The 115,343-nt window shown below is 69.8% G+C and carries 78 protein-coding genes and 1 pseudogene (1 of these 79 cut by a window edge); 38 read left to right on the forward strand and 41 right to left on the reverse strand.

All coding sequences use genetic code 11. The features are described 5' to 3' along the window. Positions 1-810, reverse strand: the 5' portion of a protein-coding gene (locus A176_RS13840) for a CAP domain-containing protein (protein ID WP_002636477.1). It extends 705 nt beyond the left edge of the window; 810 of the gene's 1,515 nt are visible here — the first part of the coding sequence; it begins with the start codon at positions 808-810; the stop codon falls past the left edge of the window. Further along, the gene (locus tag A176_RS13845) at positions 807-1,112 is read right to left on the reverse strand and encodes a DciA family protein (protein WP_002636476.1); all 306 of its coding nucleotides are present in this window, start codon (positions 1,110-1,112) and stop codon (positions 807-809) included. Before A176_RS13845 ends, A176_RS13840 begins: the two co-directional genes overlap by 4 nt. Positions 1,113-1,288: 176 nt before the next feature. Between A176_RS13845 and A176_RS13850 the strand changes: the two genes are divergently transcribed. Together A176_RS13850 and A176_RS13855 are read left to right on the forward strand one after the other, a co-directional pair. Then, on the forward strand, positions 1,289-3,907 hold the full coding sequence (locus A176_RS13850; RefSeq protein WP_002636475.1) for a hypothetical protein: 2,619 nt from the start codon (positions 1,289-1,291) through the stop codon (positions 3,905-3,907). A gap of 99 nt (positions 3,908-4,006) precedes the next feature. Next, complete coding sequence (locus tag A176_RS13855) at positions 4,007-4,882, forward strand: GGDEF domain-containing protein (protein WP_002636474.1); 876 nt, start codon at positions 4,007-4,009, stop codon at positions 4,880-4,882. Positions 4,883-4,936: 54 nt separating this feature from the next. On the opposite strand, the gene A176_RS37600 is transcribed toward A176_RS13855, so the two are convergent. Beyond that, the gene (locus tag A176_RS37600) at positions 4,937-7,111 is read right to left on the reverse strand and encodes a 1-acyl-sn-glycerol-3-phosphate acyltransferase (RefSeq protein ID WP_002636473.1); all 2,175 of its coding nucleotides are present in this window, start codon (positions 7,109-7,111) and stop codon (positions 4,937-4,939) included. 2 nt (positions 7,112-7,113) lie between these two features. Beyond that, positions 7,114-8,082: an SDR family oxidoreductase gene (locus tag A176_RS13865; protein ID WP_002636472.1), complete on the reverse strand. Its 969-nt coding sequence runs from the start codon at positions 8,080-8,082 to the stop codon at positions 7,114-7,116. Between the two features lie 102 nt (positions 8,083-8,184). On the opposite strand from A176_RS13865, the gene mutL reads away from it, so the two are divergent. The 5 genes from mutL (at position 8,185) to A176_RS13885 (ending at position 12,717) form a co-directional block, all read left to right on the forward strand. Continuing rightward, positions 8,185-10,035: a DNA mismatch repair endonuclease MutL gene (gene mutL / locus A176_RS13870; RefSeq protein WP_002636471.1), complete on the forward strand. Its 1,851-nt coding sequence runs from the start codon at positions 8,185-8,187 to the stop codon at positions 10,033-10,035. A 95-nt stretch (positions 10,036-10,130) separates the two neighbouring features. Then, positions 10,131-10,286: a hypothetical protein gene (locus A176_RS39325; protein ID WP_002636470.1), complete on the forward strand. Its 156-nt coding sequence runs from the start codon at positions 10,131-10,133 to the stop codon at positions 10,284-10,286. Positions 10,287-10,302: 16 nt separating this feature from the next. Beyond that, the gene (locus A176_RS13875; protein ID WP_002636469.1) at positions 10,303-11,025 is read left to right on the forward strand and encodes an outer membrane beta-barrel protein; all 723 of its coding nucleotides are present in this window, start codon (positions 10,303-10,305) and stop codon (positions 11,023-11,025) included. 109 nt (positions 11,026-11,134) lie between these two features. Continuing rightward, positions 11,135-12,118: a tetratricopeptide repeat protein gene (locus A176_RS13880; protein ID WP_044889148.1), complete on the forward strand. Its 984-nt coding sequence runs from the start codon at positions 11,135-11,137 to the stop codon at positions 12,116-12,118. An 86-nt stretch (positions 12,119-12,204) separates the two neighbouring features. After that, positions 12,205-12,717, forward strand: coding sequence for a hypothetical protein (locus A176_RS13885; protein WP_002636467.1), 513 nt, complete (start codon positions 12,205-12,207; stop codon positions 12,715-12,717). Positions 12,718-12,720: 3 nt separating this feature from the next. Here the strand turns inward: A176_RS13885 and A176_RS13890 are convergent, their stop codons facing one another. From A176_RS13890 to A176_RS13920, 8 genes are all read right to left on the reverse strand, one after another. Beyond that, the gene (locus A176_RS13890; RefSeq protein WP_226994309.1) at positions 12,721-14,142 is read right to left on the reverse strand and encodes a peptidase associated/transthyretin-like domain-containing protein; all 1,422 of its coding nucleotides are present in this window, start codon (positions 14,140-14,142) and stop codon (positions 12,721-12,723) included. Continuing rightward, a complete protein-coding gene (locus A176_RS39920) occupies positions 14,142-14,330 on the reverse strand; it encodes a hypothetical protein (protein ID WP_226994310.1) in 189 nt (62 codons plus the stop codon). The genes A176_RS13890 and A176_RS39920 overlap by 1 nt, the downstream gene beginning before the upstream one ends. Continuing rightward, positions 14,327-14,899 (reverse strand): hypothetical protein, encoded by a 573-nt coding sequence (locus A176_RS13895; protein WP_002636465.1) that lies wholly within the window; start codon positions 14,897-14,899, stop codon positions 14,327-14,329. Before A176_RS13895 ends, A176_RS39920 begins: the two co-directional genes overlap by 4 nt. A gap of 17 nt (positions 14,900-14,916) precedes the next feature. Continuing rightward, positions 14,917-16,809 carry a sigma-54-dependent Fis family transcriptional regulator gene (locus A176_RS13900; RefSeq protein ID WP_002636464.1) on the reverse strand — a complete coding sequence of 631 codons (1,893 nt, stop codon included), beginning with the start codon at positions 16,807-16,809 and terminating at the stop codon, positions 14,917-14,919. Between the two features lie 28 nt (positions 16,810-16,837). Next, positions 16,838-17,848 carry a hypothetical protein gene (locus A176_RS13905; RefSeq protein ID WP_002636463.1) on the reverse strand — a complete coding sequence of 337 codons (1,011 nt, stop codon included), beginning with the start codon at positions 17,846-17,848 and terminating at the stop codon, positions 16,838-16,840. Next, positions 17,845-19,782 carry a serine/threonine-protein kinase gene (locus tag A176_RS13910; RefSeq protein ID WP_002636462.1) on the reverse strand — a complete coding sequence of 646 codons (1,938 nt, stop codon included), beginning with the start codon at positions 19,780-19,782 and terminating at the stop codon, positions 17,845-17,847. The genes A176_RS13905 and A176_RS13910 overlap by 4 nt, the downstream gene beginning before the upstream one ends. Before the next feature lie 18 nt (positions 19,783-19,800). Beyond that, positions 19,801-20,886: a 6-phosphofructokinase gene (locus A176_RS13915; RefSeq protein WP_002636461.1), complete on the reverse strand. Its 1,086-nt coding sequence runs from the start codon at positions 20,884-20,886 to the stop codon at positions 19,801-19,803. A 151-nt stretch (positions 20,887-21,037) separates the two neighbouring features. Then, positions 21,038-21,520 (reverse strand): tetratricopeptide repeat protein, encoded by a 483-nt coding sequence (locus A176_RS13920; RefSeq protein WP_002636460.1) that lies wholly within the window; start codon positions 21,518-21,520, stop codon positions 21,038-21,040. A gap of 286 nt (positions 21,521-21,806) precedes the next feature. Here A176_RS13920 and A176_RS13925 point away from each other — a divergent pair, with 286 nt between their 5' ends. Together A176_RS13925 and A176_RS13930 are read left to right on the forward strand one after the other, a co-directional pair. After that, entirely contained in the window at positions 21,807-22,244 is a 438-nt protein-coding gene (locus A176_RS13925; RefSeq protein ID WP_082282739.1) for an ATP-binding protein, read from the forward strand. A gap of 5 nt (positions 22,245-22,249) precedes the next feature. Then, complete coding sequence (locus tag A176_RS13930) at positions 22,250-22,597, forward strand: STAS domain-containing protein (RefSeq protein ID WP_002636458.1); 348 nt, start codon at positions 22,250-22,252, stop codon at positions 22,595-22,597. Positions 22,598-22,628: 31 nt separating this feature from the next. Here A176_RS13930 and A176_RS13935 read toward each other — a convergent pair whose 3' ends face one another. Further along, positions 22,629-23,702: a D-alanine--D-alanine ligase family protein gene (locus A176_RS13935; RefSeq protein WP_002636457.1), complete on the reverse strand. Its 1,074-nt coding sequence runs from the start codon at positions 23,700-23,702 to the stop codon at positions 22,629-22,631. Positions 23,703-23,846: 144 nt separating this feature from the next. Between A176_RS13935 and A176_RS13940 the strand changes: the two genes are divergently transcribed. The 3 genes from A176_RS13940 (at position 23,847) to A176_RS13950 (ending at position 26,746) form a co-directional block, all read left to right on the forward strand. Next, the gene (locus tag A176_RS13940; protein ID WP_002636456.1) at positions 23,847-24,254 is read left to right on the forward strand and encodes a hypothetical protein; all 408 of its coding nucleotides are present in this window, start codon (positions 23,847-23,849) and stop codon (positions 24,252-24,254) included. A gap of 289 nt (positions 24,255-24,543) precedes the next feature. Beyond that, entirely contained in the window at positions 24,544-26,250 is a 1,707-nt protein-coding gene (locus A176_RS13945) for a phosphatidylinositol-specific phospholipase C domain-containing protein (protein ID WP_002636455.1), read from the forward strand. A 112-nt stretch (positions 26,251-26,362) separates the two neighbouring features. Next, positions 26,363-26,746: a VOC family protein gene (locus A176_RS13950; RefSeq protein WP_002636454.1), complete on the forward strand. Its 384-nt coding sequence runs from the start codon at positions 26,363-26,365 to the stop codon at positions 26,744-26,746. Positions 26,747-26,942: 196 nt separating this feature from the next. On the opposite strand, the gene A176_RS13955 is transcribed toward A176_RS13950, so the two are convergent. The 3 genes from A176_RS13955 to A176_RS13965 are packed head-to-tail and all read right to left on the reverse strand — an operon-like array spanning position 26,943 to position 28,414. Beyond that, complete coding sequence (locus A176_RS13955) at positions 26,943-27,395, reverse strand: SRPBCC family protein (RefSeq protein WP_002636453.1); 453 nt, start codon at positions 27,393-27,395, stop codon at positions 26,943-26,945. Beyond that, on the reverse strand, positions 27,392-27,769 hold the full coding sequence (locus tag A176_RS13960) for an ArsR/SmtB family transcription factor (protein ID WP_044889152.1): 378 nt from the start codon (positions 27,767-27,769) through the stop codon (positions 27,392-27,394). The genes A176_RS13955 and A176_RS13960 overlap by 4 nt, the downstream gene beginning before the upstream one ends. Before the next feature lie 51 nt (positions 27,770-27,820). Next, positions 27,821-28,414: a GNAT family N-acetyltransferase gene (locus tag A176_RS13965; RefSeq protein WP_002636451.1), complete on the reverse strand. Its 594-nt coding sequence runs from the start codon at positions 28,412-28,414 to the stop codon at positions 27,821-27,823. A gap of 173 nt (positions 28,415-28,587) precedes the next feature. Here A176_RS13965 and A176_RS13970 point away from each other — a divergent pair, with 173 nt between their 5' ends. After that, the gene (locus tag A176_RS13970; protein ID WP_144429537.1) at positions 28,588-29,004 is read left to right on the forward strand and encodes a hypothetical protein; all 417 of its coding nucleotides are present in this window, start codon (positions 28,588-28,590) and stop codon (positions 29,002-29,004) included. A 46-nt stretch (positions 29,005-29,050) separates the two neighbouring features. Here A176_RS13970 and A176_RS13975 read toward each other — a convergent pair whose 3' ends face one another. Next, complete coding sequence (locus A176_RS13975; protein ID WP_144429538.1) at positions 29,051-29,716, reverse strand: hypothetical protein; 666 nt, start codon at positions 29,714-29,716, stop codon at positions 29,051-29,053. Between the two features lie 185 nt (positions 29,717-29,901). Here A176_RS13975 and A176_RS13980 point away from each other — a divergent pair, with 185 nt between their 5' ends. Beyond that, positions 29,902-30,576 (forward strand): hypothetical protein, encoded by a 675-nt coding sequence (locus tag A176_RS13980; protein WP_002636448.1) that lies wholly within the window; start codon positions 29,902-29,904, stop codon positions 30,574-30,576. Between the two features lie 12 nt (positions 30,577-30,588). Here A176_RS13980 and A176_RS13985 read toward each other — a convergent pair whose 3' ends face one another. After that, a complete protein-coding gene (locus A176_RS13985; protein ID WP_002636447.1) occupies positions 30,589-31,002 on the reverse strand; it encodes an acyl-CoA thioesterase in 414 nt (137 codons plus the stop codon). A 111-nt stretch (positions 31,003-31,113) separates the two neighbouring features. Then, on the reverse strand, positions 31,114-32,517 hold the full coding sequence (locus A176_RS13990) for a DUF3943 domain-containing protein (RefSeq protein ID WP_002636446.1): 1,404 nt from the start codon (positions 32,515-32,517) through the stop codon (positions 31,114-31,116). 193 nt (positions 32,518-32,710) lie between these two features. On the opposite strand from A176_RS13990, the gene A176_RS13995 reads away from it, so the two are divergent. From A176_RS13995 to A176_RS14010, 4 genes are all read left to right on the forward strand, one after another. Further along, complete coding sequence (locus tag A176_RS13995) at positions 32,711-34,027, forward strand: S1C family serine protease (protein WP_002636445.1); 1,317 nt, start codon at positions 32,711-32,713, stop codon at positions 34,025-34,027. Then, on the forward strand, positions 34,015-34,983 hold the full coding sequence (locus A176_RS14000; protein WP_002636444.1) for an FHA domain-containing protein: 969 nt from the start codon (positions 34,015-34,017) through the stop codon (positions 34,981-34,983). The genes A176_RS13995 and A176_RS14000 overlap by 13 nt, the downstream gene beginning before the upstream one ends. Positions 34,984-35,052: 69 nt before the next feature. Then, on the forward strand, positions 35,053-36,279 hold the full coding sequence (locus A176_RS14005; protein ID WP_002636443.1) for a DUF4130 domain-containing protein: 1,227 nt from the start codon (positions 35,053-35,055) through the stop codon (positions 36,277-36,279). 142 nt (positions 36,280-36,421) lie between these two features. Beyond that, complete coding sequence (locus A176_RS14010; RefSeq protein ID WP_002636442.1) at positions 36,422-37,192, forward strand: hypothetical protein; 771 nt, start codon at positions 36,422-36,424, stop codon at positions 37,190-37,192. A 48-nt stretch (positions 37,193-37,240) separates the two neighbouring features. Here the strand turns inward: A176_RS14010 and A176_RS14015 are convergent, their stop codons facing one another. Then, positions 37,241-38,221 (reverse strand): aldo/keto reductase, encoded by a 981-nt coding sequence (locus tag A176_RS14015; protein ID WP_002636441.1) that lies wholly within the window; start codon positions 38,219-38,221, stop codon positions 37,241-37,243. 210 nt (positions 38,222-38,431) lie between these two features. On the opposite strand from A176_RS14015, the gene A176_RS14020 reads away from it, so the two are divergent. From A176_RS14020 to A176_RS41035, 4 genes and pseudogenes are all read left to right on the forward strand, one after another. Further along, positions 38,432-43,795: a non-ribosomal peptide synthetase gene (locus A176_RS14020; protein ID WP_044889154.1), complete on the forward strand. Its 5,364-nt coding sequence runs from the start codon at positions 38,432-38,434 to the stop codon at positions 43,793-43,795. Next, positions 43,788-54,326 (forward strand): type I polyketide synthase, encoded by a 10,539-nt coding sequence (locus A176_RS40550; RefSeq protein WP_250635858.1) that lies wholly within the window; start codon positions 43,788-43,790, stop codon positions 54,324-54,326. Before A176_RS14020 ends, A176_RS40550 begins: the two co-directional genes overlap by 8 nt. Next, on the forward strand, positions 54,296-55,174 hold the full coding sequence (locus A176_RS40695) for a condensation domain-containing protein (protein WP_250635859.1): 879 nt from the start codon (positions 54,296-54,298) through the stop codon (positions 55,172-55,174). The genes A176_RS40550 and A176_RS40695 overlap by 31 nt, the downstream gene beginning before the upstream one ends. Next, positions 55,171-67,487 (forward strand): annotated as a pseudogene (locus tag A176_RS41035) (amino acid adenylation domain-containing protein). The gene A176_RS40695 and the pseudogene A176_RS41035 overlap by 4 nt, the downstream one beginning before the upstream one ends. A 203-nt stretch (positions 67,488-67,690) precedes the next feature. On the opposite strand, the gene A176_RS14040 reads toward A176_RS41035, so the two are convergent. Further along, on the reverse strand, positions 67,691-68,554 hold the full coding sequence (locus tag A176_RS14040; protein WP_044889156.1) for an N-acetylmuramoyl-L-alanine amidase family protein: 864 nt from the start codon (positions 68,552-68,554) through the stop codon (positions 67,691-67,693). A 386-nt stretch (positions 68,555-68,940) separates the two neighbouring features. Here A176_RS14040 and A176_RS14045 point away from each other — a divergent pair, with 386 nt between their 5' ends. Beyond that, positions 68,941-72,372, forward strand: a complete 3,432-nt coding sequence (locus A176_RS14045) for a conserved repeat domain protein (RefSeq protein WP_002640807.1) — start codon at positions 68,941-68,943, stop codon at positions 72,370-72,372. 76 nt (positions 72,373-72,448) lie between these two features. Here the strand turns inward: A176_RS14045 and lon are convergent, their stop codons facing one another. Continuing rightward, positions 72,449-74,932: an endopeptidase La gene (gene lon / locus A176_RS14050; RefSeq protein ID WP_002640806.1), complete on the reverse strand. Its 2,484-nt coding sequence runs from the start codon at positions 74,930-74,932 to the stop codon at positions 72,449-72,451. A gap of 236 nt (positions 74,933-75,168) precedes the next feature. On the opposite strand from lon, the gene A176_RS14055 reads away from it, so the two are divergent. From A176_RS14055 to A176_RS14070, 4 genes are all read left to right on the forward strand, one after another. Beyond that, a complete protein-coding gene (locus A176_RS14055; RefSeq protein ID WP_002640805.1) occupies positions 75,169-76,383 on the forward strand; it encodes a vWA domain-containing protein in 1,215 nt (404 codons plus the stop codon). A gap of 143 nt (positions 76,384-76,526) precedes the next feature. Then, positions 76,527-77,405, forward strand: coding sequence for an ImuA family protein (locus tag A176_RS14060; protein ID WP_002640804.1), 879 nt, complete (start codon positions 76,527-76,529; stop codon positions 77,403-77,405). Positions 77,406-77,413: 8 nt separating this feature from the next. Further along, entirely contained in the window at positions 77,414-78,934 is a 1,521-nt protein-coding gene (locus tag A176_RS14065) for a Y-family DNA polymerase (protein WP_002640803.1), read from the forward strand. A 54-nt stretch (positions 78,935-78,988) separates the two neighbouring features. Further along, a complete protein-coding gene (locus A176_RS14070; RefSeq protein WP_002640802.1) occupies positions 78,989-79,519 on the forward strand; it encodes a hypothetical protein in 531 nt (176 codons plus the stop codon). A 27-nt stretch (positions 79,520-79,546) separates the two neighbouring features. Here the strand turns inward: A176_RS14070 and A176_RS14075 are convergent, their stop codons facing one another. Further along, positions 79,547-80,077: an FHA domain-containing protein gene (locus tag A176_RS14075; RefSeq protein ID WP_002640801.1), complete on the reverse strand. Its 531-nt coding sequence runs from the start codon at positions 80,075-80,077 to the stop codon at positions 79,547-79,549. A gap of 101 nt (positions 80,078-80,178) precedes the next feature. On the opposite strand from A176_RS14075, the gene A176_RS14080 reads away from it, so the two are divergent. Next, a complete protein-coding gene (locus A176_RS14080; protein WP_002640799.1) occupies positions 80,179-81,156 on the forward strand; it encodes an NAD-dependent epimerase/dehydratase family protein in 978 nt (325 codons plus the stop codon). A gap of 18 nt (positions 81,157-81,174) precedes the next feature. On the opposite strand, the gene A176_RS14085 is transcribed toward A176_RS14080, so the two are convergent. The 4 genes from A176_RS14085 to A176_RS14100 form a co-directional block, all read right to left on the reverse strand. Continuing rightward, on the reverse strand, positions 81,175-82,245 hold the full coding sequence (locus A176_RS14085) for a zinc metalloprotease (protein ID WP_002640798.1): 1,071 nt from the start codon (positions 82,243-82,245) through the stop codon (positions 81,175-81,177). A gap of 2 nt (positions 82,246-82,247) precedes the next feature. Further along, a complete protein-coding gene (locus A176_RS14090; protein WP_002640797.1) occupies positions 82,248-82,583 on the reverse strand; it encodes a hypothetical protein in 336 nt (111 codons plus the stop codon). A gap of 89 nt (positions 82,584-82,672) precedes the next feature. After that, positions 82,673-84,175 carry an ATP-binding cassette domain-containing protein gene (locus tag A176_RS14095; protein WP_002640796.1) on the reverse strand — a complete coding sequence of 501 codons (1,503 nt, stop codon included), beginning with the start codon at positions 84,173-84,175 and terminating at the stop codon, positions 82,673-82,675. A gap of 217 nt (positions 84,176-84,392) precedes the next feature. Beyond that, positions 84,393-84,767 (reverse strand): hypothetical protein, encoded by a 375-nt coding sequence (locus A176_RS14100; protein WP_002640795.1) that lies wholly within the window; start codon positions 84,765-84,767, stop codon positions 84,393-84,395. 105 nt (positions 84,768-84,872) lie between these two features. Here A176_RS14100 and A176_RS14105 point away from each other — a divergent pair, with 105 nt between their 5' ends. The 3 genes from A176_RS14105 to A176_RS14115 all read left to right on the forward strand — a co-directional run bounded on the left by A176_RS14105 (position 84,873) and on the right by A176_RS14115 (position 87,331). After that, positions 84,873-85,589 carry a helix-turn-helix transcriptional regulator gene (locus A176_RS14105; RefSeq protein ID WP_002640794.1) on the forward strand — a complete coding sequence of 239 codons (717 nt, stop codon included), beginning with the start codon at positions 84,873-84,875 and terminating at the stop codon, positions 85,587-85,589. Positions 85,590-85,709: 120 nt separating this feature from the next. Beyond that, a complete protein-coding gene (locus A176_RS14110) occupies positions 85,710-86,564 on the forward strand; it encodes an NAD(P)H-binding protein (protein ID WP_002640793.1) in 855 nt (284 codons plus the stop codon). Between the two features lie 11 nt (positions 86,565-86,575). Next, positions 86,576-87,331: a phytanoyl-CoA dioxygenase family protein gene (locus A176_RS14115; protein WP_002640792.1), complete on the forward strand. Its 756-nt coding sequence runs from the start codon at positions 86,576-86,578 to the stop codon at positions 87,329-87,331. A 58-nt stretch (positions 87,332-87,389) separates the two neighbouring features. Here A176_RS14115 and A176_RS14120 read toward each other — a convergent pair whose 3' ends face one another. The 4 genes from A176_RS14120 to A176_RS14135 all read right to left on the reverse strand — a co-directional run bounded on the left by A176_RS14120 (position 87,390) and on the right by A176_RS14135 (position 91,656). Beyond that, positions 87,390-88,505 carry an SPFH domain-containing protein gene (locus A176_RS14120; protein ID WP_002640791.1) on the reverse strand — a complete coding sequence of 372 codons (1,116 nt, stop codon included), beginning with the start codon at positions 88,503-88,505 and terminating at the stop codon, positions 87,390-87,392. Beyond that, the gene (locus A176_RS14125; RefSeq protein WP_002640790.1) at positions 88,493-88,993 is read right to left on the reverse strand and encodes an NfeD family protein; all 501 of its coding nucleotides are present in this window, start codon (positions 88,991-88,993) and stop codon (positions 88,493-88,495) included. The genes A176_RS14120 and A176_RS14125 overlap by 13 nt, the downstream gene beginning before the upstream one ends. 69 nt (positions 88,994-89,062) lie before the next feature. Next, the gene (locus A176_RS14130) at positions 89,063-89,272 is read right to left on the reverse strand and encodes a hypothetical protein (protein ID WP_002640789.1); all 210 of its coding nucleotides are present in this window, start codon (positions 89,270-89,272) and stop codon (positions 89,063-89,065) included. Between the two features lie 305 nt (positions 89,273-89,577). Beyond that, positions 89,578-91,656: a sodium-translocating pyrophosphatase gene (locus A176_RS14135; protein ID WP_002640788.1), complete on the reverse strand. Its 2,079-nt coding sequence runs from the start codon at positions 91,654-91,656 to the stop codon at positions 89,578-89,580. 478 nt (positions 91,657-92,134) lie between these two features. Between A176_RS14135 and A176_RS14140 the strand changes: the two genes are divergently transcribed. After that, a complete protein-coding gene (locus tag A176_RS14140) occupies positions 92,135-95,218 on the forward strand; it encodes an error-prone DNA polymerase (RefSeq protein WP_002640787.1) in 3,084 nt (1,027 codons plus the stop codon). Here the strand turns inward: A176_RS14140 and A176_RS14145 are convergent. Further along, positions 95,160-96,542 carry a hypothetical protein gene (locus tag A176_RS14145; RefSeq protein WP_044889158.1) on the reverse strand — a complete coding sequence of 461 codons (1,383 nt, stop codon included), beginning with the start codon at positions 96,540-96,542 and terminating at the stop codon, positions 95,160-95,162. The genes A176_RS14140 and A176_RS14145 overlap by 59 nt on opposite strands. Next, the gene (locus A176_RS14150) at positions 96,539-98,077 is read right to left on the reverse strand and encodes a DEAD/DEAH box helicase (RefSeq protein ID WP_002640786.1); all 1,539 of its coding nucleotides are present in this window, start codon (positions 98,075-98,077) and stop codon (positions 96,539-96,541) included. The genes A176_RS14145 and A176_RS14150 overlap by 4 nt, the downstream gene beginning before the upstream one ends. A gap of 98 nt (positions 98,078-98,175) precedes the next feature. Here A176_RS14150 and A176_RS14155 point away from each other — a divergent pair, with 98 nt between their 5' ends. After that, complete coding sequence (locus A176_RS14155) at positions 98,176-99,003, forward strand: DUF4336 domain-containing protein (RefSeq protein WP_002640785.1); 828 nt, start codon at positions 98,176-98,178, stop codon at positions 99,001-99,003. A 151-nt stretch (positions 99,004-99,154) separates the two neighbouring features. Here the strand turns inward: A176_RS14155 and A176_RS14160 are convergent, their stop codons facing one another. The 6 genes from A176_RS14160 to A176_RS14185 all read right to left on the reverse strand — a co-directional run bounded on the left by A176_RS14160 (position 99,155) and on the right by A176_RS14185 (position 106,026). After that, positions 99,155-100,720, reverse strand: a complete 1,566-nt coding sequence (locus A176_RS14160; RefSeq protein WP_002640784.1) for a Kelch repeat-containing protein — start codon at positions 100,718-100,720, stop codon at positions 99,155-99,157. Positions 100,721-100,751: 31 nt separating this feature from the next. Then, complete coding sequence (locus A176_RS14165; protein ID WP_021780952.1) at positions 100,752-101,084, reverse strand: Kelch repeat-containing protein; 333 nt, start codon at positions 101,082-101,084, stop codon at positions 100,752-100,754. 179 nt (positions 101,085-101,263) lie between these two features. After that, on the reverse strand, positions 101,264-102,313 hold the full coding sequence (locus tag A176_RS14170) for a GNAT family N-acetyltransferase (protein WP_002640782.1): 1,050 nt from the start codon (positions 102,311-102,313) through the stop codon (positions 101,264-101,266). Further along, positions 102,306-103,025, reverse strand: coding sequence for a hypothetical protein (locus A176_RS14175; RefSeq protein ID WP_002640781.1), 720 nt, complete (start codon positions 103,023-103,025; stop codon positions 102,306-102,308). Before A176_RS14175 ends, A176_RS14170 begins: the two co-directional genes overlap by 8 nt. A 375-nt stretch (positions 103,026-103,400) precedes the next feature. Then, complete coding sequence (locus A176_RS14180; protein ID WP_002640780.1) at positions 103,401-105,062, reverse strand: acyl-CoA dehydrogenase family protein; 1,662 nt, start codon at positions 105,060-105,062, stop codon at positions 103,401-103,403. Positions 105,063-105,147: 85 nt separating this feature from the next. Then, positions 105,148-106,026: an FtsW/RodA/SpoVE family cell cycle protein gene (locus A176_RS14185; RefSeq protein ID WP_002640779.1), complete on the reverse strand. Its 879-nt coding sequence runs from the start codon at positions 106,024-106,026 to the stop codon at positions 105,148-105,150. A 213-nt stretch (positions 106,027-106,239) separates the two neighbouring features. On the opposite strand from A176_RS14185, the gene A176_RS14190 reads away from it, so the two are divergent. Both A176_RS14190 and A176_RS14195 read left to right on the forward strand, forming a co-directional pair. Next, positions 106,240-106,422 carry a hypothetical protein gene (locus A176_RS14190; RefSeq protein ID WP_002640778.1) on the forward strand — a complete coding sequence of 61 codons (183 nt, stop codon included), beginning with the start codon at positions 106,240-106,242 and terminating at the stop codon, positions 106,420-106,422. 143 nt (positions 106,423-106,565) lie between these two features. After that, entirely contained in the window at positions 106,566-108,440 is a 1,875-nt protein-coding gene (locus A176_RS14195) for a hypothetical protein (protein WP_002640777.1), read from the forward strand. A gap of 6 nt (positions 108,441-108,446) precedes the next feature. On the opposite strand, the gene A176_RS14200 is transcribed toward A176_RS14195, so the two are convergent. Further along, complete coding sequence (locus A176_RS14200; protein ID WP_002640776.1) at positions 108,447-109,235, reverse strand: WbqC family protein; 789 nt, start codon at positions 109,233-109,235, stop codon at positions 108,447-108,449. Positions 109,236-109,422: 187 nt separating this feature from the next. On the opposite strand from A176_RS14200, the gene A176_RS14205 reads away from it, so the two are divergent. Beyond that, positions 109,423-111,492: an ATP-binding protein gene (locus A176_RS14205; RefSeq protein WP_193409844.1), complete on the forward strand. Its 2,070-nt coding sequence runs from the start codon at positions 109,423-109,425 to the stop codon at positions 111,490-111,492. Position 111,493: 1 nt separating this feature from the next. Here A176_RS14205 and A176_RS14210 read toward each other — a convergent pair whose 3' ends face one another. Then, positions 111,494-112,276 carry a phytanoyl-CoA dioxygenase family protein gene (locus A176_RS14210; RefSeq protein WP_082282741.1) on the reverse strand — a complete coding sequence of 261 codons (783 nt, stop codon included), beginning with the start codon at positions 112,274-112,276 and terminating at the stop codon, positions 111,494-111,496. 83 nt (positions 112,277-112,359) lie between these two features. Between A176_RS14210 and A176_RS14215 the strand changes: the two genes are divergently transcribed. Further along, complete coding sequence (locus tag A176_RS14215) at positions 112,360-113,304, forward strand: alpha/beta fold hydrolase (protein WP_044889160.1); 945 nt, start codon at positions 112,360-112,362, stop codon at positions 113,302-113,304. Between the two features lie 133 nt (positions 113,305-113,437). Next, positions 113,438-115,324 carry a lamin tail domain-containing protein gene (locus A176_RS14220; protein WP_002640771.1) on the forward strand — a complete coding sequence of 629 codons (1,887 nt, stop codon included), beginning with the start codon at positions 113,438-113,440 and terminating at the stop codon, positions 115,322-115,324. Positions 115,325-115,343: the final 19 nt, after the last annotated feature.

Below are 115,343 nucleotides of genomic sequence, written 5' to 3' on the forward strand. Positions count from 1 at the left end.
TTTCAGCTCGGCGACGCCGTGCACGCGGCGCAGGGCGTTGATGCGCTCGTAGAGCGCCACCCGGGCGTCCTCCAGGGTGGTGGGCTCAACGGTGTCCTCGCGGGCGGTGTTCGTGCCCGGAGCGCCGTGGTCCACGAGGAAGAGGGAGGCCACCTCCGGGCCGGCGTCCGCGCGTCCCACCACCTCGACGGTGTAGGTGCCCGGGGCGGCGAAGTGGAGCCGGGTGCAGAAGCCGCCCGGCTCGCCCCGGGACGGGCTGGGGACCCGGTGCACGGTGCCGTCCGGATGGGTGGCGTAGACCTCCGCCTGCCGCAGTGGGGAAACCAGCGCCCCGCAGAGCGTCGCCGCCCGAGGCTTGCCGTCCGCCAGCCTGCGCGGAAAAGGTTGGAGCTCCGCCTTGCGGTCCACGAGCAGCAACACCAGCGCCGCGCGCTCGGCCTTCACCGCCACGCCCACGCCGAAGTGCGAGGTCCGCTCGCCATTGAAGTCGTCGCGGACGAGGAAGGTCTCAATGGCGTGCCGAGGCACCCAGGCGCGGATGACGAGCGTGCGCGGTGACGGGTCCGCGGCCCCCGCGTCACTGACGGCCCGGGTGAGGGTGAAGAGCCCGGGGGCGCCGGTGGTGTATTCGGTGAGCGCCTCGTGGGCGAGCCGCCGCGCCGCGGTGGACAGCTTCGGGTCCTCCACGGGGACACGCCGGCCCACGCGCTCGAACTCGCGGCCCACGTGTTGCGCGGCGCTGCGCTCCATGGCGTCCGTCGTCGGAGGGGCCGCCGTCAGGAGGACACCGAGCGCCAGCAGGGCCATCATCGGCGCGGCGCTCCGAAGGCGAAGGAGAGGGCTGTCACCTTGCCGGGACCGAGCCGCGCGTTGAGCCGCTCACAGAGGGACGCGGACTCGGCCTCCAGGCTGCGTGCCCACTCCGCGCCCGTCACGGCCACCACCAGCGTGGTGCCGTGGAGCGCCTGGGGGGTGGTGTGCCGAGCCAGGTGTGGACCCACCACCGCCGCCCACACGGGCGCGAGGGCAACGCCCTTGCCGGACTCGCCCGCGAGGCGCGCGAGGACGCGAGGCAGAAGGTGCTCCAGGGTCTTGGGCTCGCTGCGGGCCATGGGGGCCGATCATCGATCCATGGAATCCGAAAGCCAACCATCCCTTGCACAGGCGGGGCGTCCGGCGGCCAAACAGGCTATATTGCGAATCGAAGGGCGGCGGCCGGCGCCGCGTACCGTCGCGCAGCACGCGTCCTGCTGTATGGTCGCGGACGGTCCCCCGGAGCCGCACCCGCATGAGTTCCACCCCTCGTTTCCCGCTGCTGGCCCGCCTGGCCTGTGTCCTGCTGTGTCTGAGCGGGTGTGGCGATTATTTGGAAGGCGACGTCACCGGTCGCCCGGGGCCGCCGACTTCCAGTCGGGAGTTCTGCGCCGTCGACCAGGACTGCTCGGATCCGGACCTCTTCATCTGCGACACGGCCACCGCGCGCTGCGTGGCGGCCTGCCGGACGCAGGCGGACTGTCGCGGCGAGCGCCGCGGGATTCATGCGCTGGCCGTCTGTGACGATGCCGGCGGGCTCGGCTGCCAGTGCGACATGAACCGCTGTCTGCCCGCGGTGTGCGCCGCTGACTCGGACTGTGAGTCGGACGAGGCGTGCCGGGATGGCGCGTGTGTGGCGCCGCCCGAGCCGTCCCAGGCCGCGTCGTGTGAGGTGACGCCCGCGGTCGTCGTTGGCAGTCCGGGGTTGGCGGTGGACTTCCAGGTGTGGGTGCGTGACGCGGCGGGGCGCCCGTTGGTGCCGCGCGAGGGCATGACGTGGGAGGCGCTGACGCCCTCGGTGGTGGGGGCTGGCACCGGTGCCGCCGGGCGCTTCGTCCTGGCCGAGCCCGCCTCCGAACACGCCGCGGTGAGCGTCCAGGTCGGGGAAGCGTCGTGCTCGGCGCTCGTCACCGTCCTGCCCTCGGAGGTGGCGACGGGTGGGGTGCGGGTGCTCGTGATGGATGCGCAGACCGGCTGGCCGGTGCCGCTGGCCGTGGTCGCGGTGTCGGACGATGACGGCGAGCAGACGGCCGCCATGGTGACGAACGCGGACGGCACCGCGTGGGTGCCCGCCAGGGGCGAAGTCGGGCTGACCGCCTACCACCCGGATTTCGGCTACCTCACGTTGGCGCGCCACGACGCGAGCCGCTTCCGCGACGTGCGGCTGGCGCTCGTGCGAAACCCGTTGGACCGCTTCGGGGGCGTGCGGGGCGAGTTCCCCACCGTGGAAGACTCCCTCACCGCCAGCTCGTTGCTGCGCGTCGGGGTCGCGGGGCTGTCGGTGCCCGGGCTGCCGTCGGATCAATCCGCTGAGTTCGTCGCGGGGCCGGAGCGCGAGGTGCCCTTGCCGGTGTGGTCCACGGGCGTGCCTGGGCCCCAGAATCTGTCCTTGCCGTCCGGTGCCGCCCTCTGGATGGCGGACAGGCAAGCGCCGGAGGTCGCGCTCCCGGGCGTGGCCGGCATGTGCGACGGCGCCTTTCTGAGTGGATGGGACCCGGAGTTGGCCCCGCGCGACGGCGCCTGTGGGACGCGCACGGCCTGGGCGTTGACAGGGGTCGTCTCGCTGGCCGACCTGCCGCTCGGCGCGCTGCAACCCAAGATTGACCCGCTGCTCCAACTGGGCCGCCTGCTGCAAGGCTCGCCGCGCTTCTTCTCGTTGGTGGCGCGAGACACCCGCTTCACCTTGGCGCCCACCCCCGGAATCGGTGTGGGCGAGCCGGATGTGCGGACGGTGGAGTATGCGCAGCCGCTGCCCTTCGGGGACTCGCAGGGCGTGCGCCTGTCGTTCCCCTTCGTCGTCCAGGTGCCGTCACTGCCGCAGTACCAGGGGACGTACCTCGACCGGGCCTACGTGCTGGCCACGGTGGCCGCGCCCGGCCGTGGGCTGGTGCCCCTGGGACTTGGCGCCGCCGCCAACACCTCGCCCGCGGATCCGAACACGGATGCGGATTTTCGCCTGGGCCGGCCCGGCCACGTCGCGGTTCGCATGGCCCCGGCTCACGGCGGGTTGGAGGGGCAGCCCTACCGTCTGCTGGTGGCCGCGGTGGGCGAAGCGCCGGATGGCTCGTTGGCCACGAGCACGCTCGTGAAGACCCTTTCAGGGCCGCAGTTCGATCCGGAGGGACTCCGGCCGGTGAGCATGGACGCTGGCTTCCTCTCCCTCCCGGAGTCCGCGCGCTACAACTTCGACGGTGAGTCCCATCAGGGGCTGGAGGCCCGCGAGTTCCAGGCGACCGTGGACCCGCGCGCCAATCTGGTGCGCGCCGAGTTTTCGACCCGCGCGGGCCGGCGCTGGACGGTGTTGATGCCGCCGGAGGACCTGGACGACGGTGTGCAGGTGCCGCGGCCTTCTTTCGGGTTCGAGGACCGCACGTACGCTTCTCCGCTTGGGACCACGCGCGCTCGGCTCCATGTCGAGGTGCTGCGCGCGGCGGCGCTGACCCGCCGTGAGGGCGAAGGCGTGGCGCGCCTGGTGGCGGCGGACGGTCCCCGCATGGAGCGGCTCGCGGACCTGACGGACGCCGTCGCCTCCGTGCGCCTGGGCCACCCCGAGGTGACGTGGCTTCACCCCGAGGCGGACGGTCAGCGGCTGGCGCGGGGCAGCGCGGTGCGCCTGCGCGTCACCGGGTTCCGGCTGGGGGCCCCCCCGGAGGGCCAGGGGCGGGTGCACATCCGCCTGCAAGGAGGGGCCGGCTGCGTGGGCCCTTTCGACACCGAACAGGACGTCCCGACGCACGGCGTGGGCGAGTTCGAGCTGCTCATGCCGGCTGGCTGCCAGGGCGTGGGGGCGACGTTGACCGCCACCCTGGTGGGCCCGGACGGAGACCCCCTGCGTCCGTTCGTCAGGAGCAGCCGGCGCGTCGACATCCACTGACGTCGAGCCCCCGAGTACGTGGGCACCCACCTGGGTTCTCGCGCTCTGGCTCGCTTTCCCGATTTGCCGGGTGGTAGCGTTGCGCTCCCGGGAGGCAAGGTGCAGAAGGAGACGGTCGTCACGGTCATCTCGAAGATCTCCGACCGGCCGGTCAACCTCGACGCGGCGCTGGTGGTGATCTACGGCCTGGACCTGGGGCGGAAGTTCGACCTCACGTCCGGAGAAACGCTCATCGGGCGTTCCTCGAAGGCGGACATCCAGATCGATCAGGAGTCGGTCAGCCGCAATCACGCGGGCATCACCAACTCGCGTGAGGGCGTGCGCATCCGCGATTTGGGCTCCACCAACGGCACGTTCATCAACGACGAGCTGGTGGAGGGCGGACGGGAGCTGCGCAACGGCGACCTGGTGAAGATTGGCCGGACCATCTTCAAGTACATCGCCGGCGGGAACATCGAGGCGGCGTACCACGATGAAATCTACCGGCTGACCACCATGGACGGCCTGACGCAGATCTACAACCGGCGCTACTTCGACGAGCAGTTGGACCGGGAGATTTCACGCAGCCGTCGCTACGAGCGGATGCTGTCGCTGGTGCTGTTGGACATCGACCACTTCAAGGCGGTGAACGACAAGTACGGTCACCTGGCGGGTGACTCGGTGCTCAAGCAGCTCGCGTCCACGGTGCGCACGAAGATTCGCCGCGAGGACGTGTTCGCGCGCTACGGCGGCGAGGAGTTCGCCATCCTCCTGCCGGAAGTCTCCCTGGCGGGCACGCGGCAGCTCGCGGAGAAGGTGCGCCGGTTGGTGGAGAAGCAGCGCTTCGAGTTCGACCGGCAGGCCATCCCCGTCACCGTCTCGGTGGGGCTTGCGGCGCTGGAGCCGTTCCACCGCGAATCCGGTGAGCTGGTGCGGGACGCGGACGAGAAGCTCTTCGAGGCGAAGACGACCGGCCGCAACCGCGTGATGGGCTGAGCGCGCCACGCGGTCTCGCGTGGCGGTGCCCAGCGCCGGCCGTGACGCCTGCTCTCAGCCCGCGAAGACGGAGCGACGCTCGCGCAGCAGGGACTGGAGCATGCTCTGGATGGACTCGCGGGTGCGCTCGGTGAGGCGCTGCACCTCGCCCAGGTCGTCCGCGGCCTCGGGCGGGAAGTCCTCGACGCCAATGGGCTCGCCGAAGCGGATGCTCCACTTGGCCGGCAGCGGCAGGGGGCCCAGCGGCGTGAGCGGCACGTAGGGCAGACCCAGGAAGGACGCGGGGATGCGTCCCAGCAGCGGTGACGTCTCCTCCGCGCCCACGATGGCCACCGGGACGATGGGCGCGCCGGTGCGGAGCGCGAGCTTCACGAAGCCGCCGCGGCCGAAGCGCTTGAGCCGGTACCGCTCGCCGAAGGGCTTGCTGAGCGCCTGGTAGCCTTCGGGGAAGACGACCAGCGGGCGGTGCTCGTCCAGCAGGCGGAGCGCGTTCTCCGGGCACGCGCGCACCGCGCCCATGCGGTTGAAGAGCGTGCCCACCATGGGCGCGTGGAAGACCTGGTCCTCCACCAGCCAACGCGGCTCGCGCAGGTCGGGGCGCTCGCGCGTGAGCGCCATGGACATCACCAGTCCGTCGTAGGGCAGCGCGCCTGAGTGGTTGGCCACCAGGATGGCCGCACCCGGGGGCACGTGAACCACGCCCTGCACGGACACGCGCCAGTACTGCGAATAGAGGAACTCGAGCACCGGCTCCAGCCGCTCGACCAGGGCGGGGTCCTTGCCGTACTCGTCGAGGTTCGCGCCGCCGCCCGTGCCGAGCCCGGCGCGGAGCATGTCCTTCAGGCCGCCGACCGCGAGCATCGCCCGGGCCAGGCTCTCGCTGGCCAGGGCCTGCCCCGCGATGTCCTTCGCCAGCGACAGCGCCGCGACCGCGCGCTCCGCCAGGGGACGGACGCTCTCCGGGCCGCTGCGTCCCGCGTCGGGCGGGAAGGCCTCACGCGCTCCGTCCTCCGCGTACGAGGGTGGCGGCACCAGCGAGAGCGGGCCGCGGCGTCCCGGCGGGAACTCGTCGCGGGTGGCGTCCGGCAATTCCACCTCTGGCTCCACCGCGGTGGTGTCCGTCTCGTCGGTCACCACCACGCTGACAGACGCCTCTTCCGCCCAGAGCGCTTCCTCCGATTCCTCCTGTGCGGAGAACTCGTGGGGCCGCGCCTCGTCGGAAGCCTCCTGTGCGGAGAACTCGTGGGGCCGCGCCTCGTCGGAAGCCTCCTGTGCGGAGAACTCGTGGCGCCGCGCCCCGTCGGAAGCCCCCTGTGTGGGGAACTCGTGAGGCCGCGCCCCGTCGGAAGCCCCCTGTGTGGGGAACTCGTGAGGCCGCGCCCCGTCGGAAGCCTCCTGGGCGGAGAACCCGTGGCGCCGCGCCCCGTCGGAAGCCCCCTGGGCGGAGAACTCGTGGCGCCGCGCCCCGTCGGAAGCCTCCTGTGCGGAGGCATGGCGGGTCTGCGCCTCGTCCGCTGCGGCGCGGGCGGCGTGGTCCGCCACCTGCGCGGCGACCGACGCGGCGAGCTCGCGCTCCTGCTCGGGAGGCCTCGACGGCGAGTCCTGTTCCAGCAGCGCCTCCACGGCGCGCTCCGCCAGTTCGGTCGCCACCTCCGTGGCCATCCACCGCTCGACCTCGGCGTCGGGGTCCCCGCCGGTGCCCAGCGTCTCCTCCACGGCCGCCGTGGCGGAGACCTCCGCTGCCTCGGAGGCCACCGCCTCCGCCAGTGCGTGGTCCACGTCGCGTTGCGCGTCCGTGAGCGGTCCCGCGTCATTCACGGGGCCGGGCTCGAACTCGGTCGCGAAGGGCTCGGCGGCCGCGGGCTCGCGCAGCGGCAGGGCGGCGTCCTCCGGGCCGTGCGACGCCGGGCCGCGCGCCTGGGCGCGGGGGGACGGTGCGTGGGCCGCGGCGCCGGGCTTCCCGGACGCGGTACCCACCTTGCCACCCCGGGCCTTCGCGGCGGTCTTCTTCTCGGGCTTTCGCGACTTGGCGGAGGCGGCCTTGCCACCTGTCTTGCCGGGGGCCGCGGCCTTGTGCGCGGAGGCCTTGGCGCCGTTGCCGGATTTGCCCTTCACCGGCTTCTTCGCCGGAGCCTCCGCGGCCGTCTTCGCCTCACCGGTGGCGGGCTCCGCGGAGCGCGACGCGGCGCCGCGCTGGAAGGGATCGTTTCCAAGGACACCCTTGGCCATGACTAGCTCCTCTTCAGCGCCGCAGCGGCGTCCCTGACATGGTGGAGGGGAATGAAGCCGAGCGCGGATTCGGCGCGTTCGCCGTCCGCGACCCATGAGTAATGGATGTAGTCGAGCAGGGCCACGGGCAACGTGCCCGCGCCCACGGCGTCCAATGTGTGCAGCGCGGCCCGGAACAGCGGGCCGGGCAGGGGGAGCGGCCGGGCGCCCGCCTGGTGGATGAGGCCGGACAGCGGCATGACGCCCCGGCCCACGACGTTGATCTCCCCCGACGTGTCCGCGCGCAGCGCCAGGTGCAGGGCGCGCGCGGCGTCGTCCTCGTGCAGGCCCTGCCACAGCGGGTCGTAGCCCATCAGCGTGGGCACCACCGGGTTCCTCAAGAGCCGCGTGGCCGGGTTGTCCACCGAGGGCCCGAGCACCGGCGCGAAGCGCAGCACCAGCACGCGCATGTCCGGGTGCCGCTCACGGAAGGCGCGCACCTGGCCCTCCACCTCGACCTTGTCGGTGACGAAGCGGCTGTGCGGGCATCCCTGCAGGGGCGAGTCCTCGCGCAGCATCGCGGGGTTGTTCCCGCGCGCGCCGTAGACGGCCGTCAGGGACGGCACCACCAACCGGGGCAGCCGCGAGCGGCCCGCCGCGGTCAGCACGTTCATGGTGCCGATGACCTCCAGCTCGTGCGCCAGGGAGCCGTTGCGGATGGGGCCGAACAGGAACGCCAGGTGGTAGAGCGCGTGCACGGGGCGCTCGGCGAGCGCGTCGGTGAGCTCGCCCTCCGCGTCGTAGCGGGTGAGGTCCACGCGGTGGAACTCCACCTTGGCGGACGCATCCTTCGGCCGGGCGACGTCGAGCACCAGGATGCTCTCCACCTCCGGATCCTGCTCCAGCCGTGACAGCAGGAGCCGTCCGTAGTCACCGCTCGCGCCGGTCACCGCGACGCGCAGCCGCCCCTTGCCTGGTCGAGACACGTCCATACGCGGTGTCGTGTGTTAGCCCAGCCGCCTGGGATTGTCAGCCGCCACTCATGTTGTGTTGCTGGACAACGTCGCCTGGGTGGCGGAGGGTGTTCGGCCGCCATGTCCCGGATTGCCCGACTCAGCGATGTCCTGATCAACAAGATCGCCGCCGGCGAGGTCGTGGAGCGCCCCGCCTCCGTGGTGAAGGAGCTGGTGGAAAACTCCATCGACGCTGGCTCCAGCACCATCCGCATCGAGCTGGAGGGTGGGGGCGTGGACCGGATCATCGTGTCCGACGACGGGCACGGCATGGGGCGCGTGGACGCGGTGGCCTGCCTGGAGCGCCACGCCACCAGCAAGCTGCGGGAGATGGATGACCTCTTCCACATCGACTCCATGGGGTTCCGGGGCGAGGCCATTCCCGCCATCGCATCCGTTTCCCGGTTCACACTTCACACCGCCGATGCGAACTCGGAGGTGGGGACGCGGGTGTCGGTGGAGGGCGGCGGACCGCCCGAGGTGGAGGATGCGCCGCCCCGCACCGGCACCGTCATCAGCGTGGAGGACCTCTTCTTCAACGTCCCCGCGCGCCGCAAGTTCCTGCGCCGGGGCGACACCGAGCTGAAGCACGCGGAGGAGGCCGTGGTGCGCCTGGCGCTGGCGAACCCGGAGGTGGGCTTCTTCGCCTCGCACGAGGGCGGCACGCTCTTCTCCAGCGCCGCGTGTCCGGACGACCCGCGCGAGCGCATCGCCGCGGCGCTGGGCTCGACGTCCCACCCGCACCTGTTCCCCGTGGAGGAGCGCCGGTTGGGCGTGGCCGTCACGGGGTTCGCCGCCTCGCCCGAGTTCACCTTCAACAACGCGCGCGGCCTCTACACCTTCGTCAACCGCCGTTACATCCGCGACCGGGGCCTGATTGGCACCATCCAGCGCGCCTACCAGGACTTCCTGGCCGCGGGCCGCCAGCCGGTGGTGGTGCTGCACATCGACGTGGACCCGCGCGCGGTGGACGTCAACGTGCATCCCCAGAAGCAGGAGGTCCGCTTCGCGGATGCCCGAGGCGTGCAGGAGGCGGTGACGGCCGCGCTCAGCCGCATGCTCCGTGCCGCGCCGTGGCTGGGCTCGGGCGTGGAGGGGGCCACCCCGCAAGCGGGCCAGCCCATGGACGCGGCCCACTATGCCCACGCCGTGGAGCGCTTCCTCACCCGGGCCCAGGAGGCCGCCTGGGGCGCGCCGTTGCCCACCGCCATGGACGCGCCGGGGCTGCCCGGGATGCCGCCGTCCATGGGGCAGGGCGGCCACCCCGGAGCGCTGCCCTTCGCCGCCGCGCTGGGGCAGGCGCCCGCGTTCGGTCAGGCCCAGCCGCAGCTCAACGAGGCGCCACCGCCGGGCTACTTCGGCGCGCTGCGGCCCCTGGGCATGCTGGGGGGCCGCTTCCATGTCTGCGAGGGCCCAGGCGGCACGCTGGTGGTGATGGATCCCCACGCGGCGCTGGAGCGCGCGCGGCTGACGGGTTACCTGCGCGCGCTGGAGTCCAGCAAGTCGCCCCCGGCCCCCACGCTCTTCGGCACCACGCTGGAGCTGCCCGTCCCCGCGGCGAAGTCCCTGGTGGAGGGCCGCGAGGCGCTGTCCCGCCTGGGCTTCGACGTGGAGCCTTTCGGGGGCACCACCGTCGCGCTGAAGACGGTGCCTCCGGGGCTCGAGGGCGCGGATGCGCGCGCGCTGTTGGAAGCGCTGGCGCGGGCCCTGCCACCCAAGGGCGCGCAGCTCGACACCGTCACGCTGGCGGAGGCCCTGCGGGTGATGGCGTGCCACGCCGCGCGACAGGCGGGGGCCGTGCCGCTCTCGGACGCGCAGTTCCGGGCGCTGCTGGGCGAGCTGGACCGCGCGGACTTCCATCCCACGTGCAGCCACGGCACGGTGGTGGTGCTGGAGATGCCGCTGCTGGAGCTGGAGCGCCGCGCCCGCTGAGCGCCCCGAAAATTGACGGAGCAAGTCCCGCTGTTACGGTGCGCCACACGCCTGTAGCACCCAGGCCAACCTCCGCAGCGCACAGGAGCGGGCACATGCACGGTGTGATCACCCTGCGGGACGTGGTGGCGAACCTTGGCGTGGTGCTGCGCGAGTTCGGCGCGGTGTGCGTGGTTCGCTGTCTCGTGGCGTCGCTGCGCCGCCAGCGGACCACCTTCCTGGAAATCGCGCTGTGTCCCAAGCGCCCCTGACGCCAAGCCCTCCTTGATGCTCCGTCGCCTTCTTCCGCTCGCACTGCTGCTTTCCGCTCCCGCCGCCGCGCAGGACTTCTCCTACGACGATGAGGAGGCCTCCACCTCGCTCGACGGCGTGGGGCGCATCACCATCCAAGGCGGCTGGCGCATCACCCCGAACAAGACGCTGTACGACGGCTGGTACTCGCGTGCGGCGAACCAGGGGCTGCCGCGCGCCCGTGAGGTGTCGGGCGCCCCCATCCTCACGGCGTCGTTCGCCTATGCCATCACCGACATGGTGGAGGTGGGCATCGACCTGTTCGGCTCGCAGAGTCGCCTCTACCTCAACGAGCCCGGGACGGACGGTGGGCCCCCGCAGGCACGGCAGGTGGACACGCTGGGTTACGGGGCACTCGTGGGCCTGCGTTTCCAGACGGTGGTTCCGCAGCTCGGGCCCCAGGGGCTCGTGGTCTTCGCGGGCCTGCTCGCCGGGCCCACGTTGATTTCGTCCGAGCGCAAGGGTGAGGCGCTCCAGGAGACCACCACCCAGGCCTGGATGGGCAACGCGGGGGCCACGTTGAGGCTGACGCCCCGGTGGGGCATCACCGCGGACTACCGGCTGGCGTTCCTCCGGGGCCCCGTGGGCCCGGCCACCGGGCGCGTGGGCTCGTTCAGCATGGGAGGGAGCTGGCTCTCACTGGGAATCACCTACAGCTTTCCAGCAGAGCCATCCCGACCGCTTCCTGGCAGTCTGTAGGGGAGGCGAGCAAGCCGGACGCGGCTTGCCCACTCCTGGAAATGCATGGCCTAAGCAGTGCTGTTCCGCTGCGGAAATTATCGCCGCATGACCGGGAGAACTCCTTACGATGCGTGAATCGGCCGAGATCATTTCCGGGCCCAGGAAGATGTCCATGCCAGACCAGCCGAAGACGGATGTGGAAAAGGAACTCACGGATCTGCGCCGTGAGATCGTCGAGGCACGCAACCTCGTCATCAAGAGCGACAACCTGCTCAAGAACCTCCACGCGGAGGTGAAGGCGGTTGGCAAACGCCACGAAGATTTCCAGAAGCGCCAGTGGCTCTCCTCGGCCGTGGCGTACGTGCTGTTCGCCGTCATCTCCGTGGGTGCCGCGTTGATGATCACGAGCGCGCGCAGCTCCAGCGCCACCAATGAGAAGGAGCGCCTGGAGAAGACGGTCGCCGACCTGTCGGGCCAACTGGAGAAGCAGCGCGCGGACACCGCGGCGCACCAGTCCGTCCAGCAGGAGGCGAACAAGGTCTACAAGATGATGACCAGCCTCCCCGGCGACGAGCGCCTCAAGGGCATCGACGCGTTGGTGAAGCTGGACACCACGCGCCTGAGCACCCTGGAGCGTCAGGCCCTCAATGACCGCGCCGCCGTGCTGCGCCGCGAGACGGGCGACGCCGCGTTCGAGCAGGGGAAGATCGCCTTCCGCAAGAACGAGATGGACGGCGTCATCGCCAACATGGAGCGGTTCCTGGCCATGAACCCGCCGCAGGACCAGGCGCTGGACGCGTCCTTCTTCCTGGGCACGGCGTACAACAACACCCGCAACCACGAGAAGGCGGTGCCCCTGCTGGCCCGTTTCGTGGACGGCGACCGCAAGTCCAAGACGCGCGACTACGCCATGCTGCTGCTGGCGCACTCCTACCAGGAGGTGGGCCAGTACGATAAGGCGCTGGAGATCGCGCGTGACGCGGCGGGCAGCTACCTGAACAGCCAGTACCAGTCCCAGTTCCGGGGCCGCATCGCCACGGTGAAGCGGTTGATGAACCCGGAGTCCGGCGCCGCCGCCCCGGCGCAGGCCACCAGCCAGCCCGGCCAGTAGGCCGCCTGGGCCTTGAGCCCGCCACCGGACGGTGGCCACAAGGAAGCGTTGCCACACGGGGTCCACGGTCGTAAGACCTGGGCCCCGTGTCCGCTCCCGACCCTCGGAAAGATCCCCGCTTCCGCCGCTTCCGTGGCGCCGCGTATGGGATCCACATCCTGCTCACGACGCTGTTCTCGCTGTGGCTCATCTGGAGCGTTGGCCGCTCCGTGTCGGCGATGACGCCGGACAAGCTGCCGCCCGCACCCGTCGCCCTCACGTACCGCGAATGCCTGGACGGCGCGCGGGCGCTGTGGTCGGAGCTGGAGAGCGGGCGGGAGAAGCTGGTGAACGTGTCGCCCGCCAAGAGCGTGGACCAGGAATGGATGCGCTTTCGCACCGCCTGGCTGGAGAAGCTGCGCGTGCGGGAGTCCGAATGCGCGCTCGACTCGCGCGAGCGGGCCTCCCTGCGCGAGGTCTTCCGGCGCCTGGTGCGGGTGCAGGACCTCTACGCCATCCACGCGGTGCAGTACGCGGGCGAGGTCGGCGGCGCGGTGGACGCGCTGCACGACGCGCTGGAGTCCGCGGGCCGCAATCCCGGCGCCGGCCGGCTGCCCTGAGCCTCAGCGCACGGGCAGCAGCGCCTTGTAGCGGCCCATGTGGTCCGACACCGTCTGGGCCAGCAGCACGGAGAGGGGCCGTCCCTCCAGGTTCGCCACCCGGTAGAAGCGCACCGAGGCGTAGGGCGCGGGCTGGCCGGCCTCGCTCACCACGCCGCGCACGGTGCGTCCCCGCTGGAGTGGGAAGCTCGCCAGAACCTGGGGCCGCGTCTCGTCACCTGGCAACACCGTGACGACGCGGGTGACCCGCGGCAGGTTCTCCGTGGGAACGAAGTCCACGCGGTAGACGCCCGGATCCAACCGGATGACGTAGTCTCCCTCGCCGTCGCTCGTCCCCTGGGCTTCGCCCCCGGTGGGCGGGCGGGGCCACCCTGGCACCTGCCCCACGGGGTTCGCGAGCACGCGCACGCCCGCCGCCGGGCTCTGGCCGTCCGTCCGGAAAACCCGGCCCCGGACGATGCTCCGCGCCGGACACAGCACGTCCGTGAGGTGGGCGCCCGCGCGAGGCACCTCCACGGGCTGCACCGTCAGGCCGGAGTCGGAGCCCGAGGGCGGAACGACGACCAGCGACAGGACGTTGCCCGGCGCGGAGGGGAGCGTCTGGCCCGTGAAGCGGCCCTCCGTGTCGGTGTAGCTCAACGGGCCCTGAAACGTCCCGCCGCCGCCCACCTGGCCTCGCAGGGACACCGAGGCGTTCGCCACCGGCTGGCCGTCCCGCGCCAGGATGCGGCCGGAGACCTGGACCGGCTCACCGAAGTCGCCCATCTCCAGCGGCGTGGTGAGCGGCTCGCGGGGATCCACCGTGAAGGTCTTCTGCGGCACCCACATGTCCCGCGTGGACGTCACGCGAATCAGGAGGCTGTTGCGCTGCGTGGCCTCCTCGGGAAGGAAGAGCGCGAAGTCCCCGGTGGACCGGGTCACCGTCACACGCTGGGACAGGGGGGCGAGGTTCGCGTCCAGCGCCTGGACCTCCAGCTCGGCGTCCACGGGCAGGTTGCCCTGGCGCACCACCCGGCCGAGCAGCCGCACCACCTGGTCGGGAGAGGAGAGCACCAGGTGAACGGGCGCGGTGTCCCCGGGGTCGACCCAGGTGGTCCCCCGCGCTGGCGGCAGCTCCACGTCGTCGGCCGTCAGCGTCACGGTATAGGCACCGGTTCCCACGGGCAGCACCCACGTCCCCTTGAAGGGCACCAGGTGCGCGGAGAAGTCGCGCGTCACGCCGGGCAGCAGTTGGCTCTCCCCTTGGGCGGTCAGCCGCAAGGGCTCGGAGTAGAGGCGGGTGCTGTTGGGCTGCTCGGGCGTCGAGGTGTCGCGAACGACGGTGCCGTGGATGACGGCGGGGCCGAACAGCGCCAGGTTCAGCTCCGGCCGGACGGTGTCCACGCGGAAGTCCTGCGCGTGCAGGCCGTCATTCGGGTTGGGCATCACCTCCACCACGATGTCCCGCCCGGGTCACCGCATCCGTCCGGGAAGCAGACCTCGTTGGTGCCGCAGTCCGTGTCGGCGCGGCACACCAACTGGCTGGGGTCGGGTGTGTTGTCCAGCAGCACGCACCCCATCCCGCCCAGCCATGGCACCAGCGCGACCCAGGTGAACCGCCGCCGGGCGTTCATCGGCAGGTGCCCTGCACGGTGTTCACCGTCCATGCGTAGGAGACGACGAAGCCCGGGTTCTCCAGGGTGGTGCCGTCCGGCATCCGCACCGGGCGAGGCTGCACCACCCGGTTCAGGAGCACCGCGTCCGTCACCAGCGCTTCCACCAGATGGTAGCCGGGCGTGCCCAACGGGTTGTTGGCGGACTCCAGGCTGATGGTCAGCGTGCCCCGGTCGGCGCGGAGGGTTTCGCTGCTGTTGAGCAGCGGCCTCGCGAAGTAATACCGGTTCGGGTCCTGCGGGTTGTAGTCCACGTACCAGTGGACGACGATCGAGTCATCCACGTCCGGGTCCTCCACCGCCACCTCGAACGTGAGCTCGCACCCGTTCGCGCCGAAATCCGGGATGAAGCGCTGATGGGGCAACACCAGGTCTTCGATGATGCGCGGCGGCCGGTTCATGAACTCCGGCACGCTGTCCAGCAGGGTGTCGTCCTGGGGAATCAGGCACCCGGACGCGGCGCAGCTCGCGGCCACCAGCAGCCGCAGCCTTCGTCTTCCGGAGTCTTGCCGCGTCGTCGCTTCCATCATCCCCTGTGCGTCGCGCCCTAGAGTAGCTCGTCGCCCTCCTCGGGGGGCAGGGGGCGTCCCGTCTTCTCCGCTTCCAGCTTCTCCAGATGGCGGAAGATGGTCCGCGGGTCCACGCCCAGGTCCTTCGCCGTCTTGGTCCGGTTCCCGTTGTTCCGGGCGAGGACCTCGTTGATGTAACGCTTCTGGAACTCTTCCTTGGCCTGGAGCAGCGGCATGATGGGCTCCAGGTTCTCTGGCTTGAGGTCCAAATCGTCCGGGCCCAGCAGCGGCTTGTCCGCGAGCACCACCGCCTTCTTCAGCCGGTTCTCCAGCTCGCGGATGTTGCCGGGCCAGCCGTACTTGCGCATGGACACGGTGGCGGAGGGCGTGAAGCTGCGGGCCTTGGAGCTGAACTCGCGGGCGTACTTCTGCAGGAAGAAGCGGCCCAGGACCACCACGTCCTCGCCGCGCTCGCGCAGGGGCGGCAGCTTCAGGGTGACGACGTTGAGGCGGTAGTAGAGGTCCTCGCGGAAGGTGTTCTTCTTCACCTCGTCCTCGAGAATCTTGTTGGTGGCCGCCACCACGCGGATGTCCACCGGCTCGCCGCGGTTGTCGCCGACCTTGTAGACAATCTTCTCCTGGAGCGCGCGCAGCAGCTTCACCTGGAGCTGGAGCGGCATCTCGCCGATTTCGTCCAGGAAGAGGGTGCCGCCAATGGCCGCCTGGAACTTGCCGGCCTTGGTGGCCACCGCGCCGGTGAAGGCGCCCTTCACGTGGCCGAAGAGCTCGCTCTCCAGCAGGTTCTCCGGGATGGCGCCGCAGTTGATGGTGATGAAGGGGCCCTTGACGCGCGGCGAGCGGCGGTGGATTTCGCGGGCGATGAGCTCCTTGCCCGTGCCCGTCTCGCCGGTGATGAGCACGGAGATGTCCGTGGGGGCAATCTTGTCGATGCGCTTGTACACGTCGCGCATGCCCTGGCACGCGCCCACGATGTCGCCGTAGCGCTGGTCCTCCAGCTTGCGGCGCAGCTCGGTGTTGTCGAGCTTGAGGTCGCTCACCAGCATCGCGTTCTGGAGGATGAGCGAGGCCTGGGCTGCGAAGATGGTGAGCATGTCCGCGCTCTTGGGCTCGAACCGGTTCACCAGCCGGTCGTTGCCCACGTAGATGACGCCGAACAGGTCGCCCTTCTGCATCAGCGGGACGCACAGCACGGAGTGGACGCGCAGGTTGACCACCGAGTCGCTCTTGTTGAACTCCGGCGAGTCCAACGCGTCCGCGACGATGAGCGCCTTCTGCTCCTTGACCACCTTGGCGATGATGGAGTCGGAGATGCGGTCCTTCTCCACCGTGTCCTCGATGTTCTCCCGGGCCACGTTGCGCGCCACCTTGATGCGCGGCTCCCCGTTCTCCATCAGGATGAGGAAGCCCTTGTCGGCGCGCGTCACCTCGATGGCCTCGTCCATGAGGCCCTCCAGGATGCGCTCCAAATCGTAGAGCCCCAGCAGCCGCTCGCTGAAGGCCGTGAGCCGGCGCAGCAGGAGCAGCTCGCGGCCGGGCACGCCGGGCAGCTCGGACGTGTGCGAGTCCGGACTGGACGTGCGCGTCAGCTCGCGAGGCGGGGCGGGCGGGGGCGGCGGCGCGCGGGGGGCGTCGTCCCGGGCGAAGATCAGCTCCGTCTGGCCCACGCGGACCACGTCACCGGTGGAGAGCGCATGCGCGTCGCGCTTCTTGCCGTTGACCTGGAAGGTGGCGCCCAGACTGCCGACCTCGTAGCGCGTGCCGTCGAAGGTGACGTGCAGGGCGCTGGAGGGAACGGACGTGTCCTCGAGCTGGATGTCGTTGTCCGCGCCCCGCCCGATGCTGGTGAGGCGCTTGAGCAGGGAGATCGCGCGGACCTTGCCATCGGGGGTGCGGACGGTGAGGCTGGCCATGGCTTCACGTACCTGGAGGCTCTCTTCGTCAGAAGGAGAGGGTGAGACCGGCGCCGAGTCCGCCGGGGGTCGGGTAGAGGCCCACGCGTGCGTGCGTCTTCGGTGCGGCGGCGCGCACGACGCGTGAGGAGGGAGGGGATTCCGAGGGCGGTGCGTCCGCCCGGGGTTCCACGGTGCTGCGCACCACCTGGTCTTCGTGGTGATAGAGCGCGTCCACCACGCCCACGGCGTAGATGGCGTAGAAGCCCGCGGCCGAGCCCAGCTTGAGGAGCTGCCATGCGTCCCGCTGCCTCGCGCGGCTGGTGGGGATGAACCGCACGGTGACGGAGGCCCGGCCGTCCGGGTTCAGCACGTTGTCCAGGTCGATGGTGCGCTCCTCGAACAAGGACTCGTACGCGAAGAAGGAGATGATGCTCGTCACCGCCAGCACGCCTTCGGTGGCGGCGAAGACGATGCCCAGACTGGTGCGGCCCTGCTGGAACTGGCCGGCGCCGAAGGGGACGAAGTTGACCAGGAAGTTGCGCTTCTCCACGGTGCGCACGGTGACCTGGGAGGCCAGCTCCTCGGCGCGGCGGCGCTGCACCTCAGCCTCCATGCGCTCGCGCTCGCGGCGCTCGGCCTCCGCCTTCTCGCGCTCCTTGCGCAGGCGTCGCTCCTGGCGCAGGAAGTCCAGCTCCGTGTCCATGTCCTCCTTGAGCGTGTCGAAGAAGGACACCGCGGGCGGGGGCACGACGAAGGGGTCCAGGCTGAAGTCCGGATCCAATCTGAGCAGGGCGCGCAGGTGGCGGCGGGCGTCATCCGTCCGCCCCAGGTTGAAGGCGGCCAGGCCCGCGAGCTTGTGCAGCTCCGCCAGGTCGTCCTCGTCCAGGCCGCCCCGGTCGATGCGCGCGCCCGCCCGGTCCATCACCTCCGCGTACTTGCCGTAGTCGAAGCTGGCGCGCAGCGCGGCGACTTCCGGATCCCCGGCGTCCTGCGCGCGCGCGGCGTCCGGCACGAGCAGCATCAGCGCGATGAGGAGGAGCGGAACGCAGCGGTTCATTCGGGGCGGAGACTCCCACGCAGCGTGGTGGGTTCGCCCGGCCGCAGATGCACCACCCGCCGCTCCGGAACGTACCCCGGGTGGGAGACCTCCACCACCACGGTGTGCTGGAAGCCCGCGGGGCCGCGGGGGGACCGGACCTCGAACGGCGTCGTCAGGCTGTCCGCCGCGGTGCGGACCTCGTCGCCCACGCGCACCTGCGCGCCCGCGGGCTCGAAGTCCACCGACAGGCGCGACGCCTTGGGCTGGGCCCGCAGGTGGAAGACGTTGTCCCCCTCCGCCTGCACGTCGATGGTGTCCACCACGTCCTCGCAGTAGTCGCAGGAGATGGTGACGGCGTGCCGCCCCGGCGTCATCTCCACGTCGTGCTTCTGCAGCGGCTGGGTGCTGATGGCGCCGTCATCCACCCGGATGCTGCCGTACGGCCGCACGAGGATGGACACCGGCAGCCTTCGCACCAGCGGCTTGCGCGGCGCGTCTTCATCCTCCGGGGTGGCGGCGCGCGCCAGGCCCGTCTTCACCGTGCCGCCCACCGACGGCGAGCCCTCGGTCCTGGGCGTCAGGCCGCTGGGGGCCTTGGCCGCGCGAGGCGGCGGGCTCGCGGGCCGGACCGGCTGGGGCGTGCCAGGGCGCCCGGCGTTCTCCTGCGCACCGGCGGCCAGCCCGGCCGGCGCGGTGGTGGTGGCGAGCGGCTCGGTGGACGGTTCGGGCGGAGGCGGCGTGGTGGCCACCTGTTCCGGCGCGGTGACCTCCTGCGACATCGCCGGGTCGATGCTGGCGTGACCGCTGCGGGCCTTCCAGCCGCCCAGGCCCAACAGGCCCGCGGCGGCCAGGCCCACGCCCACCCGGATTCCGCGGCGGCGCCACGTCTTGAGGCGCTGGGCCCGCTGGATGCCCTTGAGGAGCGCCAGCGCCCGCTCATTGGCGCCGTCCAGCGCCAGGACCTGGTTGAGGCTGGCCAGGGCGCGCGGGATGCGCTTCTCCGCCAGTTGCCGCTCGCTGCGGTCCAGCAGGGTGGCGACGATGCGCTGACGGGCCAGCTTCCGGTACGACTGCGGGTCCGCGAAGTACGACACCAGCTCTTCGCCCACGCGCGCGAAGCCGAGCCCCGCGAGGTAGTCCGCGAGCGCGTCGCGCAGCCGGGCCGCGTCCGGGTAGCGCCGCTGGGGATCTCGCTGGAGGCAGGTGGCGCAGATGTCCGCCAGCTCGTCGGACAGCGCGGGCACGCGGCGGCGCGGGTCCTCGTAGTCCCCGTCCAGGATGCGCTTGAGCGTGGCGGTGGTGTTGGGCGCGAGGAAGGGCAGCCGTCCCGTCATCGCGGCGTAGAACATGATGCCCACGCTGAAGACGTCCGCGGGGGGACCGGCCTCCAGGCCCTCGATGATTTCCGGGGCCATGTGCGCCGGCGAGCCCACCAGCGTGCCGGTGAGCGTCATCCGCTCCTCGATGTCCATCAACCGGGCGATGCCGAAGTCCATGAGCTTGAGGACGCCGTCGTCGCGCACCATGACGTTCTCGGGCTTGAGGTCGCGGTGGATGACGCCGGCCTCGTGGGCGTGGGCCAGGGCGGCGGCGAGCTCATGGATGACCATGGCCGCCAGCTCCGGCGGGTCCATGGGGCCTTCGTCCAGGAAGACCTTCAGCGTCTGGCCGCGGATGTACTCGGTGACGATGAACGCGTCCTGCGCGTCCGCGGCGGAGAAGTCGAACACCTCCAGGATGTTGGGGTGGTGCAGCTTGGCCACCGCGCGGGCCTCGCGGGCCAGCCGGCGGCGGGACTCGTCCTTGCCGGCGAGGTGCGGGTGCAGCACCTTCACCGCGACCTCGCGGTCCAGGGCCGTGTCGAGCCCTTTGTACACGACGCTCATGCCCCCCGAGCCGAGTTGCTCGAGGATGCGGTAGCGACCGATATGGCGGCCGACGAGCGACGTCATGGCGTGCGGTGAGTCCCCTCAGTCCCCGAAGCTGATGCCCATGCTCTTGGTGAAGCGCACCAGCTCGCCCGCCGGATCCACCCGGCGCTCCTTGCGCGATTCGCTCAAGGGTACCGCGATGATCTCCCCCGCGCGCAGCGCCACCATGTGGTCCCACTGCCCGGCGCTCACCAGGTCCAGCACCTTGCAGCCGTAGCGGGTGGCCAGCACCCGGTCCGCCGCGCTGGGGCTGCCGCCGCGCTGGAGGTGGCCCAGCACCGTCACGCGAATCTCCGCTTCGATGTGGCGGGCGAGCAGGTCCGCCAGCACCTTGCCCGAGCCGCCCAGCCGGACCACGCCGCGCCCGGGAATGGCCTCCGCCGCGTCCAGCACGGCCAGCTCGCCGCCCTGGGGAAACGCACCCTCCGAGATGGCGATGATGGAGAAGCTGCGACGGCGGGTGGAGCGGCGGCGGACCTTCGCCACCACGGCTTCCACGTTGTACGGAATCTCCGGAATCAGGATGACGTCCGCGCCCCCGGCGATGCCGCTCTCCAGGGTGAGGAAGCCCGCGTGGCGGCCCATGATCTCCACCACCATCACCCGGTCATGGGACTCGGCGGTGGAGTGCAGGCGGTCGAGCGCCTCGGTGACGATGAGCCGCGCGGTGTCGAACCCGAACGTCTGGTCCGTGCCGGACAAGTCGTTGTCGATGGTCTTCGGGCAGCCCACCACCTTGAGGCCCTTCTCTGACAGCCGGTGGGCGATGGACAGCGTGCCATCACCGCCCACGGCGATGAGCCCGTCCAGGCGCAGCTCCTCGCACCGGCGGAGGACCTGGTCGGACACGTCGTGCTCCACCCAGTGCCCGTTCTCACGGGTCGCGTACGAGAACGGGTTGGCCTTGTTGGAGGTCCCCAGGATGGTGCCGCCCTTGGGGAGGATGCCGCGCGTGTCCTCTTCAGTGAGCGGGTGGGCGAGCCCCGGCTCGAGCAGCCCCATGTAGCCATTCTCGATGCCGACGAATTCGTGGCCGAACTCGTGCGTGCCTCGCTTCACGAGGCCGCGAATGAGCGCGTTGAGGCCGGGGCAGTCTCCACCACCGGTCAGGACTCCAAGTCTCATGGGCTGGGGCATACAGGTCGGACGCGGGTGTCAGAGGGAGAGAGCGTCACCATGACAGAAACGTCGGACCTGATTGTAGGAGGGGGGCCGGGGGGTGCAACGCGCGAATCACCGGGGAGGGCGGATTCGCGAGTGGAAACGGGCCCTTTCCTCAGTCGCGCTTCAGGCGGCGGCGCGAGGCGACCCGGTCGAGCAGGGCCTGCAGGCGAGGCTCCGGCTTGTCGGGGAGTGCCCTATCTGTCGGAGACTGTAGGGGCATCGTGCGCGCGAGGCCATAGAGCTCGATCAGCCGCTCCTTCAGCAGCTCGCTGTCCGGCCGTTCCTGGAGGGCGCGGCGGTAGCACGCGGCGGCTCCCGCGTAGTCACCCAGGGCGAAGAGGCGTTCGCCTTCCTGCACGGGGGACGAGGGGCCCACGGGGAGCGGGATGTGGGCCTCCGCCCGGGCCGCTTCGAGCACTTCCAGTTCCGCGGGCTGGAGCAGCTCCCGCGCGTTGGCCAGCTTGCCGGCCAGGCCGGGGTCGGCTGGGAACGCGCGAACGAGCGACTCGTACAGTCCGAGCGCTTCGGTGAGCTCGCCGCGGCGCAGGGCGCGATCGGCACGTAACTCCATGTCGGCCCTGGCGGCGGGGGTCATCTCCCCGGCAGGTTACCCGCGCCGCGCGGGGATGTCACAACGAACACGCAGCGCCACGGTGAGTTGAAATCGTGGATTCCGGGGCGGGCTTGGCGGGGTCGGCACCGCCCCCTGCCTGCCCGGCGGGTCGTCCGTCTCGTGCTCGCGGATGAAATGCAAGGGATTGAGTGTGTCGCGACACCCGGGTGTCATGTCTGCCTTAAGGGATGATTAGTCGTGTTTTGATTGTATTTCCAGTTGAGCGCTGATACCTATTTCAGGGTCGCGAGCACTTCCCTGGTTCCAGATGACGACCTCCTTGCGCATGTTCGGCGAAAGCCGGTTGGAGTTCATTGACAGGGTCACCGCCGGGCTCCGTCGCTTCTTGGAGGACGTGCGCTTCTTCGGGCCTGAGTCGGAGCAGGTGGAGTTGGCGGTCGCGGAGGCCGTGGCCAATGCCATTCAACATGGCAATCAAGGCCAGATGCGCCGCCGGGTCGAGGTGGGCATTTCGTATCAGGATGCCTGCATCACGGTGTGTGTGCGGGATGAAGGTAACGGATTCGACGTGGCGGCGGTTCCGGATGCGACGTCCGGTGCTCGGCTCCTCGTGCCTTCGGGGCGAGGGGTGCTGTTGATGCGCGCGCTCATGGATGAGGTGGAGTTCTCGCGCCATCCCCGGGGCGGCGCCGTCGTCCGTCTTTCGAAGCAGCGGTTCGCGGTCCCCCCTCTGAAACAGGAGTGAGTCTCATGGCTCAGTTGACCATCCAGCAGCGCCAGTCAGGCGACGTCACCATCCTCGACCTCGCCGGGAAGATTGCGATTGGAGAGGGCGCGGTCGTATTGCGCCAGGCGGTGCACCAGGCGCTGGAAGACGGGAAGAAGAAGCTCGTGTTGCACCTGGCGAATGTTTCGTCCGTGGACAGCTCTGGCATTGGCGAGCTGGTGAGCGCCTACACCCGGATGTCGAACCATGGCGGCGCGCTGAAGCTCCTGGCGCTTCCGAGCAAGGTCCAGGACGTGCTGATGATCACCAGGTTGCTGACGGTCTTCGAGACCTTCGACAGCGAGCAGGAGGCGCTCGCCAGCTTCCAGTAGCAACCTGCCTCCCTGAAGGCGCCGTGGCCGGTCAGGAGCGCTCGGTCCAGGCCGCGGCGAGCATGGCGCGAAGCAGGTCGGCGTAGCTCCAGCCCTCCGCTCGCGCCGACAAGGCACAGAGGCTGTCCTGGTCGTCGCGGCCAGGGCGCCCCGGGCCCGTCAAGTTGGGCTTCATGTTGAGGTCGAAGAGGCGGAACGCGCCGTCGGCGCCCGCCCTGCAGTCAATGCGGATGAGCGCGCGGGCGTCCACGAGCCGGGCCGCCTCCGCGCAGGCTCCGAGCACGGCCTGGATTCCGGGCCGCGAGGCATCCTCGTCCGACAGCGCGCGGCTGTTCTGGGTCACCGCGACCGTGCCGTTGTAGGGCATGACGCCGTCGTGGTGGTCGAAGCGGACCACGGGGCGCAGGCACCAGTGCTTCGCGCCAAGCTGTCCAGTGGGGGTGGGCGAGGCGGGGGGCAGGACCGTCACGGTCAGCTCCTCTCCGGGCAGGTACTCCTCGAGCATCAGGGTGTCACCGAAGGCGCCCCCGTTCAGCAGCGCGCTCGCCGCGGCGTGAAGCTCCGCGAGGTTCGCGGTCCGCGTGACGCCCTGGCTCCCCCGTCCCCGGATGGGCTTCACCATGACGGGGAACGCCAGGCCCTGCGTGCTCACGGCGTCCAGGGCGACGACCCCGGCCCGCGCCTCACGCGCCACCAGCAAGGAGCGCGCGACGGGCAGTCCGCGTTGGAGGAGCAGTTGGTTGGTGTCGAACTTGTCGTCGAAGCGGTGGACGGCGGCGGGGTGCTGGCCCACGACGGCGACGCGAGACAACACCGCCTCGAGCGGATGGCCCGCGAAGAGCACGGTGTTCGCCCAGAACACACGGGCGCCCAGGCCCAGCGCCGAGGCGATGCCCGCCTCCGTATCCGGGAACACCCAGTCCAGGGCGGAGGCCGGGGAAGGGGCGTTGACGGGTGTGACGACCGCCTGGCCCGCCTGGCGCAGCGCGAAGGCGATGTCGGCACCGCCGTCGGAGTAGCCCCCCGGCTTGGCCTCCTTCCGCAGCCCGTTGATGACCGGCGGGGCCAGGGCCTGGAACAGAATCGCGACAGGGGCGGCGTTCATGCGGCGGCGTACCTTTCGTTGCCCGGCGGACATCCGTACCCGTCACGGTATTTCGCGGCGACACATTTCGCCTTCGATGTCGGACGTCAGAGCCATTATTCTGGAAAGACCTTTCAAAGCCGAAAGGTCTCACCGGGAGCAAACATGCAGGCAAAGTCGGTTTTCGTGGCGGTGGCACTCGTTGCTGGACTGCTGGCGGGCTGTGGCGGTGTCGAGGGCTCGCAGCAGGATTCCGCGCAGACCCCCGAGGTCGAGGCGGCGGCGCTGTGTAGCGACTGTGGCTGGCTCTACGTCCGTTGTATGTCCCGCGCGCAGACGGCCGAGGCGAAGGAGATGTGCGAGTACGGTCGCATGGACTGCGAGGCGACCTGGTGCACGGCGGCGGCCCCCGAGGTCGAGCAGGCCAACGCCTGCGTTCAGCAGTGTGACACGCGCTTGAACCAGTGCCTCCGGCTGGGCACGACGCCGCTGGGCACCTGCTTCTATCGCCACAACGAGTGCATCAACAACTGCCCCATCGTGGACGCGCACACGCCTGTTCAGGCGCAGTGAGCCCCCGTCTCGGCCGCGGCTGACTGTCGGCTGACACAAGCCCCTGTCCCCCAACATCCCGGGGGCAGGGGCTTTCATTTTCCCCGTTCGTTTCGAGCCCGCCGCTCCCGTGGCGACGCAGCCACGAATCGTCCAATCCCAGCCGAACGGGAATGGACATCGGCAGCGAAGCCGGAGAGGCAGGTGATTTGTTGGGAGTTCTGGGTATTCGTGAGAGCGTCTTGCCTTGGACGCGCCACGGTGAAGACCGGGGCGTTTGTCTTTGCACCTCGTCGCCGAGAACCCCCTCATGTCAAATCGTTCGTCTGCCTTCCCCCGCCTCCGCCACCTGGCGGCGATGCTCGTCCTGGCGAGTGTCGCCATGGCTCCCGCGGCGTTCGCCCGCGGCCGCTACTACAACGACTCCGGGAGCATCGAGACGCATCACCCGAACTGGATGAACTGGGTGCCGGACTCGACGCGGCTGTCCGCGCTGTCATTGCCCGGCACCCACGACACCATGGCCTACCAGGGCTACGGTGGGTCGCTGACGCAGACGCAGTCCCTGGACCTGCGCAAGCAGTTGGAGGCGGGCGTCCGCGCGCTGGACATCCGCTGCCGGCACATCGCGGACAGCTTCACCATCCACCACGGCGTGGTCTACCTCCACGTCAACTTCGATGACGTCCTCCGGACGACCATCCAGTTTCTGAACGCGAACCCCTCCGAGACGGTGGTGATGCGCGTCAAGAAGGAGCACACGGAGGAGAACGTCACCCGCAGCTTCGCCGAGACGTATCTGGCGTACCGGAACAACCCGGCCTACCGGCCCTACATCTGGACGGGCAGCCAGGTGCCGAGCCTGGGCGAGGTGCGGGGAAAGATTGTCATCCTGGATGACTTTGGTGGCGGGGCGTACGGCATCGCCTGGGGTAGCCTCAACCTCCAGGACGACTGGACGGTGTCGACGCTCTTCGACATCGGCAACAAGTGGAACAAGGTCCGGGCGCACCTGGAGCGGACGAACACCGGCGCGTCTTCCTCGCTGTTCGTCAACTTCCTCAGTGGTGCCTCCGCGCTCGCGCATCCCTACTCGGTGGCGGGTGGGCACAGCTCGATGGGCATCCGCGGGGTGAACGACTACGCCATTGACCACCTGGTGGCGGGCCACAACCAGCGCGCGGGCATCCTGTTCATGGACTTTCCGGGGGCGGGTTTGATTGACGCCATCCTGGCGCTCAACTTCCGGCTGCTGTCGTCGACGACGTGGCTGCCGGACGACTTCAACGTCATTTTCAGGAACACCGCGCACACCATTGGCGGCAACGCCGAGCAGCGCTGGCACGGCATCCGGAACTTCGTCAACAACGCCGTCCCGGGGCGCTACTGGCACGTGATGGCCTTGAAGCGCGCCTGGGGCGCTTGGATGACCCACCAGGGCAATTACTATCAATCCGACAGCATGGATGATTACACCCACATCGCCTTTCCGACGAACTCGGTGACGAGCGTGGTGGGGAAGGGCACGCTGGAGAGCTACGTGCGAGGCCAGCTCGGGAGCTTGTCCGGTGGCGCGGGGGAGCGCGCGGTGGCGCTTCACGGCCGTCTGGGGGCCCGCTTCCCGTTCCAGCGCTGGGCGGTGGTGGTGAAGCAGTCGCCGGGCGGGCTGAGCAACTGGGCGTACTCGGACTACGGGCGGGGGGCGCACCTCTCGTCAGGGGACTATACGTACGCGGTCCAGGCGCACTCCGCCTCGGAGGGTGTCTATCTCCACGAGCACGGCAACTTCGAGGGCAACCTGGTGCGGCTCACGGGCGGCGTGAATGCGCTCGGAGACCTGGGCTTCAATGACGTGGCGAGCTCCCTCTCGGTCGTGGGGCCGTACCGGGCGACCCTGTGTGAGCACGTGAATCTGACGGGGCGGTGCACCACCGCGACGCAGAGCGTGAGTGACATCGACACCCTTCCGAATGGCCCGTGGAACGACCGCGTGTCCTCGGTGGCCATCTCCCGCTGAGTCCGGGCATGACGCGGTCCGTGTGAGCACGGGAGCAGACGCCGCTTGCCCCCAGGCGCGGGCGGCGTCAGGTTCTCCTTCCTGAAGCGGCATTCGCATTCAAGGAGGGCACGTGGCGTACAAGCCTGAGGGGTATACATCCGTGGCGCCGTACCTCGTCGTCGACGGGGCGGGCAGGACCGTCGACTTTCTGGTGGAGGTGTTCGGCGCGGAACGGCTGCGCATGGTTCCCGGGGACAACGGCCGGTTGATGCACGGTGAGGTGCGCATCGATGACACGGTCATCATGCTGAGCGAAGCCGCCAACGGTTGGCCGGCGGTCGCCAGCCACGTTCACCTGTACGTCGCGGACGTGGATGGCATCTACCAGCGCGCGCTCGCCGCTGGGGCCGAGGCCGTCAAGACGCCGGTCAATTCGGGAGATGGCGACAAGCGCGGCGGGTTCCGTGACGCGGGCGGAACCACGTGGTGGGTCGCGACGCAGGAATCGAACTGAGCTTTGGAAGGAGACGGGCTCCCGGCGCGAAGGCGTGCTCCGGGGTTCGTCCTCCGTCCGGGGTTGCTGGCGGTGCGGGTCAACGAGGGCCGCCAGCGGGCAGAATCAGAGCTTCGGATGCGGATGATTGTTGGCTGGCTTTGCGGCGAGGCGCGCGGGTGATGACAGGTCTGCGACTGGACGGGTGGGGGCGCGTTCAGCGTGTGAGCTCGAGCGCCAGCTTTTCGAACAGCTCCTTCGTTCCCGCCTCGCGTCCGCGGACCGCGTCCTGGCCGCCTTCGAAGTACGCGCCCTGCTCGGTATAGGTGAGACGTGTCGTGTCGCCCTCGGTGCTGAACTGCACCGTCACCAGCGATGAGGAGATGTTCTTGCCGGCGACAGTCATCGTATAGGCGAAGACGATGCGCTCATTGGGAATGATGTCCGTGTAGAGCGTGTCATTGCCAATCTCCGGTCCACCCTGGAAGCGGAAGACGCCGCCTTCACGGCTGCCCGCCTTGAAGTTGAGCTCGTACCGGACAATCTCCCAGCCTTCGCCTTCGACGAACCAGCGGCGGCGAATCTCGGGGTTCTCGAACGCGTTGAACACGCGGGCGATGGGGGCGCTGAAGGTCCGGTCGACGGTGAAGGTGCTGTGAACGAGGGTCATGGCTTCTTTCCCGAGGGTGGGGTGGTGGGTTCGGCAAGGAGTGCTTCGAGACGGTCGAACTTGCGTTCGATGAGGCTGCGACGGTCGGCAATCCATTGCCCCGCGACCTGGAGGCCCTTGGCGTCCAGCCGGCACGAGCGCACGCGGCCGACCTTTTCGGTCGCCACGAGCCCGCTCTCCTCCAGCACTTGAAGGTGCTGGACCACGGCCGCCAACGAGATGCCAAGCGGTTGGGCGAGCGCACTGACCGAACAGGGCCCGTGCCCCAGCTTCTCCACGATGGCGCGACGTGTCGGGTCGCCCAGCGCGTGGAAGACACGGTCAATGTCGGATTGGTTAGGCACGGACTTAAGTATTGGGCGCGGGAGGCCCATAGTCAAGTCGCGACTAAAGTATTGGATTCCGGCGGGCGCGGCCGTTGAGCGTCAGCGTTCCCCTGGAACGTAGAGTCGGTTGGGCGTGCCCTCGTAGTCCACGTGGCGTTCGAGCCGCATCCCGAGTCGCTCCGCGACGCGGAGGGAGGCCACGTTGTCTGGGTGGATGATGGCGATCACGGGAACCTCGGGCAGGTGCCGCCGCGCCAGGTCCAGCGCGGCTCGGGCCATCTCTGTCGCGAAGCCCGAGCCCCACGTCCGGGGCGAGAACCGGTAGGCGAGGTTCAGGACCAGCAGGCCTTCGAGCACCTTGTAGCGCAGGCCTCCGAAGCCCACGACGTCGCCCGGAGCCTCTCGCCGCTCGGCGACCCAGTAGCCGAGGTCCCGCTGCGCCCAGTCCTCCATCCACAGCGCGGTCCGATGGCGAGCCTCGTCCATCGAGGTCATGGCGCCAGTGAGGCTGAACCGGTTGGTCTCCGGATCCGAGTGCAGGGTGAACACCGCGTTCACGTCGCTTCGGCTGACCGCGCGAAGCAGCAAGCGTTCCGTCGTGACGCGTTCAAAGGCTTCGCGCATGGCTGGCAGCGTGCCTCGGGATGCGCCCCCGCGCCACATGCGCATCGTCACCGTGATGCCCCGACTCACCGCACGGGGGCGTTTCCGGCGACGCGGTGTCGCGCGAGGCGCATCGGCAATGCCTCTTCACACAGAGGGGCCTGCTCATCATCGACGGCCGTGCCTTGGCGTCGACCTCTCGACATCACGTGGCGGCTTCCCACGATGGTGGGCGTGTCGCGCGCGCCAGTAGCGTCGTTGGGATGAAAACTCCCTCTGTAGGAAGCTGGCGTCTGGGTGTCCTTGTCCTGTGTGTGGCGGCGGCGTTGAGCGCGTGCAACGCGGGGGACCCGGGCGAGGGCACGGTCGACCTCGAGTCCGGTGATTCCGCGCTGACGTGTTTCGAAACCCAGTCGTGCGCGGACGCCTCTCCCCGGGGGTTGTGTACGTGCGAGACGGAGCTGCGCGTCGTGACGAGGTCGGCGACGAACCCGCTCCGCTGCCACCGGGCCATGGAGGTCGCGAGAGAGCGGGCGTACGCCGCCGCCGAGGCAGCCTGTTCCGTGGGCATCTGCAACCCCGTGGAGCGGGAGCGCCTCTGTGAGGTGGGGCCGGATGGGCTCGGCCACGCCCTTTTTGAATTGACGTACTCCTGCTGGGATTCGGTGACCTGCGGGTAGCGGAGGCATGGCGCCGCCTGCGCGTCAGCCGCACGGAGTGCAGGCGTCAGAACTGGCCGCTCATTCCCAGCACGGTGTGCCCGGGGCCCAACGCGAGGGCGGGCTGCAGGCTGACCGCCTGCGGCTCTTCGGGGCGCGAGTTGAGGGCGTGTGACACTTCGTACCCGACGATGGCGCCAAGCAGCGGCCCCACCATGATGGCGAGCGGTTGGATGTCGGTATTGGGGACCAGGTACGCGGTCGCGAGTCCAGCGCCAGCCCCCACCGCAGCCCCCGCGAACGCGCCAGCCTGGGTGCCTTTGCCATCCACGAGTCCCGCGCCCGCCCAGACGCCGATGGGCGCTCCGATCATCATTCCACCCAGGGCTCCGAGCGCCGCGTAATCCCAGCAGCCAAGGCCGATCGGGCCGCTGCCGCCGTCACAAAGCGCGAGTCCAATGACTGCGCCCGGAATCACCGCGGCGAACGAGGTCAGCGCGATCCCGCCCACTTCCGCTGCGACACGTGCCACCGGGGACCCTGGGCTGGGCGTGCGTCCTGGCGCGGGTGGGAGTTCCAGCAGTCGAGGCCCTCCCTGAGGTTTTTCGTTCGGCACAGGGGTGTCCTCGAGAAGTCGCAAGCCCGTGTGCGCGAGACCGGAGCCCGGTGCGATGAGCGCCAACCCGAGGAACAGCGGACACATCCATGTGAGCAGGGCCTTGAGCGATGTCATGGCCCGGCGTGTTGCAAGGCCAAGGCCGCGCCGTTGGCGCGCCAACTCCAGAGGGGTTCCGCGTTCCACCGAAAGGTGTTTGTGCAGCCCGTTGCACGTTCGGTCCGTCGGTGTGCAGTCGACTTCGCGAACGCGGCCCTGGGGCTCGGCGCGCGCCGCGTGCGCGGCGGGGGTATGCTGTCCCGGTGCATGTCGCTTCCCTCGCCGCTGGGCTGCTGACGCTGACGGGCGCGCTCGGTACGGAGGTGCGCCGTGACGGCTACCAGTTCCGTCCGCCCGAAGGCTTCCACATGGTGCGCTGGGAGCAATACGCGGGCTCCCGCGTGGGCGCGGTGGGCTTGGACGCGGAGACGCCGCGCGTGCTGTCCGCCGCGCTGACGGATGGCGAGGGCCCCGACGCGGCCACGTTCCTCGTCTCCGTGGTGAGCAGCGGCTTCAGCGCGAGCCCCTCCGACCGTGAAGACTTCGCCTCGGCCGTGATGCAGCACTACCGGCGTGAGCTGGGCCTCCAGTTGTCGCCGGAGCGCGTGGAGCGCATCGGTGGGACGACGCCTCGGGTGGAGGTCCTGGGTACGCTGCGCGAGGCGGGGCAGGTGCGCACGGTGTTGATCGCCGGGCTGGCCTCGGAAGGGGAGCACGCCGTGGTGACCGTGAGCGCGCCGGCCGTGCGCTGGCAGGCGCTGGCGCCGCAGGTGCGCGCGTCCTTGGAGACGTTCCGGCATGAAGTACCGAACGCCGCGGGCCCGGTGCCACGCCGGCTGCTGGGCGCGCTGGCGGGGACCCTCGCGGGCGCGTTGGTCGTCTCGTACACGGCCTGGCGCAGGCGGCGGCTGCGGCACGCCGCGAACACGTCCGTGTGAATCACCACCGCGCTACGTGGGCTCGGGCGCGAGCGGCGGGACGGGCGTCGGCTTCTGGTGCTCATCCAGCGCGACCATGATGAACCGCCCGCGTGTGCACAGCTCGCGGACGCCGGTGAGCAGCTCCTCGGCGAACAGCTCCACCTCCACCGTGAGGGACGTCCTGCCGGTGGAGACGACCCTGCCCACCAGCTCCACGAGCTGTCCCTGCCGGACAGGGACGTGGAAGTCTACGCGCTCGCTGGAGGCGGTGACGATGTTGCGCCGGGTGTAGCGGCTCGCGGTGATGAACGCGGACATGTCCATCATCCGCAGGGCCTGACCGCCGAAGAGGACGCCGGAGTGCGTGGCCTGGTCGGGGAACACCATGTCCACCATCCGGGTCTCGGTGGCGGAGGAGGGCAGCGACGGCATCGGAGGGTTCATGGGCGGGACTCCTGGCATGCCATCACCGATGGCCGCGACACATCATGGGCCTCGCATGACAGTATCGGCAGCGGTGCGGGCCGCCAAGTCACATATGCCACACGCGACTCCTCAGTGCAGTGAGAGGAACACGCGTGCCTGCGGGATGCCTCGCGAGACGGTGTCGTAGTCGCGGAAGAAGCTGTTGCGCTCGAAGAACGTGAAGCTGGCGCCCAGGCCCAGGTTGGCGAACAGCGGCACGTCCAGCAGCAGCGTGCCTTCGTGGACCAGGTGGTTGCCGTCCGCGCCGTTCAACGTGTGGATCCACGTCGAGCCCGCGTGCAGCTTGAGGTACTCCCAGGGCCAGCGGCCGTACGAGGCCTCGATGTGGAAGCCCAGTCCCGGGCCGTAGTCGTAGTCGCGTCCTATCAACTCGGCGTACTCGGAGGAGATGCCGGCGAGCACCAGCCCTCGCAGGTGCAGCGACAGACGCAGCTCGCGCCCCTGCTGCGTCACGTACCGGTACACCAGCCCCGCGCCGAGCGACTGTCCGCCCAGCTCATAGGCCTGGTTGTCATTGAAGTCGAAGTGCTGGAACGCGCCCAGCAGGATGCGCTCGTTGCCGCTGCTCTCCAGCGAGAGCATCGCCAGGGCGCCTTTGACCTCCGCGCGGCTGATGAGCCGGCCCTCGCCCGTGGTGAACTGCACGCCCATGTTGAAGGCGTCGAACGGCGCCTTCACCGGGAAGCGCAGGGCGTCGCCGTAGCGCAGGTCCAGCTCCGCGAAGAACTGGTTCAGCGGCTCGCCCGCGTCGATGTTGAGATACCCCGAGCGCAGCAGGGTGGCGAACACCGGGGGCTGCCAGTCCTCGGGCGTGGGGGCGCTGCGCCAGGCGTCTCCGCGCACCACCCGGTTGAAGCCCCGGATGGGGTTGAGCAGGCCCGCGGAGACCTCGCGGGCGACGCGCCGGGTGCCCGTGTCGCGCTGGTCCAGCAGCATGGAGGACAGCCGGTAGATGGCCTCGCCCTGCGCCCAGCCCCCCATGGTGGTGTTGATGAGGTCGTTGATGGACGGCAGCTTCTGCTCGCCGAAGAGCTCCCATTGGAGGCTGCCCAGGAGCGTGAAGGCCGTGGCGCCCCAGTAGCCGAAGCCGTGGTCCCGGGCGGCGTTGAAGTACGCGCTGCCGTGGTAGGGGTGGGCGAACTGGTTCGTGCTGAAATCGTCTCGGTCCCAGACAAAGCCCGTCGCCAGGTTCCGGCGCCACGTGCGCAGGTTCACCACCGACCAGTCCTTTTTCAGGACATACATGTTGAAGGCCCACACGGTGGCGTTGATGGCCGTCACTTCCAGCAGGGCCCAGCCGAGCTGACGGGGCCGGGGCTCCGTGGCCTCCGCGTCCTCGCCCGTTTCGACTCGGGGGGCGTCCGCGGGGTAGCTCGCGGGTCGGGCCAGCGAGGGGAGCAGTGTCAGCAGCAGCGCGGCCGTCCGCCACCTCGGCGCCTGGACGCGCACGCCGCCCCGCTGGCTGTGGCGCATGTCGGCTCCCCCACCCGGAGGCGGAACATGGGGACCCGGTGGAAGGCTCGCCATGGACCGCTGGCGCGGCCCCGGGTCGACCGGTGGACAGGCGCTTCGGACGCCCGCCTGGTGGCTTCCTCGCGCCTTCGGAAGGAGGGGGTGTGTCGGAACGTCCCACGGCGGGCGCGGTGGGGTAGGGTGCGCCGCATCCATGCACGCTTTCATCCTCGCAGCGGTGCTCACGCAGACGCCGGTGGCTCCGGCGGAGCCGAGCCCGCTTCCGGCAGCCGAAGCGCCCCCACCCGCTGTTCCCCTGGGGGCCTTGCCACCCGCCACGCACGAGCTGTTCCAGCGGCTCGAGGGACAGGTCGCGCAGGTGCGCATCATCGAGCGGCGCTCGGGGACGCGGTCGTCCATCGGGTCGGCCTTCTTCGTGTCGGCCGCCGGGCACGCGATGACGAACTATCACGTCATCTCCGACGTGGTGATCCACCCGGATGACTACAAGGCGGAGCTGGTGCTCAAGGGCGGGGGAGAGCCCGTGCCGGTGCGGTTGGTGGACGTGGACGTGGTGCACGACCTGGCCGTCATCCAGACCGCCACGCCGGTGGAGCACTTCTTCGCCCTGGATGACCGCGAGCCGCCGCAGGGCGCGCGCCTGTTCGCCATGGGCAACCCCCGCGACCTGGGGACCACCATCGTCGAGGGCACGTACAACGGCTACATCCGTGACGCCCTCTACGAGCGGCTGCACTTCAGTGGCGCCATCAATCCCGGCATGAGCGGCGGGCCCACGCTCACCGGCGAGGGCCGCGTGGTGGGCGTCAACGTGGCGACCATGGGCAACCAGGTGGGGTTCCTGGTCCCGGTGAAACATGCGCGTGAGCTGTTGGCGCGCGCGCTCGAGGCGAAGGACTCCGGCGCGCAGGCGCTGCTGGACACGGTGCGCGCGCAGCTCCTGGACAACCAGCAGCGCGTCACGGAGCGGCTGATGGGCGAGCCCGTGCCGCAGCAGGCCCTGGGGAGCTACCGCGTCCCCGGGCGGTGGGGCGCGTTCCTCAAGTGCTGGGGCGACACGCCGCACGACCCGGAGGTGCCGTACACGGTGACGAACTACCAGTGCTCGTCGGAGGAGGACATCTTCGTGTCCTCGCGTCACCGGACGGGCGTGGTGACCTTCCTGCATCAACACGCCACCAGCCAGAAGCTGGGGGCGCTGCGCTTCTCCTCGCTCTACACCGCGCTCTACTCGCAGGACCCGGACCCGGTGGAGGCCACGCGGCAGGACGTCACCAACTACCGCTGCCAGTCGGAGTTCGTGGACGTGGCGGGCCTGCCGGTGCGCGCGGCGCTGTGCCTGCGCGCCTACAAGAAGTTCCCCGGCCTGTATGACCTGGTGCTGCGCGCGGCCACGCTCAATGCCAGCACCAGTGGTGTGGACACGTCGCTCACGCTGGCGGGCTTCACCGCGGACAACGGCCGCAAGCTGGCGCGCCGGTACCTGGAGGGGCTGTCGTGGACGAAGTGATCTTCCTCGAGGTGTTGGAAGGCGACGGCGTTCAGTCCCGCCACCGGCTGGAGCGCTTCCCGGTGAACGTGGGCCGGGGCTACGGGAACGACGTCATCCTGGATGACCCGAAGGTGTCCTCGGAGCACCTGCGCATCGAGCGGCGCGAGGACGGCACGCTGGTGCTTCGCGACGTGGGCAGCCAGAACGGCACCTACCGCATGGACCCGTGGACGCCGTTGGCCGAAATGGACCTGGCGTCCGATACCCGCGTGTCCGTGGGGGACACCGTCCTGCGCTTCCGCGCGCGCAGCCATCCGGTGGAGAAGACGGTCATCGCCGCGCAGCCCAGCGCGCCCCGGCCCCGCGTGTTCGAGCAGCCGCGCTATTTCTCCCTGGCCGTGCAGGCCCTGCTGGGCGCGAGCCTGCTGGAGGGCTACCTGTCCAACTACGGGCGCACGGACTGGGGCGAGCTGACGGTGGCGCTGGTGGTGCCGTTGGGCATCACCTTCATGTGGGCCGGTGGCTGGTCCATGGCCAGCCGCATCGCGCGCAAGCAGTTCCACTTCCGCACGCACGCCACGGTGGCGGCGCTGGTGCTGCTGGGCGCCGTGGTCATCCAGCCGCTGCTCACGCTGGTGGGCTTCAGCCTGGGGGTGAGCTCCAACCTGGCCTGGGCCCACCACCTGGCCTTCCTGTCACTGATGGCGTGGGGCCTCTTCTGGCACCTGCGCTATGTGACGAAGTGGGAGTCCGAGCGGCTCGTCCGGGTCATCGCCGTCGTCACCCTCTCGTTCGGGGCCTTGTCGCGCGCCGACGCGTGGCTGGGCAACGAGTCCTTCAGCACGGAGCTGGGCTTCCGCCGGGCGCTGCTGCCCCCGGCCCTCCGGCTGGTGGGGACCGAGCCGGTGGACGACTTCTTCGCGGACACCGCGAAGGTCCAGGAGCAGGTGGACGCGCTGGCGCGCGAGCCGTGAGCGGCGGGGCCTGACAGGACGTCGTGGGCGGGATGGGGGATGTCAGACCGGGCAGGTAGGAATGCCCGCATGGACGTCCATCCGGAGTGGAAGCCTGGTCCTGGCGCGTGGAGGGCTCGCGCGCCCGGCGTTGACGCGGGGCCTGCTGCGCGGGGGCTGACGCGGGTGAGTGTGGCGCCGGACCTGGCGGCATTCCGGGCCGTGGCGCGTGGGCTGTTGGCCCGGGAGGCGCCTCCCGACCGCGTCCACTTCGACGAAGTGCGTGGGCACCCGGAGGGGCTGCTGCGGGCCGCGGCGCGGTGGGAGGCGTGTGGACGGCTCGCGCCCGCGGTGCCCCGGGACTTCCTGGGCATGACGCGGGCGGTGTTGCCTCACCGCGACCCGGGCCGGTGGGCGCTGCTCTACCGGGTACTCTGGCGGCTCACCCATGGAGAGCCGGCGCTCCTGCAACGGCATGAAGACACGGACGTGCGCCAACTGCGGTGGATGGAGCAGTCGGTCCGCCGGGACCTGAAGGCCATGACGGACGCCGTGCGATTCCGGCGTGTGCCGCGCCACGGGCGGGAGCACCATGTCGCGTGGTACGCGCCGGAGCACCGCATCCTCCGGGCCGTGGCGCCGTTCCTCGTGCGCCGCTTCGCCTCCTTCGCCTGGAGCCTGTTCACGCCCGACGGCGGCGCGCACTGGGACCTGGAGCGGCTGACCTTCGCGGAGGGCACGCACGCCTCGGGTGATGCCGCCGCCCACGCGGCGTCCAGGGCGCGGGGGCGGAGTCCGGGTCCCACGGCCGGGGGCGTTCCCTTGATGTTGGTGGGGATGGCGCATGAGGGCGGTGACAGCCCCTCCTTCACGGGGCCCGCGGGGCAGTTGCTGGCGTTGGTCCTGGGAAGGGCGGGGCTCCTGGGGCCAACGGCCCCTGTCACCCATGGCGTGGTGCCGTGTGGCGCTGGCTGTGGGACGTGGCCCCTGCCAGAGGGGGCCCGGACCTCGTGTCGCCATGGGCTGGACGCGGCGGTGGCGCGGGCGCGTCCTCGGATGGTCATCGCCTTGGGGGCGCAGGCCGCGCAGGCCTTCCTGGGCGTGGGGTTTCGCATCCACATCAGCCGGGGGCAGGTGTTGAGCTCACGGTGGGCGGAGGGGTGGATGGCCACCCTGGAAACCGAGGCCATCGTTCGCCTGACCGGGGCGCGGGAGCGGGCCGAAGCGCGCATCCATCTGGAGGCGGATTTCAGGTCCGCGGCGGCGTGGCTCCGGCAGCGCTCTCCGGGGGACGGCGTTCGCCCGCGCGTGGGGTGATGAAACGCATGACGTGTGCGTTCATATCGGCGGGGGCCGGATGCTTGCGCCGTGGTGGCTTCCTCGTTGGGGAGGAGGGGGATGCGGATGTCGCCCCGCGGTGGGCGGGTTAGGGTGAAGAACGATTCTGGGAGGACACCCGATGCGTCATTCGCTCCTGGCGGTTTCGTTGTCGTTCTTCGTGGGGTGTGCGCACAACGCGCGGCGCGTGGACCCGGTGGAGTTCGCGCCGGCGGACCTGTCGCAGCGCGCGAGCATGGAGCCCTGGGCCATCTCGATGCCCTTCGAGCAGAACCAGGACGGCACGGACCTGGTGCTGGCGTTGCTGGACCGGGCGGAGGCCTCGGGCGCGCGCTACGTCAGTGACTTGCAGGTGGTGTTCGTGACGAAGCAGGGCGAACAGGCGTTGGAGTGCAGCACGCCGCTGGTGCCCGAGTCGCAGGTCGAGCCGGTCCGTGCGCACTTCGCGGAGCGGGAGAAGGACCCCGAGGCTCCCCTGGCGGTGAGGCCCTTCACCTTCAGCACCGTCGAGTTCGGCTGCGGCGCCGTCGCGTCGGCCCGGCTGATTCGGGAGCGGAGGACCGCACCCAGCGGCGTCCCGATGGAGACCACCCGGGACGCCATCCGCTCGGACCCGCTCCGTTGGAGCACGTCTTGTGGATACTCGCGGGTGATGCACGACGTGGATCGCTACGTCTTCCAGGCGGACGTCAACTACGTCCCGCCGCTCACGTACCGCATCCAGCAGGCCCGGCCGGAGTTGGCCCTGGTGGAGGACCGCGCCGCCTGTGTGCCCGCGACGCCGTTTTCGCCGTCCGTCAATCGCATCGAGGCGGTGGTGTACGGCGGCGCGGGGCCCAAGGCCGCGCTGGAAGCCGCCTTCCGCATGCACCCGGTGCGCACGTACCTCTGAACCCCGGGCGGGGTGCGGCCCGGTGTCCGGGCCCCACCGTGGAACCGCTCAGAGGCCGCGCACGGCGTGGGGCTGGTAGGGCGCCTCCAGGGCCTTCACTTCCTCCGCGGTCAGCTTGAGGTCCACCGCGCGCACGGCGTCCTCCAGGTGCTCCAGCTTCGTGGCGCCGATGATGGGCGCCGTCACCGCGGGACGCGAGAGCAGCCAGGCCAACGCTGTCTGCGCGGGCGGGACGTTGCGCTTCTCCGCGACGCTCCGGTTCGCCTCCACCACGTCCCAGTCTCCCGGCTGGTCATAGAGCGTGGGCGACAAGGTGTCCGACTTCGCGCGCACGGTGGTGTCCCGGTCCTTCAGCGACTTGCGTGAGCCCGCGAGCAGGCCTCGCGCCAGGGGCGACCAGGGGATGACGCCAATGCCTTCGGCCTCGCAGAGGGGGAGCATCTCCCGCTCCTCTTCCCGGTAGACGAGGTTGTAGTGGCCCTGCATGGACACGAAGCGCGTCCAGCCGCGCAGGTCCGCGACGCCCAGCGCCCGCGCGAACTGCCACGCATACGCGGAGGAGGCCCCGAGGTAGCGCACCTTTCCCTGGCTCACGAGCTGATCCAACGCGGCCAGCGTCTCCTCCAGGGGCGTGTTCGGATCCATCCGGTGGATTTGGTAGAGGTCGATGGCCTCCACGCCCAACCGCTTCAGGCTCGCCTCACAGCCCTGGACGATGTGCTTGCGGGACAGGCCCCGCATGTTCTGCCCGTCGCCCGTGGGGAAGTAGACCTTGGTGGCCACCACCACTTCGTCCATGCGCGCGTAGCGGCGCAGGGCCCGGCCCGTGACTTCCTCACTGACACCTTGTGAGTACATGTCCGCCGTGTCGAAGAAGTTGATTCCCAGCTCCACCGCGCGGCGGAAGAAGGGCTGCGCCGCCTCTTCGTCCAGCACCCAGGGGCGCCACTTGGGCGTGCCGTAGCTCATGCAGCCGAGGCCGAGCCGGGACACTCGCAGGCCCGTGCGTCCAAGGTTCGTGTATTTCATTCCGTTGCGTCCTTATTCGTTCAGCGTGGCTCGCCGTGTTTCCGGTGTGTCGGCTAGGTCTTTCCTGGTTACTTGGAATCCGGTAGATAGGTGGGGAATCCGAGGGGCGCTGTTCGGAGCGATGCAGAGCGTGCCCCTCGTGTTTTCAGGTGGGGCGCGTGATGTGGCGTTTCGAGGGGTGCCTCCAGGCAGAGCCTCGGGACCCACGTCATGCAACTTTCGACTCGCGCCGACCCCGCCTCCGAATTCGTTTGCCCTGAGGATGCCACGTTCGTGGACGTGTGCCGGACCCGCGCCACGGCGCAGCCCGGCGATTGGATCTACACGTTCCTCGACGACATGGGCGAGCACGCCCTTACGTACGCGGAGTTGGACGCGGGCGCACGCGCCGTGGCGGCGCTGCTCCAGCGGCACCTGTCGCCGGGTGAACGTGCGCTGCTGCTGTATCCCCCGGGGCGTGAATATGCCCTGGGCTTCCTGGCGTGTCTCTACGCCGGCGTGGTGGCGGTGCCCGCGTATCCACCGGACCCGATGCGCCTGGGCCGCACGTTGCCGAGGCTCCAGGCGCTGATCGCCGATTGCGGCGCGCGGGTGGCGCTGACGACGACGTTCATCGCGGACATGGTGGAGCCCCTCACCGAGGGCGCGCCGGACCTGCGCGCCCTGCGCTGGCTGGCCACGGACGCGGTGCCCGCGAGCGAAGCGGAGGCGTGGCGCGCGCCCGAGCTGAGCGGGGACACGGTGGCCTTCCTCCAGTACACCTCCGGGTCGACGGGGACGCCGCGCGGCGTGGTGCTGCGGCACCGTCACCTGCTGCACAACTCGTGGCTGATCGCGCGGGGCTTCGACGCGAGCCCCCAGCCCGTGGGCGTCCTCTGGCTGCCGCCGTACCACGACATGGGGCTGATTGGCGGCCTGCTCCAGCCGTTGTTCCGCGACATTCCCACGGTGTTGCTACCTCCCATGTCCTTCCTCCAGCGCCCCCTGGGTTGGCTGGAGGCGGTGTCGCGCTTCGGCGGGACGGTGTGCGGCGGGCCCAACTTCGCGTTCGACCTGTGCGTGCGCAAGAGCACCCCGGAGCAGCGGGCGGCGTTGGACTTGAGCCGGTGGGAGGTCGCGTTCTGCGGCGCGGAGCCGGTGCGCGCGGACACGCTGGAGCGCTTCGCGGAGGCCTTCGCGCCCGCCGGCTTCCGGCGCGAGGCCTTCTATCCCTGCTACGGACTGGCGGAAGGCACGCTGATTGTCTCGGGCGGCGCGCGCGCGGCGGTGCCGGTGGCGCGGCGCTTCTCGCGGGAGGGGTTGCTGCACGGCGAGGCGAAGCCGCCCGAGCGGGATTCGGCGGAGACCGTGCTGGTGGGCTGTGGGCAGTCGCTGGGAGACCAGGACCTGCGGGTGGTGGACCCTCGGACGGGCCGTCCCTGCGAGCCGGGCCGCGTGGGTGAGCTCTGGGTGCGGGGCCCGAGCGTGGCGGACGGCTACTGGCAGCGGCCGGAGGAGACGGAGCGCACGTTCCACGGGCGGTTGGCGGACTCGGGCGAGGGGCCCTATCTGCGCACCGGTGACCTGGGCGTCCTCGACGGCGGTGAGGTGTTCATCACCGGCCGGCTGAAGGACTTGCTGGTGCTGCGCGGGCGCAACTTCTATCCGCAGGACCTGGAGCACTCGGCGGAGCGCAGCCACCCCGGCGCGCGGCCCGGCTGTGGCGCCGCGTTCTCCGTGGACGTGGAGGGCGAGGAGCGCCTGGTGCTGGTGCAGGAGGTCTCCTCCAAGGTCGCGTCGGAGGCGGACGCGGGCGAAGTCGCCGCCCACATCCGCGCGGCGCTGGGCGAGGCGCACGGCGTGGCGCCGCATGCCGTGGTGCTCATCTCCGCCGGCTCGCTGCCGAAGACGTCGAGCGGCAAGGTGCAGCGGCGCGCCTCTCGTGAGGCCTTCCTGACGGGGGCCCTGGACGTGGTGCTCGCGTGGCGGGAGGCGGGCGTTGACGCGCAGCGCGCCGGGCCGCCCCTGGCGTCACCCGCCGACGCACCTGTGACCGCGGCGGCGAGCGATGACGTACTCGCGGTGCTCGCGGCCCGGGTGGCACCGCTGCTGGGCGTGGCCGTTCAGGCGCTGGACGTGGAGGCGCCACTGACACACGCCGGGCTTGACTCCCTGCGGGCGTTGGAGGTGCTGCACGCGGTGGAGGAGGGCTGGGGCGTCTCTCCGCCCGTCGCGTATCTGCTCCAGGGCCCGAGCCTGCGAGACGTGGCGCGCTGGGTGGAGCAGGCCCGTGCCGAGGGCGCCGAGGCCGGCCTCGAGCCTTCCGCCGACACGCACGACGGTGACGCGGACGTCATGTCCGACGGGCAGCGGGCGCTGTGGTTCCTCCAGCGCCTGGCACCGGGCAGCACGGCGTACCTGGTGTCACACGCGGTGCGCTTCACCACGCCCGTCGACGCCGGGGCCCTGGGCCGCGCGTTCGCACAACTCGTCGCCCGCCACCCCGCGTTGTCCTCCGCGTTTCCGGAACATGAGGGCGCGCCGGTGCTTCGTCGCGCCGACGCGCCCCCCATCTTGGAGCGGACCGAGGCCGCGGGCTGGACGGACGACGTGCTGAGCGAGCGGCTCCACGAGGAGGCGCATCGTCCCTTCGACCTGGAGCGCGGCCCGCTGATGCGGGTCCGGCTCTACACGGGGGCGCGGGGGGGCGATGTCCTGCTGCTCGCCATGCACCATCTCATCACGGACTTCTGGTCGTTGGAGGTGCTGGCCGGGGAGCTGGGGGCGCTGTACAGCGCGGAGGTCCAAGGTGCTTTGGCGCGGGTGCCATCTCCGCCGCCTTCCGCCGCGGGCATCCTCCAGGCGCTCGCGCGGCGGCGTTCCGGAGCGAGGACGGAAGTCCTTCAACGCTGGTGGCGCGAGCGGCTGGGCGGTGAGCTGCCGGTGCTGGAGCTGCCCACTTCCGGACCACGGCCCCGGCTTCAGTCGTTCCGGGGCGCCAGCGTTTCGTTCCGCGTGTCGCCGCAGACCTCCGCGCGCTTGAAGGACCTGGCGCGAGCGCATGGCGCCACGCCGTTCATGGTGCTGCTGGCGGGCTACCTGTCGTTCCTGCGCCGCTACTCGGGGCAGGAGGACCTGATTGTCGGCACGCCCACCGCCGGGCGTCCGCGCGCGGACCTGTCGCGCCAGCTCGGCTACTTCGTCAACCCCGTGGCACTGCGCGCCCACGTGCCTCGCGCGCTGTCCTTCTCCGGGCTGGTGGCCCAGGTCCGGACCACGGTGCTGGAAGCGTTGGAGCATCAGGAGCTGCCGTTCCCCCGGCTCGTCGAGCAACTGCAGCCGCGCAGGGACCCTTCGCGCGCGCCGGTCTTCCAGACGATGTTCGCCCTGCAGTCCGGCCGCCCAGGAAGCGAACCCCTGGGCGCATTCGCCGTCGGGGCACCGGGGGCGCGGGCGCGGCTGGGCGAGCTGTCGGTCGAGTCCGTCCCCTTGCGTCCGTCCGGCGCGGCCTTCGACCTCTCCCTGGTGATGGCGGAGGTGGACGGCGCCTTCGCGGCGCGGCTGGAGTACTGCGCCGACCTCTTCGACAACGCCGCCGCCGCCCGCATGGTGCACCACCTGGGCGCGCTGCTGGACGCCGCCGCGGCTCAGCCGGACCTGCCGCTGGTGGACCTGCCCTGGCTCGCGGAGAAGGAGCGCCGCGCGCTGCTCGCGCGTGGAAGGAAGCGTCACGACGCACGGGGAGAAGTGGTCGCCGGGATGGTCCAGCGGGTGGAGTCCTGGGCCCGTGCGACACCGGATGCACCCGCGCTCGCCGCCGGGCCGAAGCGCTGGTCCTACCGTGAGCTGTCGGCGTGGGTTGACCGGCTGGCCGCGCGGCTGCGGCGCCAGGGCGTGGGCCCCGAGGTCCGCGTCGGCACGCTGCTGGAGCGGGGGAGTCCCGAACAGGTGGTGGCCTTCCTCGCCGTCCTGAAGGCGGGCGGCACCGTGGTGCCGTTGGACCCCACGTATCCTCCGGGCCGGGTGTCGTGGACGTTGTCGGACGCGGGCGCGCGGGTACTCCTGGCGCACGAACGGTACGCCCAGCGGTTGGAGCCGCTCGACGCCGTGACGGTGCTGCGCTGGGAAGCGTTCGACGGTGCTTCGGACGGCGTCTCGGAGGTGTCACCGCCCGGAGGGGCCGAGCCCCTCGCCGATTCCGCGGCCTACATTTGCTACACGTCCGGCAGCACGGGCCGACCCAAGGGCGTGGTGGTGACCTACCGGGGGGCCGCGCAACTGTGCGAGTCCTTCGCCAGGGGCCTGCCCATCGGTCCGGGTTCACGGGTGTTCTTGTTCGCCTCGCCCGCGTTCGACATGTCCGTGTCGGACTACGTGGCGGCCTGGTCCTCGGGCAGCGCGCTTCACGTGTCGCCGGGAGCGCCGCCCATGGGCGACGCGCTGTACCGGCTGCTGGTGGAGCAGCGCATCACCTCGGTGATGCTGCCGCCCTCCGTGGCCCTGCTTCTTCCGGAAGGACCGTTGCCGGACCTGAAGCTCTTCATGGTCGGCGCGGAGTCGTGTCCCGCGAGCCTCGTGTCCCGCTTCGCGGAAGGCCGCGCGTTCATCAACGCGTATGGCCCCACCGAGGTGACCGTGTGCGCCACGTGGGCACGTCTCGCACCGGACGACGCGGGCCCGGTCGCCATTGGCAGCGCCTTGCCGCATCTGGATGTCTACGTGCTCGACGAGGCGCACCAGCCCGTCCCCGAGGGCGTGGCGGGCGAGCTCTACGTGGGTGGACTGTCCCTGGCCCGTGGCTACCTGGACCGCCCGGACCTCACCGCCGAGCGCTTCGTTCCGGACCCGCATGGTGAGGTGCCCGGGGCCCGGCTCTACCGGACGGGCGACGTCGTCCGTTGGCGCGCGGATGGTCAGCTCGACTACCTGGGCCGCGCGGACGCGCAACTGAAGCTTCGCGGCTTTCGCATCGAGCCCGGCGAGGTGGAGGTGGCGCTGCGCGAGTTGCTGGGCATGCGGCAGGCCCACGTCACCGCGTGGCGCCCATCCACCGTCGCGGAGCCACGGCTGGTCGCGTACGTCGTGCCGCCGCCGGGAGACGTCCTCCCGCCAGGCGAGATGCGCGCGCGGCTGCGTGAGCGGCTGCCGGAGCAGCTTGTGCCCACGGACTTCGTGGTCCTGGAGTCCTTGCCCATGTTGGTCTCCGGGAAGGTGGACACGCGGGCGCTGCCGAAGCCCGCGCTCACCGTGTCTCCGGAAGGCAAGCCTCGCACGCAGATGGAGACCCAGGTCGCGGTTGCGTGGGCGGAGGCGCTGGGGCTGCCCGCCGTGGATGTGCACGCGCACTTCTTCGACGACCTGGGCGGCAGCTCGCTGTCCGTGGTGCGTGCCTGTTCGCGGCTGGTCGAGGCGCTGGGCCGCGACGTCCCCATCACGCACTTCTTCGAACATCCCACCGTCCACGCGCTCGCCCGGCGGCTGCAAGCCGAGGCGCGGCCGGACGACTCCACCGATGTGAAGCACCAGTCGCGCGCGGAGGCCCGCAGGCAGGCCCTCCAGCGGCGCGGAGGAAGGAACCCCCGAGGCCATGGCTGAGCACGAGAGCATGAGCGAGAACACCGGCGGCACGGGCAACGACATCGCCATCATCGGCATGGCGGGCCGCTTCCCAGGGAGCGCGGACCTCCAGAGCTTCTGGCGCAACCTGCGGGAGGGCGTGGAGTCCATCGTCCGGCTGTCACCGGAGGCGCTGGAATGGTCTCCCCTGATGGCCGAAGCGACGCGCCACCATCCGGACTTCGTCCCGGTGGCCGCGGAGCTGGAGGGCGGCGACGGCTTCGACGCGGCCTTCTTCGGCATGGCCCCGCGCGAGGCCGAGTGGATGGACCCGCAGCAGCGCGTGTTCCTGGAGTGCGCCTGGACGGCGCTCGAGGACGCGTCGCTGGACCCGGAGCGGTTCGAGGGGAAGATTTCCCTCTACGCGGGCGCGAGCGCGTCCATGCACGGCCTGGGGCGGGTGGGGCAGGGGGGCCTGGACCCGGCGTCGCTGTATGAGCTGATGACCAACACGGCGGAGAACCTGGCGACCCGGGCGTCGTTCAAGCTGGGGCTGCGCGGGGAGAGCCTGTCGCTCTACACCGCGTGCTCCACGGGCCTGGTGGCCGTCCACATGGCCTGCCAGAGCCTGTTGATGCGCCAGTCGGACGTGGCGTTGGCGGGCGCGGTGCGGTTGGCGATGCCGCAGCGCACGGGCTACCTGTTCCAGGAGGGAATGATTCTCTCCCCGGACGGGCACTGCCGTGCATTCGACGCGCGCGCGGCGGGCACGGTGCCGGGCAATGGCGCGGCCGTCGTGGTGCTCAAGCCGCTGGAGGACGCGCTCCGGGACGGCGACCGCGTGTACGCCGTGATTCGTGGCTCCTCCATCAACAACGACGGTGGCCAGAAGGTGGGCTACACGGCGCCCAGCGTGGAGGGGCAGGCGGACGTCATTGGCGAGGCGCTGGCGTTCGCGGGGCTGGAGGCGGGGGACATCGGCTACGTGGAGGCGCACGGTACGGGCACCTCGCTGGGCGACCCCATCGAGGTCGCGGCGCTGACGCGCGCCTACCGGCGGCAGACGGACAAGACGGGCTACTGCGCGCTGGGCTCGGTGAAGACGAACGTGGGCCACCTGGACACGGCCGCGGGCCTGGCCGGCCTCATCAAGACGGCCCTGGCGCTGAAGCACGAGGAGCTTCCGCCCACGCTCCATTTCGAGCGGCCGAACCCGGCCATCGACTTCGCCAACAGTCCGTTCTTCGTCGTGGACCAACTGCGCTCCTGGCCGCGAGGCCCGGTGCCTCGGCGCGCGGGCGTCAGCTCGTTCGGCATTGGCGGGACGAACGCGCACGCGGTGCTGGAGGAGGCTCCGTTGCCCGGGCCCACCACGCCCAGCCTCCGGCCCACGCAGGTGGTGACGCTGTCGGGGCGCTCCCCCGAGGCGCTGGACGCGGCGACGCGGTCGCTGGCCGGGTGGCTGGAGGCCGCGCCGGCCGATGTGGCGCTGGAGGACGTGGCCTTCACGCGCAACGTGGGGCGCCGGGCCTTCGAGCATCGGCGGACCTTCGTGGCCGGGAGTCTCACGGAACTTCGCGAGAAGCTGAGCGCGCCGGCGAAGGCCCAGGTGGTGGAGAATCTGGTGGCCGCGCGCGAGCAGGGCGTGGCCTTCTTGTTCCCGGGACAGGGCGCGCAGTCGGTGGGGATGGGCCGCGAGCTGCACGCCGCGGAGCCCGTCTACCGCGAGGCCCTGGAGTCCTGCCTGGACGGCCTGGGCGCGACGCTGGGCGCCACGGTGCGCGGCGTGTTGTTGCCGGCTCCGGGGACGGAGGACGCCGCGGCGCGGACCCTGGCGGACCCGTCGGTCGCGCTGCCCGCGCTCTTCGCCGTGGAGTACGCCCTGGCGCGCCTGTGGGAGGGCTGGGGTGTCCAGCCTCGCGCGATGCTGGGCCACAGCTTTGGTGAGTATGTGGCGGCGTGCCTCGCGGAGGTCCTGCCGTTGGAGGACGCGCTGGCCCTGGTCGCGGCTCGCGGCCGGCTGATGGCGCGGATGCCGCCGGGCAGCATGACGGCGGTGGGCTGCGCGGAAGAGACGGTGCGCCCGTTGCTGACGGGGGCGCTGTCGTTGGCGGCGGTGAACGGGCCGGACCGGTGCGTGGTCTCCGGGCCCACGCCGGACGTGGAGGCGCTGGAGCGCGAGCTGGCCGCCCGGGGCGTGGGCGTGCTGCGACTGCCCGCGGGGCACGCGTTCCACTCGGCGGCGGTGGAGCCGCTGATGGCGGAGCTGCGGCGCGTGGTGGCCGGACTGCGGCTGTCGGCGCCCCAGCGGCCCTACGTGTCCAGCGTCACGGGGACCTGGATTCGCGAGCAGGAGGCCACGGACCCGGACTACTGGCTCCGCCAGATGCGCGCGCCCGTGCGCTTCGGGGACGGGCTGGAGACGTTGAAGGCGGATGGCTGCACCGTGTTCCTGGAGGTGGGCCCGGACCAGGCGCTGACGGCGCTGTCGAAGCCCGGGCTGCGTGGAGGACAGGGCCGCGCCGTGCCCTCGTTGCCGCGAGTTGGCTCGAAGCGGGGGACCCACGCCGCGCTGATGGAGGCGCTTGGCGCGCTGTGGGAGCAGGGCCTGGTGCTGGACTGGCAGCAGGTCTACGCGCACGAGACGCGGCGCAAGGTCGCGCTGCCCACGTATCCCTTCCAGCGGCGGACGTTCCGCGCCGCGATGCCCGAGGCGGCGCCGCTCCGTCAGGCGCCTGTCTCCACCCCGGCGGAAGTGGTGGCGGCGGCTCCCGTCGTGCCCGACAGCGTGGCGGCGACGGACGCCTCGCTGGAGCAGGCGGGGGCGCGCACGGAGGTGGAGCGCAAGGTCCTGGCCATCTGGCGTGAGCGCCTGGGCCGTGCGGACTTCGGCATCCACGACGACTTCCTGGAGCTGGGCGGCAACTCGCTGATGGCCGCGCAGCTCCTGACGCGGCTGCGGGAGGCGTTCCCCGTTCCGCTGCCCCTGAGCGACGTCTTCGACTCGCCCACGGTGGCGGGAATCTCGGCGCGCATCCAGGAGCGTCTGGGCACGTCAGGCGCCGAGTCCACGGAGCCAGTGCTGCCTCCGCTGGTCCGCCTCTCGCGTGACGGCGACCTGCCCCTGTCGGTGGTGCAGGAGCGGGTCTGCGCGCTGGAGCAGGCGCTGCCCGGCAACCCGGCCCTGAACATGTACGTGGTGCTGCGGCTTCAGGGCGCGCTGGATGTCCCGGTGCTGGAGCGCGGCCTGGAGGCGGTGGCTCAGCGTCACGAGGCGTTGCGCACGTCCTATCCCCGTGAGAACGGCGTCCCGGTCCTCCGTGTCGCGCCGTCGCTGGCGTTCCCGCTGGCCGCCGAGCCGCTGTCGGGCGCGACGTGGCAGCAGCGTGTGTACGACGAGGTGTCGCGGCCGTTCGACCTGGAGCGGGGGCCGGCGGTGCGTGCCCGGCTTTGGAAGCTGGAGGCGGACGAGCATGTGCTCGCCGTCACCATCCACCACGTGGTGTGTGACACGTGGTCGCTGGTGGTGTTCGCGAAGGAGTTGGGCGCGCACTACGCCGCGCTCAAGCAGGGGCACCCGGCGCCGCTTCCGGCCTTGCCGGTGCAGTACGCGGACTTCGCGGCGTGGCAGCGCAAGGCGCTGAAGGACGGCGCGCTCACGTCCCAAATCTCGGCATGGCGGGAGCGGCTGTCGGCGTTCCCTCGACCACTGGAGTTGCCGGTGGATCGCGTCCGGGGCGAAGGCCCCGCGCTGCGCGGTCAGGTGTTCAAGCTGGGGTTCTCCTCCGCGCTATCGGCGGCGGTCCAGGCGCTGGCCCAGCGTGAAGGCGTCACCCCGTTCATGGTGTTGTTGGCGTCGTGGAAGGCGCTGCTGTCGCGCTGGACGGGCCGCGACGACATCGTGGTGGGGACGCCCATCGGGAACCGGAGCCGGCCGGAGCTGGAGCCGTTGATTGGCTACGTGGCGCATGCCGTCCCGCTGAGGACGGACCTGGCCGGCGCGCCGTCCTTCCGGGAGCTGTTGATGCGCGTCCGGGACGTGATGATGGAGGCCTACGCGCACCCGGACGTGCCGTACGAAGAGCTGGTGCGGGAGATTGAACCCGCGAAGGACACAGGGCGCGCGCGCGTCTTCGACACCTTGTTCGTGCTGCACACCCGCTTCGACAAGGCCGTGGAGTTGCCGGGCGTGCGGATGAGCCTGGCCGAACTCGACGACGTGCCGCCCGAGTTTGGCAGCGTCCTGTCGGACCTGACGGTGGGGCTGGGCGAGCACGCGCACGGCTTCTCCGGCACCATCGACTTCGCGGAGGAGCGCTTCGAGCGGGAGACCGTGGAGCGGTTGGCGGCGCACTGGACCACGCTGCTCGAGGCCGCGGTGGCGCGGCCCGAGACATCCATCGCCACGCTGCCCTTGGAGCACGTGCGTCCCGCGCAGGCACCAAGCCCGGAGACGCTGGTCGCCGCACCGGCGCAGATGCCGGTCGTGGCGGCGCTCCAGCTCCAGGCACGGGCCGCGGCGGACACGGCCTCCGTGGCGGTGACGGCGCCGGATGGCCGAGAGGTGACGTGGGGCGAGCTGCGGGATTCCGCAGAGCGTCTGGCGGCGGAGCTGTCCGTCCACGGCGTGGGGGCCGAGGTCCTGGTCGCGGTCTGCCTGGAGCCCTCCGTGGAGCGCGTGGTGGCGCAGTGGGCGGTGCAGTTGTCGGGCGCGGCCTACGTCCTGTTGTCCGTGCCGCAGCTTCGCGAGCTGGAGGGCCTCTCGCCTCCGGGAACGCCGCCTCCGCTGCTCCTCACGCACACGCATGTCCGCACGGGCGTGACGTTGGACGCGACGCGCGTCATCCGGGTGGATGAGGTGTTCGCGCGGACCGGTGCGCGCACGAACGTGCCCGTGCGCGAGACGCCGCGGCCCTCCGCCACGGACATGGTCTGCCTGGAGCCGCTGGTGGGGCCTCGGGGGGAGCACCTTCGCGCCATCCACACGCACCACACCGTGGCGGCGCTGTTCGGGCGGCTGGACGCGGAAGCGCCGCCGAAGGATGGCAGGTGGCTCGCGGCGGAGGAGGCGCAGGCACCGGGTTCGGGGTTGGAGCTCCTCTGGGCGCTGACGCGCGGGTTGCGCGTGGTGCTGCCCGCGGAGCGCGCGCGCTTCACGTCATGGGGCGCGGGCGCGGCGCCTGCCGGCAGACGGACGGACTTCAGCCTGTCGTTCTTCGCCAACGACGAGGACTCGCTGGGGGGCCGGAAGTACCGACTGCTGCTGGAGGCGGCGAAGTTCGCGGATGCGCACGGCTTCTCCGCCGTGTGGACGCCCGAGCGGCACTTCCACTCGTTTGGAGGCCTGTATCCCCGGCCCGCCGTGGTGGGCGCGGGCGTGGCGACGGTGACGGAGCGGCTGGGCATTCGCGCCGGAAGCGTGGTGCTGCCGCTGCATGACCCCATCCTCGTCGCGGAGGAGTGGGCCGTCTTGGACAACCTGTCCGACGGCCGCGTGGGCGTGTCCTTCGCTTCGGGCTGGCATGCGAATGACTTCGTGTTCGCGCCGGACCGGTATGCGAAGCGGAAGGAGGTCCTGCACCGCGGCATCGAGGAGGTGCGCACGCTGTGGCGCGGCGGCACGGTGTCGCGGCGCAACGGCACGGGAGAGGAGGTGGCCATCTCCTTGCGTCCACGGCCCGTCCAGAAGGTGCTGCCCATCTGGCTCACCGCCGCGGGCAGTCCGGAGACCTTCCGGCTCGCGGGAGAGATGGGGGCGTACGTGCTCACCAACCTCATGGGGCAGCACCTGGAGGACCTGGCCAGCAAGGTGGCGCTCTATCGGGACGCCTGGCGGCAGCATGGCCATGCGGGTCGAGGCCACGTCAGCCTGATGATGCACGCGTACCTCGGTGAGGACCCGGTCGAGGTGCAGAAGAAGGCGCGTCCACCGCTGCTCGACTACTTCCGCGGCTCGGTGGACATCTCCACGGGCTTCCTGGCCAGCCTGGGGCTCAACGTGGATCCCCGCTCCCTGTCGTCCGCGGACATGGACGCGCTGCTGGCGCACGGCGTGGAGCGCTACGTGGAGAACGGCGGCCTCATCGGTACGCCGGAGAGCTGTGGCCCCATGGTGGAGCGCGTGCAGCGGCTCGACGTGGATGAGATTGCCTGCCTGGTGGACTTCGGCGTGGAGGTGGAGGCGACGCTGGAAGGCTTGCGGCACCTGGATGCGCTGCGGAGCCGTCATTCGCCGGAGCCCGCGTCCGCGCTCCCCTCTGCGTCGCTGCGGGAAGGGCCCGGGGCGGCGGAGTCCTTGCTGTCGCTGGTCCGGGAGACGGGCATCACCCACCTGCACTGCACCGCGGCGCTGGCGCGGTCGATGCTGGCGCTTCCCGACGCGGCGAAGGCACTTCGCCCCGTGCGTCACATCCTGCTCGAAGGCGCCTCCGAGGAGTCGGCGGCGTCGCTGGCGCGCGCCATGCCCTGGCGTGTCGCGCACCGTCAGCCGGGCCTGGGGCTCGGCGCCTGGGCCGTGGCCATGGCGCCAGCGGACGCCGCGCGATGGGACGTGGTGGACGGACGCGGCCTGCCGGTGCCGGTGGGCGTCATCGGTGAACTCGTGGTGCAAGGCGCGGGGGTGCCGCGTGGCTTCTGGAACGCACCGGAGACCGCGTCGATGCGCGTGCTCTCCGGAGGTTCCGACGGTGCTCGGCGCCTGGTGACGGGCCGTCGCGCGCGGCGCAAGCGCGATGGCTCGTTGGAGCTGCTGGCCGCCGTGCCTGTCGAGGCGCGGCGTCCGGCTCCGCCGAAGGCCGCCGTGCGGATGGACGGGGGCGGGCTTCAGAAGCCCGCGGGGTCGCAGCCCATTCCGCTCGTGCCCAGGGACCGTCCGCTGCCGTTGTCCTTCGCGCAGCAGCGGCTCTGGTACCTGGACCGGTTGGAGCCGGGCAACGTGGCCTACAACAACGCGGTCGCCTTCACGCTGACCGGCACGCTCGACGCCAAGGTGCTGGAGCGCGCGCTGAACGGGGTGATTCGCCGGCACGAGGCCTTGCGCACCACGTTCACCCTGGAGGGCGACGCCGCGGTGCAAATCATCGCGCCCTCGCTGGAGATTGTCCTCACCGTCCGGGACACGGAGGGCGCCAGCGAGGAAGAGGTCGCCCTTCAGGCGCGGGATGAGGCGCGCGGCACCTTCGACCTGGCGCGGGGGCCGTTGATTCGCGCGACGCTGCTGCGGCGGGGGAGCACCGAGCACATCCTGTTGCTCACGCTGCACCACATCATCTCGGACGGCTGGTCCGCGGGGGTGATGGTCAACGAGATGGCTCGGCTCTACGAGTCCGAGATGACGGGGCAGCCGCCTTCGCTGCCCACCCTGACGGTGCAGTCCGCGGACCATGCGCTCTGGCAGTTGGAGTGGATGCGTGGCCCGGCGCTGAAGGCCGAACAGGACTGGTGGGGCGAGGTGCTGGCGGACGTGCCAGTGCTCCAGCTCCCGGTGGACCGGCCTCGTCCGCCCGTGCAGACGCACGACGGCGCGCAGGTTCCCTTCGCCGTGTCTCGGTCGGTGATGGACGCCGTGGTGGGGGCGGGCCGGAAGGAAGGGGCCACGCCCTTCATGGTGATGATGGCCGCGTGGCAGGTGCTGCTGCACGCGTACTCCGGCCAGGAGGACTTCGCGGTGGGCTCGCCGGTGGCGGGGCGTGACCGGCCCGAAATCGAGCCGTTGATTGGCTGCTTCATCAACTCCATCGCCGTGCGCGCGGATCTGTCCGGGGACCCCACCTTCGCGGAGGTCCTGGGCCGGGTGCGCCGCACCTCGCTGGCTGCCTTCACACACCAGTCGATGCCGTTCGAGAAGGTGCTGGAGGTGCTGAACACGCCGCGCGACCTCAGCCACAACCCGGTCTTCCAGACGATGGTGGTGCTGCACAACACGCCGGGGTCCGTGTTGTCGGTGGCGGGGCTCCAGATGCGGAGCCGTTACGTGCACACGGGGGCCACGAAGATGGACCTCACGCTGGAGGTCACGGAGACGCCCGAGGGCCTGCGCGGCGGCATCGACTTCAACACCCGGCTCTTCGACGAGGACTCCATCGCCCGGCTCGCGAGTTCGTTGGTCCGGGTGCTGGAAGCCATGGCGGCCCGTCCGGACTTGCGGCTGTCCCAGCTCGAGCTGCTGGCCGCGGAGGAGCGCGCCCGGCTGTTGGTGGAGTGGAACCCCGCGCCGCGGGCCGAGCTGCCGGCCGGGGACACCGTGCCTGCGCGCTTCCTGGCCCAGGCCGAGCGGACGCCGGACGCGGTGGCGGTGGACGACGGCGCCCGGGCGCTCACGTACCGTGAGCTGGCGGCGCAGTCCCAGCGGCTGGCTGGACACCTCGTCTCCCGGGGCATGGGGCGCGGGCGCATCGTCGCGCTCGCGGTGGCCCAGCCCTCGGAGGTGGTGACGGGGCTGCTGGGGGTGATGCGCTCGGGGGCGGCGGCGGTGGTGCTGGACGTGGACCATCCGCCGGAGCGGCTGTCCACCCTCCTCGAGGACACCCAGGCTTCGGTGGTGGTCACCACCGAGTCGTGCCGTGCGCGGGTGCCCTCACGAGCGGGCACGGAGGTCATCACGCTGGAGGCGCTGCCCGACACCTCCGCCGAGGTGCGGGTCCCGCCCGAATCCACGGATGCCGCGTGCATCGTCTACACCTCCGGCTCCACGGGGAGTCCGCGCGGCGTCGTGCTGGAGCACCGGAACCTGGTCGCGGCGACCCTGGCTCGCGACGCGATTCACGGCACACCCGGTGTGGTGATGTCGCTGTTCCCCTTCACCTTCGATGCGTCGCTCGCGGGTCTGCTCTGGTCCCTGTTTGGCGGAGGGACCTTGCGGTACCCCGACGCCAGTGAACGGGAGGACCCGCGCGCGCTCACGGCGCGAATCGACAGCTCACGCGTCACCCACCTCATCTGCGTGCCCTCGCTGTATGGCCAGATTCTGGCCGCCGCGCCGGTGGGCGGCCTCGTGGGCCTGAGTTCCGTGTTCATCGGCGGAGAGGCGTGCTCACGAGAGCTGGTGCGCGTGCATCAGGAGGCGCTGCCGGCGGTGTCCCTGTTCAACGAGTACGGGCCCACCGAGGCCGCCATCTGGTGCACGGCGCATCAGGTGGGCCAGGAGCCGGACCGCGTGCCCATTGGCCGCCCGGTGCCGGGCGCCCGGATCTACCTGCTGGATGCCTCCGGCAGGCTCGTGCCGCAAGGCGCGCTGGGCGAGGTGTACGTGGGCGGCGCGGGCGTGGCGAGAGGCTACCTGGGCCTGCCCGCACGCACCGCCGAGCGCTTCGTGTCGGACCCCTTCGATGGACGCTCCGACGCGCGCATGTACCGCACGGGGGACATGGCCCGCTGGCGGGCGGATGGGCGGCTGGAGTTCATCGGTCGCGTGGACCATCAGGTGAAGGTGCGGGGCTTCCGCATCGAGCCGGGGGAAATCGAGGCGGTGCTGCTCACGAACCCCAGGGTGCGCGACGCGGTGGTGGTGGCCCGTGAAGACGGCGCCGGACCGAAGCGGCTCGTCGCTTACGTCGTCCTTTCGGGCGAGGGGCAAGGCCCCGGGGACGATGCGTCGGCGCTGAAGGACTGGGTGCGCGCGCGGCTGCCGATCTACATGGTTCCCGCCGCGTTCGTGATGCTGCCGGTCCTTCCGCGGACCCGGCACGGCAAGGTGGACCGCCGGGCACTGCCGGTTCCGGAGCGGCGCTCCGCGGACGCGGAAGGGGCCCTCGTCACGCCGCGATCGGAGGTGGAGGAAACCCTCGCGGCGTTGTGGCGCGACGTCCTGTCGGTGCCGCGCGTGGGCATCCACGACGACTTCTTCGAGCTGGGCGGCGACTCCATCCTGGGCCTGCAAATCGTCACGCGCGCGCGCGCCGCGGGCATCGAGCTGTCGCCCAAGCAGCTCTTCCAGAACCCGACGGTGGCGCGGCTCGCCGCGGTTGCGGGAACGCGCCTCGCGGTGCAGGCCGAGCAAGGCCCCGTCGTGGGGCCGGTGGCACTGACCCCCATCCAGCACTGGTTCTTCGAACTGGGGCTGGAGGACCCCCAGCACTGGAACATGTCCCTGCTGCTGGAGGCGAAGGTACCGCTGGACGCCGCGTTGCTGGAGCAGGCGCTGGAGCAGTTGCTGCGACACCACGACGCGCTCCGGTTGCGCTTCGCTCGCGGGGAGGACGGGTGGCACCAGTCCGCGGCCGCGCCGGGAGAGCCCGTCACGGTGTCGCGCGTGGACCTGTCTTCCGTGCCTGAGGCGGAGCGGTCCACGGTGCTGTCGCGGCACGCGGAGGAGGCGCAGCGGGCGCTGCGGCTGGATGGCTCCTTGTTCCAGGCCGCGGTGCTGGAGTGGGGGCCCGGGCTGCCCTCGCGGCTGCTGCTGACGGTCCATCACCTGGTGGTGGACGCGGTGTCGTGGCGCATCCTGTTGGAGGACCTGGCAACGGTGTACGCGAAGCTCGCCGCGGGGGCCGCCGTGGTGCTGCCCCGAAGACGACGTCGCTCCAAGCGTGGGCGAGGGGCTTGGAGGCCTTCTCTCGCTCGGAGGCGCTGACGGCGCAGCGGGCGTGGTGGCTCGAACGGCCCTGGCGCGAGGTGTCCCGGCTCCCCGTGGACAGCCAGGCTGCCGCCAACACGGAGGCGACCACGAGCACGGTGCGCGTGACGCTGGACGCGGAGTCCACGCGGGCCTTGCTGCACGACGTGCCGAAGGCGTGGCACACGCAACCCCAGGAGCCGCTGCTGACGGCGCTGGCCCAGGCGCTGACGGCGTGGTCCGGCGGAGCGGTCGCGCTGGTGGACGTGGAAGGGCACGGCCGGGAAGACGTGTTGCCCGGCATGGACGTGTCACGCACGGTGGGGTGGTTCACCCGGGTGTTCCCCGCGCTGCTGGATCTGCGTGCGACGAAGGGCCCGGGCGAGGCGCTGCGCGCGGTGAAGGAAGGGCTGCGCGCGGTGCCTTCTCAGGGCATGGGGTGGGGCCTGCTCCGTCACGTCGCGCAAGACGCCTCGCTGGCGGCCTTGCCACTGGCGGAGGTGGGGTTCAACCACCTGGGACAGGTCGATGGCGCCGTGGGCGCGGGGGCGCCCTTCGTGCTCGCACCGGAGGGAGAGTCGCTGCGGCAGCGGGCTCCGAGCTCGCGCCGGTCGTACCTGCTCGACGTGACGAGCGCGGTGCGAGACGGGCGGCTGGAGGCCATCTGGACCTTCAGCGAGGCGATGCACCGTCGTGAGACGGTGACCCGCGTGGCGGAGGACTTCCTCGTTCGGCTTCGGGCCCTGGTGGATGCGTCGCGTGCGCCGGACGCGGGGGGACACTCGCCGTCCGACTTCCCGCTCGCGAAGGTGAAGCAGGCGCAGCTCGACAAGCTGTCCGCACGGTTCGGAAAGAAGACGCGATGAGCGACAACATTGACGACCTGTACCCGCTGTCGCCCCTGCAGGGCGGCATGCTCTTCCACGCCATCGCGGAGCCCGGACAGGGGCTGTATTTCAACCAGCTCGTGTGCGAGCTGCGCCGCCTGGACGTGCGAGCCTTCACCCTGGCCTGGGAGGCCGTGGTGGCGGTCCATCCCATTCTCCGCACGGCGCTCGTCTGGGACGACGTGGACGAACCGGTGCAGGTGGTGCTGAGCGAGGTCGAGCTCCCCATCCGCCACGAGGACTGGCGGGACCTGGCGCCCGAGGCGAGGGAGTCCCGCTGGGAGTCGTTCCTCGTGCAGGACCACAAGGAAGGCATCGACCTGTCGCTCGCGCCGTTGGTGCGGCTGACGCTGATGCGTGTGGGAGACGATGCGTACCGTTTCGTCTTCAGCCACTCCCACCTCATCCTGGATGGCTGGTCCGTTCCACTGGTGCTGCGGGACGTCTTCTCCGCGTACGAGGATGCGCTGGCGGGCCGTTCGCCCCGGCTCGCGCAGCCGCGTCCCTTCAGGGACTACATCGGCTGGTTGGCGGAGCATGACCTGTCCGCATCGGAGTCCTTCTGGCGGCAGACGCTGAAGGGCTTCCGGGAGCCCACGCCCTTGGCGCGCGAGTCCGGTGGCGCGGAGGGTCAGGGGCGGGCGTCGCGCTGGCTGCACCTGTCCGAGGAGCGCACCGCGGCGCTGTCTGCCCTGGCCCGGCGGCAGGGGCTTACGGTGTCTTCGTTGGTGCAGGGGGCCTGGGCCCTGGTGCTGGGGCACCTCTCCGGCAAGGGTGACGTGGTCTTCGGCACCATCGTCTCGGGCCGGCCTCCGGGCCTCCCGGGCGTGGAGGACATGGTCGGGCTGTTCATCAACACCCAGCCCGTGCGGGTGCGGCTGTCGCGTGACGCCACCAGCCTCGGGTGGCTGCGGGGCATCCAGGACGCCCAGTTGGAGGCGCGGCAGCACGAGCACGCGCCCCTGGTGAAGGTGCAGCGCTGGAGCGATGTGCCGGCGGGCACGCCGCTCTTCGAGACGCTGGTCGTCTTCGAGAACTATCCACTGGATGCCGCGCTGTCGTCTTCGGCGAAGTCGCTGACGGTGCATGACGTGCGGGTCGTGGAGGAGGACCACTTCGCCCTGACGCTCGTCTCGACGAACGGGCCTCGGCTCCCCTTGAACCTGCGCTACGACCGGTCGCGCTTCACCGAGGCTTTCGCGGACGCGCAGTTGGAGCGGATGCGCTTCGTGTTGGAGCGCTGGGCGGAGCGCCCGGAGGAACTCCTGGCCGAGGTGGCCCGGCGTTCCGAAACCGAGCGTCATCCGCTGGTGCTCACCTGGGAGGACGCGCGCGAGCGCGATGTGGAGCGGGAGCAGTCCGCTGGACGGAGCGCCCCATCCGCGCCGCCGCGCATGTTTGAAGGTCCTCGCGATACGAAGGAGGCGACGCTCGCGGCCATCTGGGCGCAGGTGTTCGGCCGCGAGCGGGTGGACATCCACGACAGCTTCTTCGACCTTGGCGGAGACTCCATCGTCGGCATCCAGGTCATCGCTCGCGCCGCGCAAGCGGGCCTGCGCATCACCGCGAAGCAGTTGTTCGACCATCCGACGGTGGCCCGGTTGGCGGCGGTCGCGACCGAGGCACCCGTGGAGGGCGCCGCGGGGCCCGTGGTGGTGGAGCCTGTTCCGGAGGCGTCGGCGCCTTCTCGGCGGCACGGGGCCGAGGATGTCCGCTTGGCGCCGGCGTCATCCGAGGAGGTGGTGGGGGGACAGCCGCTGTCGTTCGCACAGGACCGGCTGTGGTTCCTGGATCAACTGGAGCCCGGCAGCGCTTCGTACAACGTGGCCGCCGCGGTCCGGTTGACGGGGCCGGTGGACACCGCGGCGCTGGAGCAGGGCTACCACGCGGTGGTGGCGCGGCACGCGTCGTTGCGCACGACGTTCCGAAGCGAGCGGGGCGTGCCCGTCCAGGTGATTGCGCCAGAAGGGGTGAAGTCCTTCCGCCCGGTGGACCTGAGCGGGCTGGCCGAGGCGCACCGAGAGGACGCCGCGTCCAGGCTGGTGCAGGAAGAGGCGCTCCGGCCGTTCGACCTCACCCGGGGCCCCTTGCTGAGAGCCTCGTTGGTGAAGCTGTCGCCGCAGGAGCACCTCCTGGTGTTCGTGATGCACCACATCGTGTCGGATGGCTGGTCCATCAGCGTGCTGGTGCGTGAGTGGGTGGCGCTCTATCTGGCGTTCTCGCGGGGAAGTCCATCGCCGCTGCCGCCGTTGCCAATGCAGTACGCGGACTTCGCGCGGTGGCAGCGGGGCTGGCTGAAGGGCGAGGTGCTGGAGGCGCAGGTTCGGTACTGGCGCCAGCAGCTCGAAGGCGCACCGCGCGCGCTGGAGCTGCCCACGGACAAGCCGCGTCCGCCAGCCCAGACATTCCGAGGCGGCGCCCGGCGGCAGGTGTGGCCCCAGGCGCTCTGGCAGAAGGTGGAGGCCCTGAGCCGGGCCGAGGGCGCGACGCCGTTCATGGTGTTGCTGGCGGCGTATCAGACGGTGCTGTGGCGGCACTCGGGGCAGGACGACATCAGCGTGGGCTTCCCGATTGCTGGAAGAACCCTCGCGGAGACGGAAGGGCTCATCGGTTACTTCGCGAACACGCTGGTGCTGCGCGCGAAGGTGAATCCGGAGGCGACGTTCCGCGAGCTGCTGGCCCAGGTGCGCGAAGCCACCCTGGGGGCCTACGCGCACCAGGACGTGCCCTTCGAGAAGCTGGTGGAGGCACTGCTCCCCGAGCGAGATCTGAGCCGCAGCCCGCTGTTCCAGGTGTCACTGACGCTGCTGAACACGCCTCAGCCGAAGATGGATTTGGGGCGGGGCCTGGTTTTGACGCCCGTGGAGGCGGAGACGCACGCCTCGAAGTTCGATTTGTCGCTGATGGTCGAAGAGGCGCCCGCCGGCATTCTGGTGGCGGTGAACTACAACAGTGACCTGTTCGAGGCGGAGACGGCGGAGCGGCTGCTGAGGCACGTGAAGGGGTTGCTGGAGGCGGCGGTGGAGTCGCCCGGGCAGCGGCTGGAGGCGTTGCCGTTGATGGGGGCGGAGGAACGCCGGAAGTTGGTGGAGACGTGGAGCGGGAGGCAGGTGGCATACCCGCGCGAGGCGTCCCTGGCGGAGCTGTTCGAAGCGCAGGTGGAGAAGTCGCCGGACGCGGTGGCGGTGGAGTGCCGGGGCGACGTGCTGACGTATGCGGCGCTGAATCGCCGGGCCAACCAGCTCGCGCACCACTTGAAGGGCATGGGCGTGGGCCCCGAGGTGAAGGTGGGGCTGTGCGTGGAGCGCTCGCTGGCGTGGGTGGTCTCCATGCTGGGCATCTTGAAGGCAGGGGGCGTGTACGTGCCGCTGGACGCCAGCTACCCGCTGGAGCGACTGGGGTGGATGAAGGCCGAGGCGCGCGTCGCGCTGCTGGTCGCGCAGGAGAAGCTGGCGGACGAGGTGGCGTCGGGCGGCGAGCTGGTGGTGAGCGTGGACACGGAGTGGGAGCCGCTCATCTCCAGGCAACCGGAGAGCAACCTTCGGGCGCAGGCCCATGGCGACAATCTGGCGTACGTGATGTTCACGTCGGGCAGCACGGGGCGGCCGAAGGGCGTGGGTGTGCCACAGCGCGCCGTGACGCGGCTGGTGATGGGCAGTGGGGTGGCGGACTTCGGGCCCGAGGAGGTGTGGTTGCAGTTGGCGCCGACGGCCTTCGACGCGTCGACGTTGGAGGTGTGGGGCGCGCTGCTGCACGGCGGGAAGCTGGTGGTGTACCCGGAAGGGGCACTGGAGCTGGAGGAGCTGGCGCGGACGCTGAAGGAGACAGGCGTCACGTCGCTGTGGCTGACGGCGGCCCTCTTCGAACAGATGCAGGCGTATCAGCCGCAAGCGTTGCGAGGCGTGAGGCAGGTGTTGGCGGGTGGTGACGTGTTGCCCGTGGGGCGGGTGCGCGAGCGCGTGGCCAGTGGCGCGGTGCTCATCAACGGCTACGGCCCGACGGAGGGGACGACCTTCACGAGCGTGCACCGGATGGCGGCGGTGGAAGACGTGGGGTTGGGCGCGGTGCCCATTGGCACGCCCGTGGCGAATACGCGGGTGTACGTGATGGACGCCCTCCTGCGCCCGGTGCCCGTTGGCGTGAGGGGCGAGCTGTACGTCGGCGGAGACGGGCTGGCGGTGGGGTACGTGGGGCGGCCGGAGTTGACGGCGGAGCGCTTCGTGCCGAGCCCGTTTGGAGAAGGCGAGCGGCTGTACCGGACGGGCGACGAGGCGAGGTGGTTGGGGAACGGGACGCTGGAGTTCCTGGGCCGGCGGGACACGCAGGTGAAGGTGCGGGGCTTCCGCATCGAGTTGGGGGAGGTGGATGAGGCGCTGAAGCAGCAGGCGGGCGTGCTCGAAGCCGCGGCGGTGGTGCGTGAAGAGGGTTGGGGCGGCAAGCGGCTGGTGGCGTACGTGGTGGCGCCTGGGGGAGACGGGGCGGCGTTGAAGGAGTCGGTGCGGCAGCGGCTGCCGGAGTACATGGTGCCGTCCGCGGTGGTGGTGCTGGAGGCGTTGCCGCTGACGCCCAACGGCAAGGTTGACCGCAAGGCGCTCCAGGTGGCGGAGCTGGGTCCTCAGCAGGAGCGTCAACACCGGGAGCCGCGCACGCCCACCGAGCACCAGTTGCTCGCTGTCTGGCGTGAGGTCCTGGGCACCGAGCGTGTGAACGTCGAGGACGACTTCTTCGAGCTGGGTGGGCACTCCCTCCTGGCGACACAGCTCGTGGCGCACGTCCGCTCCGCTTTCAACGTGGAGCTGCCGCTGCGGACCATCTTCGAGGCGCCCACGCTGGAGGCGCTCGCGGCGAGAATCGAAGGCGCAGGCGGGCAGGATTCGTTGGCGGGTGTGCCGCCGCTGGTCCCCTCGCCGCGCACGGACGCGATGCCGGTGTCCTTCGCGCAGCAGCGCCTGTGGTTCATCGACCAGCTTCATCCGGGAAGCGCCGTCTACAACGTCCCCATTTTTCTTCGCCTCGAAGGCACGCTGAACGTGGATGCGCTCCAGCGAGCCTGTTCGGCGTTGGTGGCACGGCACGAATCGTTGCGCACGACCTTCGCTTCACGGGAGGGACAGCCCGTTCAGGTCGTCCATCCGGCGCTGGCCTTCCAGCTCGCGTTCGAGGACCTGGGCGCGTGGCCCGCGGAGGCGCGTGAGGCGGAGCTCCAATCGCGGACCGCACGAGAAGCGCTGCGGCCCTTCGATTTGCGGCAGGGACCGCTCTTGCGCGCGACCGTGACGCGGTTGTCGCCCGAGTCGCACGCGTTGGTGCTGGTGCTGCACCACATCATCTCGGACGGCTGGTCGTTGGGCGTCCTGGTCCGGGAAGTGGGCGCGCTCTATTCGGCGTTTCTGGAGGGACGCTCCCTCGCGTTGCCGCCGCTGCCGGTGCAGTACGCGGACTTCTCCGTGTGGCAGCGGCGATGGCTGCAGGGGGACGCGCTGGAGTCGCAACTGTCGTGGTGGCGGGAGCAGTTGTCCGGCGCGCCGCCATACCTGGAGCTGCCCACGGACAAGCCCAGGCCCGTGGCGCTGTCGCACCAGGGCGGGGCCGTGCCCGTGCGGCTACCGCGTGCCTTGAGCGACGGCGTGACAGCGCTCGCCCAGGCCGAGGGCGCCACGCCCTTCATGGTGCTGCTGGCGGCCTACCAACTGCTCCTGTCGCGCCATTCGGGGCAGGGCGATGTCGTGGTGGGCTCCCCCATCGCGGGGCGTCGCTACCAGGAGACGGAAGGGCTCATCGGGTTCTTCGTCAACACGCTCGTCCTGCGCGCGCAGGTCCGTACCGAGGAGACGTTCCTCGACTTGTTGGCCCAGGTGCGTGAGCGCACGCTGGGGGCCTACGAGCACCAGGATGTCCCGTTCGAGAAGCTGGTGGAGCACCTGCAACCCGAGCGGAGCCTGGGACGGAGCCCGCTCTTCCAGGTCCTCTTCGTGCTGCAGAACGCCCCCGTGGGGCAACTGGCGCTGCCCTCGCTGTCCATCAAGCCCCAGGGGCTCGTCGGCACCGAGGCGGCGCGGTTCGAGCTGTCGCTGAACCTGGGTGAATCACCAGAGGGGTTCTCGGGCACGCTCCAGTTCAACACCGACCTCTTCAGCAAGGCCACGGCCTCGCGGCTGGTGGCCCACCTCGAACGGCTGCTCGAGTCCGTCGTTTCCGCACCGGCGCAGCGCCTCTCCGACGTGTCGCTCCTCGCCGAGGCGGAGCGTCAGCAGGTGCTCGAGGACTGGAACGCGTCCGGTCTGGACGTCCCGCGAGAAGCCGTTCACCAACGCTTCGAGCAATCCGTCGCGGCGTCGCCCGACGCACCCGCGGTCCGGTGCGAGGATGAGGTGCTGTCGTTCCGTGAACTGGACGCTCGGGCGAATCAGCTCGCGCATCATCTCCAAGGGCTGGGCGTGGGCACGGACGTGCCGGTCGCCCTGTGCCTGGAGCGCGGTGTGGCGTGGGTGGTCTCCATGCTGGGCATCCTGAAGGCTGGGGGCGCCTATGTGCCGTTGGAGCCCACCCAGCCCGCGTCACGGCTCCAGGACCTCGTGTCGGAAGTGGCCGCGCCCGTGGTCATCACGCAGGCGCGTCACGCCCAGGTGTTCGAAGGCACCGCGGCCACCGTGGTGCAGTGGGATGCGGACGCCGCGAAGCTGGCGCAGCACTCGCGGCAGGCGCCCGTGTGCGAGGTCCACCCGGACCAACTGGCCTACGTGCTCTTCACCTCGGGCAGCACCGGCCGTCCGAAGGGTGTGGCGGTGTCTCACGGGCAGCTCGCCCATTACGTGCATGCCGTCACCGAGCGGCTGGACTTGAAGACGTGTGACAGCTTCGCCCTGGTCTCCACCGTGGTGGCGGACCTGGGGAACACGGTGTTGTTCCCGGCGCTGTGTTCGGGCGGCCTGCTCCACGTGCTGACGCAGGAGCGCGCGAGCGACCCGGCCGAGGCCGCTGCGTACTTCGCGCGCTTCCCCGTGGACTGCATGAAGATTGTCCCGCGCACCTGACGGCGCTGATGACCGCGGCGGAGCCTGGGCGTGTGCTGCCTCGGAAGCGACTGGTGCTTGGCGGCGAGTCCTCCTCCTGGAGTCTCCTGGAGCAGGTGCATGCCCTGGCCCCCGCGTGCCAGGTGTTCAACCACTACGGGCCCACGGAGACGACGGTGGGTGTCGTCGCGGGGCACGTGGCGCTTCCGCGCTCCGCGGTGTCCACCGCGTCCGTCCCGCTGGGCCGTGCGCTGGCCCACACGCGGCTGTACGTCCTGGACGCGGCGCTGCGGCCGGTGCCCGTGGGCATCCCGGGAGAGCTGTACGTCGGGGGTGCCCAGGTGACGCGCGGCTATCTGCGTCGCGCGGACCTGACGGCGGAACGCTATGTGCCAGACCCGTACAGCCGCACGGCCGGCGCGAGGATGTACCGCACGGGCGACAAGGTTCGCTGGCTGGACGACGGGCGCGTGGAGTTCATTGGCCGCACGGACTTTCAGGTGAAGGTGCGGGGCTTCCGCGTGGAGCCTGGAGAGGTCGCGGGTGTGCTGCGCGCGCATCCGGGGCTGCGCGACGCCGTCGTCGTCGCGCGCGAGGACGTACCAGGGGACAAGCAATTGGTGGCCTACGCCGTCCCGTCCGTGGCGCCGGGGCCTGAGACCGCGGCGCTGCGTGCGTACCTCCAGGAGCGGCTCCCGGCGCACATGGTGCCCTCCGCGCTGGTGGTGCTGGAGGCATTGCCGATCACCGCCAACGGCAAGGTGGACTTGCGCGCGTTGCCTGTGCCGGAGGCGTCGGCGCGCGTCTCTTCGCCAGACTATGAAGCACCGGCGTCCGCTTTGGAGGAGACGCTGGCCTCGGTCTGGGCGCAGATCCTTCGCGTGGAGCGGGTGGGGCGGGCGGACGACTTCTTCGGGTTGGGCGGTCACTCGCTGCTGGCGACGCAGGTGGTGGCCCGGCTGCGGGCAGTGCTCGGGGTGGAGGTGCCGCTGCGGGCGCTCTTCGAGTCCTCCTCGTTGCAAGGTTTCGCCCAGCGGGTGGCGCTGGCGACTCGAAGCGAGGCGATGCCGGGGCTCCATGCCCAGCCCCGGACGGACAAGCGCCCCTTGTCATTCGCGCAGCAGCGGTTGTGGTTCCTGGATCGGCTTCAGCCGGGAAGCACGGCGTACAACGTACCGTTCGTCCTGAGGCTGGAAGGCCCGCTGGATGTCGAGGTGCTGGAGCGCGCGCTTTCCGAACTCGTGCGCCGTCACGAGGTCCTCCGCACCACCTTCCCCATCGAAGGCGAGGCTCCGGTCCAGGTCATCAAGCCCGTGGAGGCGCTCCGGATTCCGGTGGTGGACCTGCGTGGGCAGGAGGACACCTCGGTCCGGCGGTTCATCCGAGCGGAGGTGGACAGGCCCTTCGACCTCGCGCGCGATCCCGCGCTGCGGACCCATCTGCTGAAGCTGTCCGAAGAACAGCACGTGTGGGTGATGATGTTGCACCACATCGTGTCGGACGGCTGGTCCATGGGCATCCTGGTCCGCGAGCTGTCCGCGCTCCATGAGGCGTTCTCGCGTGGGAGTGCTTCGCCGCTGCCCGAGTTGCCGGTGCAGTACGCGGACTATTCGCAGTGGCAGCGTGAGTGGCTGAAGGGCGAGGTGCTGGAGGCGCAGGTGCGGTACTGGCGCCAGCAGCTCGAAGGCGCGCCGCGCGCGCTGGAGTTGCCCACGGACAGACCGCGTCCGGCGGTCCAGACGTTCCGGGGCAGCGTCCGGCGGCAGGTGTGGCCCCAGGCGCTCTGGCAGAAGGTGGAGACCCTGAGCCGGGCCGAGGGCGCGACGCCGTTCATGGTGCTGCTGGCGGCGTATCAGACGGTGCTGTGGCGGCACTCGGGGCAGGACGACATCAGCGTGGGCTTCCCGATTGCTGGAAGAACCCACGCGGAGACGGAAGGACTCATCGGTTACTTCGCGAACACGTTGGTGCTGCGCGCGAAGGTGAATCCGGAGGCGACGTTCCGTGCGCTGTTGGCCCAGGTGCGTGAGGTCACGATGGGCGCCTATGCGCACCAGGACGTGCCCTTCGAGAAGCTGGTGGAGGAGCTGCGCCCCGAGCGGGACCTGAGCCGCAGCCCGCTGTTCCAGGTGTCACTGACGCTCCAGAACACGCCGCCGGTGGATGTGAAGCGGAGTGAAGGACTTTCGCTGAAGGTGGTGGACGCGGAGATCCAGACGTCGAAGTTCGACATGTCGCTGTTCGTGGGCGAGGCGCCGGGAGGTGTCTACGCGGCGCTGAACTACAACAGCGACCTGTTCGATGGGGAGACGGCGGAGCGGGTGCTGGGGCACATGCGGGTGCTGCTGGATGCGGCGGTGGAGTCGCCCGGGCAGCGTCTGGCGGCATTGCCGTTGATGGGGGCGGAGGAGCGCCGGAGGTTGGTGGAGACGTCGAGCGGAGGGCAGGTGACGTACCCGCGCGAGGCGTCGCTGGCGGAGCTGTTCGAAGAGCAGGTGGAGAAGACGCCGGGCGCGGTGGCGGTGACGTTCGAGTCGGAGCACGTGACGTACCGTGAGCTGGAGGCACGGGCGAACCAGTTGGCGCACCACCTGCGGGGAATGGGGGTCGGCGTCGAGTCACTGGTGGGCGTGTGCCTGGACCGCTCGATGGACATGGTGGTCGCGCTGCTCGGCGTGCTGAAGGCGGGGGCCGCCTACGTGCCGCTGGACCCGGCGTATCCGCGGGAGCGGTTGTTGGGGATGCTGGAGGACAGCGGCGCGGCGGTGCTGCTGACGCATGCGAGGCACCAGGACGTGTTGACCGCGTCCTCAGTCCCATCGGCCGGAGCGATGGCGGGCAGCGGGGCCTCGGTCCTGCCGACGCCTCAGCAGCCCCCGGCCTCTGCCCAAGCGGCAGGAACGGACTCCCAGCAAGACGCGGCGTTGCGGCAGTCGTCAGCGAGCGAAGTGGGCCATGCCACGCCTGCGCTGGAGTCGGTGACGCGTCCCGTACTCCGCAGGGTGTTGCTGGACACGCAGCGGGACGAGGTGTCGCGTCAACCGGTGACGCGGCCATCGGTGCCGAAGGTGGGCCCGGAGGCGCTGGCGTACGTCATCTTCACGTCGGGAAGCACGGGCCGTCCGAAGGGGGCGATGAACGCGCACGGCGCCATCGTCAACCGCCTGAAGTGGATGCAGCAGGAGTACGCGCTAGGCGTCGAGGATGTGGTGTTGCAGAAGACGCCCTTCAGCTTCGACGTGTCGGTGTGGGAGTTCTTCTGGCCGTTGTCGGTGGGCGCGCGGTTGGTGGTGGCCCGTCCCGGAGGCCACCAGGAGCCGGCATACCTGACGAAGGTGGTGAAGGACGAGCGTGTCACCACGATGCACTTCGTGCCCTCCATGCTGCGCGCCTTCCTGGAAGAGCCCGGGCTGGAAGGACTGAGCGCCCTGCGCCGGGTGGTGTGCAGTGGCGAGGCGCTGGACGCGGAGTTGGTGAAGAAGGCGTACGCACGGCTGCCGGAGGCGGTGGAGGTCCACAACCTCTACGGACCGACGGAAGCGGCGGTGGACGTCAGCTACTGGCCTTGCCCCCGCGACGCCCAGTTGCAGCGGATTCCCATCGGCAAGCCGGTGGCGAACACGGTGCTGTACGTGCTGGACGGGCACGGGCAGCCGACGCCGGCGGGCATTCCGGGCGAGCTGCACATCGGCGGTGTGCAGGTGGGCCGCGGGTACCGGCAGCGTCCGGAGCTGACAGCGGAGCGCTTCATCCCGGACGCCTTCAGCGGAACACCGGGTGCGCGCTTGTACCGCACCGGAGACGTGGCGCGGTGGTTGCCGGACGGAACGCTGGAGTACCTGGGCCGAGCGGACTTCCAGGTGAAGCTGCGCGGCTTCCGCATCGAGCTGGGCGAAATCGAAGCGGCCCTGCGCGGACACCCGGGTGTGCGTGACGCGGTGGCGGTCGTTCGCCAAGAAGCTCAAGGCGACGCGCGCCTCATCGCCTACGTGACGGGGGACGCGGAGCCGCTGACGCCCGCGGCACTGCAAGCGCATCTGCAGAAGCAGCTCCCCTCACACATGGTGCCCTCGGTGTTCATGCACCTGGGCGTCCTTCCGCTGAACCCCAGCGGCAAGGTGGACCGCAAGGCCCTGCCGGCGCCCGATGCACCCACCTCGCCGTCGGGACAGTACGTGGCCCCCAGCACGCCCACCGAGGAGGCCCTGGCGGGCATCTTCTCCCAGGTGCTGGGCGGGCGCCGCGTCGGTGTCCACGATGGCTTCTTCGAACTGGGAGGCCACTCGCTGTTGGCGACCCAGGTCGTGGTGCGCGTGCGCGCGCAGTTCGGCGTCGAACTGCCGCTCCGGGCCCTCTTCGAATCGCCATCCGTGTCGAAGCTCGCGGGCTGGCTTCAAGGGGCCGTCACGGATGGGCTGGCAAGACACCGTGTGGCATTGCAGCCGAAGGGCAGTCGGACGCCGATGTTCCTGGTGCATGCCGTAGGGGGAGCGGTGGGCCCCTACCGCGAGCTCGCAGGCAGGATGGACCCCTCGCGTCCCATCTATGCCTTCCAGGCGTCGGGATTGGATGGGCGTGAGCCGCCGCTGACGCAGATCGAAGCGCTGGCCCGCCGGTATGTGGAGTCCCTGCGTGAGGTGCAGCCGGAAGGCCCCTACGTCTTGGGCGGCTGGTCCTTGGGCGGCGTGGTGGCCTTCGAGATGGCGCGCGAACTGGAGCGGCAGGGCCAGCGAGTGGCGCTCCTGGCGATGTTGGACAGCTTCGCGCCCGACGAGGAGGCCCCCGCGCGGGAGCCCGAGGAGAGCGTGTTGCTCGCCAGAATGGCCATGGACCTGGCTCGAATGGCGGGGGCCGAGTCGACGCTGCGCCCCGAGGAACTCACGGGCCTGAGTGACGAGGAGCAGTTGGCCACGGTCGTCCGGCATGCGCGACAGGCGGGTTGGCTGCCTCCCGAGGTGGAGGTCTCCGTTCTCCGGTCCTGGCGTGACGTCATGCGGGCGAACCTGCGTGCGCTCGCGGCGTACCGTCCTGGTGCGTTGGGGGCCCCCGTGTTGCTGCTTCGCGCGAAGGATGCGCAGCGTGGCTTCTCCGTGGACCCGTCGCATGGCTGGGCCCGTGGGCTGGCTTCGAATCTCACGGTGGAGGACGTGCCGGGAGACCACTACAGCGCGCTTCGACTCCCGCATGTGGAGACACTGGCGCGTCGGCTCGTCGACCACGTCGATGCGGCGACAGAGCAGGCAGAGGCGCCGGCAGGACTGCGACGCGGTGAGGGCTGAGGCCCGTGGCCTCTTGCCGCTCGGCCTGTCGCTGAAGCTCACTCGTACGATCCGCCACGGGGCCTTGCACGGTCCGTGGCGCATCGTGTCCTTCGCCCAGCCCATGGCGGGCTGTGTCCCTTGGGCTTTGCCCGTCCCGTGGCACCTGTGTCCCTCGCGGGGGACACGGCCCGTTGCGCGCAGTGTCCCGCGAGGACCAGACCTCAGCGCGGCGCGGACGCGCGGGTCTTGGCGGGGACCTTCGGTGCGAGCGCATCCACCAGGCCCTGAGCCACAGCGGCGGCGAAGGCCTCCAGGGTACGTTGCTCGCGCCAGCGCGCGGCCTCCTCGAAGTCGAGCGCGTGGTGGGTCTCGATGATGACGGAAGGGATGCGCGGCTTGCGCAGCACGAAGATCTTCCGATGCGTGGGCTCACGGGCCACGAAGACGCCGGACTGCTCGGCGTCGATGGCGTAGAGCCCCTCGTAATCCACGCCGTCATACGGCGGGAACCCGGCCTGTCCCAGCCTGAGCGCCAGGGCCCGGGCCAGTCCCGCGCGTCCCGTCTGAAGCAGCGCGGTGGCCTCCTCGGACTCGGACCAGAGCACGGTGAACCCGGGCGCGGCGTCCTGCCGGAGGCACTCCTGTTCCGGCGTGGGTGACCAGGACATCGCGGCGCCGCGCGAGTCCGAGTGCAGGCTGAGCATCGCGTGCGCGCGCCACTGCTCGGCGGCGGTGACGCGGGCGGGGTAGGGGACGCGCTCGCCGGACTTGCGACTCAGGCGCACCTGGAAGTGGCCCGTGGCCTCCAGCCGCTTCGCGAGGTCCTCCGCCACGCGCAGGGTGAAGGCCTCCTCGTCCTCGCAGGTGACGCCCTTGTTGCCGGTGTTCCCCTCCGCGCCGTGGCCCGCGTCCAGGTAGATGCGCCGCTTCCCGAAGCCCTTGGGGAACTGGACCTCGGCCACCGTGAGCGGGGCGCCCGGCGCGGGCCACATGGGCGGCGGAACGACGGTGGCGGGCTCGGAGGCCCAGGCGGGCCCGGTCAGTAGGAGCAGCCCCAAGCCCAGCAACGAGGAGGTCTTTGGCATCACGCGTGAGGCGCCCGGGAAAGGAGCGTCGCCGCCCAGTCTCTACTGAGCGTTGCGCACGTGGAAGCCCACCGTGCGTTTTGGAGCCCTGTTCGGGGTGGGACAGTCGTCACGCATGGATGCCGGTGGGGCAAAAGAGCAGGCGTGGCTGTAGGGGACAACGCGTCGTTTGCAACAGGCCGTTCGAGGGCTGCGGCGATACCCGCATGACTGGTGGGTATCGCGCAGCCTCGTTGGAGCACTGTGCTAACTCCATTGATGCAAGCCTTCGTCAGAACGACTGGCGTTACGGTGTCCTTGGCGCGGGGGTGACAGGGTTCGAGTTGTGGGTTGGGCTGAATTGAGCGGAGTCTTGCTGAAGCTACCTCGTGGAGTGAGGATTGAAAATGAATCGCGAGTTCGAAAATCCCAACAGAAGCCTTGGGCTGTGTTTTTCGGCATTGATTCTGGGAACGTCGTTGATGGGCTGGGTGGGGTGTTCACGAACGGATTCTGAGTCCTCGCAGTTGTCTGAGACGCCCGAACCCAAGTGGTCGGAGTCCTCCTATTCCTCGGAGGCGGATGGTGGCCCATGCGACCAGGACAACTGTCCGAGTTTCCGGAATACGGCGGTTTTCCCAACCGGCATGAGCGCGGATGCGGGCTGGTTTGGGGCGCCCAACCGGCGCGCCGTGGGGGATTTCACGGGAGACAGGCGCGACGGGGGATTCGACGACATCGTCTATTTTGGCAATGAAGGCGAAATCCTCCTCCTACGGGGCACGGGAGATGGGTTCGTGAGTGAGGGAGATACGCTCACGGGGTTGACGATGGCCTTGGGATGGTTTGGTCATCCGGAGCGCCGGCTCGTCGGCGATTTCAATGCCGATGGGAAGGACGACATCGCATTCTTCGCCAACAACGGTGACGTCACAATCTGGAAATCCACGGGTAACGGTTTTGTCCATGGGGGCGTTTTCCCCACGCCCTTCACGTTCGCGGATGGCTGGTTCGACCATCCTGAGCGGAGAGCGACTGGAAACTTCGACGCGGATGGAGGAACGGACATCGTTTACTTCGATGCCGATGGAAACGTTCGTGTTTGGGGATTCGGGCCTGATGGGTTTTCTCAGCGTTCGGAGACGGATGTGGCCCTGGATGTGGACGCTGGCTGGTTTGGGCATTGGGGCCGCCGCCTCGTTGGCCGCTTTCATGATGAACACCCCGGTGATGATATTGCGTTTTTTTCCAATGACGGGGTGGTGCAGCTATGGGCCTCCACCGCCATTGGCTTCCAGTACGTGGGCGAAACAGAGACAGGGCTGACACTTGAGTCAGGCTGGTTCAGCGCCCCGGGGCGTCGGCTCGTCGGTGACTTCAACGGGGACGGCCTGTCGGACTTCGCGGCCTTCGACGGGAGTGGCAGCATTGGGGTTTGGCTGGGCACGGGACGTGGATTTGCCTACGCCGGGAGTACGAAGTCGCCGCATGGTGGCGCAACCTGGTTCTCGGCCCCTGAGCAGCGCCTCGCGGGTCAGTTCAGTGGTGACGACCGCACCGACCTGGCGTTCATCGACGAGAGCATCCACCTCTGGCGCGCGGGCCATCTTCTCTTGGACGCCCCGATTCGAAGCGGGACGCAAGGCATCGTGCCGCTGCACATGCAGGAGAGCTACAGCAATGAGGACGTCATTCTGCACATGCCCCGAATCTTCCGGTCGTTCATCAATGGGAGTTCCGCGAGCTACACGGACCCGTTGATCTATCCACAGGAGCAGAAGGGGCGTTACTTCATCTCCACGCTGGGAAGCGCCGGAGCAGTCAACGCGGCGGACAATGAAATCCGCACCGGAGATTTTCCTGGGACGGGGCGAGAAGAGCCGCAGAAGCTGGAGTTCGACGAGCGCAGCTTCCTCCACACGACGGATCCAGCGCTGTTGATGGCTGTCAGTGATGGCGCTTCGAAGATTGTCGTGACGTGGCAACATGACCGGAGAATCGGACGGCAAGATCCGGTGCTGGGCGTGTATGGAATCCCGTCGACGGCGAGCGCGCCCGCGACCTACGAGGTCCACCGGTACGTGGGCGCCGTGGACATGAGCACCGCGGACTGGTGGGAGCTGGTCCCATTCTCTCTATGGCAGTCCGGTATCGCGGATGCGCCCGAGTCGTTGCTGGTCGAGGACAACGCTCCCCCCTCTGTGGGATCGACAGTCTGCTACCAGGTGAAGACCTCCCAAGCCGGACTCGCGCGGCCATATTCCCTGCCCGCCTGCATCACTCATACGGGATCCGCCTCGCCGACGTTCAGATTGGTCGCCGCGAATACCGAGGTTCAGGGAGGGACCGCGGTGACGTCGCACCCTCATTGGAGCCGATTGTCATGCCCCTATACCGATTCCGAGGGGCTCGCTCGCTACGCGGTCACCGCGGACGTGTCGGTTGCGCTGCGCGTGCCTTCCACCTTCAATCCGGCGAGCTACACTTTCAAGCTTGTTCGATACGGGCTGATCAATTACCAAATCTTCGGCCGGATCTCCGATGACACGACGCTGAGTGTGGATGGCTCTCAACTGGCCTCCGGCATTCTTCGACTCCACGCGGAGGATCGGGAGTTCTTGACCTGCCCCATGCGGCATGTCCCGAACGGCAAAGAGGCGATCATCTACCGGGTTGAGGCGACACGCCACGTGCTTGGGACGGAGATTCCCGCCGGGTGGTTCCCGTCCATCTCCGAGTATCTTTCGACGCGATTCCACAACCGGATCGGGGATCGTTTCTGGAACGGTGACAATACGAACCCCGCGAGCAGTCATTGGCAAAGCCAGATGTCGCTGGTCGTCGAGGAGGCCGAGGTCCAAGGCTACAACACCATCTTCCTGGATGAGTTTCGTCCCGAGAAGCCATGCATCAACTCGCCCAAGGGGGCCAATCACGAGGCACCCGCTGTTGAGTACGAACGCTTCTGTCAGAATCTGGGCCAGCCGAACGCGGAGGACGCCTGGTCCCTGGCGCTCGAAAAGTTTGGACTGGGCCTCCAGACACGTCATCCCAACATGCGATTCATCGGGAACGCCATTGTTCACGAAGCGCCTGAAGATCCAGTGAGCGCCCGTATTTCGCGCGGCATCGACACGGCCTTGTCGGAGATTCACGGCGGCATGTTCGAAGGGTGCTTCTGGTCGGGGCCTGAGCAACCGCTGGGGAGCACCTGGCGAGCGCACCTCGATGAGGTCGCCGATCAGCACCAGCGTGGAAAGTCGGTCCTGTGTTTCCCCGCCATTCACAACATGTACGACTTGGAGATCAGCGAGAAGTTCCGTTTGTTCTCCCTGGCTTCGTTCCTCCTCGCGTACGAGCCGCTGGGGGAGCGCATGTGGCTGGGGCTCTGGGATTTCAACCCCACATGGGCGCAGCCGGTGGGCGGCCCGAGGAACTATCTCAATGAGTTTCCCGAGTACGCACTGAGGCTTGGAGACGCATTGGGGCCTCACGTCGCGGTCGCGGGCCATTCCGAGTTCGTTCGCATGCGCTCGTTTGAACACGGCGTGGTGTACGTCAATGCAGCCGATACGCCCGCGCTCATTTCCCTCCCGAACAACCGGGTGCTGATGAAGCTGGGCCTCTCGCGTATCGAGGTGGGCCCCCGATGCCTCGCGAACAATATCTGCGCGGGGGCGGGGTCCTGCTTCGGGCGGAACGAGGGCGAGTTTTGTGATCATGCCCCCGCGTGGTCCAACGGGCGGGTCCTGTTCGAGGAGGCCGCCTCGCAGACGTTGATTCCGCCCGGGGCAGGGGTGCTGCTCTTCGACAAGGAGCACTTCTCCCGCGTGGATTAGCCCCGCAAAGACAACGGGCAGGTTCCCAAGAAGGGAACCTGCCCGCGTCACTTCCTACTGGCCAGAAGGCCGTGCGCTAGGCTCGGACCTCGGGAGAGGACTCGGCCGGCTTCGGCAGGGGAGCCTCCTTGCCCGGCTCGCCGCCCGGGGTGCCCGCGACGCCCACGGGAGGCGTCTCCAGCGCGGCCTTGAGCACGTCGTCCATGTGCGTGACGAAGATGAACTCCAGCTCGTTGCGCGCCTGGTCCGGCACGTCGATGAGGTCCTTGCGGCACCGCTCGGGCAGGATGACCCGCTTGATGCCCGCCCGGTGCGCCGCCAGCACCTTCTCCTTGATGCCACCCACCGGCAGGACCAGACCCCGCAGCGTGGCCTCGCCCGTCATCGCCGTGTCGTGCCGCACCCGGATGCCCGTCAGCAGGCTGGTGAGCGCGGTGAGGATGGTGACACCCGCGGAAGGACCGTCCTTCGGAATGGAGCCCGCCGGGAAGTGCAGGTGCAGGTCCGTCTTCTCCAGGAAGTTCGGGCTGATGCCGAGCTGCTCCGCCTTGCTGCGCAGGTAGCTCAGCGCCGCCGTGGCGCTCTCCTTCATCACGTCGCCGAGCTGGCCGGTGAGCGTCATGCCGCCCTTGCCCGCCATCTTCGTCGCCTCGATGAAGAGCAGGTCGCCGCCCGCCGCCGTCCAGGCCAGACCCGTGGCAACGCCCGGGACTTCCGTGCGCTCGGCCACTTCCGAGTAGAACATCTCAGGCCCGAGGATCTCCTTCACCCGGTCGGCGTTGATGTTCTGCTTCTCCGTCTTCCCGCCGGCCACTTCCACGGCCACCGCACGGCAGATGTCCGCGATGCGGCGCTCGAGGTTACGCACACCGGCCTCGCGCGTGTACGCGGTGGTCAGCGTGAGCAGCGCCTCGTCGGTGATGTCGATGTGGTCCGGGCTGAGACCGTGCTCCTTGAGCTGCTTGGGCACCAGGTGGATGCGAGCGATGCTCTGCTTCTCCTCGAAGGTGTAGCCCGTCAGCTCGATGATCTCCATGCGGTCACGCAGTGGACCGGGGATGGGGTCGAGCTGGTTCGCCGTGGCGACGAACATGACCTTGGACAGGTCGAACGGCACGTCGAGGTAGTGGTCGCTGAACGTGTTGTTCTGCTCCGGATCCAGCACCTCGAGGAGCGCCGCGCTCGGGTCGCCACGGAAGTCGGCGCCCAGCTTGTCGATCTCGTCCAGCATCATGACCGGGTTCTTCGTGCCGGCCTTCTTCATGCTCTGGATGAAGCGGCCGGGGAGGGCGCCCACGTAGGTGCGGCGGTGACCGCGGATCTCCGCCTCGTCGCGCACGCCGCCCAGGGACAGGCGCACGAACTTGCGGCCGGTGGCCTTGGCCACGCTCTGGCCCAGCGACGTCTTGCCGACGCCCGGCGGACCGACGAGGCACAGGATGGGGCCGCGCATGTCGTTCTTCAGCTTGCGGACGGCCAGGTACTCCAGGATGCGCTTCTTCACCTTCTTGATGCCGAAGTGATCCTTGTCGAGCTGCTGGCGCGCGTTCTCGATGTCGAGGTTGTCCTCGGAGAGCTTCGCCCACGGCAGGTCGGCGATCCAATCCAGGTAGGTGCGCGCGACGGTGTACTCGCTGGAGGCCGCCGGAATCGTCTTGAGGCGGTTGAGCTCCTTGTTGGCGACCTTCTCCACGTCGGGCGGCAGGTTGGCCTTCTTCAGGCGCTCCTGCAGCTCGTCGAGCTCCTCCTCCTCCTCGCCCATCTCCCCCAGCTCTTCCTTGATGGCCTTGAGCTGCTGGCGCAGGTAGTACTCGCGCTGCGTCTTCGACATCTCGCCCTTCACGGCGGAGTCGATCTTGTTGGAGAGCTTGAGGATCTCCCGCTTCCGGTTGAGCAGCTCGAGCACGAGCTTCATCCGGGCCTTGAGGTCCACCGTCTCGAGGACGGCCTGCTTCTCTTCAATGGGCACGTCCACGTTGGCGGCGATGAGGTCCGCCAGGTGGCCGGGGTGGGTGATGCTCTCCACCAGCTCGGTGGCCGCGGCGGGCAGCTCGGGCATCAGCTCGATGACCTCGCGCGCCAGCTTCTTGAGGTTGATGCCCAGCGCTTCGACTTCCACGTTCTCCGAAGAGGTCTTGTCCTCGACGGCGTCCACGCGGGCCTTGAGGTAGGGCGCCTCCTGGACCAGCTCCACCACGCGGAAGCGAGCGAGCCCCTGCACCACGAGCGAGTAGTTGTCCTCGCCCATCTTCAGGAGCTTCACGATGCGGGCGACCGTCCCCATGGTGTAGAGGTCGGCGGCGCCGGGATCCTCTTCCTCGGCGCGGCGCTGGGTGACGACGCCGATGACCTGGTCGTCCCGCACCGCGTCCTTGATCAGGGCAATGGTCTTCTGACGGCCGACGGCCAGAGGGAGCACGCCGCCCGGGAAGAAGACACTGTTGCGCAGGGGGAGGATGGGAAGCACCTGGGGGATGTCTTCCTTGTTGATGAGCCCCGGAGGGGCCATCGCGGTGGGCATGGCGCTCGCAGCGGTGCCCTTCTTCTTCTCATCGGACATGAAGTTCGGCCTTTTTCGTTCGACAACCAGTGAACATTTCCAGGTTTTCTGCGGCGGATGAACCAACGTAACAACCAAAACGGACATGGCAAACGCCGTGTGCGTTTTTCCGACCCCCGCCGTCACTCCTGTGTTCCTCGGAAGTCTCGCGTCTGGACGAGGGGTGGGGCATGCTCGCCCCCCTAGCATCTGACGCGGCGCCCCGCCGGGGTGCGCCGCCCTCACGGAGGCCCCCCATGAAGCTCCGCCACTGCGCCCCCTTGCTGCTGGTTCCGTCCCTGCTGTGGACGTCGTGCCGGTCGCCCGTCGACGAGCCCGGCTCCAACCTCCCTGGCAAGTGTGAGAGCGAGTCGCCCGTCATCGCGCCGCAGAAGACGGACATCCTCTTCGTCATCGACAACTCGGGCTCCATGGAAGAGGAGCAGGCCGCCATCGCCACGGAGCTGCCGGCGTTCCTGGAGGCGCTGAAGGAAGGCAGCGGCGTCTCGCAGGACTTCCGGGTGGGCGTCATCACGACGTCCGTGTACCGGCTCGCCAGGTTCCAGGGGCGGGAGAGCTTCATCGAGTACAACCGGGAATCGGGCCGGCTGCAGCCTGTCCCCGACGCGGCGGGCAACCCCACCGACGAGCGCTTCATCGACGGCACGGATCCGTACGTGCTGGAGAAGTTCCGCCGGCTGGTGATCCAGGGCACGGATGGCAGCGGGCAGGAGACGCCGCTCGAGGCGGTCCGACTGGCTGTCTCGGAGCCCCTGGTTTCGACCGCGCTGTCGGCGGGCGGCAACGCCGGGTTCCTCCGCGACGGCGCGCGGCTGCTGGTGGCGGTGGTGACGGACGAGGAGGACTGCAGCACCATGGCGCGGCCTCCTCCGGTCTGGGTGTCCGACGACACGTCCATCGACAACTGCAGCGAGCAGTCGCACCTGCTCACGCCTGTCGAGGAGTACTTCAACCTGTTCCAGCAGCTCCGGGATTCGAACGGTGCTTCGCGCCAGGTGCTCTGGGCCACGATTGGTCCGGTGGCGCTGTCCGACAAGCGGGCGGAGCTGATCCGCGACGTCACGCCCGACGGGACCTTCGTGCGCAACGTCGACTGCCCGACGTCCTTCGGGCCTGGCCACCGCCAGCGCGCGATGGCGGAGTCGTTTGACCGGAGCCTCGACAACCTGGACTCCATCTGCCGGGACAACTACCGCGACACGCTGCTGCGCATCGCGGAGCTGGCCACGGTGGCGCAGAGCATCGAAGTGGTGAACCTGCCCGACGCCCGGTTGGTCCAGGTGGAGTTGACGCGCGCGGATGACTCGGTGTCGCGGTGCTCCGTGGCCGGGGGCGACCTGCGCTACGAGGCGTCCACGGAGCGGTATCCGGCCCGCCTGTTCTTCCAGTCGAGCTGCCTGCGCCGCGCGGACGACAAGAAGGTGGAAGTGAAGGTCCTCTGCGCGGGCTGAGCCCCGACGAAAGCCCGCACCAGCGGGTCTGATCCACGCACCCACCGCCATGCGTCCCATGAAGGCGCATGTCAGACCTCCGAGGATAGTGGACGACCGCCCTGCCGGTTGTCCGGCTTCGGCGGGTCTGGCGAGGAGGCGAGATGAGCGCGGCGGAGCGGCAAGCGGAGGTGGGGCAGGGAACGGGCTCGGTCGTCGAGCAGCTCCGGGAGCGGATCCGCCAGTTGCAGGCGGCGCCCCGGCGCTACCTGGCGGTGTTGCGCACGGGCCTGGAGGCGGTGGACGCGCTGCTGCCCACGGGTGGCCTGCCGCTGGGCCAGTCGGTGGAGCTGTGCGGTGAGGCGGCCTCGGGGCGCACCAGCCTGGCGCTGCACGCGGTGGCGGCGGCGCATCGGGAAGCCCGGCTGTGTGCGTGGGTGGATGGCCCTCGGGAGCTCTACCCGCCGTCCGCCGCCGCGCTGGGCGTGGACCTGGAGCGGCTGCTCATCGTCCGGCCCAAGGCCCCGGAGCAGCGCATCTGGGCCGCGGTCCAACTGGCCCGCAGCGGGGCCTTCGCCTGTGTGGTGTTGGACCTGACGCGCGGGGTGTCGTCCAGTGAACGGGCCTGCCGGGTGTCTCCCGTGGAGGCGCGGAAGCTGGCGGACGCGGCGGCAAAGGGGGGCGGGCTGCTCCTGTTGCTCACCTCACCGGAGGCGCCCGCGGACGGAGTGCTGCGGCTGCGGACGGAGGCGCGGGACGCGGAGGGCTGGTCGGTGGAGGTGGTGCGCAGCCGGCAGGGCGGCGCGGGCGCGCGGGCGGTGCTGCCCTGGCATTCGCTGTACCCGTCGCTGGGGCTGGAGGGAGGCGGGCGGCTGCTGGACGTGGCGGAGGGGCTGGAGGACGCGACGCCCGACTTCCTGCGGGACACGTCCGGCGCGCTCCGCAACGGCCTGGGCATCCTGGGCCAGCGCCCTGGACGTGACGCGCCCATGCCGCCCATGCGCCATGGGTTGGACGCGGCCTTTCCGCCCCCGGCGCACTGAGGGCCGTCATGCGCAGGGCCTATCTGCACCTCACCCGCTTCCCGGTGCAGCGCCGGGTGGTGGAGTCGCCGGAGCTGGCGGGACGTCCCTTCGTCCTGGTGGAGGCGGTGCGTGGCCAGCGTCGGGTGGCCTTCGCCTCCACCTCGGCGTTGCGCGCGGGGGTGCGCCCGGGGATGACGTTGACGGCGGCCACCGCGCTGGAGCCGGTGCTGCGGCACTTTGACTACCGACCGGAGGAGGAGCTGCGCGCGTTGACGGCGCTGGGCGAGGCGCTGCTCCCGCTGGCGCCGGGCTTCCAGCTCTGCGCGCCGGACGGGCTTTGGTTGGACGCTGGCGCCGCGCACCTCTGCGGGGGCGAGGAGGCGCTGGGCACGCGGATGTTGGCGCTGTGCTCCGAGCTGGGTTACCGGGCGCACGTGGTGGTGGCGGAGGAGGCCTTCACCTCGCGCGCGGTGGCGCGGCATGGCGCGCGACGGGTGGAGGTGGTGGCCTCGGGAGAGAGCGCGCGGGCGCTGGCGCCGCTGCCCTTGTCCGCGCTGGAGGTCCGTGACAGCGCGGCCACGTTGTTCTCCGCGCTGGGATTCACCACGTTGGGGGACGTGGCGGCGCTGCCCGCGGGCGCGGTGGTGGCGCGGGCCGGTGCCGCCGGTACACGTGTCCAGGCGCGCTGCCGGGGCGAGGACGACACGCCCTTCGTGCCCGCGGTGCTGGAGTCCGTGCTGGAGGAGCGCGTGGTGCTGGACTTCCCCGCGGAGTCCTTCGAGCCGCTGCGCTTCGCGCTCAAGACGTTGATGGACCGGTTGGGCGCGCGCTTGTCCGGGCGGGGCCGCGCGGCGGTGCGGCTCACCTTCACCTTGAAGCTGGACCCCACGGGCCACCGGAGCGTGACGCTGACGCTGGCGCGCCCCACCGCGCGGGCGAAGCTGCTGCATGAGCTGGCGCGGCACCGGCTGGAGGAGCTGCGGCTGGAGAACCCGGTGGCGGAGGTGTCCGCCCGGGTGGACGAGCACTCCGAGGACGCGGGGCAGCAGCTCGTGCTGGGGGATACGCCGGAAGGCGACGCGGCGTTGGAGGTGGTTCTGTCCCGGCTGGCGACGACGTTGGGGGAGGAGTCGCTGTTCTCCGCGGGGCTGGAGGCGGTCCACCGGCCCGAGGCGGCGCATGGCACCCGGGCCTTCCGGCCTCCCGAGGCCCGGCGGGGATTGTCCGCGGACCTCCTGGAGGGCCATGCCCGTGCGGCGCCGGGGGCCGGAGCCGTCGTGCGTGAGCGGCCCTCCCGGCTGTTGGCGGAGCCCGCGTGTCTGGACGCGGAGGTGGCGGCGTCTGGCCGGCTGCTGGCCGCGCGCATGGGGGGACGGCGGCACCGCGTGACGGCGTTGGCGGGCCCGGAGCGGCTGGGCGGGGAGTGGTGGTCCGAGACGCCCTTCCAGCGGGATTACTACCGCGTCCACTTCGAGGGACTGGGGCCGGCCTGGGTGTTCCGGGACGGACGCGATGGACGTTTCTACCTCCAGGGACTGTTCGACTGAGGCCCGGTGGCCCTGCATAGTGGGCCCGTACCCCCGTCTCCCAGGTTTCCCGTCATGCGCGCCTTCCGTCCCGCGGTCGTCCTGCTCAGCCTCTTGCTCGCCTCGTGCGCCGCGCCTCAGGTCCGCCCGCCAGGGGCCTTGCGCAAGGTGGTGGTCGTGGTGGGCTCGCGCGTGGACTCGCTGCCGAGCTTCACGTACCGGCAGGACATGATGGGGGAGGGCAACCCCCGCTCGGTGCTCGTCAGCCAGGCGCAGGCCACGCTGCAGGAGCGCGGCTTCGAGGTGGTGGGCACGCGCATCTCCGCGGCGCCTGCGCCCTCCATCAACGAGGTGGTGGAGATGATTCGGGACAACGACGCGGAGGCGGGCGTGGTGGTGGTGCTCAACTGGGTGGACGTGACGTCCGCGCAGATGATGGGGCGCACGGAGGTGCTGATGGAGACGGGGGTGGTGGGACCCAATGGCCGGCTGCGGTGGAGCAACCCCACGCGCACCACCTCCATGATTGGCGTGTACCAGGCGCAGACGGACCTGCGCTCCTACCTGCGCAAGGCGGTGGTGGAGGCCATCCAGGCCATCCCCTGAGGAGGGCGGCCGGAAGCGCGGAGCGGCTCAGGGCGCCCGCTTCGGGCTCGCCAGGCGCAGGTGTTCGTAGACGGTCTCCGCGCGCAGGTAGAGGAACTGGGCGTCGCCGAAGGCCAGGGTGTCTCCGTCCTGGAGCTGCACCTGGGCGCGGTAGGCCAATGGGGCGCCGTTGATGAAGGTGCCGTTCATGGACTCGGCGTCGCGCACGGAGAAGCCGCCTCGGGTGGCGTTCCACCGCAGGGTGGCGTGGTGCTGGGACACGGAGGGGTCGGGCACCATCAGATCGCAGTCCTCGGTGCGGCCGACCGTCAACTCCTCGCCGTCCACGGAGGGCTGGAGGAAGTGGACCTCCAGGTTGTCGAAGTCGCGGAGCATGGCGAGCAGCCGCTCATCCATGTGCGCGCGGTGGGCCATGCCGACGGTGCGCGACGCCAGGCTGCCGTGGACCTGGGCGGCGAGCTCCACGGGCGGCTGGATGAGGGCCACCGGACCGGACGCAGCCCGGAACGCGTCCAGCGAGGCACTCGCGAAGGGGCGGAGCTGATTCACGGACACCATGAGGCCCACAACCCTACGTGCAGTTGGCGGGGACGGGAAGCGCCGCGTCCAGGTCCTCGGGCGTGGCATCCGGGTGGAGGGCATGGGAGCGTGGGGCGCACATGCGGGTACTCGTCACGGGAGCTGCGGGCTTCATTGGCCACCACGTCAGCGCACGGCTGCTGGCGCGGGGCGACGCCGTCATCGGGGTGGACAACCTGGACCCCTCCGGGGACGTGGCGCTGAAGCAGGCCCGTCTGGCGCGCCTGGGCACGCTGCCAGGCGCTTCCGGGTTCACCTTCCACCCGGTGGACATCACCGACGGCCCCGCGCTGCGAGCGCTCTTCGAGGCATCACCACCAGAGGCCGTGGTCCACCTGGCGGCGCGCGTGGGGGTGCGGCCCTCGGCGGGTGTCACCGCGCGGGACTACGTGAACAGCAACGTGTCGGGCTTCCTCCAGGTGTTGGAGCAGGCCGGCGCGGCCCGGGTGCGGCACCTGGTCTACGCGTCGTCCAGCTCCGTGTATGGCGCGGGCTCGGTGCCTCCGTTCCAGGAAGGCGCGGCGGCGGACCATCCGCTCAGCGTCTACGCGGCCACCAAGCGCGCGGATGAGCTGCTCGCGCACGCGTTCAGTCATCTGCACGGGCTGCCCACGAGCGGCCTGCGCTTCTTCACGGTGTACGGCCCGTGGGGGCGTCCGGACATGGCGCCGCTGCGCTTCCTCCGGGCCCTGCGGGAAGGCGCCGAGCTGGCGCTGCACGACGAGGGCCGGATGCAGCGCGACTTCACCCACGTGGAGGACGTGGCGGAGGCCGTGCTGCGGGTGCTGGACCGGCCGCCCTCGGGGGCACCCGCGTATCGCGTTCTCAACGTGGGGCGGGGCGAGCCCATCCCGGTCCGGGAGTTCCTGGCGGTGATGGAGCGGCGCCTGGGCACGCGGGCGAAGGTGCGTCCCACGCCCGCGCAGCCCGGGGAGATGGCGGCCACCTGGGCGGACCCGTCCGAGTTGGAGCGGCAGACGGGGTTCCGGCCGCGCATCTCCGTGGAGGAAGGGCTGGCCGGCCTGGTGGCGTGGTTCCTCCAACAGGCCGGTGCCTGAGGTGCGGCGTCCCCGGGCCTACAGCAGGGGCAGCCGCGTGGCGACGGGGGCGACCACCTGCTTCGTGAAGTCCGCGGGCGTGAGCACCTTCACCGTTCCGGCGTACGAATACGACCGGCCGAGGAAGTCCGAGTGGCTGAACTGGAGCGGATACGTCCCCGCGCCCAGCCAGGTGACGAGGCTGCTCGACGTGCTGTAGGTGACGGCGGACAGCTTCCAGGAGAACGCGGAGGCGGCGAAGGACAGGTTCGCGCCGCGGGCGCCCCAGGCCGAGGTGAGGTTGAGTGCCTCGGTGGTCCGGATGACCGTCCTGCCCATGAACTCGGCGACGCGGACCGGCTCGGGGTACATGATGTGCAGCGCCAGCGCGTCCCACGTGGAGGGGCCCGCGTGGCCGTAGTTGCCGTGGATGCCGCAGCCCAGGAACTCGTAGTGCATCACCGAGTACCTGTCGTAGGGCGTGATGAAGCCGCTGTTCGCGCCGCCGCCGTAACCCGAGGCGCTGCAGAGGCTGAAGTTGACGTCGTTGCGCTCGTGCTCGTGGCTCAAGCCCAGCGCGTGCCCGACCTCGTGCAGCGTGTGGTCCTTCCAGGGCACGCCGAGCGCGTCCGCGTCGTCACCGAGCTTCAGGTTGTGCCGGCAGCCCCGGTGCGTGGCGAGGTCGGCGGGCGAGTTGGACCAACTGCCGCCATGGCTGTTCTCGCCGTTGTAGTTGCCAGAGGCATTCAGGAACATCGGGCAGCCGTTGCCGGGGACCTGGCCCGAGAAGGGCGAGCTGGTGCCCGGTATCACGATGCGGATGTCGCCGCCGTGCCAGTGGTTGCCGTTGGCCAGGACGGTGGGCGCGGCGCAGGTGCCCAGGACGTTGAAACGGATGTTCGCGACGCGCTCGAAGTCGCGGATGTAATCAATCACCTGCTGCACGCGCGCGGGACGCGAGGTGAGCGCGTCACCGACGAAGCAGACGCTGGGCGTGCTGCTCTGGACGCCGGCGTACCAGTAGAGGGAGGCGTGGACGGGACGCGCTCCCAACGCGGCGGCGAGGAGGACGAGGCCCGTCCAGAGGCCCCGGAGGTTCAGGGCGCGCATCGTTACATCGCCGTCCAGTTGATGAGGCGGCAGTCGCTGGAGAGGCAGCCAATGGACGTGCCCGCGGTGGTGGACGGGTTGTAGTCCACGTGCAGCGTCCGGCCGCTGGCGAGCGCCGTGCTGAGCAGGCTGAGCGTGCGGTTCACGTGCGCCGTGTCGGCGGTGGAGAGCGCGAAGAACCAGATGCCTCCGGCGACGGAGGAGGCGCACCGCACGTGGATGCGGGTGGAGTACACGGCCACGCTGGTCGGGACGCACGAAGCGCTGTCCGCGAGCGCGGGCGCGGCAATGAGGCTCATCCCCAGGGCGAGGGCGGGAAACAGACGGGTGGTGTTCATCGGGGGCGTTCTCCAAGACACGAAAGGGGCGCGAAATTGCGCCGATTTCGGTCAGGAGAACGGACCCCCTTCGAATCCTTCGCCTGCTGCTATGCGGATGTCACCGCGACCTGTCCGTGCTCCACGCGCCACACCTCGGAGGTGCAGGCCTGGGCGAAGGCCGCGTCGTGGGTGACGAGCATCAGCGCGCCCGGGTACTCGCGAAGCGCGGCCTCCAGCCGTTCGATGGAGGGCAGGTCCAGGTGGTTGGTGGGCTCGTCCAGCACCAGCGCCCAGGCGTGTTGTCCCAGGCCCCGCGCGATGAGGAGCTTGCGGACCTCTCCCGGGGACGGTTGCTCCGATGCGAGCAGCCGCTCCGGGTCCACGCCAAGCGCCGCCACGAGTGACAGCACACGGCCTCGTTCCTCGGGCGGCAGCGCGCGCACCGCGTCCAGGTTGGCCCGGGCCTCCTCCTCGCTGACGTCCTGCGGCAGGTACAACACCCGCTCGAGCGGAATGCGCGCGTGCTCCAACAGCGCGCGCACCAGGGTGCTCTTGCCCGCGCCGTTGGGCCCTTCGATGCGCACGCGCGCCTCGCGGCTCACGGACAGGTTCACCGGCCCGAGCAGCTCCACGTCCCCCGCGCGCAGGCCGGGCACGTCCAACGTGAAGAGCCACGGGTTGGGGGCGCGCGCGTAATCCAAGAAGACGGAGCGGCCCACGGTCTTGTCCGCGGTGACGGTGCCCACGGCCTCGCTGACGCGCTCCAGCTCGCGCCGGGCGACACCCACGCGCCGTCCCGCGCCGGCCTCGGCCCAGCCGGCCACGACCTTGGCGCCCATGGAGCGCGCGTCGTTGTCGTTCTTGTTCTTCAATCGCTTGCGGGTGTGCCGCGCGGCATCCGCGGCCTGCTGTTCACGCCGGGCCTGGTCCAGGAGCTGGGCCGCGCGGCGTTGCTCCGCACGGGCTTGCTGGTGGGAGGCGAGCTCGCCCTCGCGCTCGGCTTCCCAGTGTCCCCGCGCGGCGGTGTAGGCGCCGGGCCACAGCCGGGCGCTCCCGTTGTGGACGCGGAGCGTGTTCGTGGTGAGGGACTCCAGCAGCTCGCGGTCGTGGGACACCACGATGCCCAGTCCCCGGAAGCGGCGCAGCGCGGAGACGAGCCACGTGCGGGCCTCCGCGTCCAGGTGGTTGGTGGGCTCGTCGAGCAGCAACAGGTGGGGCTCGGCGGCGAGGGCCGCGCCCACCTGCCACCGTTTGCGCTCACCGGGTGACAGCGTGGGCCAGCGCTCCAGGGCGGTGACGTCCAGACCGAGCTGGCCGTGCAGCCGCCGCGCGATGGAGTCCCACGACTCCGCGAAGGCGGAGATGTCGGGCGTGAGCGCCTCCACCTCCTGACGGCAGAGCCGGAGGGTGGGGGCCGTGGGGTCGAACTGGAGGTGTCCCTCGGTGGGCGTCAGCTCACCCGAGAGCAGACGGAGGAGGGTGGATTTGCCGGCGCCATTGGCCCCCACGAGCCCGGTCCAACCCGGGGGCAAGTGGAAGTCGACATCGGAGAAGACGGGAACGGCGTCGGAAAACGCGAACGAAACGCGGTGCGCGCGCACGGAAGGCATATGAGGAGACTCCTGAATCCAGGGCGCAAGCCAGCCCGAAGGCGGCTCAGCGCGAGAACGTCAAACGACCTTGGATTTCAGCGAAGCGTCCTCAAGGGTGCGGCGACCTCTGGTTGGGAGGGGGCGTCAATCCCTCCTGGTGATGGCTGCAATCTATGTCCAGGCGCGCGCCGGAATGCAACTCCCGCGTTCCGGCGCGGTGCCCGTGCGTCCTGAATCAACCCGCCGTGGAAGTCGCGAAGTTCCCCAACCGGCGCGACAGCCGCCACGCGCCGACGGAGGCAAGCAGGCCCCCTGACATGGCGAGCAGCAGGGCGAGCGCCACGTTGTGCAGCGCCTCGAAGGTGCCGGCGAAGAGGACACGCGGGCCTTCTTCCGACAGCGGGCCCGCATACGCGCTGAGCAGGGACATGATGCCGGTGGCGAAGCCGAGCGTACCGGCCATCAAGGTGCAGAGGCCGAGCGACAGCATCAGCGGCACGTAGCGCGGCTCGGGCCTGCGCGCGTATTGGACGCAGGTGGCGATGAGCGCGAGCCCCGCCAGCAACGTCGGGTACATCCCCCAGCCTCCCGCGATGAATGCGTCCTGCATGGTTCCCTCCATGTGGTGTGTCAGACGGGCTCAGACATCGCGGCGCATGGAAGGTTCCCGCGAAGCGGATAGGGTGCGCGCCATCCCTTCGCCTCGGGTGACGTCATGGACAGGATTCTTCGCCTCTTCGGGCTCATGGACTCGCTGCGGCGGCACCGGAGTGCCGTCACGGCGCAGGTGCTCGCGGAGGAGCATCAGGTCTCCATCCGGACCGTCTATCGCGACATCCAGATGCTGCAGGCGCTCGGGGCTCCCATTGGGGGCGAGGCGGGGTTGGGCTACGTGCTCCTCCCCGGGTTCTTCCTGCCGCCGCTGATGTTCTCCGTGGAGGAGCTGGAGGCGCTGGTCCTGGGGGCGCGTTGGGTCGAACAGCTTCCGGACTCGGAGCTGGCCTCGGCCGCGACCAATGCCCTGGCCAAGCTGAGCGCGGCGGTTCCGGAGGAACTCGCGGGGCGCATCGACGACACGGGCTTGTGGCCCGTCATGGAGCGTGGCGGCGCGAGGCCGTCGCCGCTGCTCGGGCTCGTGCGGCGCGCGATGCGCGAGGAGCGGGGGCTCTTCATGCGGTATCAGAATCAGTCGGGCGAGGTGTCGGAGCGCGTCGTGCTGCCCGTGCAGCTCGCGTACTTTCAGGAGCGGCAGGTCTTCGTGGCCTGGTGCTTCAAGCGGAATGCGTTCGCCCGCTTCCGCCTGGACCGGGTGCAGCACGCGGAGCTCTCCGAGCAGCGCTTCCACCGGCCCCGCGTCGAGCTCGCGCGGCAGTGGTTCGAGGAATTCGAGGCCCAGCTTGAACAGGCCCTGGACGACAAGGACGTGCCCTGACGCCGCCGGTGTGCCCAGGGGACGTCGGCTGCTGACACGTTCTGTCGCGGGGCCGCGTTATCCGGTTCGAGTGCCGCCCACGGAGGACGGGGGCGGCCTTCTCTCGACATGGAGCCTCCCATGAACACACCCCTCGAAAAGACGCCTCGCTCGCCTGGGCTCATCCTGGTCACCGGCGCCACGGGCAAGGTCGGCCGGCACCTCGTCCAACAGCTCGTCGCCGCTGGGCACCGTGTCCGCGCGCTGTCGCGGAGCCCCGCGCGGGCGAACCTTCCGCCGGAGGTCGAGGTCCTGCAAGGCGACCTGGCGGACGTAGGCTCCCTTGCGCGCGCGTTCGAAGGCGTGAGCGCCGTCCACCTCATCACCCTGGGCGGCGACAACGGCGAGTCGCTGACGAACGGGGACGACCTCATCCAGCTCGCCGAGAAGTCCGGCGTTCGCACGGCCACGGTGCTCGGCGGCTGGGATGAGACGTCCGTCGAGAGCGCCCTTCAAAAAAGCGCCATCGGGTGGACGCGGCTGGAGCCGGTCGAGTTCATGTCGAACGCGCTGGAGTGGGCGCCCGGCATCAAGGAAACGGGCGCCGTCCGGCAGCTCGCGGCGTGGCCCAGCGCCGTGGTGCACGAAGCGGACATCGCGGCGGTGGCGCTGGTCGCGCTGACGCAGGAGGGCCACGCGGGCAAGCGGTATCACCTGAGTGGTCCGCAGGCGCTCACCCCCGCGGAGCGCATCGCGCTCATCGCGAAGGCCGTGGGCCGCTCCATTTCCTTCGAAGCGCTCAACGAGGAGCAGGAGCGCGAACGGCTCCGCGCCAATGGTTACCCGGAGGACTACGTCGAGTTCGGCATCCAGCTCGCCACGAATCCCCCGGCGCAAGCGGCTGCGCTCGTCCCCACGGTGGAGCAGGTGACAGGTCGTCCCGGGCGCACCTTCGCGGCCTGGGCCATGGAGAACGCCCAGGCGTTTCGCGCGTAGAGGAGGCCGAGATGGACCTGCAAGACGACGAGGTCGCGCGGTACCAGCGTGAGGGCTTCCTGAAGGTGCCCCAGGTGTTGACGCCCGCGGAGGTCGCTGAGTGTCTCGAAGAGGGCACGGCGATGCTGCGGCGTCACGACACGCTCCGGTGGCCCTCCGAAACCGGGATGGTCATGGACTGGGTCGCCTCCCCACAGCTCGAAAGCGGAGCCTTCCGCCGCCTGGCGCTTCATCCCGTCATCACCGCCATCGCGGAGCGGTTGGCGGGCCGGCCGCTGCGCATGTTCAAGTCAGAGCTGCTGCGCAAGGCACAGGTGGGCTCCACGGTCACACCCCTGCACGCCGATGAAGGCGGACTGCCCATCAACGGTGTTCCCGTGACGCTCACCGCGTGGGTGGCGCTGGTGGATGTCCCTGAACCGCGTGGCTGTATGACCTTCTGGCCCGGTACCCACCAACTGGCGCTCCCGGATGATGGCGAGGCGTTGGAAACGCACCCCGAGGTGGCCTTCCGGCCTCGCGTCACGGTGCCGCTCCGAGCGGGGGACTGCACGTTCCATCACGCGAGGACGTTGCACGCGGCCCACGCGAACAGGACCGGCGAGACGCGCATCTCCCTGGCCACCGTCTACATGGACGTGGAGGCGACGTTCGACCCGGAGCGCCTCCTCTACAGCGAGGGGCTGACGGACGCGCTCTCCCTGCACCTGAAGGCACTGGGCGCGGGCCAGCCCCTGTCCAGCGAGTACTTCCCCAGGCTCCGCTGAAAAGACTCCGGCGCGCGGGAGTCCTCCCGCGCGCCGGATTCACACCCACGGGTGTGTCTCAGTCGTCGTTCGAGTCCACGAGGGGCCGCGGCGGGCGCCGCGCGGAGACCGCGGGGGTGCCGCCGGGCAGGGTGGCGTGCTCGGGGACCATCGTGTTCCGGGCCATGGCCTGGGCGCTCAGGCCCGCGGCGGTGCGGGGCTGCGGGGCCGGGGCGCGCTTGGCGGCGTTGTCGTCGCCCTGGGTGAAGACCTCCTTGAGCGCGGCGACGGCTCCCAGCGTGGCGGTGGCCTCGTAGGGGATGAACATCTTGTTGTCGCCCTTGCCCAGCTCCTGGAGGGTCTCCATGTAGCGCAGCGCGAGCACCTCGGGCGTGGCGCGGCCGGTGTGGATGGCCTCGAAGACGAGGCGGGTGGCCTCGGCCTTGCCTTCCGCCTGCAGCATGGTGGCGCGCTTGTGGCCCTCGGCGCGGGCCACCTCGGCGTCGCGTTCGGCCTCGGCGCGGAGGATGCGGGAGATCTTCTCGCCCTCGGCCTGGAGGATGGCGGCGGCCTTGTCGCCCTCGGCCTTGGTGACCTCGGCGCGGCGCTCACGCTCGGCGGTCATCTGCTTGGCCATGGCGGCCTTGATGGCCTGCGGCGGCTCGATTTCGCGCAGCTCCACGCGCGTCACCTTCACGCCCCACTTCTCGGTGGCTTCGTCCAGCACCATGCGCAGCTTGGTGTTGACCGTCTCGCGGCTGGTCAGCGTCTGGTCCAGCGTCAGGCCGCCCATGATGTTGCGCAGGTTCGTCATCGTGAGCTGCTCGATGGCGAGCGCGAGGTTCTCGATCTGGTAGAGCGCCTTCGCGGGCTCGACGATCTGGTAGTAGATGACCGAGCCGACCTCCATGTTCACGTTGTCATGCGTGATGACCTGGACGGTGTCGAAGCCCATGACCTGCTCACGCAGGTCCACCAGGTTGCTGCGCATGATGCGGTTGCCCGTACGCATCTCGATGGCGCGGGGCGAGTCCACGAAGGGGATGAGGTAGTTGAGGCCGCTGGTGGCGACGTTGTGGAACTTGCCCAGCCGTTCCACCACAAGGACCTTGGCCTGCGGAACGATGCGGATTCCCGAGCTGGCGATGCCCAGCAGGATGACCGCGAAGATGCCCAAAATCGTCAAGAATTCCATCCCGACTCCTCCTTCTTAGAGTCCCCCACGGGAACCGGCATTGACGCCGTTGGTCGGCGTACCCAGAGCTTGAGGCCTTCGATCTGTTCCACGGTGACCCGCTCACCCTCGGGCACCGGGCCCGACAGCCAGCGCGCCGTCCACAGCTCCCCGTTGATGCGCACCGTGCCCCCGTGCGACTCGCCCAGGGACTCCACCACCACCGCTTCCTGCCCGATCATCGCCTCGGTGCCTGTCTTCAAATGCGTGGCGTCCCGCATGAAAACGTTTTTGAAGAGGGTTCGCGAGGCGGCGAACAGGGCGCCGGAAATGGTGATGAACAGGAAGAGCTGACCGTGGAGGCCCAGGCCCAGGGCGGCGCCAATGGAGGCGGCCAGGGCGCCCACCGCGAACCACAAGACCATGAAGGTCGTGAGCTGAACCTCCAGCGCCCCCAGAAGGAGCGCCGCGACCAGCCAGAGCAGCCACGCGGTGGGAGTGAAGTCCATGCATCCTGTTTGGCAGTCGCACAGGCGTCCTGTCAAACAGGCGGGCGGCGCCCCGCGTTGGCCCGACGCTCACATGCGAAGCGTTGCCTCACCATCCTCCGCGCGCATCAGGGAATCCACCTGACGCTGGAGGTCCTGCAACTGGTCGAGCTTCACCTTGAGCGCCTCGCGAAGCGCTCGCTCGTCGGTGTGGAGGACCTCGTCGCGCAACTGGTCGACGCTTTCGGCCAGGCAGGCGTGGAGGAGGTGGATCTGCTGCTGGGAGAGCTCCAGGACCATGGGATACCTCTCTGTCAGCGGGACAGCGGTGGCACGCCTTCCAAAGGTAATGCGTCCCCGCCGGCGACGCGGGCGCCCGGACCCCGCTTGGTGGGATGTCCGCTGTCCTACATTCGTGTGGGAGCGTGGGAGGCCGGGGGCACGCGGCCGCCAGAGGGAGACTCCGGCGGCCGGGCTTCATCCCGGCTCGGCGTCCAGACGGAGCGCCGAGGCACCGCGCGGCTCCTGGGAGCCGTACCGTGCGGGCAACCGCTTGCGGCGTGCCGCCCCGGGGTCAGGGCGCCACACCGCGAGCGGTGAAACACCTACCGGAGGGCGATGAGGGAGGCCACGAGCAGCGACACGACGCTCATGACCTTGATGAGGATGGCCACGCCCGGACCGGAGGTGTCCTTGAACGGGTCACCGACCATGTCACCGACGACGGCAGCCTTGTGGACCGCGGAGCCCTTCGCGTGGCCCGGCAGCTTGCCCTTCTCGATGTACTTCTTGGCGTTGTCCCACGCGCCACCCGCGTTGGCCATGTAGAGGGCCATGGTGGCGCCGACGACGAGCGCGCCGGCCAGCAGGCCCGCCAGGGCGCTGGGGCCCAGCAGGAAGCCCACGAGCGGCGGGGCGACGACGGCGACGATGCCCGGGAAGATCATCTCGCGCAGCGCGCTCTTGGTCGCGATGTCGACGATCTTCTTGGGGTCCGGGTCGGCCTTGAGCTCCATCAGGCCCGGGATCTCACGGAACTGACGGCCAATCTCCTCGACGATGGCGCCGGCGGCGCGGCCCACGGCGAGCATCGTGGAGGCGCCCACCATGAACGGGAGGATGGAGCCCAGCAGCAGGCCCACGATGACGCTCGGGTCGGTCAGCAGCAGGCTCATCGGCGGCATGCCGGCGGCGGCGCGCGTGTGGTTGACCTCGAGGTTGAAGGCGGAGAAGAGCGCGATGACGGTGAGCGTCGCCGAGCCGATGGCGAAGCCCTTGCCGATGGCCGCCGTGGTGTTGCCCACCGCGTCCAGCTCGTCCGTGATGGCGCGGACCTCGGGGCCCAGGCCGGACATCTCGGAGATGCCGCCGGCGTTGTCGGAGATGGGGCCATAGGCGTCCACCGTCATCACGACGGCGGTGCCACCCAGCATGCCCACGGCCGACAGCGCGATGCCGTACAGGCCGAGCGCCTGGTCCGCGATGTACGCCACCAGGGCGATGGTCGCCATCGAGATGCCGACGCTCTCCATGCCCACGGCGAGGCCGCGGATGAGGTTGGTGCCGGCGCCGGTGATGGAGGCCTCGGCGATGCGCTGCACCGGACGGGCGGAGGTGTAGTAGTCCGTCACGAGGCCGATGATGGCGCCGCCGAACGCACCGGCGGCCAGGGCCACCGTGATGGCCTGGGACAGGCCGAACACCTGCATCATCACGAAGGACAGGCCCACCAGGATGACGGGGGGCAGGATGAGCGCGCTGCGCAGCACCTGCGCGGGGTTCATGTGCTTGAGCGCGCGGGCGATGAAGATGCTCAGGAGGCTGACCACCAGGCCCACCGCGGACAGCACGAGCGGCAGCACCACGCCGGCGATCTTCGCGTTGCCCGTCGCCGCGGGGTCCACCACGAGGCGGGAGAGGTCCGTGGCGCTGGCCGTCAGGGCCATGGCCATGGCGGCGACGATGGCGGCCACCATGGACTCGTAGATGTCGGCGCCCATGCCGGCCACGTCGCCCACGTTGTCACCGACGTTGTCGGCGATGACGCCCGGGTTGCGCGGGTCGTCCTCGGGGATGTTCTCGATGACCTTGCCGGCGATGTCGGAGCCGACGTCGGCCGCCTTGGTGTAGATGCCGCCGCCCACGCGCGCGAACAGCGCGATGGAGCTGGCGCCCACCGCGAACGAGTGGAGGATGGGGGACAGCTCCGGGTGGCCCTGGAAGAAGTAGTAGACGCCGCCCATGCCAATCAGGCCCAGGCCGGCGACGGCCAGACCCATCACCGCGCCGCCGTCGAGGGCGACGAGGAGGGCGTTCGGCTTCGAGCCCGAGCGCGCGGCCTGCGCGGTGCGCACGTTGGCGTAGGTCGCGGCCTTCATGCCGATGTAGCCGGCCAGCAGCGACAGGAACGCGCCCAGCACGAAGCTGCCGCTGGCGAGAGGCCCCAGCGCCAGGCCGATGAGCACCGCGATGACCGCGCAGTACGCCGCGAGCACCTTGTACTCACGGACGAGGAACGCCATCGCGCCTTCGCGGATGTAGCCCGCGATGCGGTTCATCGTCGCGTCGCCGTCCGGGAGCGCCTTGACGCGGAAGTAGAAGACCGCAGCGAAGAGCAACCCCACGGCGCCAATGACGCCGGGGCTGATTGCCCAGAAACTCGACTCGAGACTCGACAACTCCATCCATTCCTCCGAAGCAGTCTCGGGGGATTGGCCTCCCTTCCGAGTCGCTCGTACTCCGCGAAAATTTGTCCGGAGGCGTATACGTGATTTCTGTGCAAGCGGGGAGGTTCCTCGGCGCGCCGCCGAGGGAAGGGCGGTTCGTCGAGGCCGTGGGCGGGTGCGTCAGTGCCTCGCGCCGTCAGGGCGCACCCAGGTCGCCGCGCCCCGTGATTCAGCGAAACGCGTGTGCCCTCGCGGGGTTAGGACCTCTCGTTTCGGGTGGGCGCGGCGCGAGGGGGCCGGTTCGGGGGCGCGGTGTGCGTCTTGGTTTGAGGTGCGTGGGAGGGGGCCTCGCTCGCGGAGCCACGCGGCGCGCGAAGGCGCCCCCCTCCACCCGTCGCCGTGATCGACCTCATCCACGTCAACCCATGAAGTCCGGTGTCGTGAAGGGAAGATCCAATCTAGCGCCTGAACGCCCGCTCAGTATCTAGATCCGGGCGTGGATTACGCCGAGCTGGTGTGCCGCTCCAACTTCTCGTTCCTTCGCGGGGCCTCGCACCCGGAAGAGCTGGTGGCCACGGCCGCGCGGCTCGGGCTGGGTGCGCTCGCGCTGACGGACGCGGACGGCCTGTATGGCGCGGTGAAGGCGCACCTGGCGGCCAAGGAGCACGGCGTCCGGCTCATCCTGGGCGCCGAGCTGACGCTGGAGGACGGCCCTCCGGTGGTGGTGTACGCGGCGGATGGCACCGGGTACTCCAGCCTGTGCGCCCTGGTGTCGCAGAGCCGGATGACGCACCCAAAGGGGGAGGCGGGGCTGCCCTGGCGGGCGCTGGCGGACCGGTCTGCGGGGCTGCTCGCGCTCCTGCCCGAGCCCGCGCCCCTCGAGCAGGTCGCCTCGCTGGCGGAGGCCTTTCCGGAGCGCTTCCACGTCGGCGTGTGCCGCACCCTGTCCGCTGGGGACGCGGAGCGGGAGGCCCGGGCGGAGCGGTTGGCGCGGGAGCTGGGCGTGCCGCTGGTGGCGCACAACGACGTGCACACGCACCACCGCAGGCGGCAACCGCTGCAGGACGTGTTGGTGTCCATTCGCCACGGGACGTCGGTGGACCGGGTGGGGACGCGGCTGTTGCCCAACGCGGAGCGGACGCTGAAGTCGCCGCGAGACATGGCGCGTCTGTTCGCGGATCGGCCAGAGGCCCTGGCGCGCGCGGCGGAGCTGGCCTCGCGCTGCCACGCCTCGTTGGATGATTTGCACTACCGCTTCCCCGAAGAGGACCTGCCCGAGGGCCGCACCGCGAACGCGCACCTGCGCGCGTTGACCTACGAAGGGCTCCAGCTTCGCTACCCGGGCGGCGTGCCCGCGGCGGTGGTGAAGCAGATCGAACACGAGCTGAAGCTGATCGCCGCGCTGGACTTCGCGGGGTACTTCCTGGCGCTGTGGGACATCGTCCACTTCGCGCGTGGGCGGGGGATTCTCTGCCAGGGGCGGGGGAGCGCGGCGAACTCGGCGGTGTGCTACGCGCTGCAAATCACCGCCATCGACCCGGTGCGCATGGGCCTGCTGTTCGAGCGCTTCCTCAGCATGGAGCGCAAGGAGCCGCCGGACATCGACGTGGACTTCGAGCACGAGCGCCGCGAGGAGGTGCTCCAGTACGTCTACGCGAAGTACGGCCGCCAGCGCGCGGGCATGGTGTGTGAGGTCATCTGCTTCCGGGGCCGGCTGGCGCTGCGCGAGACGGGCAAGGCCCTGGGCCTGTCCCTGGACCAGGTGGACCGGTTGTCGAAGGTGTCCGCGTCCAACGGCTTCGACGTGACGCCGGACGTTTTGCGTGAGGCGGGGCTGTCCGCGGAGGACGGCCGCGTCCAGAAGACGTTGGCGCTGGCCATGGAGCTGGAGGGATTCCCCCGGCACCTGTCCATTCACGTGGGCGGCTTCGTGATGACGCGCGAGCCGCTGACAGAGCTGGTGCCGGTGGAGAACGCGGCGATGCCGGGCCGCACCGTCATCCAATGGGAGAAGGACGACATCAACGCGGTGGGGCTGCTGAAGGTTGACCTGCTGGCGCTGGGCATGTTGACGGCGCTGTCGAAGTGCTTCGCGTTGATCCGTGAGCACCACGGGCGCGAGCTGTCCCTGGCGACGGTGCCCGCCGAGGACCCGAAGGTCTACGACATGCTGTGCGAGGCGGACACGGTGGGCGTGTTCCAGATCGAGAGCCGGGCGCAGATGAACATGCTGCCCCGGCTCAGGCCTCGGACGTTCTACGACCTGGTGGTGGAGATTGCCCTCATCCGCCCGGGGCCCATCGTTGGCAACATGGTGCATCCCTTCCTGCGCCGGCGGCACGGCCAGGAGCGGGTGGAGTACCCGAGCGAGGCGGTGAAGGAGATTCTGGGCAAGACGCTGGGCGTGCCGCTCTTCCAGGAGCAGGCGATGAAGCTGGCCATGGTGGCCGCGGGCTTCACGGCGGGCGAGGCGGACGGCCTGCGGCGGGTGCTGAGCCACAAGCGCGCCGAGTCCATGTTGTTGCAATACCGGGGACGCTTCGTGGACGGCTGCACGTCGCGGGGCTACACGCGCAAGCAGGCCGAGGAGTGGTTCGACAACTTCCGGGGCTTCGCGCACTACGGTTTCCCGGAGAGCCACTCGGCGAGCTTCGCGCTGATTGCGTATGCGTCCAGTTGGTTGAAGTGCCATTACCCGGCGGCCTTCACGGCGGCGCTGTTGAACTCGCAGCCCATGGGATTCTACGCGCCGCATACGCTGGTGGCCGACGCGCAGCGGCACGGCGTGGAGGTGCGGCCGGTGGACGTGCGGCTCTCGGACTGGGATTGCACCTTGGAGGAGGGGGGCAGGGCGTTGCGGTTGGGACTCCGGATGGTGAAGGGCCTGGGCGCTTCCGCCGGGCAGCGGGTGGCGGCCTCGAAGGGCACGGGCTACCGCGACGTGGGGGACCTGGCGAGGCGGACGCGGATACCTCGGCACGAGCTGACGCGGCTGGCCTTGGCGGGGGCGCTGGCGTCACTGTGTGGTTCCCGGCGACAGGCTTTGTGGGAGCTTCAGGCGCTGGGGCCGCTGGATGCGGATGATTTGTTCTTTGGAATGGCCATGGACGGCACGGCGGTGGAGCTGCCTTCCATGGATGTTCTGGAGCGGGTCTGCGCGGATTACGACACGGTGGGTCTGTCGCTGGAGAAGCATCCGCTGGAATTGCTGCGCCCGACGCTGAAGAAGCTGGGCGCGGTGACGGCGGAGGGTTTGAAGAAGGTGTCCCATGGGCGCAAGGTGGCAGTGGGAGGCATGCTCATCTGCCGCCAGCGGCCTCCCACTGCCAAGGGCATCTGCTTCATCTCGTTGGAGGATGAGACAGGCATCGCGAACCTGGTGGTTCCTCCGGATGTGTATGAGCGGTGCCGCAAGGACATCCATGGCGCCCTCTTCCTAGTGGGAGAGGGCGTGTTGGAGCGCTCGGGGAAGGTGACGAACGTGAAGTCTTTCCGTGTGGCGTCACTGCCCGGTCGGGAGGCTACGGAGCCTCGGGTTCAGCGGCCGCGCGGGTATGAACAAAAAGCGTCTCAGCCTTGATCTGCCCGGGTTGCGAGAGCCAGTCGTAGAGCGCATGGGCATCCATGGTTCGCCGCAGCAGGCGAACGAAGGCTTCCGCCAGGTCGTGGGTCTCCACGACGCCAAGCCGGGCGCAGGACTGGAGTTGTTCCGGGACGTTGGGGTCGATTCCTGGTTGGCAGAGCGTCACACAGAACAGGTCCTGATGGCCGAACTGCTCTGAGCTGCTGAGGACCACGCGAGCGGCGTTCAGGTCGACGAGGTTGTTGCCTTGCTTGGTTTTACATTCGACGACGATGCTGGGCCGCCCGTCGAAATGTAGGATGTAGTCGAAGGCCCCTGGCTTCTGTCCCGTGTCGAAGAGTTCGTAAGCTATCCCCGCGCGCTCCAGCAGGGCCTCGAACGCGCTTTCGAACCCCTTTTCCCGGTGGTTGTAGAAGCCCTCGATAAGAGGCTTGTCTTCGTCGCTCAGCCGCGTAAGTTGCTGCGCCAGTCGCCGCTGTCTGACGGTGTCGTGCCACGCGTTCGCCAGCCGCTGGAACTCAATGGCCTTGTCGTTGGCGTTGTGGGCATCCAGCGCCTTCAACGTATCGACGAGCTGGTGCCAGTTGCTCCGAAGCCGCAGGCTCTCGAACGTGCCGAGGCCCATCTTGTGGAGCGCGATGGCTTCCACCCTGGAGATGGCTCGCTCCCCCGATTCAGCCCTCAGCTCCGTCATCCAGAGCGCGGCGGTGGGAAGGCCGACGTCCAGCCTCCACTGAAGCTGCCGGATAGGGGAGATGAGGAGCCGGAGATCGGTGAGTGCCTGGGGGGACAGCAACCTGAAGGCCTGGGGACGCTCTCCCTTGGACTGGCTCGGGTTGCTCGCTGCCGCGAGGATATTGGAGAGCCCCGAGAGCACCCAGGTCAGGTCTCGGCAGAGTCCCATGATCGACCCCGCTCGAACATTGGGGAATTGATCTTCGAGAAGGTTGACCGGGACGCCGTCGAGCCAGTGCATAAGAAGGCTGGAGGAGTTCGCGGCCGAGCGATAAGCCTGCCATGGCTGCTCGGCAAGGGTGTCCGCGTAGGCCTCAACGAGATCGTTTTGCGTGGCCTCGCCGAATCCGTGGTGGATGATGCGCGTCCGCTGGCGACTGGAAAACTCCGGAGAGGTCAGGCTGGCATTGATGAGACAGTAGTCAAGGCGACTGATATCTCCTGTGGATCGTTCTCCGTCTGGAATCATCTCACGGAGTGCGGAGCCCTGGTCGGCAAGGTACTGGAGAAGATAGTGGGCCGTTTCCGGGAGCAGTCCGCTGAATGCCACCTGTCGCCCTGTTTCGGTTGCATGCAGTTTCTTCACAGGAGGAACCCCCACTCGCGAAGTGCTTGGATGGATTGCGCCATGGCCCGTCTCCAGTGTTCGAGTCCTGTCTGATTCGATTCGCGCTCGCGCATGGCGCTGAACGTGCTGGAAAGAAATTCGGCGACATCGGACTCGTTGAGACAGACGCCGGAGGACACCAATTGGAGCGCGAGCTGGCTGAATCCGGTGGGGGTGATTCTCGGGGTCAGTGGCGTCGCCCGGTCGGGTTGCAGGTACTGATTCGATGCTTGTGCATCGATGAAGGTACCAGTCGATGAGAAGATGATGGCTCCGTGGGAGTGGGCGGTCCCCATCCTCCCCACGCGACCCGCCATGTTCTGGAATTCACTTGCGGGAAGGGGATCGCGAGTCTTGGTCTTCGGGTTCCAGCGCTTCCATTCGTCGAAGACCGCTGTCTTGAAGGGGAAGTTGACGCCAGCCGCGAGCGTGCTCGTTGCGAAGACGATGTCGAGGGCTTTGTTTTTGAGCACGTCCTCGACGAGTCGTCGTTCGTCGTCCATCAACTCCGCGTTGTGAAACGCGAAGCGACGGGGGATGAATTGAGAGAGGTTCCGGGCTGCGGCCGTGGGCTCGTGCAGCTTAGGGTGCAAGGGGTGGGTGTCGTCGATCTTCATCCCTAGGGACTGCGCATATGCGCGAACGGCTTCGTCCACACGCTTGCGGGTCATGCAGAAGACGACGATCGGCAGGGCTGATTTGTTCTTCTTGAGTTCGGCGATTGTCTTCTCGGTGCCCAGCGGCCCGGGGGGCGTTTTCTCTTCGATTCCAAGTTCGGGTCGATCCGTTCGAAACGTGCGGATTCGACTGAGGGTTCGGCATTCGTAGTGGAGGTGTTTTTCTCTTTGGCCGACGTGGACGAGCTTGGCGCCGAGCCATTCGCTGAGGTCCTTGGCGTCTCGTGGATCGATGACAGCGGAGAGGCCGATGAATTGTCCCCAACGGGCGTTGCGAAGCATCGTCAGGAGGACTTCGATGCTGCGCCCCCGGTGTTCGTCGCCGATGATCTGGATTTCATCGCAGATGATGATGTGACGAGAAGTGTCGGACGGTGAGCCGCTCCCAGAGAGCATCGCCAGGTACTTCTCGTAGGTCGCCACCAGGACGGGGGCATTCAGTGGGTCCGTCGGAACGGAGCCGGCGCCATCTTCGATGGTGTCGCCGTTGGCGAGGACAATGCTGTGCTTGTCTCCCTGGAAGTAGCGCTCACACAGCAGCGCTTGAAGCTCTTCGAACTTTTGGCGAGCCAGCGCTCGATGGGTGACTAGGTAGACGGCGTTCCTGGGCGGGGCATTGAGGAGCCAGGTGGTCAAGGCCCATACGCCGATGAGCGTCTTGCCCGTGGAGGTTGGTGCGACCACGAGCATTGAAGTGCCGCGTGCAGCTCCTTGGGAGAGAGCTTCGTATTGGACATCGGTCAGTGATGGGGTTTCCGGATCAGTGCGCATCACCAGCTCCGGGTCGTTGAGGATTGAGTCTGGCAACCCGTGATGCGGCGGCAGGGTGGACTTCACGTATCCCTCCTCGAAGGTGATGGCGGAAATGTGAGCCGGAGGCGGGACTGCTGCCATACCTCTCGGGAGGTACGCTGGCTGAGCGCAGGTTTCGCCGTGTGCCCGTCGAGTTCGGTTACGGCTACGATGGCCAGGTCATGACCGCGGACAGCCAGGAGCGCGCAGCGCACGCGACGGAGTGGAGCGATGGGGTGCTGCCCTACGCGCCCCTGTCGACCCTCAAGCCACTCGCGGATGACGTGTGGTGGGTGGACGGGCCCGTGGCGAGGATGCGCGTGGGCCCGCTTTCGCTGCCGTTCCCCACGCGCATGGCCATTGTCCGCTTGAACTCCGGGGGCCTGTGGCTCTGGTCGCCCACGGCGCCGACGCCCGAGTTGTTCGCGGAGGTGGATGCGCTCGGCCCGGTCGCGCACCTCGTCTCACCGAACCGGTTCCACTACGCGAGCATCCCCGCGTGGAAGGCGCGCTATCCGCAGGCGACGGCTTGGGCCTCTCCGGGTGTTCGTGAGCGTGCGCGCTCACAGAATATCGACGTCACGTTCGACGCGGACCTGGAGGACACCGCACCACCGGCCTGGTCGCGCGACTTGGGCCAACACATCTTTCGCGGTAGTCGCTTCGTGGAAGAGGTCGCGTTCTTCCACGGTGCGTCCTCGACCTTGATCCTCGCGGACATGGTCATGGCGCTGGAGCCCGAGCGTCTCCAGCCGCGCTGGCGCTGGCTGCTCTCGCTGGGCGGAACGATGTGGCCCGGGCAGACGCCGCGCGAGGTCCAGGTGACGTCTTGGGGACGGACCGAACAGGCTCGCGCGAGCTACGAGCAACTGCGGGCCTGGCAGCCACGCCGGGTGTTGCTCGGGCATGGGCGCTGCTACCTCGATGACGGCGCGGCCCAGCTCGAACGCGCGTTCGCCTGGCTGCGCTGACGGGGCCTCGCGGCGACCGACGCCGAGCGCTGGGGGCAGATCCTTGCGGGCGGACACTTCCTCCGTTCAAGCGGGTCTGCAGGGGGCCTCTCAACCTTGCCCCAGGCACCGCGGACACAACGTGTCCGCGGCCCTGTGCCTGTGACACACCCTACGGCGTATAAAGCTCCGCGGACGGCTCACCCGCGAGCCCGCATCCCACCGCGAGCACCTCCTGCGTGTAGAGCGGCGTCAGCGTGAAGTCCGCGCGGCCGGCGAGCATGCCCGCGGTCTCCGTCCAGGTGCCCGTGGCCGGGTTGTACAGCTCCGCGCTGCCCAAGGTGTTGACGGGGACGCCAGCCCCCAAGCGTGCCTGGCCTCCCGCCGTCATGAGTTCCCCCGACGCGAGAACGGCGCTCGAGTGGAAGTACCGCGCGGACCTCAGCCAGCTCGCGGACGTCCATGTGCCAGTCGCCAGTGAGTATGCCTGCACCGCGTTCGTCGAGAACGCGCCGAATGGAATGGAAGTGCCGTTCCGGCCCCCGACCGCCAGCGGCATGCCCGTGTTCAACACGTTCAAGGTCAGGTCGCTGCGCGCCAGCGAGAGGTTCCCGCTGGGAGACCAGGCGCCGGTGGTGGGGTCATACACCTCCGAGGTCGCGGTCTGATGCGTCAGCGAGTTCGCGAAGTAGGCGCCTCCCGTGACGAGCACACGGCCATCCGGCAACAGGGCCGCGGCGTGGTCCGCTCGGCCAAAGCCGAGGTTGCCCGTGGCACTCCATGTGCCAGTGGCGGGGTTGTAGAGCTCGGTGCTGGTGAAGTACGTGATGCCACTGCGCCCACCCGTGACGATGACCTTCCCGGTGGGCAGCATCGTGGCGCTGAAGCCAGAACGCGCCACGTTCAAGCTGCCGGTCGGCGTCCAGGTGTTCGTGGCCGGGTCATACAGCTCCGCCGTGGTCACCGTGGTGGAGACATTCCCGCCAATGACGAGCACCTGTCCCCAGGGCAGCCGAAGCGCCGCATGTCCGCTGCGAGCCTCGGTCATCGGCGCCAGCGAGGACCACGTGCGGGCGCCCGGGTCGTAGACCTCCACGCTGGCGATCGGCGTCCCCACGTTCGAGCCTCCAGCCACCAGCACCGCGCCGGACGACAGCTCGGTGGCGGTGTGCTGGCAACGCGCCATCCCGAGCGGCGCCGTGGCGTTCCACGTGCGTTCACCCGGGTCGAAGAGGGCCGAGGCGGCCGTATAGGCGGAACCCGCGAAGCCACCGGCGGACAGCACCTGTCCGGAGCGAAGCAGCGCCACCGCGCCGTCGGAGCGGGCGCCAGGCAGGGCCGCGACGGTGCTCCAGGTGCCCGTGGCCGGGTTGTAGAGCTCGCTGGTGCCGCTGTCGTCGAAGACGAGCACCTTGCCCGAAAGCAGCAGCTCGGCGTGGTGGTTCCAGTAGGCGCGGGAGGTGGAGCCGGTGGGCGCCCAGGTGTTGGTGGCCGGATCGTAGAGCTCGGCCGAGGTGGTGCCGCTGCCGCCCACCACGAGCACCTTGCCCGAGGGCAGCAGCGTGGCGCTGTGGCTGTTGCGCGCGACGCCCATGGGGGCCGCGGAGGTGAAACCATGGGTGGCCGGGTCATACAGCTCCGCGGTCCGCAGCGTGCCGGGCCACATGTTGCCACCTGTGACCAGTGCTTTGCCGGAGGGCAGCGCCGTCACCGTGTGCCGGTGGCGCGCGGCGATCATGCCCGCGGGAGTCCACCCATGGGTGGATGGGTCATAGATGTCCGCACTGGTCGTGTCCGCTGCGCCGGCTGCTCATGGCCGTGGTGGGGGGCCAGGTGGCTGTGGCCGGATGGTAGAGCTCGGTCGTGCTCAGCGGACCGCTGGTCGTGGTTCCGCCGGTGACGAGCACCGCGCCGCTGGGCAGCCGCGTGGCGATGGCGCCGCTGCGCGCGGTCAACGCGGGCGTGGTGGCATCCCAGCGAGGCGCCGCCAGGGCCGATGTCTGGGTTTGGGGCTGAAAGGACGGCGCGTCCACGGCCTCCGGTCCACAGGCGGCGCAGACCAGCAGCGTGAGCAGGGAGAGGCGTGGTGCAATTCTTTTCATGAGAGGGCCTCGGAGGGGCACGCTCGACGGCGCGAAGGCCGCTGCCGTTCGAGCGTGACGAATCCTGGACGCTTATTCCTCTCCGTTCAACTCACCCCCGGATGTGTGACAATTCGAACACGAAGACGGGCGGGTCGCCCCGTACCTCTTTGTGTGGTGTTGCTTTGGAACGTGGCGCGTCAGCGCAGGTGCATGAAGACGCGTGGCGAAGCGGGCAGCTCCACGTCGGGCGAGGAGAGCAGGCATGTCACCCGGGCGCCTCCCGGGAAAGGCAGCCATCCCGAGCGCAGCATCAATGAGGCCGGCGTGCAGGGGCTGTGCAATATCGCGGCGCAATCCGCGCCCTGGGCCACCATGTCCTGCATGGCCACCCAGAGCAGCCGGCGCTGCTCCGAGAGTGGCAGCCCTTCCTTGAAGGCAATCAGGTCCACCAGCCCCGACGTCAGGAGCCCTCGCGCCGTCATCTGAAGCGTGTAGTAGTTGACCATGCCCTGGATGACGCCGTCCCGTTCCAGGACGAAGGTCCGGGGGACCTGGCGGTACTGGAGTTGGTGCGCCAGGCGCTCCGTGGTGTAGGCGTACCCCAGGTTCACCGGGCTCATCATCTTCTGGACCAGCGTCATGCACTGGGGCAGGTCCTTCGGCTGGTAGGCCCGGATGCCGTCGGTGCGCGCGCCCTCGAAGCGCCGCCGCTGGAAGGGCTGGGTGAGCGTGAGGAACGCGCGTTCGGTGGCGCTCAGCGACCAGCGGATCGCCTTCCGGCTGTCGAAGGTGTACAGCCAGAGCGACAGGCCGTTGAGGTAACGCGCGTGGCTCCGCCGGCCCCAGAAGGCTTGCCCCAAGGTCCCGTCGGACACGCAGGCCAGGGTGAGCGCCGCGCCGCGCTCGCGGTGGCGGGACAGCATCTCGTCCGACATCTTGACGGCGATGCCTTGGCCCCGGCTCTCCGGCGCCACGGTGGCCCAACTGCCGTAGGTGCCGTCTACCTGCCGCTGGCCGAGTTGAATCTTCGCGGGCTCCGCGAAGAAGACCCCCACCAGCTTGTTCTTCGAATACGCCCCGAGCATGTAGTCCCGGTCCGCCAGGGGATTGCTGAAGAGCAACCAGTCGAAGAAGCGCTCATCCCAGAGGGTCAGCCCCATCTTCGCGCCGTACGTCCGTTGCCAGACGCCGTTGAGGAACAGGGAGGCTTCCTTCGCGTCACCGTCGAAGGAGCGGATCTCAACCATGACGGACCTCGGACGCGGAGGTGGGCACCTGCGCCGAGGCGGGGACGGTGAGGCTGGGAGGCGCGCCCTCCGACGCGGCCGCCGAGGGATGCGGACCGAACAGGTGCGTGTAGAGCGCGCGCGTGGTGGGAATCAACGCGTTCCAGTCCGGGAGGTGGACCCGCTCCGGCCCCACGAGGACCTTGGCGTAGAGGGCCTCGTAGACGCGCTTCACCGTGTTCGGGGCGATGGCATCCACGTCGAACGCGGGCACCAGGCCCACCAGCTTGAAGCCGCGGTGCTCCGCGTTGCGCTGCACCCGGGCCAGCTTCAGCGTGGAGTAGTAGAGCACCACCTCCGCGCCGATGCTGCGGCCCACCTGCTCCAGCAGGGAGATGCCGAGCTGCCCCAGGCCCAGGCCGCGCTGCGATGGCTCCACGGCGCCCATGGTGGCCGACAACTGGAGCCCCCGGACGTTCCGCTCGAGCGTCATCAGCCCGATGATGTCCCGCGTGGCCAGGTCCCGGCAGATGAACGCATACACGGGCCGATCCGGCGACTCGCCCTGAAGGTATACGTCCTTGTCGTAGAAAGAGGGCTCCAGGTGCCGGCTCTCCGTCCCGACCCGGATGTCCGGGTACCAGGTGCCCAGGAGCATCGTGATTTGAGGCACGTCCTCTCGCGAGAGCTGCTCGACGGAGCAGCCCTCTGGCGATTTGAGTTGCCCAAACATCTCGTCCAAACTTCGCCATTGCATCGTGTGCATGGAACGCATGATTCGAGATTGCGGGTGTCCTTGGCAGCCGAAATTTTCTGCCTTTTCACGAGTCTGTCTTTGTTCGGTCAGGTCCTCGCTCGAAGCGTGACGTGTTACACACGTTCCGAGTTTGGGAGTCGTCAGCGGAAGTCTGGGTTGGCTGTGATGGGAGGGGCGCCGTCCATGAGGCGACGCTCGGGTGCCTCCAGGGGAGCCTGTCCCAGAGGGAGGGGCCCTATGACCCGAGGGGCCCCACGGCTGGATTTATCGATTCTTACGAGTCGATTCAGCCAGCCCTGGGGACGAATTTGAGTGTAAGTGATTGGGTCTGTTTCGATGTGTGGCGTTGTTTCATGCCAACAGCCGGGCTTCTTCCAGGTTCGAGTCTTGCTGGATGAGATTGACGCCGTGCGACGCGAAGCGCCGGGCCGCGGCCCGGCTCCGGGGGCCGTGGCCGTGGTCCAGACACCATTGGGCATGGGCGCTCAGCAGCGCCAGCTCCAAGGTGCGGCCCAGTGTCAACGCGAAGCGGCGGGCCCCGGCCTCCAGGGTGGAGGGGTTCTCCAGCGCGCCGGAGACCCAGTCCCGCGCGTGCTCCAGGGCGGCGTGGGCGGCCTCGGCGCAGGGCCGCAGGCCGGCATCCCGGACCGGGCCCATGAGGGTCTCCACTTCCTGGAAGAAGGCCTCCAGCGTGCCCACCTTGGCCAGGGCCCGCAGCGCATCCAGGGACAGCACGTTCGTGGTGCCTTCCCAGATGGAGAGCACCTGGGCGTCCGCCTGGAGGCGGGGGATGCCGGTGTCCTCCACGTAGCCCGCACCGCCGAAGGACTCGGTGACCTCGGAGGTGACGTGCACCACCTGCCGGCCGGTGGTGAGCTTGGCCAGGGGCGTCACCAGCCGTTGCAGGAGCAGCTCCTGCTCGGTGGCGACCTTCGCCTCCATGCGGCCCAGCAGCTCCACGGCGCGGAAGGCGAGCAGGAAGCCCGCCTGGAACTCCGCCTCCAGGCCCGCCAGCGTGTCCACGTGGAGCGGCTTGTCCGCGAGCCTCGCGCCGAACTGCACGCGTCGCTGGGCATAGTCGCGGGCCAGCGCGAGCGCCCGGCGCATGCCCCAGGCGGAGCCCACTGCGTTCCAGGTGCGCGTCACGTTGAGCATCCACGCCATGTTCCGGATGCCGTCCGTCAAACCCGCGACGGGGACGGCCAGGGTGCCATCCAGCGTCAGCTCCGCGGTGGGGACCTTGCGCGTGCCCAGCTTGTCTTTGAGCCGGTTGATTTGGATGCCATTGAGGCGGCCGGCGGCGTCTCGCGTCTCCACGTAGAACAGCGCCAGTCCCTTGCCGCCGGGGCCGTTGCCTTCGGGGCGAGCCAGCGTCAGCGCCATCTGCGCGGTGGTCGCGGAGGTGAACCACTTCGTGCCGGACAGCCGCCAGCCCTCGGGGGATTCGCGGGCCACCGTCTGCGTCAGGCCCACGTCCGAACCGCCCGTGCGCTCCGTCATCCACTGGCCGGACGTCCACGCCGTGGCCGGGTCGCGAGACGTCAGGCGGGGCAGGGCGCGGTCGATGAGTGTCTGGTTGCCCAGCGTGAGCAGCGAGCGCGCGGCGCCGTCCGTCATCGCCAGCGGGCACGAATACACATCCAGTGACGGCTGCACGAGGTAGTTGAGTGCGAATTGGTGGACGCGGCTGAGCTCGGCGCTCTTCTGTTCATAGGCCGTCGCGACGAGGCCGCGCTTCGCGGCCAGGGCCTCGGCTTCCTTCCACAGCGGGGACACTTCGATGTGGTCGACGCGGTGGCCCCAGGCGTCCCACTGGGTCAGCTCGGGCTCGTTGAGCCTGTCCCGGAGCTGGAAGCGGTAGAAGTAGTCGCCGCCCAGGTCGCCCAGGTCGCGGAACTCGTCCGTGAGCGAGCGGAGCAGATCCTCGGGAAGGGTGCGCGCCAGGTAGCTCTTCAGCAGCGCGTCGTCGTCGTACTGATTCCCCAGCCTGGGCGGTTCCTGGAAGAAGCTCATACCGCCAAAGGTAGCACCCCCGCTCGGCGCTGGACGTCGGGCGACAGTGCGAGGCCCCAGCGGGGCTTGCCAGTCGCCGCCAGCGCTACGGGGTGGGGTGCTCCTGCGGGCGCCGCCAGACCGCGAGAATCCCCAGGGCCATGTACCAACCCAGCACGGGACTGGCGCCCGCGCCCATCACGGGAACGGGGAAGTCGCCGAGCGCCGGCGCGCAAAGCGTCACGGCGATGTAGACACCAAGGCTGACGGGCAGGCCTTCGCTCACTGTGCCCTTTGACACACCTGGCAGGGTGGGGATCAGGAGCAGCGCCAGGGCCAGCACGGCCCCCACGCCAAGCGCGGGCGCCAGGTCCGAGGCCAGCCCCACGATGCCCTCGACATGGGGAACGGCTTCGAGCGGGTCCGGCCGGAGCCACGCGCTCAGGCCGAGCCCGAGCACCGCGACGCAGCCCAAGGCTCGCGGCGGCCACGGTGTCGCGCGGGCCTGTGCGAGCAAGAGGCTCGCGGCGAGGGCAAAGGCCGTTGCCTGCCCCGCGTCGGGCTGCGCGGTGAGGACGGCCGACATCGCCAGGGCCAGCGCCGCGGAGATGGCGAAGCGTTGTCTCAGGGCGACGCTGATGCCCAGCAGCACCCACGGCGTGGCGATGGCGGACGCATGGAGCCGGACAGGCCCCAACTGAAGCCAGCGGTGGACTCCGTCGAGCCCCGGGAACAGGAACGTCGAGGCGGTGAGCAGGACCGCGCCGGCCGCGAGAGGAACGGCGATGCGCCGGAGCCCCGAGATCGAGACCTGGCGCAGCAGGAGCACCACGCCCGTGCCCAGCACCGCCGCCACGACATTGGTGGCGAAGACCGTGGTGGGGGCGCCGCCTCGGCTCGCGGTGAACGCGCCCAGGAGGATGGCGGGGAAGGGCAGCAGCAGAAGCCACGGCCGCGCCGGCGCCTGCGTCTTGGTGGAGACCATGCGAGGCGTCTACTACGTGCGAAACATGCTGTCTCGGCGCGGCTCACGTGCCCGGGGGCCTCCGGGCGGGCGGGGTGTCGCGCGCGTGCTGGCGACCGCGGGAGGGCGAAGAGGTCGTTGGCCCCGGAGTTGGCGTCCCAGTGGTGGCAGGTGCCTCGGTTCCGGTTCTTGGGGGAGGTGTTTGATTTGTTTCAAGACATGAGACGAATATTCATGTCATCTCCGAGCAGCCAGAACTCGGAGACCTGGGTGAAGCAGCTCGGTCTGCCATTGACCGCTCTGTGCTGGGATGAAATCCACCCGACCCCCGATGGTCACGGCTTCGTGGCGGACCACGCCCAGGCGCTGATCGAAGAGGCGAGGTCGCTCCAGGACGACGAAGTGGCCGCCTGCTGAGCCGGCGGGCCCACGAGGCGAGGGGCCGGGCGTGCCGCGAGGCCCGGTCCCTTCCAGGAGTCCCGGTTTCTGCCGTAACTCCGTTTCGTCCAAACCGGACCGATGCGGTAGGCTTCTGGCCGAACATCCTCGAGCGAGCACGCATGTCCCTGTTCAGGCGACCGCCATCCCCCGAGTCTGGCCCGTCGGGCGACGACTCCAGCCGCAGCGTCACTCCCGTGGAGACGGCGGTGGTGCCACCCGCTCAACCCACGCCGGTCCTGTCCGGGCCGCCGCGTCCTCGCGCAGGGGGCACGGGGGCGACGACCGCGTTGCCGCCGCGTCCGCCGGGCGCCAACACGGGGTCTCGACCCGCGTTGCCTCCGGAACCGGACGAGCCCGACTTCCCCACCGAACGCCGCGCCGCGAACGCCCCGGTGGACCGCCGCGCGCCACCGGCCCCGGCGACGCTCCCGTCCGTCATCATCGCCCCGCAAGAGAGCCGCGAGCGCCGGGGGCCCGGGCCATCCCAGTTCACGGGCGCCGAGGAGGGCCGTGAGCGCCGGGGGCCAGGCCCGTCCCAGTTCACGGGCGCCGAGGAGGGCCGTGAGCGCCGGGCCGCGCCGGGGCAGCCGCAGTACAATGGGCCGGACAGGCGGGGCACCATCGCGCCCTCCGCCTCCGCGCCGTATGTCGGCCCGGAGCGCCGTGCCGGCCGCCGCGCGGGAGAAGAGGGCGCCGAGCGCTTCTGGCCCGCGCAGCCGCGCACGCTGAGCGAGACGGGCCTCACCGCCACCTTCGTGGAGGAGCTGGTCCTCAAGGCGCTCTTCTTCGCCGGTGAGATGCGCGGCATGGACATCGCCGCGCGGCTCCAGCTCCCCACCTCGCTGGTGGACGACATCATCGAGGGCCTGCGCCGCCAGAAGTACGTCGACATCCGAGGTGGTGGCGGGTCGGGCGTGGGCAAGTCGACGATGATCTACCAGCTCACCACGTTCGTGACGGACGTGCTGCGGCAGGTGCTCGACCGCAACCGCTACAACGGCCCGGCGCCCGTGTCCTTCCAGGAATACGTGGCCGCGGTGAAGCAGCAGACCGTGCGCGGCAACCGCATCACCCGCGCGCGCATGCAGGACAAGTTCGGCGACCTCATCATCAAGGACTACATCTTCGACGGCATCGGTCCGGCGATGAACTCCGGGCGCGCCATCTTCTTCTACGGGCCTCCCGGCAACGGCAAGACGGCCATCTGCCAGGGCATGGTGAACTGCTTCGGCGGGGACATCTTCATCCCGCACGCCATCCTCATCGACGACTTCGTGGTGCGCATCTTCGACGCGAACCTGCACAAGGTCGTCGAGGACGAGCCGGGCGCGGCGGGCTCGTATGACCGGCGCTGGGTGCGTTGCAGGCGCCCGCTCGTCGTGGTGGGCGGTGAGCTGACGCTGGAGATGCTCGACCTCGTGTACTCGCCGGAGGTGAAGTACTACGAGGCCCCGTTCCAGATGAAGGCCAGCAACGGGATGCTCCTCATCGACGACTTCGGTCGGCAGAAGGTCTCCCCCAAGGACCTGCTCAACCGGTGGATCGTCCCGCTGGAGAGCGACATCGACATGTTGACCCTGCACACCGGCAAGAAGCTGCAGGTGCCCTTCGACGTGTTCGCCGCCTTCTCCACCAACCTGGACCCCAGCGACCTCGTGGACGACGCCTTCCTGCGCCGCGTCCGTTACAAGCTGGAGGTGCAGCGCCCGGACGAGGACCAGTTCCACGACATCTTCCAGGTCATGTGCCGCAAGCGCGGTGTGCCGTACGACGCCGCCGCCGTGGACTACCTCATCGACACGCACTACCGCCCCGTGGACCGGCCCTTCGCGGCTTGCCAGCCGCGTGACTTGTTGGACCAGGTCATCGACATGGCGCACTACCAGGGCATCGAGCCCCGGCTGACGCCCGAGCTGCTGGACTCCGCCGTGCGTGGCTACTTCGTGCGCTTCGATAAGGACAAGTCGTCCGCCACGTCCGCCTCGGCGGGCTGAGCGGCGTCAGTCACCCGGGGGCCGCGGCGCGAACGGCCCCCAGGGCGAGGGCTCCAGCCACTGGCGCACCTCGTCCACCGGGACGTTGGACAGCACGTCCACCAGCGACATGCCGTGGACGAAGCGGCCCTCGCGCCCCTGCGCGTACTCCGGATGACGGAAGCGCTGCCACAACACGCGCACGTCCGCGTCCCGGAACAGGCCCACCTTGAGGTACAGGGACGACCCCAGGCCCGAGTAGTACGTGTGGGCCCCCAGTTGCCGGCAGTACGCCACCAGCCGGGCGGACTTGTCCGCGCCCTGTTTGTCCAACGTGGAGGCCAGGACCAGGTTCGGCGTCAGGCCCAGGGACTCGTTGAACAGCGCCATGCTCGCCAACTGCACGCGCAGCAGCGAGCCCGGGCCGCCTTCACGAGAGGCCGCGTCGTAGAAGGGCTCCAGGCGCGGCAACACCTGCGTGGCGAAGTAGGGCCGCTTCCCGTACAGCGTCACCAACATGCGCAGGTGTTCGCGCGCCCAGGGCTGGCGCGTGTCCACCGCCAGGTCCTGGATGAGGGTGTCCCGGTGGGGGGCCTCCAGCGGAATGGACATCCACTGGAAGCCCGGCTCCGTGGGCGGTGGCACGGGGATGTTGTGGGGCAGCGCCACACGTGTACGCCGCTGCCAGCCGCGCCGCAGCCACTGCACGTTGTCCAGCACGACGAAGGTCCCCGCGCGAGCCAACTGCTCGTGGAAGTCCACCCACGGCAGGTAGTGCGGCTGCTCGGCGACGACGACTCCAGGGATGCCCGGCACAGCGGGAGGATACCGTCCTCCCGTCCTCCTGGGGCCCCTCGATTACCCACCGGGCAGGTCCTTGCGGAGGGCCCATGGGGCTTGTCTGACCCCCTCGTTAGGATTCGCTCCCGGCTGGAAATGTCGTGCTACAGCACCGTAGGATTTTTCACCCCGTGTGTTTGGGGCCACGGAGCAGGACGCCTGGATGAAGTTCCTGTGTCTCACCACCGATACACGGCACCCCGTCGCGGAGGAGCTGCGGCGTCAGGGGCAGGGTGTGTCCGTCACCGCCGACCTGGTGGAGGCGGGGGCGGCGTTGGGACATGGGCCGGTGGATGTCCTGGTGGTGGACGCGGCGGACCTGGTGGCGGACGCGCGCTGGCTGGATGGCTTGCGCAAGCGGGCGCGCCCGGAGGAACCGCTGGTGCTGGGGCTGGCGCGCGAGGACACCGACGAGGCGCTGGAGCCGCTGCTGGCCGCGGGCGTGGATGAAATCCTGGTGGAGCCTTTCTCCGCGGTGCAGGTGCGCGCACGGCGGGTGCTGTTGGAGCGCCGGGTGGCGGCGCGGCGGCAGCGGCGGACGGACGAGGCGGAAGCGCGCGGTGAGATGGAGCGGCTGGCCGCCATCATCCAGACCCAGTCGGACGTGGCCATCGCGGGCTTTGGCCTGGATGAGCTGATGAACCTGCTGTGTGAGCGCTCCCGGGTGCTGTGCGGCGCGGATGGCGCCGCGGTGGCGGTGGTGGAGGCCGACGCCGAACTGAACTACCTGGTGACCACCGGCAGCCTCGCGCCCTTCACGGGCTTCCGGTTGCAGGTGGACGGCAGCCTCACGGGCACCAGCCTGCGGCGCGGCGAGGTGATGCGCACGGATGACTCGGAATCGGACGTCCGGGTCAACGTGGAGGCGCTGCGCCAGGTGGGCGCGCGGTCGATGATCTGCGTCCCCTTGTGGCGCGAGGGGCGGCCGGTGGGCGTGCTCAACGTCACCAGCCGGCGCCCGAACGCGTTCGATGACCGGGACGTGCGCACGCTGGAGTTGATGGCGGGCCTGCTCGGCGCGGCGATGGGCAACGCGGCCGAGGCGCAGGCGCGGCAGGAGCTGATGGCGCAGAACGCGCTGGCGCTGTCGGCGCTGGAGGAGTCGCAGGAGCTGTTCGCGTCCTTCATGGACAACATCCCCGCCGTGGCCTTCATGAAGGACGAGCAGGGGCGCCGCATCTGGGTGAACGCGCGCTACAGCCACTACTTCGGCTTCCCGCCGGGGACGGACATGTCCCAGATGGAGGACCGGGAGCTGATGCCCGACGCCTCGGCCGAACAGGTGCGCCGGGACGACGCGGGCGTGCTGGCGTCCGGGCGGCAGAACATCACCGAGACGATGATTCCCGCGCGCGATGGCACGGAGCGGCACTGGCTCACGTACCGGTTCATCGTGCGGGAGCGCTCGGGGCGGCGGCTGCTGGCGGGCGTGGCGGTGGACATCACGGACCGCAAGGCGATGCAGGCCCAGCTCGTGGTGTCGGACCGGCTGGCGGCCGTGGGGACGCTGGCGGCGGGCGTGGCGCATGAAATCAACAACCCGCTGGCCTTCGTGCTCTCCAACCTGTCGTTCCTCGCGGGCGAGCTGCACGCCCTCACGCGCGAGCTGCCCCCGGGCCGCATGGCGGAGCTGGAGGAGGTGCTGCGCGAGGCCACCGACGGCGCGCACCGCGTGCGGCAGATCGTCCGGGATTTGAGGACCTTCTCCCGCGGGGACGACGAGGTGGCCACCGCCGTCAACGTGCAGTCGGTGCTCGAGTCAGCCATCACCCTGGCGCGCAGCGAGCTCAAGCTGCGCGCGCAGATTGTCCGCGACTACCGCGAGGTGCCGCTGGTGGAGGGGAATGAGGGCCGCTTCGGCCAGGTGTTCCTCAACCTGCTCATCAACGCGGCGCAGGCCATTCCGATGGGCCGGTCGGAGCACAACGAGGTCCGGCTGAGCCTGCGCTCGGCCGGGGACCGCGTCATCGTGGAGGTGCGCGACACGGGCATGGGGATGCCGCCGGAGGTGCGCGCGCGCATCTTCGATCCGTTCTTCACCACCAAGCCGGTGGGCGAGGGCACGGGCCTGGGGCTGTCCATCTGCCACGGCATCGTCACCGGCTTCGGTGGGGAGATCTCCGTGGAGAGCGAGGAGGGGCGGGGCAGCACCTTCCGCGTGTCCCTGCCGGTGGCCCAGCGCGCGCGTGAGCCGCAGTCGCCGCCCCCGCTGCGCATCCCCCTGGTGGGCTGAGTCAGCGCCGGAACAGCGGTGTGAAGACGCGCGGCGCCTTCTTCTTGCGCACGCAGCGGATGTCCGCGTCCATGTAGCAGGCGGAGAAGGCGCGGCGGCGCAGCCCGGGGCGTCCGCGTCCGGAGCGGTGCCACAGGTGGTTGTGGACCAGGATGGACTCTCCCGCGAGCGCGGGCAGGCGCACGGTCCGGGCCTCCGCGTCGGCCGCCGCCACCGCGTCCGCCGGAATCACCCCGCCCAGCTCCGTCACCAGCCCGCCGCGATGGCTGCCGGGGATGACCTCCAGGCATCCGCCTTCCTCGGGGGCGTCGTCCAGGGCGGTCCAGAGCTGGAGCTCGGGCTCCCGCGTGAGGCCCCACAGCCGGCCGCCGTCCTGGTGCCAGGGCAGGTTGCTGCCCCCCGCCTGTCCCTTGTGGAAGAGGATGGCGCGGTAGAGCACGACGTCACCCGGGATGAGGGCCCGGGCGATGCGTTCGAACAGCGGGTTCTCCATCCACGCCAGGAAGCGCGGGTCCTTCTCCAGCTTCTCCAGCTTCCGGTAGTCCAGGGACGGCCCCTGCCAACCCAGGCCCAGGGGGGCGTCCTCGTAGCGGCCGGTGGTGGCGTCCGGTTGGAAGAACAGGCCCGGGTAGGCGACCCGGCCGAGCATCAGGTCGTCGGCTCGCTCTCGCAGCGCCGCCAGGCCCTCGTCGCCGAGCACCCGGCCGAGCCTCGCGTAGCCGTGCTCGGCGTAGTGAGCGAGGGCAGGGCGGAGATCGAACCGTTCCACGTCGACGCAGAGCATGGCGCCTCATATCCCGGCCCGGGCTGGATGGGGCAGGTTGCTGCTTGCGCACACGGCGCGTACGCCTCATGGTTCAAGGTGGCATGCCCTACCGTCGCACCACCCGCTTCGTGACCGCCCCGGATGGCTCCCGGGTCGCCTGGCATACGCACTTCGGCAACCTGCGGGAGGCCACGGCCGACTCGGAGCTGCTCCAGCGTCCCACCGTGCTGCTGACGAACGGGATTGGCTCGTCGGAGAACTTCTGGCGCTACCTGGTGGGCAACCTGGAGCAGGACCACCGGGTGGTCCACTGGAACTACCGGGGGCACGGGAGCAGTGACGAGTCCCTGGGCGACGGCTACCAGATCCCCGTGCACGTGGACGACCTGGAGCGCATCACCGAGGCGGTGATGGCCCGGGGAGATGGGAAGCCACCCCACCACGTCGCCTTCTCCATGGGCGTCCGCGTCTTGCTGGACCTCTACCGCCGTCGTCCGGACCTGGTGCCGTCGATGACGCTCATCGCCGGGGCGCCGGGCGCGTTTGGCTCCGGCTCGGACGCGGTGTCGGCGCGTGCCTTCCTGGCCGCCACCCGGGGCATGCTCAAGCTCGCCACTCCCACACTGCCCCTGTCGGTGCCGGTGGCACACGCGGTGATGTCCAGCCGCTTTGCCTACCCCCTGGCTCGGATGGTGGGCGCGCTCCGGGCCCGGGCACCGCGGGCGGACATCGACGAGTTCATGCGCGCCCTGCGCCGCATGAGCCCCCGGGCGTACTGGTACACCCTGCGGGGGATGGTGGAGGGCCACGCCTGGGACGTGGCCAGGACGGTCCAGGTGCCCACGCTCATCGTCGCCGCGAGCAATGACTTGCTGGTGCCGCTCGGTGAAATGGAACGAATGCGTGACTTGATGCCGCACGCCCACTGGATGCGGGTGGACGATGCCGGGCACGCGGGCCTCCTCGAGGCCGGGGCGGAGATCGCCGACGCGGTTCGCGCCTTCCTCGTGGACCACGGGCTGGAGGCCCCTCGTCCTTCGATTTGAGACCGGATCCGCGCGGAGAATTCGCCTTCCTGTGACGGTCCAGTGAAGTCGGAAACTGCCGCCCGGATTGCGTTCGTGCCGACAGGTATGGGATGCAGGGGGTTCTTCAAGCTTCAACGGAGACTCCTTACCCATGCCTTGGTCCTTCCGGCAGTTGCTGGCGCCTTTGTCCGCACTGCTTCTCTTCATGTCTGCTTGCGGCGATGACCCTGTTGAGGTCCGGCCCGTTTGCGGCAATGGCATTGTCGAAGCCGGCGAGACGTGCGACGACGGCAACCGAATCAACGGTGACGGCTGCGAGAACACCTGCCGTCCCACGCCTGACGCGGGCACTGGCGAGCCGGACTCCGGCACGCCTGATGACGACGCGGGCACCGGCGAAGATGATGCCGGCACCATCGAGGATGACGCGGGTACCGGCGAGGACGATGCCGGCACCATCGAGGACGACGCGGGCACGGGCGAGCCTGATTCGGGTACCGGTGAGCCGGACTCGGGCACGGGCGAGCCGGACTCCGGCACGGGCGAGCCTGACTCGGGTACCGGTGAGCCGGACTCGGGCACGGGCGAGCCGGACTCCGGCACGGGCGAGCCTGATTCGGGTACCGGTGAGCCGGACTCGGGCACGGGTGAGCCGGACTCGGGTACGGGCGAGCCGGACTCGGGCACGGGTGAGCCGGACTCGGGTACGGGCGAGCCGGACTCGGGCACGGGTGAGCCGGACTCGGGCACGGGTGAGCCGGACTCGGGTACGGGCGAGCCGGATTCGGGTACCGGTGAGCCGGACTCGGGCACGGGCGAGCCGGACTCCGGCACCGACGCCGGCACGGTTCAGGTTTCCCTCGAGAGCTTCGGGCCGACGGGCGTCTTCGCTCGCACGGGCACCACGGCTCCGACGTTCCCCGAGGCGCTGACGATTCGCCTGCGTGAGGACGCTCCTGCGGAGGTCTGGGTGGAAGTCGCTTCGTCCAGCCCGGCGGTGACGGTGCAGGGCGGCATGGTTCGCTTCGCCGCGGGTGAGCGCACCGCCACGGTGCAGGTGACGGCGAACATCGACGCGGATCCGGAGACGGACAAGGCGACGCTGACGGCGACGCTGGGCAACGACTCGCGCGAGGCCACGGTCCGCGTGCTGGCGGTGAACCAGGTGGCCGAGCTGTCCACGCTGTCCCCCGAGGCGATCTCGGTGGCCGCTGGCGAGGTCCGCGGCTTCACGGTGGAGCTGGATGTGCCCCCCGCGCAGGACACGGTCATCCAGCTCGCGCTGGAGCCCGCCAACCTGGGCACGGTGCCCGCGACGGTGACGGTGGCGGCCAACACCCTGTCGGCGAAGTTCGACTTCACGGCGGGCGGCACGGGCGCTGAGGGTTCTCTCGTCGCCACGGTCGGCGGCGCGTCCATCTCCGCGGCCATCGAGGTCACGGTGGCCTCGACGAACCACATCGTCATCAGCGAGATCGCGCCCGCGGGTCCGGGTGGGGCCAACGACGAGTTCGTCGAGCTCTACAACCCGACCTCGAGCCCGGTGGACATCAGCGGCTATCGAATCCAGTACAAGTCCGCCACCGGTGCCAACTACACCGGTAACTACGCGCTGCCCTCGGGCTCCATCATCGCGCCGCGCAGCTACTTCCTGGTGGGCTCGGGCTCCTACGCCGGCACCCCGGCGCGTGACGCGAGCTGGGGCACGGTCTTCGCGATGGCCGCTGGTTCGGGCCACGTGCGTCTGGGCTACCCGGAGCTGGCGCAGAACGACCCGCTGGGTCACCCGCTGGTCATTGACACCGTGGGCTACGGTTCCACGGCGAACGCGCCCGAGGGCAACCGCATCCCGGCCTCGGCGCCCGCCGCTGGCAGCTACGAGCGCAAGGCCTCGGCCACGTCGACGGTGGAGTCCATGACCGCCGGCGGCGCGGACGAGCTGCGCGGCAACGGCTACGACTCGGACGACAACGCGGCGGACTTCATCGTCCGTCCGACGCGCCAGCCGCAGAACACCGCGAGCCCCGCGGAGCAGTAGCGGGCAGCTCGCCGACCCC

Source organism: Myxococcus hansupus (assembly GCF_000280925.3).
Classification (GTDB): Bacteria; Myxococcota; Myxococcia; order Myxococcales; family Myxococcaceae; genus Myxococcus; species Myxococcus hansupus.

Coding starts and splice junctions, on each gene's coding strand:
- A176_RS13845 (WP_002636476.1), bottom strand. CDS start 1,112: ATGGCCCGCAGCGAGCCCAAGACCCTGGAGCACCTTCTGCCTCGCGTC.
- A176_RS13850 (WP_002636475.1), top strand. CDS start 1,289: ATGAGTTCCACCCCTCGTTTCCCGCTGCTGGCCCGCCTGGCCTGTGTC.
- A176_RS37600 (WP_002636473.1), bottom strand. CDS start 7,111: ATGGCCAAGGGTGTCCTTGGAAACGATCCCTTCCAGCGCGGCGCCGCG.
- A176_RS13865 (WP_002636472.1), bottom strand. CDS start 8,082: ATGGACGTGTCTCGACCAGGCAAGGGGCGGCTGCGCGTCGCGGTGACC.
- mutL (WP_002636471.1), top strand. CDS start 8,185: ATGTCCCGGATTGCCCGACTCAGCGATGTCCTGATCAACAAGATCGCC.
- A176_RS39325 (WP_002636470.1), top strand. CDS start 10,131: ATGCACGGTGTGATCACCCTGCGGGACGTGGTGGCGAACCTTGGCGTG.
- A176_RS13875 (WP_002636469.1), top strand. CDS start 10,303: ATGCTCCGTCGCCTTCTTCCGCTCGCACTGCTGCTTTCCGCTCCCGCC.
- A176_RS13880 (WP_044889148.1), top strand. CDS start 11,135: ATGCGTGAATCGGCCGAGATCATTTCCGGGCCCAGGAAGATGTCCATG.
- A176_RS13890 (WP_226994309.1), bottom strand. CDS start 14,142: ATGCCCAACCCGAATGACGGCCTGCACGCGCAGGACTTCCGCGTGGAC.
- A176_RS39920 (WP_226994310.1), bottom strand. CDS start 14,330: ATGAACGCCCGGCGGCGGTTCACCTGGGTCGCGCTGGTGCCATGGCTG.
- A176_RS13895 (WP_002636465.1), bottom strand. CDS start 14,899: ATGATGGAAGCGACGACGCGGCAAGACTCCGGAAGACGAAGGCTGCGG.
- A176_RS13900 (WP_002636464.1), bottom strand. CDS start 16,809: ATGGCCAGCCTCACCGTCCGCACCCCCGATGGCAAGGTCCGCGCGATC.
- A176_RS13905 (WP_002636463.1), bottom strand. CDS start 17,848: ATGAACCGCTGCGTTCCGCTCCTCCTCATCGCGCTGATGCTGCTCGTG.
- A176_RS13910 (WP_002636462.1), bottom strand. CDS start 19,782: ATGACGTCGCTCGTCGGCCGCCATATCGGTCGCTACCGCATCCTCGAG.
- A176_RS13915 (WP_002636461.1), bottom strand. CDS start 20,886: ATGAGACTTGGAGTCCTGACCGGTGGTGGAGACTGCCCCGGCCTCAAC.
- A176_RS13920 (WP_002636460.1), bottom strand. CDS start 21,520: ATGACCCCCGCCGCCAGGGCCGACATGGAGTTACGTGCCGATCGCGCC.
- A176_RS13925 (WP_082282739.1), top strand. CDS start 21,807: ATGACGACCTCCTTGCGCATGTTCGGCGAAAGCCGGTTGGAGTTCATT.
- A176_RS13930 (WP_002636458.1), top strand. CDS start 22,250: ATGGCTCAGTTGACCATCCAGCAGCGCCAGTCAGGCGACGTCACCATC.
- A176_RS13935 (WP_002636457.1), bottom strand. CDS start 23,702: ATGAACGCCGCCCCTGTCGCGATTCTGTTCCAGGCCCTGGCCCCGCCG.
- A176_RS13940 (WP_002636456.1), top strand. CDS start 23,847: ATGCAGGCAAAGTCGGTTTTCGTGGCGGTGGCACTCGTTGCTGGACTG.
- A176_RS13945 (WP_002636455.1), top strand. CDS start 24,544: ATGTCAAATCGTTCGTCTGCCTTCCCCCGCCTCCGCCACCTGGCGGCG.
- A176_RS13955 (WP_002636453.1), bottom strand. CDS start 27,395: ATGACCCTCGTTCACAGCACCTTCACCGTCGACCGGACCTTCAGCGCC.
- A176_RS13960 (WP_044889152.1), bottom strand. CDS start 27,769: ATGGGCCTCCCGCGCCCAATACTTAAGTCCGTGCCTAACCAATCCGAC.
- A176_RS13970 (WP_144429537.1), top strand. CDS start 28,588: ATGAAAACTCCCTCTGTAGGAAGCTGGCGTCTGGGTGTCCTTGTCCTG.
- A176_RS13975 (WP_144429538.1), bottom strand. CDS start 29,716: ATGACATCGCTCAAGGCCCTGCTCACATGGATGTGTCCGCTGTTCCTC.
- A176_RS13985 (WP_002636447.1), bottom strand. CDS start 31,002: ATGAACCCTCCGATGCCGTCGCTGCCCTCCTCCGCCACCGAGACCCGG.
- A176_RS13990 (WP_002636446.1), bottom strand. CDS start 32,517: ATGCGCCACAGCCAGCGGGGCGGCGTGCGCGTCCAGGCGCCGAGGTGG.
- A176_RS13995 (WP_002636445.1), top strand. CDS start 32,711: ATGCACGCTTTCATCCTCGCAGCGGTGCTCACGCAGACGCCGGTGGCT.
- A176_RS14005 (WP_002636443.1), top strand. CDS start 35,053: ATGGACGTCCATCCGGAGTGGAAGCCTGGTCCTGGCGCGTGGAGGGCT.
- A176_RS14010 (WP_002636442.1), top strand. CDS start 36,422: ATGCGTCATTCGCTCCTGGCGGTTTCGTTGTCGTTCTTCGTGGGGTGT.
- A176_RS14015 (WP_002636441.1), bottom strand. CDS start 38,221: ATGAAATACACGAACCTTGGACGCACGGGCCTGCGAGTGTCCCGGCTC.
- A176_RS14020 (WP_044889154.1), top strand. CDS start 38,432: ATGCAACTTTCGACTCGCGCCGACCCCGCCTCCGAATTCGTTTGCCCT.
- A176_RS40550 (WP_250635858.1), top strand. CDS start 43,788: ATGGCTGAGCACGAGAGCATGAGCGAGAACACCGGCGGCACGGGCAAC.
- A176_RS14040 (WP_044889156.1), bottom strand. CDS start 68,554: ATGCCAAAGACCTCCTCGTTGCTGGGCTTGGGGCTGCTCCTACTGACC.
- A176_RS14045 (WP_002640807.1), top strand. CDS start 68,941: ATGAATCGCGAGTTCGAAAATCCCAACAGAAGCCTTGGGCTGTGTTTT.
- lon (WP_002640806.1), bottom strand. CDS start 74,932: ATGTCCGATGAGAAGAAGAAGGGCACCGCTGCGAGCGCCATGCCCACC.
- A176_RS14055 (WP_002640805.1), top strand. CDS start 75,169: ATGAAGCTCCGCCACTGCGCCCCCTTGCTGCTGGTTCCGTCCCTGCTG.
- A176_RS14060 (WP_002640804.1), top strand. CDS start 76,527: ATGAGCGCGGCGGAGCGGCAAGCGGAGGTGGGGCAGGGAACGGGCTCG.
- A176_RS14065 (WP_002640803.1), top strand. CDS start 77,414: ATGCGCAGGGCCTATCTGCACCTCACCCGCTTCCCGGTGCAGCGCCGG.
- A176_RS14070 (WP_002640802.1), top strand. CDS start 78,989: ATGCGCGCCTTCCGTCCCGCGGTCGTCCTGCTCAGCCTCTTGCTCGCC.
- A176_RS14075 (WP_002640801.1), bottom strand. CDS start 80,077: ATGGTGTCCGTGAATCAGCTCCGCCCCTTCGCGAGTGCCTCGCTGGAC.
- A176_RS14080 (WP_002640799.1), top strand. CDS start 80,179: ATGCGGGTACTCGTCACGGGAGCTGCGGGCTTCATTGGCCACCACGTC.
- A176_RS14085 (WP_002640798.1), bottom strand. CDS start 82,245: ATGCGCGCCCTGAACCTCCGGGGCCTCTGGACGGGCCTCGTCCTCCTC.
- A176_RS14090 (WP_002640797.1), bottom strand. CDS start 82,583: ATGAACACCACCCGTCTGTTTCCCGCCCTCGCCCTGGGGATGAGCCTC.
- A176_RS14095 (WP_002640796.1), bottom strand. CDS start 84,175: ATGCCTTCCGTGCGCGCGCACCGCGTTTCGTTCGCGTTTTCCGACGCC.
- A176_RS14100 (WP_002640795.1), bottom strand. CDS start 84,767: ATGCAGGACGCATTCATCGCGGGAGGCTGGGGGATGTACCCGACGTTG.
- A176_RS14105 (WP_002640794.1), top strand. CDS start 84,873: ATGGACAGGATTCTTCGCCTCTTCGGGCTCATGGACTCGCTGCGGCGG.
- A176_RS14110 (WP_002640793.1), top strand. CDS start 85,710: ATGAACACACCCCTCGAAAAGACGCCTCGCTCGCCTGGGCTCATCCTG.
- A176_RS14115 (WP_002640792.1), top strand. CDS start 86,576: ATGGACCTGCAAGACGACGAGGTCGCGCGGTACCAGCGTGAGGGCTTC.
- A176_RS14120 (WP_002640791.1), bottom strand. CDS start 88,505: ATGGAATTCTTGACGATTTTGGGCATCTTCGCGGTCATCCTGCTGGGC.
- A176_RS14125 (WP_002640790.1), bottom strand. CDS start 88,993: ATGGACTTCACTCCCACCGCGTGGCTGCTCTGGCTGGTCGCGGCGCTC.
- A176_RS14130 (WP_002640789.1), bottom strand. CDS start 89,272: ATGGTCCTGGAGCTCTCCCAGCAGCAGATCCACCTCCTCCACGCCTGC.
- A176_RS14135 (WP_002640788.1), bottom strand. CDS start 91,656: ATGGAGTTGTCGAGTCTCGAGTCGAGTTTCTGGGCAATCAGCCCCGGC.
- A176_RS14160 (WP_002640784.1), bottom strand. CDS start 100,720: ATGATCGCCGCGCGCCACCGGCACACGGTGACGGCGCTGCCCTCCGGC.
- A176_RS14165 (WP_021780952.1), bottom strand. CDS start 101,084: ATGAAAAGAATTGCACCACGCCTCTCCCTGCTCACGCTGCTGGTCTGC.
- A176_RS14170 (WP_002640782.1), bottom strand. CDS start 102,313: ATGGTTGAGATCCGCTCCTTCGACGGTGACGCGAAGGAAGCCTCCCTG.
- A176_RS14175 (WP_002640781.1), bottom strand. CDS start 103,025: ATGTTTGGGCAACTCAAATCGCCAGAGGGCTGCTCCGTCGAGCAGCTC.
- A176_RS14180 (WP_002640780.1), bottom strand. CDS start 105,062: ATGAGCTTCTTCCAGGAACCGCCCAGGCTGGGGAATCAGTACGACGAC.
- A176_RS14185 (WP_002640779.1), bottom strand. CDS start 106,026: ATGGTCTCCACCAAGACGCAGGCGCCGGCGCGGCCGTGGCTTCTGCTG.
- A176_RS14190 (WP_002640778.1), top strand. CDS start 106,240: ATGTCATCTCCGAGCAGCCAGAACTCGGAGACCTGGGTGAAGCAGCTC.
- A176_RS14195 (WP_002640777.1), top strand. CDS start 106,566: ATGTCCCTGTTCAGGCGACCGCCATCCCCCGAGTCTGGCCCGTCGGGC.
- A176_RS14205 (WP_193409844.1), top strand. CDS start 109,423: ATGAAGTTCCTGTGTCTCACCACCGATACACGGCACCCCGTCGCGGAG.
- A176_RS14210 (WP_082282741.1), bottom strand. CDS start 112,276: ATGCTCTGCGTCGACGTGGAACGGTTCGATCTCCGCCCTGCCCTCGCT.
- A176_RS14215 (WP_044889160.1), top strand. CDS start 112,360: ATGCCCTACCGTCGCACCACCCGCTTCGTGACCGCCCCGGATGGCTCC.
- A176_RS14220 (WP_002640771.1), top strand. CDS start 113,438: ATGCCTTGGTCCTTCCGGCAGTTGCTGGCGCCTTTGTCCGCACTGCTT.